Source organism: Oceanobacillus saliphilus (genome assembly GCF_023522835.1).
GTDB classification, from domain to species: domain Bacteria; phylum Bacillota; class Bacilli; order Bacillales; family Amphibacillaceae; genus Oceanobacillus; species Oceanobacillus saliphilus.
Genome location: NZ_JALCZU010000001.1, coordinates 57,672 through 173,014 on the forward strand (window position 1 = coordinate 57,672; position 115,343 = coordinate 173,014).

Annotated in this window: 96 protein-coding genes, 3 pseudogenes and 2 riboswitches (1 of these 101 only partly in view); of the genes and pseudogenes, 20 read left to right on the forward strand and 79 right to left on the reverse strand. The window is 37.8% G+C overall.

Going from position 1 to position 115,343, the window contains the following annotated elements:
- From MN204_RS00255 to MN204_RS00275, 5 genes are all read right to left on the reverse strand, one after another.
- Positions 1-1,031 carry the 5' portion of a TAXI family TRAP transporter solute-binding subunit gene (locus MN204_RS00255; protein ID WP_249869069.1) on the reverse strand. It extends 28 nt beyond the left edge of the window, so only the first 1,031 of its 1,059 coding nucleotides appear in the window; its start codon is at positions 1,029-1,031; the stop codon falls past the left edge of the window.
- Positions 1,032-1,273: 242 nt separating this feature from the next.
- Positions 1,274-1,423 carry a hypothetical protein gene (locus tag MN204_RS00260; RefSeq protein WP_249869070.1) on the reverse strand — a complete coding sequence of 50 codons (150 nt, stop codon included), beginning with the start codon at positions 1,421-1,423 and terminating at the stop codon, positions 1,274-1,276.
- 640 nt (positions 1,424-2,063) lie between these two features.
- Positions 2,064-2,312 (reverse strand): Ldh family oxidoreductase, encoded by a 249-nt coding sequence (locus MN204_RS00265; protein ID WP_249869071.1) that lies wholly within the window; start codon positions 2,310-2,312, stop codon positions 2,064-2,066.
- Between the two features lie 90 nt (positions 2,313-2,402).
- Positions 2,403-4,412 (reverse strand): TRAP transporter permease, encoded by a 2,010-nt coding sequence (locus MN204_RS00270; protein ID WP_249869604.1) that lies wholly within the window; start codon positions 4,410-4,412, stop codon positions 2,403-2,405.
- 114 nt (positions 4,413-4,526) lie between these two features.
- Positions 4,527-5,525 carry a TAXI family TRAP transporter solute-binding subunit gene (locus tag MN204_RS00275; RefSeq protein ID WP_249869072.1) on the reverse strand — a complete coding sequence of 333 codons (999 nt, stop codon included), beginning with the start codon at positions 5,523-5,525 and terminating at the stop codon, positions 4,527-4,529.
- A gap of 721 nt (positions 5,526-6,246) precedes the next feature.
- On the opposite strand from MN204_RS00275, the pseudogene MN204_RS00280 reads away from it, so the two are divergent.
- Positions 6,247-6,927: pseudogene (locus MN204_RS00280) on the forward strand (tyrosine-type recombinase/integrase).
- Between the two features lie 316 nt (positions 6,928-7,243).
- Here MN204_RS00280 and MN204_RS00285 read toward each other — a convergent pair.
- The 14 genes from MN204_RS00285 to MN204_RS00350 form a co-directional block, all read right to left on the reverse strand.
- Entirely contained in the window at positions 7,244-7,525 is a 282-nt protein-coding gene (locus MN204_RS00285) for a GNAT family N-acetyltransferase (protein WP_249869073.1), read from the reverse strand.
- A gap of 1 nt (position 7,526) precedes the next feature.
- The gene (locus tag MN204_RS00290; RefSeq protein ID WP_249869074.1) at positions 7,527-7,811 is read right to left on the reverse strand and encodes a (4Fe-4S)-binding protein; all 285 of its coding nucleotides are present in this window, start codon (positions 7,809-7,811) and stop codon (positions 7,527-7,529) included.
- Positions 7,812-7,870: 59 nt separating this feature from the next.
- On the reverse strand, positions 7,871-8,047 hold the full coding sequence (locus MN204_RS00295; RefSeq protein WP_249869075.1) for a hypothetical protein: 177 nt from the start codon (positions 8,045-8,047) through the stop codon (positions 7,871-7,873).
- Positions 8,048-8,621: 574 nt separating this feature from the next.
- Positions 8,622-9,257 (reverse strand): ECF transporter S component, encoded by a 636-nt coding sequence (locus MN204_RS00300; RefSeq protein WP_249869605.1) that lies wholly within the window; start codon positions 9,255-9,257, stop codon positions 8,622-8,624.
- Positions 9,258-9,277: 20 nt separating this feature from the next.
- Positions 9,278-10,933: an ABC transporter ATP-binding protein gene (locus MN204_RS00305; protein WP_249869076.1), complete on the reverse strand. Its 1,656-nt coding sequence runs from the start codon at positions 10,931-10,933 to the stop codon at positions 9,278-9,280.
- On the reverse strand, positions 10,906-11,793 hold the full coding sequence (locus MN204_RS00310; RefSeq protein ID WP_249869077.1) for an energy-coupling factor transporter transmembrane component T: 888 nt from the start codon (positions 11,791-11,793) through the stop codon (positions 10,906-10,908). The genes MN204_RS00305 and MN204_RS00310 overlap by 28 nt, the downstream gene beginning before the upstream one ends.
- Before the next feature lie 9 nt (positions 11,794-11,802).
- Positions 11,803-12,687 carry a DUF4430 domain-containing protein gene (locus MN204_RS00315; protein WP_249869078.1) on the reverse strand — a complete coding sequence of 295 codons (885 nt, stop codon included), beginning with the start codon at positions 12,685-12,687 and terminating at the stop codon, positions 11,803-11,805.
- 69 nt (positions 12,688-12,756) lie between these two features.
- Positions 12,757-15,276, reverse strand: a complete 2,520-nt coding sequence (locus tag MN204_RS00320) for a DUF4430 domain-containing protein (protein WP_249869079.1) — start codon at positions 15,274-15,276, stop codon at positions 12,757-12,759.
- A gap of 145 nt (positions 15,277-15,421) precedes the next feature.
- A riboswitch (cobalamin riboswitch) is annotated at positions 15,422-15,605 on the reverse strand.
- Positions 15,606-15,845: 240 nt separating this feature from the next.
- Positions 15,846-16,001, reverse strand: a complete 156-nt coding sequence (locus MN204_RS00325) for a hypothetical protein (protein ID WP_249869629.1) — start codon at positions 15,999-16,001, stop codon at positions 15,846-15,848.
- Between the two features lie 198 nt (positions 16,002-16,199).
- Complete coding sequence (locus tag MN204_RS00330; protein WP_249869606.1) at positions 16,200-16,862, reverse strand: methionine ABC transporter permease; 663 nt, start codon at positions 16,860-16,862, stop codon at positions 16,200-16,202.
- Positions 16,862-17,914 (reverse strand): methionine ABC transporter ATP-binding protein, encoded by a 1,053-nt coding sequence (locus MN204_RS00335; RefSeq protein ID WP_249869080.1) that lies wholly within the window; start codon positions 17,912-17,914, stop codon positions 16,862-16,864. The genes MN204_RS00330 and MN204_RS00335 overlap by 1 nt, the downstream gene beginning before the upstream one ends.
- Before the next feature lie 13 nt (positions 17,915-17,927).
- Positions 17,928-18,740, reverse strand: a complete 813-nt coding sequence (locus MN204_RS00340) for a MetQ/NlpA family ABC transporter substrate-binding protein (protein ID WP_249869081.1) — start codon at positions 18,738-18,740, stop codon at positions 17,928-17,930.
- Between the two features lie 24 nt (positions 18,741-18,764).
- On the reverse strand, positions 18,765-20,108 hold the full coding sequence (locus MN204_RS00345; RefSeq protein WP_249869082.1) for an LLM class flavin-dependent oxidoreductase: 1,344 nt from the start codon (positions 20,106-20,108) through the stop codon (positions 18,765-18,767).
- Between the two features lie 12 nt (positions 20,109-20,120).
- Positions 20,121-21,311: an acyl-CoA dehydrogenase family protein gene (locus MN204_RS00350; RefSeq protein ID WP_249869083.1), complete on the reverse strand. Its 1,191-nt coding sequence runs from the start codon at positions 21,309-21,311 to the stop codon at positions 20,121-20,123.
- A 210-nt stretch (positions 21,312-21,521) separates the two neighbouring features.
- Positions 21,522-21,625: riboswitch (SAM riboswitch) on the reverse strand.
- Between the two features lie 251 nt (positions 21,626-21,876).
- Here MN204_RS00350 and MN204_RS00355 point away from each other — a divergent pair.
- On the forward strand, positions 21,877-23,037 hold the full coding sequence (locus MN204_RS00355) for a CapA family protein (protein WP_249869084.1): 1,161 nt from the start codon (positions 21,877-21,879) through the stop codon (positions 23,035-23,037).
- Positions 23,038-23,280: 243 nt separating this feature from the next.
- Positions 23,281-23,721 carry a universal stress protein gene (locus tag MN204_RS00360; protein WP_249869085.1) on the forward strand — a complete coding sequence of 147 codons (441 nt, stop codon included), beginning with the start codon at positions 23,281-23,283 and terminating at the stop codon, positions 23,719-23,721.
- Between the two features lie 41 nt (positions 23,722-23,762).
- On the opposite strand, the gene MN204_RS00365 is transcribed toward MN204_RS00360, so the two are convergent.
- The 3 genes from MN204_RS00365 to MN204_RS00375 form a co-directional block, all read right to left on the reverse strand.
- On the reverse strand, positions 23,763-24,278 hold the full coding sequence (locus tag MN204_RS00365) for a DUF2798 domain-containing protein (protein ID WP_249869086.1): 516 nt from the start codon (positions 24,276-24,278) through the stop codon (positions 23,763-23,765).
- Between the two features lie 174 nt (positions 24,279-24,452).
- Positions 24,453-25,016 (reverse strand): TetR/AcrR family transcriptional regulator, encoded by a 564-nt coding sequence (locus MN204_RS00370; RefSeq protein ID WP_249869087.1) that lies wholly within the window; start codon positions 25,014-25,016, stop codon positions 24,453-24,455.
- Between the two features lie 828 nt (positions 25,017-25,844).
- On the reverse strand, positions 25,845-26,795 hold the full coding sequence (locus tag MN204_RS00375; RefSeq protein WP_249869088.1) for an LCP family glycopolymer transferase: 951 nt from the start codon (positions 26,793-26,795) through the stop codon (positions 25,845-25,847).
- Between the two features lie 518 nt (positions 26,796-27,313).
- Here MN204_RS00375 and MN204_RS00380 point away from each other — a divergent pair.
- Positions 27,314-30,634, forward strand: coding sequence for a trifunctional glycoside hydrolase family 18/polysaccharide deacetylase/glycosyltransferase family 2 protein (locus MN204_RS00380; RefSeq protein WP_249869089.1), 3,321 nt, complete (start codon positions 27,314-27,316; stop codon positions 30,632-30,634).
- Positions 30,635-31,435: 801 nt separating this feature from the next.
- Entirely contained in the window at positions 31,436-31,636 is a 201-nt protein-coding gene (locus MN204_RS00385) for a cold-shock protein (protein ID WP_249869090.1), read from the forward strand.
- A gap of 156 nt (positions 31,637-31,792) precedes the next feature.
- Here MN204_RS00385 and MN204_RS00390 read toward each other — a convergent pair whose 3' ends face one another.
- A complete protein-coding gene (locus MN204_RS00390) occupies positions 31,793-33,304 on the reverse strand; it encodes a bifunctional metallophosphatase/5'-nucleotidase (protein ID WP_249869091.1) in 1,512 nt (503 codons plus the stop codon).
- Positions 33,305-33,629: 325 nt separating this feature from the next.
- Between MN204_RS00390 and MN204_RS00395 the strand changes: the two genes are divergently transcribed.
- Positions 33,630-34,358 (forward strand): DUF6904 family protein, encoded by a 729-nt coding sequence (locus MN204_RS00395; RefSeq protein WP_249869092.1) that lies wholly within the window; start codon positions 33,630-33,632, stop codon positions 34,356-34,358.
- A gap of 496 nt (positions 34,359-34,854) precedes the next feature.
- On the opposite strand, the gene MN204_RS00400 is transcribed toward MN204_RS00395, so the two are convergent.
- The 6 genes from MN204_RS00400 to MN204_RS00425 form a co-directional block, all read right to left on the reverse strand.
- Positions 34,855-35,811 (reverse strand): carbohydrate kinase family protein, encoded by a 957-nt coding sequence (locus MN204_RS00400; RefSeq protein ID WP_249869093.1) that lies wholly within the window; start codon positions 35,809-35,811, stop codon positions 34,855-34,857.
- Positions 35,812-35,834: 23 nt separating this feature from the next.
- A complete protein-coding gene (locus tag MN204_RS00405) occupies positions 35,835-36,329 on the reverse strand; it encodes a PTS sugar transporter subunit IIA (protein WP_249869094.1) in 495 nt (164 codons plus the stop codon).
- A gap of 24 nt (positions 36,330-36,353) precedes the next feature.
- Positions 36,354-37,817: a glycoside hydrolase family 32 protein gene (locus tag MN204_RS00410; RefSeq protein ID WP_249869095.1), complete on the reverse strand. Its 1,464-nt coding sequence runs from the start codon at positions 37,815-37,817 to the stop codon at positions 36,354-36,356.
- A gap of 13 nt (positions 37,818-37,830) precedes the next feature.
- Positions 37,831-39,231 carry a sucrose-specific PTS transporter subunit IIBC gene (locus MN204_RS00415; protein WP_249869096.1) on the reverse strand — a complete coding sequence of 467 codons (1,401 nt, stop codon included), beginning with the start codon at positions 39,229-39,231 and terminating at the stop codon, positions 37,831-37,833.
- A 136-nt stretch (positions 39,232-39,367) separates the two neighbouring features.
- A complete protein-coding gene (locus MN204_RS00420) occupies positions 39,368-40,354 on the reverse strand; it encodes a LacI family DNA-binding transcriptional regulator (protein ID WP_249869097.1) in 987 nt (328 codons plus the stop codon).
- A 160-nt stretch (positions 40,355-40,514) separates the two neighbouring features.
- The gene (locus tag MN204_RS00425; RefSeq protein WP_249869098.1) at positions 40,515-40,775 is read right to left on the reverse strand and encodes a hypothetical protein; all 261 of its coding nucleotides are present in this window, start codon (positions 40,773-40,775) and stop codon (positions 40,515-40,517) included.
- A gap of 513 nt (positions 40,776-41,288) precedes the next feature.
- Between MN204_RS00425 and MN204_RS00430 the strand changes: the two genes are divergently transcribed.
- Both MN204_RS00430 and MN204_RS00435 read left to right on the forward strand, forming a co-directional pair.
- Positions 41,289-41,459 carry a hypothetical protein gene (locus MN204_RS00430; RefSeq protein WP_249869099.1) on the forward strand — a complete coding sequence of 57 codons (171 nt, stop codon included), beginning with the start codon at positions 41,289-41,291 and terminating at the stop codon, positions 41,457-41,459.
- 261 nt (positions 41,460-41,720) lie between these two features.
- A complete protein-coding gene (locus MN204_RS00435; protein ID WP_249869100.1) occupies positions 41,721-42,008 on the forward strand; it encodes a TIGR04104 family putative zinc finger protein in 288 nt (95 codons plus the stop codon).
- 265 nt (positions 42,009-42,273) lie between these two features.
- Here the strand turns inward: MN204_RS00435 and hxlA are convergent, their stop codons facing one another.
- From hxlA to MN204_RS00525, 18 genes are all read right to left on the reverse strand, one after another.
- Entirely contained in the window at positions 42,274-42,891 is a 618-nt protein-coding gene (gene hxlA / locus MN204_RS00440) for a 3-hexulose-6-phosphate synthase (protein ID WP_249869101.1), read from the reverse strand.
- 16 nt (positions 42,892-42,907) lie between these two features.
- On the reverse strand, positions 42,908-43,858 hold the full coding sequence (locus MN204_RS00445; protein ID WP_249869102.1) for a sugar kinase: 951 nt from the start codon (positions 43,856-43,858) through the stop codon (positions 42,908-42,910).
- A 49-nt stretch (positions 43,859-43,907) separates the two neighbouring features.
- Positions 43,908-44,585, reverse strand: a complete 678-nt coding sequence (gene rpiA, locus MN204_RS00450) for a ribose-5-phosphate isomerase RpiA (protein ID WP_306798540.1) — start codon at positions 44,583-44,585, stop codon at positions 43,908-43,910.
- A gap of 23 nt (positions 44,586-44,608) precedes the next feature.
- Positions 44,609-45,895 (reverse strand): TRAP transporter large permease, encoded by a 1,287-nt coding sequence (locus MN204_RS00455; protein ID WP_249869608.1) that lies wholly within the window; start codon positions 45,893-45,895, stop codon positions 44,609-44,611.
- Complete coding sequence (locus MN204_RS00460) at positions 45,895-46,380, reverse strand: TRAP transporter small permease (RefSeq protein WP_249869103.1); 486 nt, start codon at positions 46,378-46,380, stop codon at positions 45,895-45,897. The genes MN204_RS00455 and MN204_RS00460 overlap by 1 nt, the downstream gene beginning before the upstream one ends.
- Positions 46,381-46,522: 142 nt before the next feature.
- Complete coding sequence (locus tag MN204_RS00465) at positions 46,523-47,533, reverse strand: TRAP transporter substrate-binding protein (RefSeq protein WP_249869104.1); 1,011 nt, start codon at positions 47,531-47,533, stop codon at positions 46,523-46,525.
- Positions 47,534-47,561: 28 nt separating this feature from the next.
- Entirely contained in the window at positions 47,562-48,197 is a 636-nt protein-coding gene (locus MN204_RS00470; protein ID WP_249869105.1) for a bifunctional 4-hydroxy-2-oxoglutarate aldolase/2-dehydro-3-deoxy-phosphogluconate aldolase, read from the reverse strand.
- Positions 48,198-48,211: 14 nt separating this feature from the next.
- On the reverse strand, positions 48,212-48,766 hold the full coding sequence (gene hxlB / locus MN204_RS00475) for a 6-phospho-3-hexuloisomerase (RefSeq protein ID WP_249869106.1): 555 nt from the start codon (positions 48,764-48,766) through the stop codon (positions 48,212-48,214).
- Positions 48,767-48,819: 53 nt separating this feature from the next.
- Complete coding sequence (locus MN204_RS00480; protein WP_249869107.1) at positions 48,820-49,824, reverse strand: LacI family DNA-binding transcriptional regulator; 1,005 nt, start codon at positions 49,822-49,824, stop codon at positions 48,820-48,822.
- A 967-nt stretch (positions 49,825-50,791) separates the two neighbouring features.
- Positions 50,792-52,237, reverse strand: coding sequence for a carbon starvation CstA family protein (locus MN204_RS00485; RefSeq protein ID WP_249869108.1), 1,446 nt, complete (start codon positions 52,235-52,237; stop codon positions 50,792-50,794).
- 862 nt (positions 52,238-53,099) lie between these two features.
- Positions 53,100-53,309: a hypothetical protein gene (locus tag MN204_RS00490; RefSeq protein ID WP_249869109.1), complete on the reverse strand. Its 210-nt coding sequence runs from the start codon at positions 53,307-53,309 to the stop codon at positions 53,100-53,102.
- Between the two features lie 455 nt (positions 53,310-53,764).
- A complete protein-coding gene (locus MN204_RS00495) occupies positions 53,765-54,601 on the reverse strand; it encodes an HAD-IIA family hydrolase (protein WP_249869110.1) in 837 nt (278 codons plus the stop codon).
- 22 nt (positions 54,602-54,623) lie between these two features.
- A complete protein-coding gene (locus tag MN204_RS00500; RefSeq protein WP_249869111.1) occupies positions 54,624-55,427 on the reverse strand; it encodes a sugar phosphate isomerase/epimerase family protein in 804 nt (267 codons plus the stop codon).
- A complete protein-coding gene (locus MN204_RS00505) occupies positions 55,424-56,557 on the reverse strand; it encodes an ABC transporter ATP-binding protein (protein ID WP_249869112.1) in 1,134 nt (377 codons plus the stop codon). Before MN204_RS00505 ends, MN204_RS00500 begins: the two co-directional genes overlap by 4 nt.
- Positions 56,558-56,568: 11 nt before the next feature.
- On the reverse strand, positions 56,569-57,393 hold the full coding sequence (locus tag MN204_RS00510; protein WP_249869113.1) for a carbohydrate ABC transporter permease: 825 nt from the start codon (positions 57,391-57,393) through the stop codon (positions 56,569-56,571).
- On the reverse strand, positions 57,383-58,297 hold the full coding sequence (locus MN204_RS00515; protein ID WP_249869114.1) for a carbohydrate ABC transporter permease: 915 nt from the start codon (positions 58,295-58,297) through the stop codon (positions 57,383-57,385). Before MN204_RS00515 ends, MN204_RS00510 begins: the two co-directional genes overlap by 11 nt.
- A gap of 114 nt (positions 58,298-58,411) precedes the next feature.
- Entirely contained in the window at positions 58,412-59,698 is a 1,287-nt protein-coding gene (locus tag MN204_RS00520; protein ID WP_249869115.1) for an ABC transporter substrate-binding protein, read from the reverse strand.
- Positions 59,699-60,138: 440 nt separating this feature from the next.
- Complete coding sequence (locus tag MN204_RS00525; RefSeq protein ID WP_249869116.1) at positions 60,139-60,744, reverse strand: glycerol-3-phosphate responsive antiterminator; 606 nt, start codon at positions 60,742-60,744, stop codon at positions 60,139-60,141.
- 366 nt (positions 60,745-61,110) lie between these two features.
- Here MN204_RS00525 and MN204_RS00530 point away from each other — a divergent pair, with 366 nt between their 5' ends.
- Positions 61,111-61,530 (forward strand): GlcG/HbpS family heme-binding protein, encoded by a 420-nt coding sequence (locus MN204_RS00530; protein WP_249869117.1) that lies wholly within the window; start codon positions 61,111-61,113, stop codon positions 61,528-61,530.
- 283 nt (positions 61,531-61,813) lie between these two features.
- Here the strand turns inward: MN204_RS00530 and MN204_RS00535 are convergent.
- From MN204_RS00535 to MN204_RS00560, 7 genes and pseudogenes are all read right to left on the reverse strand, one after another.
- A pseudogene (locus tag MN204_RS00535) lies at positions 61,814-62,156 on the reverse strand (integrase core domain-containing protein); the annotation flags it as partial.
- A gap of 159 nt (positions 62,157-62,315) precedes the next feature.
- Positions 62,316-63,734, reverse strand: a complete 1,419-nt coding sequence (locus MN204_RS00540; RefSeq protein WP_249869118.1) for a polysaccharide deacetylase family protein — start codon at positions 63,732-63,734, stop codon at positions 62,316-62,318.
- 476 nt (positions 63,735-64,210) lie between these two features.
- On the reverse strand, positions 64,211-64,681 hold the full coding sequence (locus tag MN204_RS00545) for a hypothetical protein (protein ID WP_249869119.1): 471 nt from the start codon (positions 64,679-64,681) through the stop codon (positions 64,211-64,213).
- Positions 64,682-64,797: 116 nt separating this feature from the next.
- Positions 64,798-65,055 (reverse strand): hypothetical protein, encoded by a 258-nt coding sequence (locus tag MN204_RS00550; RefSeq protein ID WP_249869120.1) that lies wholly within the window; start codon positions 65,053-65,055, stop codon positions 64,798-64,800.
- 143 nt (positions 65,056-65,198) lie between these two features.
- Positions 65,199-68,513: a leucine-rich repeat domain-containing protein gene (locus tag MN204_RS00555; RefSeq protein ID WP_249869121.1), complete on the reverse strand. Its 3,315-nt coding sequence runs from the start codon at positions 68,511-68,513 to the stop codon at positions 65,199-65,201.
- Positions 68,514-68,990: 477 nt separating this feature from the next.
- Positions 68,991-69,308: an FAD-dependent oxidoreductase gene (locus tag MN204_RS21420; RefSeq protein WP_368858638.1), complete on the reverse strand. Its 318-nt coding sequence runs from the start codon at positions 69,306-69,308 to the stop codon at positions 68,991-68,993.
- 146 nt (positions 69,309-69,454) lie between these two features.
- A complete protein-coding gene (locus tag MN204_RS00560; protein ID WP_249869122.1) occupies positions 69,455-69,679 on the reverse strand; it encodes a hypothetical protein in 225 nt (74 codons plus the stop codon).
- A gap of 237 nt (positions 69,680-69,916) precedes the next feature.
- Here MN204_RS00560 and MN204_RS00565 point away from each other — a divergent pair, with 237 nt between their 5' ends.
- Positions 69,917-70,108, forward strand: a complete 192-nt coding sequence (locus MN204_RS00565; RefSeq protein ID WP_249869123.1) for a hypothetical protein — start codon at positions 69,917-69,919, stop codon at positions 70,106-70,108.
- Positions 70,109-70,508: 400 nt separating this feature from the next.
- Here the strand turns inward: MN204_RS00565 and MN204_RS00570 are convergent, their stop codons facing one another.
- Together MN204_RS00570 and gnd are read right to left on the reverse strand one after the other, a co-directional pair.
- A complete protein-coding gene (locus MN204_RS00570) occupies positions 70,509-71,852 on the reverse strand; it encodes a GntT/GntP/DsdX family permease (protein ID WP_249869124.1) in 1,344 nt (447 codons plus the stop codon).
- A 22-nt stretch (positions 71,853-71,874) separates the two neighbouring features.
- Complete coding sequence (gnd, locus tag MN204_RS00575) at positions 71,875-72,768, reverse strand: phosphogluconate dehydrogenase (NAD(+)-dependent, decarboxylating) (RefSeq protein ID WP_249869125.1); 894 nt, start codon at positions 72,766-72,768, stop codon at positions 71,875-71,877.
- A gap of 284 nt (positions 72,769-73,052) precedes the next feature.
- Here gnd and MN204_RS00580 point away from each other — a divergent pair, with 284 nt between their 5' ends.
- Positions 73,053-73,910, forward strand: a complete 858-nt coding sequence (locus MN204_RS00580; protein ID WP_249869126.1) for a MurR/RpiR family transcriptional regulator — start codon at positions 73,053-73,055, stop codon at positions 73,908-73,910.
- 201 nt (positions 73,911-74,111) lie between these two features.
- Here the strand turns inward: MN204_RS00580 and MN204_RS00585 are convergent, their stop codons facing one another.
- Positions 74,112-74,384, reverse strand: coding sequence for a hypothetical protein (locus MN204_RS00585; RefSeq protein ID WP_249869127.1), 273 nt, complete (start codon positions 74,382-74,384; stop codon positions 74,112-74,114).
- A 620-nt stretch (positions 74,385-75,004) separates the two neighbouring features.
- Here MN204_RS00585 and MN204_RS00590 point away from each other — a divergent pair.
- Positions 75,005-75,472 (forward strand): hypothetical protein, encoded by a 468-nt coding sequence (locus MN204_RS00590; protein WP_249869128.1) that lies wholly within the window; start codon positions 75,005-75,007, stop codon positions 75,470-75,472.
- A 352-nt stretch (positions 75,473-75,824) separates the two neighbouring features.
- On the opposite strand, the gene lacZ is transcribed toward MN204_RS00590, so the two are convergent.
- A complete protein-coding gene (lacZ, locus tag MN204_RS00595) occupies positions 75,825-78,980 on the reverse strand; it encodes a beta-galactosidase, LacZ type (RefSeq protein WP_249869129.1) in 3,156 nt (1,051 codons plus the stop codon).
- A 206-nt stretch (positions 78,981-79,186) separates the two neighbouring features.
- Here lacZ and MN204_RS00600 point away from each other — a divergent pair, with 206 nt between their 5' ends.
- From MN204_RS00600 to MN204_RS00615, 4 genes are read left to right on the forward strand one after another with little or no spacing between them, the layout of a single operon-like run.
- Positions 79,187-80,368 carry a galactokinase gene (locus tag MN204_RS00600; RefSeq protein WP_249869130.1) on the forward strand — a complete coding sequence of 394 codons (1,182 nt, stop codon included), beginning with the start codon at positions 79,187-79,189 and terminating at the stop codon, positions 80,366-80,368.
- 1 nt (position 80,369) lies between these two features.
- The gene (galE, locus tag MN204_RS00605) at positions 80,370-81,365 is read left to right on the forward strand and encodes a UDP-glucose 4-epimerase GalE (RefSeq protein ID WP_249869131.1); all 996 of its coding nucleotides are present in this window, start codon (positions 80,370-80,372) and stop codon (positions 81,363-81,365) included.
- Positions 81,366-81,367: 2 nt separating this feature from the next.
- Positions 81,368-82,861: a UDP-glucose--hexose-1-phosphate uridylyltransferase gene (locus tag MN204_RS00610; protein WP_249869132.1), complete on the forward strand. Its 1,494-nt coding sequence runs from the start codon at positions 81,368-81,370 to the stop codon at positions 82,859-82,861.
- Complete coding sequence (locus MN204_RS00615; protein ID WP_249869133.1) at positions 82,858-83,874, forward strand: aldose epimerase family protein; 1,017 nt, start codon at positions 82,858-82,860, stop codon at positions 83,872-83,874. The genes MN204_RS00610 and MN204_RS00615 overlap by 4 nt, the downstream gene beginning before the upstream one ends.
- Positions 83,875-83,926: 52 nt before the next feature.
- On the opposite strand, the gene MN204_RS00620 is transcribed toward MN204_RS00615, so the two are convergent.
- From MN204_RS00620 to MN204_RS00680, 13 genes and pseudogenes are all read right to left on the reverse strand, one after another.
- Positions 83,927-85,087: an ROK family transcriptional regulator gene (locus tag MN204_RS00620; protein WP_249869134.1), complete on the reverse strand. Its 1,161-nt coding sequence runs from the start codon at positions 85,085-85,087 to the stop codon at positions 83,927-83,929.
- An 87-nt stretch (positions 85,088-85,174) separates the two neighbouring features.
- Positions 85,175-86,002 carry a carbohydrate ABC transporter permease gene (locus MN204_RS00625; RefSeq protein ID WP_249869135.1) on the reverse strand — a complete coding sequence of 276 codons (828 nt, stop codon included), beginning with the start codon at positions 86,000-86,002 and terminating at the stop codon, positions 85,175-85,177.
- Positions 85,999-86,871 carry a carbohydrate ABC transporter permease gene (locus MN204_RS00630; RefSeq protein ID WP_249869136.1) on the reverse strand — a complete coding sequence of 291 codons (873 nt, stop codon included), beginning with the start codon at positions 86,869-86,871 and terminating at the stop codon, positions 85,999-86,001. The genes MN204_RS00625 and MN204_RS00630 overlap by 4 nt, the downstream gene beginning before the upstream one ends.
- A gap of 72 nt (positions 86,872-86,943) precedes the next feature.
- On the reverse strand, positions 86,944-88,233 hold the full coding sequence (locus MN204_RS00635; RefSeq protein ID WP_249869137.1) for an ABC transporter substrate-binding protein: 1,290 nt from the start codon (positions 88,231-88,233) through the stop codon (positions 86,944-86,946).
- 639 nt (positions 88,234-88,872) lie between these two features.
- Positions 88,873-88,995, reverse strand: a pseudogene (locus MN204_RS00640) (4-hydroxythreonine-4-phosphate dehydrogenase PdxA); the annotation flags it as partial.
- The gene (locus MN204_RS00645) at positions 88,973-89,218 is read right to left on the reverse strand and encodes a transposase (RefSeq protein ID WP_249869138.1); all 246 of its coding nucleotides are present in this window, start codon (positions 89,216-89,218) and stop codon (positions 88,973-88,975) included. The pseudogene MN204_RS00640 and the gene MN204_RS00645, both read right to left, overlap by 23 nt.
- A 237-nt stretch (positions 89,219-89,455) precedes the next feature.
- Positions 89,456-90,316 (reverse strand): class II fructose-1,6-bisphosphate aldolase, encoded by an 861-nt coding sequence (gene fba / locus MN204_RS00650; RefSeq protein ID WP_249869139.1) that lies wholly within the window; start codon positions 90,314-90,316, stop codon positions 89,456-89,458.
- Positions 90,317-90,477: 161 nt separating this feature from the next.
- Positions 90,478-90,993, reverse strand: a complete 516-nt coding sequence (locus MN204_RS00655) for a type 1 glutamine amidotransferase domain-containing protein (RefSeq protein WP_249869140.1) — start codon at positions 90,991-90,993, stop codon at positions 90,478-90,480.
- A gap of 72 nt (positions 90,994-91,065) precedes the next feature.
- Entirely contained in the window at positions 91,066-91,965 is a 900-nt protein-coding gene (gene lsrF, locus MN204_RS00660) for a 3-hydroxy-5-phosphonooxypentane-2,4-dione thiolase (protein WP_249869141.1), read from the reverse strand.
- Positions 91,966-91,996: 31 nt separating this feature from the next.
- Positions 91,997-93,061, reverse strand: coding sequence for an autoinducer 2 ABC transporter substrate-binding protein LsrB (gene lsrB, locus MN204_RS00665; protein WP_249869142.1), 1,065 nt, complete (start codon positions 93,059-93,061; stop codon positions 91,997-91,999).
- The gene (locus MN204_RS00670; protein WP_249869143.1) at positions 93,061-94,071 is read right to left on the reverse strand and encodes an ABC transporter permease; all 1,011 of its coding nucleotides are present in this window, start codon (positions 94,069-94,071) and stop codon (positions 93,061-93,063) included. The genes lsrB and MN204_RS00670 overlap by 1 nt, the downstream gene beginning before the upstream one ends.
- Positions 94,055-95,077 carry an ABC transporter permease gene (locus MN204_RS00675; RefSeq protein WP_249869144.1) on the reverse strand — a complete coding sequence of 341 codons (1,023 nt, stop codon included), beginning with the start codon at positions 95,075-95,077 and terminating at the stop codon, positions 94,055-94,057. The genes MN204_RS00670 and MN204_RS00675 overlap by 17 nt, the downstream gene beginning before the upstream one ends.
- A complete protein-coding gene (locus tag MN204_RS00680) occupies positions 95,064-96,575 on the reverse strand; it encodes a sugar ABC transporter ATP-binding protein (protein WP_249869145.1) in 1,512 nt (503 codons plus the stop codon). Before MN204_RS00680 ends, MN204_RS00675 begins: the two co-directional genes overlap by 14 nt.
- Positions 96,576-96,905: 330 nt before the next feature.
- Here MN204_RS00680 and MN204_RS00685 point away from each other — a divergent pair, with 330 nt between their 5' ends.
- The 3 genes from MN204_RS00685 to MN204_RS00695 all read left to right on the forward strand — a co-directional run bounded on the left by MN204_RS00685 (position 96,906) and on the right by MN204_RS00695 (position 99,874).
- On the forward strand, positions 96,906-97,832 hold the full coding sequence (locus MN204_RS00685) for a sugar-binding transcriptional regulator (protein ID WP_249869146.1): 927 nt from the start codon (positions 96,906-96,908) through the stop codon (positions 97,830-97,832).
- Positions 97,833-97,946: 114 nt separating this feature from the next.
- Positions 97,947-99,494, forward strand: a complete 1,548-nt coding sequence (gene lsrK, locus MN204_RS00690; RefSeq protein ID WP_249869609.1) for an autoinducer-2 kinase — start codon at positions 97,947-97,949, stop codon at positions 99,492-99,494.
- Between the two features lie 23 nt (positions 99,495-99,517).
- A complete protein-coding gene (locus MN204_RS00695; RefSeq protein ID WP_249869147.1) occupies positions 99,518-99,874 on the forward strand; it encodes a cupin domain-containing protein in 357 nt (118 codons plus the stop codon).
- Positions 99,875-100,449: 575 nt separating this feature from the next.
- Here MN204_RS00695 and MN204_RS00700 read toward each other — a convergent pair.
- The 8 genes from MN204_RS00700 to MN204_RS00735 form a co-directional block, all read right to left on the reverse strand.
- Complete coding sequence (locus MN204_RS00700) at positions 100,450-102,432, reverse strand: N-acyl-D-amino-acid deacylase family protein (RefSeq protein WP_249869148.1); 1,983 nt, start codon at positions 102,430-102,432, stop codon at positions 100,450-100,452.
- A 535-nt stretch (positions 102,433-102,967) separates the two neighbouring features.
- Positions 102,968-103,927, reverse strand: a complete 960-nt coding sequence (locus tag MN204_RS00705) for a peptide arginase family protein (RefSeq protein ID WP_249869149.1) — start codon at positions 103,925-103,927, stop codon at positions 102,968-102,970.
- A 488-nt stretch (positions 103,928-104,415) separates the two neighbouring features.
- Complete coding sequence (locus MN204_RS00710; RefSeq protein ID WP_249869150.1) at positions 104,416-106,320, reverse strand: AAA family ATPase; 1,905 nt, start codon at positions 106,318-106,320, stop codon at positions 104,416-104,418.
- A 779-nt stretch (positions 106,321-107,099) separates the two neighbouring features.
- Positions 107,100-107,252, reverse strand: a complete 153-nt coding sequence (locus MN204_RS00715) for a hypothetical protein (protein ID WP_249869151.1) — start codon at positions 107,250-107,252, stop codon at positions 107,100-107,102.
- A gap of 444 nt (positions 107,253-107,696) precedes the next feature.
- The gene (gene hag, locus MN204_RS00720) at positions 107,697-108,614 is read right to left on the reverse strand and encodes a flagellin Hag (protein WP_249869152.1); all 918 of its coding nucleotides are present in this window, start codon (positions 108,612-108,614) and stop codon (positions 107,697-107,699) included.
- Between the two features lie 86 nt (positions 108,615-108,700).
- Complete coding sequence (hag, locus tag MN204_RS00725) at positions 108,701-109,618, reverse strand: flagellin Hag (RefSeq protein ID WP_249869153.1); 918 nt, start codon at positions 109,616-109,618, stop codon at positions 108,701-108,703.
- A gap of 489 nt (positions 109,619-110,107) precedes the next feature.
- The gene (locus MN204_RS00730) at positions 110,108-111,853 is read right to left on the reverse strand and encodes a GMC family oxidoreductase (RefSeq protein ID WP_249869154.1); all 1,746 of its coding nucleotides are present in this window, start codon (positions 111,851-111,853) and stop codon (positions 110,108-110,110) included.
- Positions 111,854-111,967: 114 nt separating this feature from the next.
- Positions 111,968-112,732, reverse strand: a complete 765-nt coding sequence (locus MN204_RS00735; protein ID WP_249869155.1) for a gluconate 2-dehydrogenase subunit 3 family protein — start codon at positions 112,730-112,732, stop codon at positions 111,968-111,970.
- 1,329 nt (positions 112,733-114,061) lie between these two features.
- Between MN204_RS00735 and MN204_RS00740 the strand changes: the two genes are divergently transcribed.
- Positions 114,062-115,156, forward strand: coding sequence for an isocitrate/isopropylmalate dehydrogenase family protein (locus tag MN204_RS00740; RefSeq protein ID WP_249869156.1), 1,095 nt, complete (start codon positions 114,062-114,064; stop codon positions 115,154-115,156).
- Positions 115,157-115,343 lie beyond the last annotated feature (187 nt).

Genomic DNA, 115,343 nt, shown 5'->3' on the forward strand with positions numbered 1-115,343 from the left:
TACTGCTCAGCACCTGGATGTAAGATAGTACCAAGACCAGTTGCTGTAGATTCCGACCCTGTAAGGTAATCTTCTAGTTGATGATGGATTGAGCTTATTCTCTCTTTTCCACCTTCATTAATAAACTTCGTTAGTTCATAGACAATTTCATCAGGTAAATCCTTATGAGCATAGAATACAAGTCCCCCAACAAGTGTTGTAGCCGCGTTACTTTGTCCCTTGTAAACATCATCTGATACTTCTGAAATATCATAACCGAAATTTTCCGTTAACTCTTTAATAATATCATCAGAAAGTGACAACACCTTCATTGGTCTTTGCAAATCAATCTCAGTGACAGCTGCTGCAGGAACAGACGAGACAATCGCCATTGCCTCAATATGCCCATCCCTTAATAACGAACCCAAATCACCATGTGAACCAAATTCAACTCTTCCTCCCCAATCTTTGATATCGTCATAGGTGATACCATATGCTTCTAATACCCTACGTGTCGTTAATTCGGCTTCACTTCCAGGTTGACTAACACCTAATGTTAATGGATATTGCTGTTCTGCTACCTTTTCTAGAGAGTTAATTCCACTGTCTTCTAGTACGACGAATTGAAACGTGTTGTCCATAAGTTTAGCTAACGCTCTAATATTTTCGAACTTTCTACCTTCAAACGGCTCTAATCCATTTTCTGCTGCAAATCCTAAAAATGAGCTGGAATGACCGATATCCGCTTCGTTTATTTCCATTAACTCCAAGTTTACAATTGCATTTCCTGTTGTATTGGTTGCAACCGCCCCCATACTCTGTAGAAACTCAGCTAATTGAACTCCAACTGGGTAAACAGTTCCACTTTCCGAACCTGTCGATAGAAGAATATTTTCACCAGTAAGGTCTATCTCTGAAGAAGTCTCAACAGTTCCCTCCTCTGCGTTTACATTGGGTTGATTATCATTCGTGGTTTCCTGATTACAAGCTGCCATTAGTAATACTAAAAAGAATACACAAAAAACTCCTACCAATAATTTACTTTTCTTCATAATTCTCAATCCCTCCAATTTATAGTGTCTTAAATATTACAAACAATTCACAACTGAAAACTTTTAGAGAACAAGGCATCATTTTCAGCTACTATTCCTCATATTGCCAAGAAGAATATATTGTTTAATAGATTTGTTGGTTCCCCTACGTTTACCCCCGAAAAGTAAAGTTTTTATTCCCACCATTAATCCATGAGTTTTTAATGTTGTATAGTCTATATGAGGAATAAATATAAAGTTATTCACAGTTGTTCACTTTTCGAGTTTGATGGTTCGTTTTCAAATTTATCTAGACCAGCACCACGTTCTGTCTCAACTTTTAACGTTTCAATTATAGCGCTTTTATTTGTAACGGAAACTTTTCCATTGGCTGTTTTCGCTGAAGGCTTCATTAACTTGAATCCAAGGTGTTCATCGACACACATCCTATACTTTTTAATACAGCTATCTCTAGTAGTTAGACTAGCACTTACAAGTTCTTACTAATCTATTATTATCTAATAAAAGTTGACATTTTAACCCTATTCCTTATTATTAAATTTTGATAGAACGGATCAACTTTGATAATTCCTTCATCTGCCCCATAAAGGACGATAATGACCTCCTTTCAACTATATGAATGCGTTTACAATAACAACGATATGAAATATTTTCGTGTTTTTGGACCTTTGAAACTTAAATTCGTAGTTAAAATACAATTAGTAAATACAATATAATAGGATATATTTCTCTGTAACGTAACCATCCCTCTTTCGTAGCCTTTACACTAGAAGGAATATTCAGAATTATCTTTTCTAGTTCTTATTGTAAGACAATATAATTAGTATGTCAGTTATTTTTAAAGTAATATTGTAAGTCAATTAAATTTATCTATCAACCAAAATTCTATTTAGTCTGAAAATTAAACGGTGTCCGTCACTTCCCTCAAATTCCGTCAAAGCGGTCGATAACTCCTTTATATAGTCAAGGTAAACCCTAAGTTCGATGCTTTCCAACCAACGTTCGAATAAGCCCATTTTTCATTTGAATCAGCTATGTCTCCAGCAAATGTCGGTAATTTCCATCATATCTTTCAGTTACGCCTAAGGAATCAACTATTGTCGGTTTTGCTTCAACATTAACCCAACCTTCTTCAATGTAATCTACTAGTCGCGGTACTCGATTTAAACCATGTGAATATACTCTGTCAAGACTTGCTTGTGAAAAAAGTATAGCAGATTCACTTGCTTGTTCTTCTGAATAACCCTTACCCAGAAGAACAGGTTTTATTTCTGATTTCATTTTTTCAAATGAAACTCTAAATTAGTGTTGGGAATTTTCACAACATTAACGGCGTCTCAGCCTCGTTGTTATTAAGTAATTTGAGTTAATTTATTTGGCTCGACTTAGATTCAAACTATTTTTATCAAGCCCAACTGAACTTTTTGATCTCCGTAGTTGCAGGGTTAAGATAACAGCCATAAGGATTATTCCAGCAAGATCTGTAAACAATCCTCCTACCATCAATAACATCGAACCTGAAAACAATAGAACTCTTTCATATATTTTTAGTTTTTCAATCCAATAACCTATCACAGCTGCGCCTAGAAGGTAAACTCCTAGTATCGCCGATACAATGGAGAGACCAATTTCTATATAGCTACTTCCTTGGATAAGTAAACTCGGTGAATAAACAAACATGAAAGGCACTAAGAATCCCGCTAGACCTAGTCTGACCGCAATCCAGCTCACCTTCGTGGGATTAGAACCTGAAACACCTGCTGCTGTATACGAAGCTAGAGCAACTGGTGGGGTAATATTTGACAGACAAGCAAAATATAGTACAAACAAATGTGCAACGATTGGTTCCACTCCAAGGTTAATCAAAGCAGGAGCAGCTACAATTACTGCAACAATATAGCATGCTGTAGTCGGTAGACCCATCCCTAAGACGATACATGCAACCATTGTTAACAGGAGTGTAGGAAACATTAGACCCTGAGAAACGGATAAAATTATATTAGCTAACTGGAGACCTATGCCTGTTAATGAAACTACTCCAATAATAATTCCTACAACTGCGGTTGCCATAGTAATGAATACTGCACCTTTCGCACCTTCCTCAAGTGTTCGCAAGAGGGTTTTAATATCCATTCTTGTCTCTTTACGCAACATGCTAACTAAGTACGTAGCGACAATTGACCAAAATGCTGCAAAAATAGGTGTAAAACCGTTAAACATTAAGAGCAATAATAGAAAGATTGGAAGTAGCAAATGACCTCTTTCCTTCATTAAAGCCTTTACATTTGGTAATTGATCCCTTGGAATCCCAACTAAGCCTGACTTCTTCGCTTCAAAATGAACCATAAACCAGAGGGCTGTAAAATAAAGAACTGCTGGAATAATCGCAGCAATCATAACATGTGTATAGGGTATCCCAAGAAACTCAGCCATAACAAATGCAGCGGTTCCCATAATAGGGGGTGTAATCTGTCCTCCTGTAGAAGCAACTGCCTCTACTGCAGATGCAAACCTTTTTTTATATCCTACCTTATTCATTAACGGAATCGTAAAAACTCCTGTAGTTGCTACATTTGCAACTGCACTACCATTAATCATTCCTAGTGACGCACTTGCTAGAATAGATACTTTGGCAGGACCACCAGGGCGATGTCCTGCTATTCCCACGGCAGCACTTGTAAATAAACTTGACATCCCTGTTCCATTTAAAAACGCTCCAAATAAAATGAATAAAAATACATAAGTTGCCGATACACCTAGTGCAATCCCAAATATCCCTTCATTCCCTAAATACATTCGCTCAATCAAAATAGTTGATGAAAATCCGCGGTGCCCTAAAATTCCAGGGAGATATGGGCCAAGATATGCATATGCTAAAAATATAACCGCTAAAATAGGAAGCTGTTTACCAATAGAACGACGAGCTGCTTCTAATAACAAAACAATCGTAATAGCTCCCATTATTAAGTCGAGTGTCGTGACATTTAAACCCCTTCGCGCAATCTCTTCATACATAAAACCTAGATAACCAACGCTAATTGCACCTAAGATAGCCAATCCATAGTCAATTATTGAGGGTCTCTCTTTATTTGATTTCTTAAAGGCAGGATACAACAAAAATACAAGAATAATTGCAAAGGTTAAATGAATAGCCCGGTGTTGCATGACATTCATTGTAATCACACCTGCAGTTAAAAGATGGAATACAGACATCATGATAGCAAGCATGGTTATAGTAATGCCTATTTTCCCCTTAACATGACGGAATCTAGCTGATGTATCATATTTCTTTGCTAATTGATCAACATCAATCTTTTCAGATTGTTCTTCTACTATCTTTTCTACACTTAATTCTTCTGTCGTGTTGTTTTTGCTTTTCATATCCACATAGACAACTCCTCTTATTCTAAATAGATTCTATGTTTAATACTTTTCAATCCTGAGTCCAATTCTATTTTATTTTAAATAGGATCCAGGATTGAAATTCCAAAAAAATTAATCTATATCTACACCATTATCTAAAAAGAATTTGATTGCACCCGGGTGTAGTGGTATCATACTTCCATTTTGAGAGTTTTCAAGTGTCATATTTTCACTAGAATTATGAACAGTTATCATATAGTCCTGGTTATCATAAAGAACGGTTAACATTTCATAAACAAAATCTTCTGAGAGATCAGCTCTGGCAAATAACCAATTTGCTTCAGCATATATATCGATAGATTCTGTCTGATTCGGATAAGTATTTGCCGGTATTTCTAAAGGGAAATATGCAGGATTCACTTCCATAACCTTATCTACAAGTTCCGCAGAAAATGGTACCAGTTCATATTCTCCCGTGCTCAAGATATCTACAATATTTGAAGCACCTATACCACCAGGCATAATCGCTCCATCCAATTGATTATTTCGCATCATGTCCGTAGCTTGTCCACCTGTTACATATTCAGCTGAGATATCCTCTGACATATCTATCCCCAAAGCCTCAAGCAATCTTGTGGAATCTACCTCTACGCCCCCACCAGGTTCTCCAACTCCTATTCTCTTTCCTTGGATGTCCTCAGGTGTTTTAATACCAGAGCTTTTGCTTACAACTAAATGCATCGCGTTTGGATACATATAAGTCATTCCTAACATATTAGTTATCTCATTACCTTCAAACTGCCCTTCTCCATTAATCGCATCGTATGCCATACTTGATTGCCCAAAACCGATATCACCATCATTTGAGTCTAATGCCTTATATATCGCAGGCGTACCAGCAGTAGATTGCGCTGAATACTGTCCTGAAGACATTTCATCATTGAACAATTGAGCCATCCCGTTAGCTACTAGAAAAAATGTCCCTCCACTAGATGCTCCAACAATTGACACATGGCTTGGAATATCCCCGCCATCAGGATCATCAGCTTGCGCATTTTGATCTGAGCATCCTACCAATATAGCCACTAACATTAACAAACCAACCAAAGCAATGTTTCTGATTTTCTTCAAAATAAATTCCCCCTACAATTAAATTTTAATGTTAGGACTAACTTAGATAACTCCTCACCTGCCCCATAAAAAGAAAAAATGTCCTACTGCCGCCTATTGAATACGCTTACAATTTTTGGACTCTAAGAACGATAAACTTACAATGGTTTTAAATAGCTTCGTGATTTTACGACCTCTTTACTAACCTCCTCCCGCGTCTTTACACTAAAAGGAATATTTAGAATTTTTATTTCTGATTCTTATTGTAAGACAATAATATTAGTAAGTCAATTATTTTTTTCAACTATTCAAATAATTATTTTATTTTGCGAAACAAGGGGGGACGATTCTCCCGTTGCATAAAACGCGAGAAGAACGAAATCGCTTTGCGATGGCTAAAAACCAAAAATTCAAAAACTAATACACAAAAAAAGAAAAACTATGCTCTATTTTATGGTATTGTTTAATCACCAAACCAAACAATCCAAAAAAAGAAAGGCATACTTTTTCTATGAGAATTATATCAAGGAATAGAAGAAAAATACATCCTCGATTTTTTAAGGCAATCCGATCTCCCCCTCCCATGGATTATTTATTAGATAACTAATTAATAAAACTATCTTTGGAGGGATTATGATGGAGAAATATAAACAAAAAATAGATTTGTACTCTGAATTAAAGGGTTTTGCCAGAATCCTCAAGAGAATCTTATGCTCACAGAATGAATGCTTTCTTAACTTATATGCAGAGGCACAATAGACCCTTGGATGACACGGATTTTGAAGATATCCAACAATATATTCTTTATCTCACAAAGGAACGTGATCTTTCTTCAGCAACGATTAATAATTATATTTCAGCGATTAAATTTTTCTATACGTATGTCTTAGAAAATGAATGGAGTCCAATCAAAGTTCCACGGATGAAAATAAAACAAAATTTTCCTGTTATTCCATCTAGAGAAGAAATATGGCTCCTAATAAACGCAACCGATAATTTGAAGCATAAAGCTATCTTACTCTTAACGTATGGTAGTGGAATGCGCGTTAGTGAAGTAGCTAAATTAAAAATAGGGGATATCTCCAGTAAAAGGATGAGTATTTACATAGATAAGGCAAAACATGATACCAATCGATATACAATTCTATCGTAGACTGCGCTTCAGGTGCTGCGAGAATACTTTGAAGTCTATTTTTCAAATACAACTTATACTCAAAATGATTGGTTGTTTCGAGGGCAAAAAGAGGGAACTCATATTCATCCGAAGACCATAAAAAATACAAAAAATTATCTTAGAAACAAACTGGAACTCGACGCAAAGATTTCCTCCCATACATTACGGCACTGTTTTTCTACCCAAGACGGCGTAAATCCAGTTTTTATTCAACAAATGATGAGGCAAAAAATCTTCAAACGACCTTAAGATATTTGCACATGACCTCTAAGAGTTTCATAGGGGTGAAAAGTCCTCTGGATCACCTTGATGAAGGTCATTTCTATAGCTTTTCGATTGCACTTTGATCTGAATATCCTTGATGAGGTATTCTATATGTAATTTAACAGCCTTTACTCTATCTGAAGAAAATAAAACAAGGTAAAACTCTATCCATATTTAACTAATGGTTATGTTCATTAACACTGGTTTATTCGCAAATATTTCTTCTGCACATCCTGGCTATAAATGATTGGAACACAAGATAAAAGAAGGACGCGGTACCTGTCCTTCTTTCCGTTTGAAACTATTTATGTTGAAATTCCTGATACGCTACATTTTTCTCGAATTCTTTTTTTGCGAATGGACAAAGTGGCATGATTTTCAGCTCTTCTCGCTTTGCCTTGTCTACTACCTTTCGAACAAGTTCTTCAGCCAAACCTTGACCTCGATGGGCAGTTTCTACTCCTGTATGATCGATAATAAGAATATGATTTCCGGCTCTAGTAAAGGTTACCTCTCCAGCCTCCTTATCCTGCTCATCCTTTACAACAAAACGATTTACTTCTTCTGTATATTGATACTCCATGTTAATCCTCCTCGTAATCATTTGCTAGTTTTGATGGTAATGCTTCTGTTTGACCGTTGTGAATATACTTTAAAGCTCCTGAGGGACATGTATCGATAACCTTAGCAACTTCATCAGCCTGCGCTTGATCAGGCAGTACCCAAGGTTTTCTTTTTGTATTAAAAACTTCTGGACTTCCCTTTACACAACGTGCAGAATGAACACAAATATCTTTATTAAAGAAAACGTCTATTGCTTCTCCTGTATATTTACGATAACCATTCTCTAATAAATCTTTTTCATCCATTATAATTCCTCCAACGCTTGTTAATAGTAGTGTATACTTTTTAACTAGAAAATTTAACTTCATCCACTTGTAATGAATTTTTCAATCGCCGCTTGCTTACAGGATTCAAGTGCTCTTCTCTCAAAGTCAATAATTCCAGTTAGGCCACGAAATACTAGATCGTGCAATAAATCATCATGGGCAATGGGAGTCATATTTTCATCCGTAATATTTGATATGCTGCTGGTGGTACTCATTCCCTTTTTTAGTACTGTCAGTCATTTTTCTCCTCTTGCGGACACAGGGACTGATAACATCCCAAGGGGAAGGAAATTAGGAGAGCTGAAGGAGATGCATTTGCAGTAAAAAGAGTAGCCATAGAAATGCTTAAAAAAGGATTAAGTATTGATCTTATATCAGAAGTCACACATCTAGAGATGGAAGAAATTAAGGCGTTGAAAAAACAATTATAAAGAATTAATGATTTCACCCCTTTACTTTAAAGCAGGAGGACTGCCACCTATGGAATCCTAATGTTTGCTCTGCAAATCCAACTAAACCTTTTAACGCAATCACGACAAAAGGGCGTTATAGCTTATTCTATCTTCACACAATTTAGTATAAGCATCCACATGTTCAAGATATCTATTCTTATGCCGCTTGTTCAAATACGATTGATTTTTTCACCATATTTCTTGCTATACTTCTTAGGCGCTCATCTTACTGACTCTTTTACTTTCTTCGTGAGACCTTCAATAAACTATACGATTCGAATGGACGAGGTGCCTGCCTGTTCCTGTGCCCTCTGATGACAGGCCCCCTAACAACTGATTATCCACCATCCCCAAACACACCGTACTTCTCCTTAAAACGATTCAGAATTTTAATCCATACTCCACTAAATAAAAACAGGAAAAAGACATTCGATAAGGCGTGTGCTAAATCGAAGTAGAAACTCGATGTGTTTAAGAGTATGAACGTTTCCAAATTAAGCTCACCGAAGCCACTAAAGAGAATCCAAAGGTTCATTACCCAGCCAAAAAGAAACCCTACAATGAAACCATAAATCAATCGCCAGGTCAGCCTTTTCATGAAAAAACTTTTCGCAAATAAGCCAGCAACGAAGCCAATCATTCCCCAGGATACCATTTGCCATGGTGTCCATGGTCCTTGGCCTAGCAACATGTTGGAAATAAGTGCAGCTGAAGCTCCAATGATTAGCCCACTCTGGGGTCCTAATGCAATGGCGGAAGCGATGATGACAAAGGTTGTCGGCTGGACACTTGGAATAGATGCAAATGGAATACGGGAAACACTTGCAATAGCTGCTAAAACCGCTAGCATCACCATTTCTCTGCTTGTCATATTCTTTCTTGAAGTACGAATAATCGATGGCATTAGTATTGCGATAATAAATAAAATACTTATAAATAAATAATGTTCTATAATCAGATCAGGAAAAAACATTAATAGTAGAAAAAAGATAGCTACACCGACGAAAGTAATTCCTTTTTCATTAGCCAATGCGTTTTTGCCTCCTCCACTGTTACGACGGTTGGAACATGACTGTCCTTTGTGATTCGGCTAATCATTGTCGTGTAATAATTATTTTCTTTTAAAAAGGTAGTCGTCTTCTCTGTAACAATTACATCGCCTTGGAACATCATACTGCATCTTGTTACATGTTTTGCTGCAAATTCTATATCATGTGTCACCATAACAATAGTCACACCTGATTTCCTTACAGATTGAATAACCTTGGCAAACTCATCTTTAAACGCTGGATCGAGACCTTTCGTTGGCTCATCTAATAATAATAACTCCGGGTTACCGATTAAAATACCGACCAACGCTGCTCTTTGTAATTCCCCTCCACTTAAATCATATGGATGGCGGTGTAATAGGGATTCCATCTGAAATTCTTTTACCAATTCAAACACTTCATCATCAGATTTACCATGTTTTTCTCCCAATGCATGGTACTCTTCCTGCAATGTTTCATGTAAAAAATAAAGTTTCGGATTTTGTGGTAAATAGCCAATCCGTTTTTGATCCATCTTTTTTATTTTCTTACCTTTATATTTGATCTTGCCATGTTGGGACGTTTTGAGCCCTGCGATTATTTTAAGTAATGTTGACTTACCAGTTCCATTACCACCAAGGATAGCCAACCATTCACCTTCATGTACTGCTAATGATAAGTTACTCAAGACGGGTTTTGTATGTTTTGCATAGCGAAAGTCAATTTCTTTTAATTCAAGCAACGTCTTATTTATGTAGGAGGCTTCTTCTTCATCCACTGTACTACGAAGCGTAATATCCATTCCGCTCAACCAATGCTTTGATTCTTTCACAGTGAATGGAACGTTGGAAGCTTCCTTTGCTTCCATAAAAGCTAGATAAAGCTGAGATGCTTCAGGTAAATAGGCATCCATTTTTGAATAGAATAACTTAATCGCATCCCGAGGTTTTGCATCGAATTTAATCTGACCTTTATCAAGCATGACAATCCGATTCGCAATGGAAAATAATTCGTTTAATCGATGCTCTACGATGACGATCGTAATGCCAAATTCATCATTTAATTGTTTTAATAAATGTATAAAATCCTTCGCTGCTATCGGGTCCAGTTGTGCCGTTGGTTCATCTAAGATAAGTATTTTTGGGTCAAGCAATAATATCGAAGCAAGATTAACTTGTTGCTTTTCTCCGCCTGAAAGCTCACTCGTACGTTGATGTAATAAATGATGAAAGCCAAAATAATGAACAATTTCTGCCACTTTTTTTCGCATCTCATTAGAAGAAAAACCTAAGTTCTCCATGCCAAAAAGCAATTCCTCCATCACCGTATTCATCACAATTTGATTTTCAGGATCTTGAAATACCATTCCAATTTCTTTCGCCAATAGGAACGGATCATTATCCTCAAGCCGAGCTCCTTTATACTTAATTTCTCCAATTCTTTCGCCATGAAGCTCCAATTCTTGCTTAAATAAGCGGACGAGTGTCGACTTTCCACTCCCTGAAGGTCCGCAAAGCACCATAAAGTCACCTTCATTAACGTTAAAATCAATATTCGTCAGAGCTTGATCGGAGGATTTTGGGTACGTGAAATTTAAAGATCTCGCTGATAAAAGCTCCATTTCATGACCTCCTTACCTTCTGTCCAAATGGGTAAACTGATTAGCGAAATCCAACCAATGAGATAGAACCAACTATTTCCTTCTAGTGCAATTGATTCTAAAGTTGGTGCTAGCATTAGTACACTTTCATGAAGCTGCCAGCCTATGATGATAAGCAAGCTAAAAGCTATTATATAAATGAGTACGTAGCTGTCTCGCAATTTCCACGCGTAACTTTCATAGTTGCTTCTTTTTTGTAAACCATAGCCTCTTGCTGACATGGAATCAGCTGTTTGAATCGCTTCTTCAAGGGAGTATGTCAGTAAGATTTGAATAAATAGCATACCATTTTGTGCTTTTTCGCGTAGCTTGCCATCTTTCATCGAAACGCCTTTCATTTCTTGTACATCTTGAATGTCTGAAAGCCGTTTGCGAAATAATGGGACAAAACGGAGCGCCAGCATCAGGATCAAAGCCCATTTCGGAAAAACTTTTGAAAACATATAAAGAAACTTATCTGACGTTATCACAATAGAAAAGGTTGTAAACAAAGCTAATATCCCAGACAAAGTACATGCAATCATAAAACCTTGGATGATGGCTTCCAAATAAATCTCTCGTGAAAAAACGGTCCATAGTACGATGTTTCCTTGCTGATTAAAAATAGGCGTGAGCACAAGTACGAACAAACTTAAAAATAAAATCATGTATTTCCATTTATTCAGTTCGACACCTTTATCAAGAATAAGATTAACGAAAACAAGGCAAATAAACGCTGCTAGTAAGAAAAACGGGTGCTGATTTATCATAAGACCGGCAATCACAGCAATATAGTAAAGCATTAATACGAATGGGTGAAAAGAACGAAATCCTCTAGGCATTTACATCACTCAATTTTCCAAGTAATTCTTTGTATATTTCCAATGGATGGATTGGCCATGAAACACTTCATAAGCGTCGGCACTTCTAGGAATAAGAACACCGTCAACATAAATATTCCAACCACTTAATGGACCTTCGTCAAATTCTCCGAGACCACCGATACTTTTAACATAAGCAGTTGCTCCTGAACCAGTGTAATCAATGCTTATGCCTTTGCTATCCAATACACGCAACGTAGCAGAAAAGGCAGTTTCCCCATCGGTTATTTCAACCTCCGTTGGTGCAAAATTGGGACCGCTCAAATCACTCGGGCTTTCGACGGACACGGTTACTGTGTTTTTTGGAGTAGGGGCTGGCGGATTTTCCTTTTCTGTCGGTTTAGAACGTTGCTTCGGTTTTGTCGTCTGATTAGATGTATCTGAATCCTTGTTATCAGAAGAGGTTGCTGTGTCACTTGATGATGACTGGTTAGTGGTTGCTCCTTGATTATCGGATTTATTGGATGATGACTGATTTGAATTTGATGATGTACTGGTCGTCTGATTTTCTTTTGATGTGTTACGATTTGCATTTGTGTCACTCTGATTATCTTGTGATGAATCAGAAACTGCAGTTTCTTCCATTTTATCTTCATTATTTTCTTGAGTTGTTTCTTTTTGTGTGGAATCTACAGTATTTTCTTCCGTTGTTGCTTTTTCATCAGAATCTTCTCGTACTTCTCGTTCCTCTTCATTTGATCTGATTTCGACCAGATCTTTTGTTTCCATAGAGGTTGTCGATAGTCCTGCATCAGAAAATTGGTTGACCTGTGACTCCGTCGTTTGTCCTTGTCCACAAGCTCCAAGAAAAAATAAAGCGTACACGATAATTGCTAATCGAAATAGCTGTTTCATAAAAAACTTCCTTTCTATTAAAAAGGATTGGATAATCTGCACAATTGTACAGATTATCCATAAGAAAACTTACTCCATCACTTTTCTTCTGTACATAATATACAGTGCAATACCAGCTGCAGTTAGAATTAGACCGAATGCTAATAGATTGAACATATCTGTAGCTGTATTCGGTAAAGCTTTGCCTTCAGCGTTCGTACTTGTTGACGTTGGTGAGGTTTTGTTTGTTCCAGTTAGTTGTTCATCTTTATCTTCTTCTAGATTGACAGGATCTGGTTTAACTTCCCCATCATATTCAAATACACCAAACGTACTAAAATGGGTTGTTGTAAATGTAACAAAGCCTGTATTCGAGTCATAGTTACTATCTAAATTCACTTCCCATTGCTCTGTTTCTTCATTGTAATAGAAAGTTTTAACAAGATTTGGATCAATATCCTTCACTTTATCTTCATCTACTGCTAATTCAATTGTAATTGGACTATCGAACGCAGAAACAATTTTTCCATCAACTTTTAATAAAAAGTCATATACAGCTCCTAGAGCACCATCTGCTTCTTGTTCAACTAAGACTAGTTCAATTGTTTCTCCATGCTCACGTAATTGTTTCAATACATCAACTGGAATTGTAACGATTGTATTTCCATTATCAATGACAAGTGGTTTGTTTTCCTGAATTAGATAGTCGATAACTTCACTATCTACTGATACTTCAAACTTGGATTGCTGCGTACCGTTTTCTGGTGTCACGATGACGGCATGGTCCTGTTCATAGTTGTTTAAATTTTCTTTTGTAACGTTAACTTTATTCAATTCTTTTATAGGGTCATTCGTATCATCGGGCTTCTCTTTGTCCTTGTTTTCGTCCTTATCTTGATCTAAATTTTCATCTTTACTGTCGTCTGTTTCATCAGATTGATCTTTATTATGGAAATTAAACACTGTTCCAGTTCCATTCTTGAATTTATCATATGCAACTAGAGCTAGGGCACCTTGATTAATCGCGAACACACTTGAAGATGTGTCATCGATTAAATGTTTAAAACTGCCATCCTCCCTTTGATAATCAAGGAGATGCTCTAATAAATTTCCTTCTGATTTTGTAAAGGCATCACTTGTTGCGTCGATTCCAACAGCAGATAATCCTACAATGACCATAGCGGCAGACTCGGCGGAATACCCACCATTGAACACCTCGTCATATCCACCTTTTTCACCTTGTCGTGTGGACATTGCAGCTACTGCACGATCGATTGCGCCTTTAACTTCGGCTTGATCTTTATATGGACTTAAAGCTAATAGTGCCATACCAGTAATATCTGGACTTGGATTATCACCAAAAAATGACCAGCCACCAGCAGGTAATTCTAATTCGAGGATTTCATTTATTAATCTCGTTCTATCTTCTTGTGGAAGTTGATAGTCTCCACTGTTAATAGCTATCAAACTATAAACAAGTCGATTACTTGTATTCATATCTTTCTCGAGTAATACATTTATTAAATTGATTCCATTAACGTCTGTTGCATTATATCCTGCAGAAGTTAAAATGATGATGTCTTTAGCAACATCTGTGGCATATCCACTATTTTCAATATAATCTTTTGCAATGGATGCAGCTATATCATCAGCCAATTGACTTGAAATACTTACATCAGCAGAATGAAGTGCTGAAAATCCATACCAATCCAGTTGACTTGGATTTGCTACTAAATAATCGAGAACGTTGATTAATGCTTTTTCATAGTCTGTATCTACATCATTATTTTTTTCAATGGTATTAGTTTCTTCGTCACCATTTTTTTCATTACTCGTTGGCTCTTCTGTTTCATCTTTCTCTTCAACAATTGGTTCCTCAGGAGCACACCAATCATCTACTACAAGCTCGAGTACATCACCTTCTTGGATTGTATGACCGAGTAACCCTACAATCATCATTTCACCATTCATAGAAGTTGACCAGAATTCACAGCCTCTTTCTAATGGTTCCCCTAAATAATTCAAAAAGGTTAAGTATTCGGAATCAACTGTAACACCAACACGGACACCTTGATCGGCAGCTGCTTTGAGTAATGCATCATAAGCAGTTGTGTGCTCTGGCATAGAGACAACTTTCTCCTCTATAACTACTTCACCATTAGCATCCATTGCAGAGACAGTAACAGCAATTTCTGACGGATTCCCCTCAATAGTTGTAAGTACAAATTGTATATTATCTCCGTTAGAAACTTCGGTAGAACTAGCACCCATACTTTGGAATTCACCGTTTACATAAAATGACCAGAAATTCTGTCCAAATTCTTCTTGAGTTCCATTGATTCCTGTTATGAACTCTCCCATATCACCGTAAGAATCTGATTCCAGCTTTCCATCAGCTTTTTCTAACACGTCAAAGGCAGTATCTCCATCCGAAATCTCTACCGCTACCGGATTTAAAACTTGCGTACCATCTTCTTCAATCGCTGAGACAGTAACAGCATTATCTAAACTTGCTGCATTTACCGATTGTAGTCCAAACAACCCAGCTTGAGAGAATAATAGAATTGCGGCCATAACGACCATAAGTAACTTTTTACTACTTCGAACCATTCCCTCACCTCCAAAAATTGTATTTTTCGCAATAAAAAAACATCTCTACTAAAAAGAGATGTACAATGAAATACGAGCTATGTATCATAAATAACTATGACAAATAACTACTGTAAGCCACACCCCCTATCCTCGTAGGTTTATAAATTGGCGGTAAAAATAGGCAGGTCTCCTGGCTCATGATCATTGTTTTCTAACGCCTTCCCATTTTGAAATAAAACAGTGGCTTAATTACAAGAAAACTCACATTTACAGTGGCGGGACCGCGTTGGATTTGCACCAACTTCCCTTTTAATGATAAAAAATCATCCTATTTTTTCGCATATTTAGTTAGATTGAAAATAAGGAAATTATTCCGAATTGTTAATATGTAATAACTATAGTTTAAGTATAGCCATTTAAAATATTTTTGTCTACAGTAGGAAGCATGGGGACGGTTCCTCCCCTTTAAACTTAAGCATTATATCTAGAAATTTAGAATAATTTTATGTATAATGGATATAGATAAAGAGAGAAGTGTTGCAACACTTCTCTCTGCAACCTCTACCGTCAGGGTGGTGGTTGTCAAACTAGTTTTTAGTCTTTCGAGAACCACCCTTTTGCTTCCTACGGCGCGGGGTGGTTTTCTTTTGATCAAATACGTTTTTACGAAAGATATATGCCGCACTTTCACGAACAATACCCTTCGTTATTTCACGTATGATTTCAAGAAATGTTTCCATCATTATCACCTCCTTTCCTCTAAAAGGAAAGAAGAGCGACAACCAACCACCCTCACAATTTCAGTTGCTACTTCATTTTAACATGTTCTTATAGCATTATAATCCACTATTCTTCGACATAAAGTGACAAAATTCGAGAAGTAACAGGCACCCAAAACAGACGAAGCGCCTCTTCTTGCGTCCTTGTAACGATACTTTCTTTTACACTGTTTTCTTTAGCTTTTTCGCACCATAATTTCCAAGAGATTGGATGATTTGGACTAGAACTATTAAGATGATTACCGTACCGAACATTACTGGTAAATCCCATTGTTGATAGCCATATCGGAGAGCAAGATCACCAAGACCTCCAGCTCCGATGACACCTGCCATTGCTGTAGCGCCAATTAAACCAATCAGGGCGATTGTCATACATAGTAAAATTCCTGACCGCGCTTCTCTAAGAATGATACGACTAACGATTTGGATTCGTGATGCCCCCATTCCTCGATATGCTTCAATAATTCCGTAGTCCACTTCAAGTAAAGCCGTTTCGACAAGCCTTCCAATAAATGGAGCAATATAAACGATAAGCGGGACAATCGCTCCTCTAATCCCGATCGATGTACCTACAATCAATTCTGTAAATGGAATGATGGCTAGCATTAAAATAATAAATGGAAGCGATCGAATAATATTAACGATCGTATTCAGTATTTGAAATAACCATTTATTTGGAGCAAGATGACCTGCTCTTGTTATAACAAGCAATACTCCTAAAGGAACCCCAATGATAGTTGCTATTACGAGTGAAATGCCCACCATTAAAATGGTTTCATATAAAGATGTGGTAAATAACGGGAGTAGTTCATCAAACCTTTCCATCATTGTGCCAATACCTCCTCATAATGCTTTTTTAACTCCAAGCGTACATCCACATGGTATACCTCTTCCTTTAAATAAGATATGGCCTGTTTTAAGTTAGCATCCTCACCTGAAATATGGACCAGCAAAATACCTAACGGGGTACCTTTTAAATACGTAATGGATCCATGTACAATGTTGGTTATGACAGAAAATCTAGATGAAATCACGTTTAGAACAGGATCTAAGGCTGAATCACCACGGAAAGCTAAACGTAAAATATAGGAATGGCCAGCTTCGCCTAATCTCACCACCATATCTTCCGTGATGGTATCATCATATAAATTTCTTAAGAAAATCTTTGTTGTCGCTTCTAAAGGATTACTAAAAACATCAAGCACGGTTCCTTGCTCAATTACCTCCCCATTTTCCATAACTGCTACACGATCACATGTTTTTTTGATGACATCCATTTCATGGGTGATTAGAACAATTGTTAAACCTAACTTTTTATTAATATCTAATAACAATTCTAAAATCGAATCTGTCGTTTGCGGATCTAAAGCAGATGTTGCTTCATCACATAATAAGATTTCGGGATCCATTGCTAAAGCACGAGCAATGCCGACACGTTGCTTTTGTCCACCAGATAAATTAGCTGGATATTGATTTGCTTTATCCTCTAACCCAACAAGCAAAAGCAATTCTTCCACTTTTCGTTGTATTTCGTTTTTCGGAACGTGATTCATACGCAGAATTTCCGCCACATTATCGAACACATTCCGAGAAGATAAAAGATTAAATTGCTGAAAAATGATGCCAATCTTTTTTCTTACGTTTCGCAATTCCTTTTCATTTAAGGTCAAGAGATTCTTCTCATCAATCTTTACTTCTCCACTTGTTGGTTTTTCAAGAAGATTGATCATACGCAATAACGTACTTTTACCTGCGCCGCTAAAACCAATGACTCCAAAAATCTCTCCTTTTGAAACTTGAATATTTACATCTTTCAATGCTTCTACTTGCGTTTTTCCAATGCTAAACGTCTTATTAATATTTTTTAACTCAATCATTTACGTCCGCCCCCTAATCTAATTGAAAAGGATCATCCGTGACTATAATGACGTCCTTGTATCTGTCTTCGATAAACTCCCGAACTGCATCGGAATGATACAGTTCCGTGATTCGTTTATAATCGGCATTATCTTTATCCGCTTCCTTAGCTGCTACCACCATGGGGAATTCCGTTCCGGTTTCTAAATAGATAGCTTCTTCCACTGGTCTCAGACCTTGATCAAAAGCATGTGTACTAGCCACAATTCCAGCATCAATGCTACCTAGTGTTCTTAGCATTAACGGGCCCTCTATTTCGGTGAACTTGAAGTTTCTTGGATTTTCATCAATATCATTCAACGTTAAAAGTCCATCTTTAGGTTTTACTGTGATTAACCCTGCTTCTTCATAAAGAAGTAGCGATCGGCCTGTATTAACAGGATCATTTAGTATTCCTAATGTCGCTCCATCAGGAATTTCATCAACACGGTTATACTTCTCAGAATAGATACCTATCGTACTGTTATATGTTGACCCTATTGCTACAAGAGGGGCATTACGATCATCCACATATTGACCTAAAAATTGTTTTGTTTGGAACATATTTAGGTCTAACTCTTCACTATTTAGAGCACGATTTGGCGTTATATAATCATTAAATTTTATAACTTCTAAATCAATTCCTTCTTTTTTAGCTTCCTCTTGTACGATATTCGTAATTTCCTCTGGCGGCCCTCCTGTTACCCCAATTTTAATCGTCTCATTTCCCGAAGCCCCAGAGCTTGCACATGCGGTAAATAGTATGAAAAAAGATAACGTAAAGATCGTTAATAGGATTTTGTTCATTGTTCTTCTCCCTTTCTTAATAGATTAGTTATGTGAAGCATTTGTCTTTAATTTTGCTTTGGGATATTCCAACCCGAGATGATCCCTGAGTGTTGTTCCTTCATAATCTGTTCTAAAAAGTCCTCGATTTTGTAATTCAGGAGTTACATGATCCACAAAGTCCGCAACCCCGCCAGGTAAATAAGGAATTTTCACATTGAAACCATCACATGCCTCATTAAGAAACCATTCACTTAATTTATCTGCCACTTGGTCTCCCGATCCGACAACAAATAAATGGCCTTGCCCTCTAGCAAATAAACGACCCAATTGTCTAATGGTTAAGTTTTCCTTTTCAGAGAGCTCGGATAATATTTTGAATCTACCTTTTTCCCCATTATATTGAGCTAAAGCTGGCACTTCAGGAAGCAGGGAGTCAGGTGAATGATCGATTAAATCGATACCAAGATATCTTGATAACATCCCAATTCCTAATTCCGGTAATATTAGTTCTTGAAAGTGTTCCAGCTTTTCTTCTGCCTCTTTTTGCGTTTGGCCTACAAACGGCACTACACCAGGCATAATTTTAAATTGATTTGGGTCCCTTCCATAGCTTCTTACCTTTTGCTTCATCTCTTTATAAACAGCTTTTCCTTCTTCAACGGTTGAAGAGGCGATGGTAAAAAATACATCCGCCACTTTAGCCGCAAACTCTTGCCCTCTTGGGGAAGCACCAGCAGATATAAGTACTGGATTTCCTTGAGGCGACCGAGGAATATTTAAAGGTCCTCGTACGTTATAATAGTTTCCTTGAAAATGGATAGGATTGATCTTACTGCCATCCAAAAACTTCCCATTATCCCGATCAAACAATAGTGTTTCATCTTCCCAGCTATCCCAAAGTTGCTTTGTAACTTGAACAAATTCTTCACATTTTTCGTACCGTAATGAATGATTCAAATGATGTGTTTCTCCATAATTTTGCGCTTCATTATCATGGGCAGAGGTAACAATATTCCAAGCTGCGCGGCCCCCACTTAAATGATCCTGAGTTGAAAACTCCCTTGCTACATTGTAGGGGTGATGATACGTGGTCGATAAGGTAGATGCCAATCCAATTTTAGTTGTCACCGCAGAAAGTGATGCCATTACCGTAGGACCTTCCAACCTTACTTGTGGTGTATATTCGATATCCTCCTCGTTATGTGCAAGAACATCTGCGATAAAAAGCATATCGAATTTCCCTTTTTCCGATAGTTCCGCGATTTCTTTATACAAACTCAAGTTAAGTACTTCTTCTGTTTTCGTTTCTGGGTAGCGCCAAGCTGCAAGATGATGTCCCAAGTACGTTGTGAAAAAAGAGCCTAAATGCATTTGTTTTTTACTCATTGAAATCTCCTCCTATGAATGAACGGATTGTTTCTTTCGATAGTCTTCGAATGCACTTGTAGCAATTTGATTAATAACCATATCCGGATGTGGCGGATTATAGAGTCCACATTGTACATCTCTAAAATACCTTTCTAATGGGAGTTCTTTAGATAAAGCATTACCACCTGCAATATTCATGGCTAACTTAACGATTTCTAACGCGTTATTGCATACCGTATATTTTGCAATCGAAACTTCATTGAATAATTTATTTCTTAAATCTAACCGGCTATCCCACTTCTCCGCTAGGGAATAAAGATAATTACGTGCAACACTTAAATGAATATCAATTTCACCAATTTTCTGTTTCACATGTGCTGCCTCTGAAATCACATTTCCTAGACTTGGCGAAAATTTATTTTCGGCATAATTAATAATAAAATCCCTTGCAGCAGAAGCAACACCAAGATAGATAGCTGGAATTTGTAATGTATAGGCACTACTATTACCTGAGAACCGATTCTCTTTTTCCGAATAGGAAAGAAGTGCGTGGCCTGGCACATGAACATTGTTCAACCCTACATCATGGCTACCAGTACTCCGCATTCCTAGTGCGTCCCACGTAGGAATAACACTTACAGATTCATCTTTCTCTATTAAAAATTCAGCTACTTTGTCTTCTTCTTCAATGTAAGCTAGAACCGTAAAATGTTCTAAGATTGGTGACAATGTAGCGAATGATTTTCTACCACTAATAACATATCCACCATCTGTTTTCGTAGCGATTGTTGTTGGCTTACTGCCTCTAACAATATTTCCTGCATTACTTTCAGTGGCAAAAACATTCAACAAGCTTCCTCGTTGTACAGCATCTTGGCACAACTTCTGAAAGATTTCCTCATTCCAAGGACGGTAATCTCTGAGACTAAAAAATGTCATCAAATGCCACCCGACAGCTAAAGCTGTTGAACCTGATCCTTTAGCTAATTGTTCCTGAACCAATAAAATTTCATATAGCGAGAGCTCATCGCCACCATATTCTTTGGGTATGGTTAACTTAAAATATCCTTCCTTTTCCAAAAGCTCAAAATGCTCAAAAGGAAAATCACCCGATTCATCGTACTTGGCAGCAGTTAATTGAATTTCACTAGAAAGTTTTTTTGCATAGTGTACGAGCTTTTCATCTTTAGAATTTCGAATATAATGATCTTGTTCATGCATTGAAAAAACCTCATTTCTGTATTTTTTTGTTCATTACATCCACTTATTTTCTTTTCTAGATCAATTAGATAATCATCGAAAAAAATATAAAAACTCCTGTTGATTTTCAATCGCCACTTATAACAAGTTTCCCTATAAAATTACTCTGTTTAAATCCATAAAAAACCCCCTTCAATAAATAAGAAGAGGGTTAAAAGGATTTTTTATCTCTTCTTATCTTTCAAGCCTAAGCTTGCTGGAATTGGCATAGTACTAGTAAATAGCCTACTGCCGAGGTATCAATGGGCCAGTCCCTCCACCTCTCTGGATAAGAAAAATTTCAAATTAAATTGTTGAACTAAACTTTAGAGCATTTATTATTTAATGTCAAGTGAATTTTTAGAATCTTTAATATTAGCTGACTTTATAGGAGCTGGTGCCGCGTCCTTTTTCCCATCTGCTTCCCTTTCCCTTCCCCGGTTTTTGTAAGTAATTGTCGTACGATTATCTATAAAAACGCATTTTAATTTTGTTATAATTCATACAATGCAAAATAAAATGATAACTATAAAATGGAGTTGATAAGATGTCTTTACGATCTATTCCTTTTTTACTTTGCTTTTCCGTTCTTTTCTCTCACCAACCGTATCAACATCCATTTATCGAAAAGGTACAGAAAGTTATTATACCCGACATGCTTAATGGAGATTATTTAAAGACTGTAGATTTTTCAGCAATTGTTGATAAAGTAACTAACTATGAAAATACGGTAACGATCAGTGCAGCGGGTGATGTCACGATTGGCAGTGATGATAGCTTTGGATATCATGGGACATTCCATCATGAAGTGGACGTTTCTGGCCTTGAGCACTTCGGGAAAAATATTGCCCCCATCTTTCATGACGACGACTTGACAATTGTTAATCTAGAAACCACATTAACTTCCAGCCATCATAAAGCTGAGAAAACATTTCGGTTTGCGGGAAAACCTTCCTATACCGAAATTTTAAATTTATCGGGTATAGAAGCGGTAAATCTCGCTAACAATCACACGTATGATTATCTGGAAAAAGGCTACGAGGATACGATTATGAATCTCGGTACATATCATATTGATTCGTTCGGGTATGACAGGTTTTTGTTGAAAGAAATAAATGGCATAACCATTGGTGCTTTTGGATATAACGGGTGGAATGATACAAATGAAGTACGTCAGCAAATTGAAGGTGATATCGCCTCTCTTAAAGAACAAGGTGCACAAATCGTCATTGCTAACTTTCATTGGGGAGAGGAGCGGCATTATCATCCAAATGCTACACAGCAATCTCTCGGTAGGTTCACCATTGATGCTGGCGCAGATTTAGTGCTTGGTCACCATCCACACGTAGTACAAGGAATTGAGGAATATCAATCAAAATATATTGTCTATAGTCTTGGAAACTTTATGTTTGGCGGAAACCGAAATCCGGATGACAAGGATACATTTATTTTCCAGCAAACTTTCCATTTTGCCTCTGATGAGCTAACGGATACGAAGGATATAAGGATTATCCCAACAAGTATTTCTTCCGTTACAGAACGAAATAACTACCAACCGACTCCATTGGAAGGAATGGAAGCTGAACGTGTGCTGAATAAAATCTTAACGCTAAGTAATGATATTCCCGAGAATGAATTTGCTTATCAAGAACCTAGTGTAGACGAAAGTAATGCTGTACTTTCCAGTGTCGGTTCGTTTGTTAGATAGAAGGCTTTTTTCGCCATGATGAAAGTCATTTTTACAGCTTTCCTTTTAACTTTGAGCTTAATAATCAAATCTGTTATAAACTACTTTTTTATAGATGTAATGTAACAGCCTACAGTATAAAACTCCGTCTATACTATTAGAAATATTCTGGTCCAAGGTTCCTATCCCCTTGGACCATTGCTAGTAATTAATGTTATATTATCTTTAATCATGCATTACATGATTAAAGGGGATTTCGACAAAATGACAGTTCATTATAAAAGTATTTTAGTAGCTGTAGATGGTTCTAAAGAGGCGGAATATGCGTTTCGTAAATCACTTGATGTTGCATATGAACATCAAGGATCACAATTAAACATCGTTAACATTATTGATACGCGCTTCTTGGGACCTCTTGATAAAGAACTTGCTGTAGAAGTCAAAGAAAAATCTCGACAAACATTAGATCGATATAAAGCACGCGCGGCAGCTTTTCGTGTTGAAAATGTGAATATCATTATCGAATATGGTTCACCTAGAATAATGATTCCAAATGAGATTGCTACATTAGTAGATGCAGACTTAATTATTTGTGGTGCTACAGGGCGCACGCAAGTAGAGCGCTACTTGATAGGTTCGGTATCTCAAGCAATCGTCCGTTCAGCCAAATGCGATGTTTTAGTCATCCGTACGCCAGCTTCATAATAAAAAGCGCTCAGACTTTTTTAAAGACTGAGCGCTTTTTATTAGATAATTTGTGTATTCGTTTGAACTGCGGCTTTTCTATCTTGCGCTGCGTGCATTTTAACCATGACGAAACGCGCAAATGGCTGGATCACTACACTCTCCAAAAATAGAGCAATAACAAAGTTACGAGGCCAGATTTGGATAAAGTGAGCAAAAATATCTTTTGTGAAGCCATTTCCAAGGATATCTCCAATAATTGTCATGGTAAATGACATCCCTAATACGGTAAAAATAGTACGGAACATAATGCGAGCAGCAAAACCGTCTGTTTGCGAAATAAATTTTGATGATAAAAATTCGGCAAAGCGACCGATTGCTAGTGGTTCAATAATCATAACGATAACCCAAATAATCGGTAACAAGATTAACATGTTCATTGCAACATCTTTATTAAATTCTCCAGCTGCAAGGATGATGTTGATCGATCCCATCATTAGTACGGATAATGTTACAATAATTGCGCCGAATATCGCGCCCTCTTTGCCGTTTTTTGGTAGTCTGTTGTCTTGATGCATAGTTTGTTTTTTTCCTTTCAAAATCAAATAGTTGATACCAACGCTAAATACATAAGCAAATACAGTGATGAATAAGCAAATAATAAATCACGCTTTGGTATGAATAAACGTCAGGCATATCAAACAAAGATGCAATCAGTCTAACAAACGCACGTAATAACGGATCTGTCTTATTTATTTGTTCACTTTTAAAATACTCGGTAATAATGTGGCAATTGTTTTCAATGGGGTTGCGGATTTTTGAGTTATACAAAGCATAATGGCACCCTCAATCGAAGTGGTCAACAACATTGCGATAGCAGAAGCTGATTCATTTGAATAGCCTTCTGTCATAAGTTTCTCATGATAAATTGCCTGCATGTTTTCATATAGAGCACTACAAGCAATGCGGACCGGCTCACTCATCGTGGCCATTTCACTGACAATGCTGCTAAATGTATAACCGATAATGGTGCCGTTTTTTTCAAAGTTACCAATTAACTTATCGATCATGGAAAGGATGGCGTCCTCTGTAGATAAGTGCCTACTAAAAATAGCTTCGATGTCTGTTGTAATGTCTTCATTTAAACCGTGTAAACAAGTAATCAATAATTCTTCTTTTCCATTTGGAAAATGATGATAAAGCGCTCCTTTTGTAACATTACAAGCTTTTAAAATCTCGTTAAGTCCAACATTTTTATAACCCTTTTGTTGAAAAAGAGTTGTAGCAGTATCAATTAATAGCGATTTTGTATCCATATTCGATGTATTTCTCCTAACATACCAACGGGTCTGTTTTGTAGTATAACAGACTTTTGCCGAAATTATAGTTATTAGTTTTTTCAAATTTCAGGAGGACAGGGTGTAATGAGCTAAATACTTTTATTTGATTGATTTTAGTGGGGTTTTGCTTTTTATGATGAAGGTCATTTCTATGGCTTTTTGTGATTGCTTTGGTCTTCTTAGTCTTAATGAAGATCATTTCTACGGCATTTTCTTCGCGCTTTGATCTTCATTGCACGGTTGAAGTTCATTTCAACAGCTTTCCTGCTCGCTTTGATCTTCATCACCCTGATGAAGATCATTTCAACAGCTTTTTTTCTTACTTTGATCTTCATAGCCTTGATGAAGATCATTTCTACGGCTTTTTCTGCGCTCTTTGATCTTCATCACCTTGATGAAGGTCATTTCCACAGCTTTCCCTGCTCGCTTTGATCTTCATCACCATAATGAAGGTCATTTCAACAACTTTTCCTGCTCGCTTTGATCTTCATCGCCTTGATGAAGGTCATTTCTACGGCTTTCCCCAATCGCTTTGATCTTCATCGCCATCATGAAAATCATTTCAACAGCTTCACCTGCTCGCTTTGATCTTCATCGCCATCATGAAGATCATTTCCACAGCTTCACCTGTTCTCTTTGATCTTCATCACCATAATGAAGTTCATTTCAACAGCTTTTCCTACTCGCTTTGACCTTCATAGCCTTGATGAAGTTCATTTCAACAGCTTTTCCTGCTCGCTTTGATCTTCATCGCCATAATGAAGATCATTTCCACAATTTCACCTGCTCACGTTAATCTTCATCTTATTCAACCGCAGCATCCTGAATATTCAAGTGCTTCTTCAGCACCTCTGACTGCTTTGCCCGCTCTTCCTCTGGCACTATATAATAAAAGACATCCTCTTCTTCCCTGCCGCTTCCTTCCAATTGGATTTGATCGATATTATGCCTAGTTTGGGCATAGTTTGCTCGAATTTCCTTCATATTATCAAACGTTAAATTGGTTTTAACATTGTCGCCAATCACATCTAATATACTTCCATAGTTTGTGAGCGTTTCGATATGCACCGCTTCTTTGATAAAAGCCTGAATGATTTTACGCTGGCGTTCTTGTCGGCCCAAGTCTCCCTGTGGGTCTAGAGAGCGCATACGAGAATACTTGAGAGCCTCTTCACCGTCTAAATTAATTTCGCCGACAGGAAAGTCTGTCCCGTCATAGAAAAAGTCCAACGTGTTTTTGACCGTCACACCACCAACAGCATCTACAAGATCTTTAAATCCTTCCATATCAACTTCCACATAGTAGTCAATCGGGACATCCAGGAAGTTTTCAATCGTTTTAATAGTGATGTCAACCCCTCCATATGTATACGAATGGTTAATCTTATCCTTTGTTTCTTTACCGATCATTTCCGTGTAAGTATCACGGGGTACACTTAACATTTTAATTGATTCGTCTTCTGGATTTGCCGTTAATAGAATTAATGAATCCGGGCGCCCACGGTCTCCTTCTCGCTCGTCTACTCCAAGCAACAAAATCGAGATAGGATCCCCCTCTGATAAGTTAATCACACGCTGTTCTGCCTCTGTACGTTGCAGTGGTTCATGCGTTTTTTTGAGTGTTTCGGTAACAGAGTTATATACGGAAAATCCATAAGCTCCTGCACCTAAAATAAGAATGAAAATGATTCCAAGTGTAATTTTAAGGCCTAGATTCCTTTTTTTTCGCGATGGAGATGTGCTTTTCCTTTTCATTCGGACACTTCCTTTGCAGTGATTTCATTTCATTTTAGCATCTAAAAAAAAAGAAGGGTATTAGACAAAATGCCCAGAGAATCGACAACATGTCGGTTTTTCCTACAATCGGTATATTTGGCCTGGTTAGTAGGAACCCCCCTTTGTTACCAATACATTTCTTCCAGATTAAGATTTATTAAAACTAGATAAAGAATCATTAATATATTAAAAAATCGGATGTAATTACACCGGATTTTCCTTCGTTAAACGATAAAAAGCGCATCTCAAAGTGAAAAAAGGGCTAGAAAACACGCCTTTTAGGTAATTATGCCGGGGCGGAACCCTTGGAAGCTGGATAGAATAGCATATTGTTTCCGTTAAACTCTCTTGTTACACTTTAGTGGGAAAGATTGGCAGAACCTTCCTTCCAATCTGAAAAACGACATAAGTTGTGAAAAATGCACAAAGAATCTATTCCATAAAAAAAAGTCGATTTTTGTAGGTTGTAAAAATAATAATATGAGGTAGATAACAACATGAAAAAAGGAATCTTACGCAATGGAAGTAAAAAAACACATTTGCACTCTGAAACCAATCAAAATGATTTTGTTTTTAAAAGTGAATCTGGTAAACGATGGAATCTTTTAATTCTTTTATCTGTTACGCTAGCTGTTCTATTTGCACTGGTCATCGGTTTTTTAGGTTTAGGTCTTTATGCTAACCCGCAGCTTCCTAGCCTGGAAGCAAAAGAAACGGATGAATTTGCACACATCAGTCCATCGCAAACAATGACTTCCAATCAGGATGAATTCGCAACCACCGCTACGGATGAGAAATTTCTCCAGCAAGGTGTTGCCTATCGGGATGATGTTTACGCGTTCTATGTGAATTGGGACAGCAACAGTGAACAATCGCTTCGGGAAAATATTGATACGATCGATGTTTTGATACCGCAGTGGCTCAGTTTGAATTCTGAATTGGAGATTGAAAGTGATATTCAACCGGAAATCATAGAGCTCGCCAAAAAGAATGATGTGGAGATTACGCCATTAATTCACAACATAGAGAATGAAAAGTGGAATCAGGAGACCGTCCATAACCTTTTAAATTCTCCTGAAGAACAAGCGAACTTCATTCAAAAACTATATGAACTCATCAAACAGCATGATTTTGATGGGATTAATATTGACTTTGAGAATCTAAACAAGAACGACCGGGATTTATTGACTGCGTTTATGAAGGAACTGTACACGACTTTTCATAGTGATGGTCTCTCCGTTTCCATGGCTGTACCGGCTGCACATGAAGCATTTGATTACGAAAAATTAGAAAAATATGTGGATCAGATGATGGTGATGGCATACGATGAAAATGTGGACAATCCTGGCACCATTGCTTCTTCCACATGGTTTAAAGAGATTCTCTCCAAATTACCCAAAGAAAAGCTAATTGTTGCGATTGGGAATTATGGATATGACTGGGAATGGGAAAGCCATGAACCGGGAGAACCTGTATCCTTTGATGATGTCACGAGACTTGCCGAAAAAGCGAACCTGGACATTCAATGGGATGATATGAGCCAAACACCATATCTTAAATACATGGAGGACAATAAACTACATGAAATATGGTTCCTGGACAGTGCAACCTTCTACAACCAATTGAAAATGTCTGCGGATGCCGGGGCACAGGGAATTGCACTCTGGAGACTCGGATCGGAGGACCCATCTATTTGGGATGTTCTTGAAGGGAAAAAATTAGAAGAATTGCTGACTGTCAAAAATGGAGGAAATATTTACAGCACAGGTGAAGGGAATATCTTCCGGGCGACAGAGAGTCGAAAAGAAGGAAAACGCAGCCTTCAGTTTGATGACGCTGGTTTTATTACGAGTGAAACGTATGTTACCAACCCAGTAGCGTCCGAGTTTGAGCGTTTAAGCCAGCCTGGGGATCAAGAGATTGTCCTGACTTTCGACGATGGGCCCGATCCCGAATATACGGAAAGCATTTTGGATATCCTGGATCAATACCAAGTCAATGCTTCGTTCTTTATAATTGGTAATAAGGCCATCAACAATCAGGATATTGTTGAACGGATTTATCGGGATGGCCATGAGATTGGCGTCCATACGTTTTCCCATCCTAAAACAAATGAAATGTCCGGTGAACGGCTAAAGCTTGAGCTTAATGCTTCTCAACGCGTCATTCAAGGAATTACTGGACAATCCACTTCACTGTATCGTTCTCCATATGGAGATGAAGAGGCTAAATATATGCCGTCCCATTTCCAAAGATTACAGGATGTGACCCAAATGGGGTATGTCACCGTCAATTATGATATCGATTCAAGAGACTGGGAGCTGCGTGATAGTGAGGCGATTACCCAGAATGTCTTGAACCAGGCATCCAGCGGCGATATTATTTTGCTACACGATGGTGGAGGAGATCGGCAGGCAACACTGGATGCACTGCCTGACATTATCGAACAGTTACAAAATGAGGGATATACATTTGTAACGGTCAGCGAGCTGATGGATCTAAATAAAAGCTCTGTCATGCCTCCTGTCGCAGATGCGGAAAATCCGATTATGCAGAGCTACAAAGTGATGCTGTTCAATATAGCAAACATTCAGGAAGGTATTTTCATTTTGCTTTTCAGTGTGATTTTCATTTTAATTCTGCGCTTATTGATTCTAGGAAGTTTAGCTTTCATACATAAAAAACGGGCCAGTCAACCGCCGGGATTGGGACATTCTACTCCGCCGTTTGTCAGTGTCATTATCCCGGCTTACAATGAAGAGGATGTCATAGACAGGACGATCGAATCGATTTTGAAAAGCAATTATCCAAACCTGGAAGTCATTGTGATTGATGATGGTTCCAAAGACGAGACATCTCGGGTTGTATCCCGTAAATACGATTCGAATGAAAAGGTATTTCTTTTCCATAAGAATAACGGTGGGAAAGCTTCCGCCATTAATCTCGGAATCAGGAAGGCAAAGGGAGATATTTTTATTGCGATTGATGCGGATACGATTGTTTCCCCTAATTCGATTTCGACGCTTATTCGGCACTTTTCGGACGAAAATATCGCGGCAGTATCCGGAAATGTGCGGGTTGGGAACAAGAAAAACCTGTTAACTTCCTGGCAGCATATTGAATATGTAACTGGATTTAACTTGGAGAAGCGCGCGTTTGCCACGCTTAACTGTGTCCCAGTTGTCCCGGGAGCTTTCGGAGCTTGGCGCAAACAGGTGGTTGAGGAGCTCGGTTATTTTTCCGATGATACGCTTGCAGAAGATACAGACTTGACATTAAAAATTATCCGCCATGGTCATAAAGTGGTAGTCGATGAACAGGCCTATGCCTATACAGAGGCACCGGCGACGATTAGAGATTTCTTAAAACAGCGGTTCCGGTGGACATTTGGAACATTACAATGTTTTTGGAAGCACAAGAAAGCGTTTGGGGGATTAAAGCATAAATCACTCGGATTCATCGCCCTCCCCAATATGCTGCTGTTTCAATTTATTATTCCTTTCTTTGCACCGCTTATCGATATATTGTTTGTTTTGGGAATCCTGACAGGTGCTCCCCAAAAGGCATTAGTCATTTTTGCCAGTTACTTGCTCGTCGATTTCCTTGTTTGCCTCGTTGCATTCAGGATGGAGAAGCTAAGCTTGAAACCGCTACTCTCCTTGATTCTGCAACGAATATTCTACCGCTACTTACTACTATGGGTAACGTGGAAATCCTTCTTTGCTGCATTGAAAGGCACTCGCGTTGGCTGGGGGAAATTAAAGCGGTCTGGTGATATGAGAGTGGAACCGGGATTGAAGGAGGAGCGGATTAGCTAGGTTTTTCTATGATCAAGTATTCGATAGGTTTGTTTATAATTGTTTCGCTACTTTACATCTAGTTAAGCTATGAAACGATAAATTAATTAACTTATACAGCTGCAACGATATGTTTCGTTGCAGCTGTATTTTTGTTGTTCTGTAGTAATAAACTCTACCTCGATGAAGGTCATTTCTATGGCTTTTTGTTCTTATTTTGACCTTCATTGCCTTGATGATGTTCATTTCTACGACTTTTTCTTCTTATTTTGATCTTCATGGCCTTGATGAAGGTCATTTTTATAGCTTTTCCTGCTTACTTTGATCTTCATGGCCTTGATGAAGGTCATTTTTATAGCTTTTCCTGCTTACTTTGATCTTCATGGCCTTGATGAAGGTCATTTCTATGGCTTTTCCTGCTTACTTTGACCTTCATTACCTTCATGAAGGTCATTTCTATAGCTATTCCTGCTCTCTTTGATCTTCATGGCCTTCATGAAGGTTATTTGCACAGCTTTTCCTGCTTACTTTGACCTTCATAATCTTGATGAAGTTCATTTCTTTAGCTTTTCCTTAGATTTTTGATCTCCATTACCTAATCTAGCAGGGATCTGACCACTACCTCGTACCCCTCTTTAAAAAGATTTTAATAAAAAGCTACACACTTTTCGATTATGTGTTATAATAAGATTAACTTATTGATGTTCGTTTTAGCAAAACAAGATATTTGTAATAACTTTCTAGTGATTATCATCGTCTTGAATTATTATCTTGAACCAACAAGTAATAAACGTGCTATAAAGCACATGGAGGAATTTTCTTATGAGTAACGGTACAGTAAAATGGTTTAACGCAGACAAAGGTTTCGGTTTTATCGAGGTTGAAGGTGGAGAAGATGTATTCGTACATTTCTCAGCAATTCAGGGCGACGGTTTCAAATCATTAGATGAAGGCCAAGCAGTTACATTTGAAATTGAAGAAGGTAACCGTGGACCACAAGCAGCAAACGTTGAAAAAGCATAATTAAACATGGAAAAGCTCTTCTCATATGAGAAGAGCTTTTTTACTTTTAGAAAGTGATGAGGGTCAGGCAGCTGCATCCCGGTTCATAACTAGATCTATTAAGGCTTTAATCTAGTTATGAGCTGGAAATAAATTAATTCTAATATATGATTCAACCTACTGAATCACCACTATCCTCTCTTCCAAACTTGCGTTAATCGTACCCAGCTTGCTTGCATATTGGATCAGAACTTCCGCATCTGTTTGCGCATTGGTTTCGTCTACAATAATCTCGCTTTCTGCAAACATTGTATAGCCATCCCCACCACCCGCAATATAATTTGGCATGGCAACGAGATAGTCTTTTTCTAAATCAATCGGTTCATTGTCAATTGTAATGGACTGCACTCTTTCTCCAACGGGAAGATTTGGATTATAGGAATAATGGATTCCAGATACTTGTAAAAATCCTCCTCCTAAACTTTCTACACGTGAGACACTATTCTCAAACGCGGCTTGAAGTGTTTCTCCTTTTACATTAGCAAGAATTACTTTGTTGCCAAAAGGTAAAATAGCGTATGCATCTCGTAAAGTGAATTCTCCAGCAGGGATACTTGTGCGAATTCCGCCGCCATTCATTAGCCCAATATCCGCATTAAAATGATTGCGATAACTATCGGCCACAAAGTTTCCAATATTCGTTTCCTCGTATCTTGATTCATGATTAGCTCCATAAACTAAAGGTGTTTCTAAGTGCGCAATCGTTTGGCCTAAATCTTCTTCCAATTTGTTTTGGTAATAGTCAGCTAATGCTTTTAATTCTGGGTCTTCTGGAACGGTGTGATCGACTTGAATAACAGTAGGGACGAGGTTAATGTCCTTCGCATGCTTCGTAATATCTAAGCGAATCACCGAACCGATATTTCCTTCTGGTGCTAGTATATAATCGTCACCATGCTCGACAATAAAGGACCTATCTTCTGCTTTTTCTTCTGTAAACACAGCGTCAATTTCTGGTACAGCATCTAGCAATTGCTTGTCCTTCTCAAGCGATTCCTGTGTTAATGCAATAATCACGTCAACATTTTGTGTATTTTTGATTTGCGCTACAGCTTTTTTTGCTGAAGGAATAATATCCTGCTGAATAACCTTCCCGTCATTTGTTGTCGTATACATGTCATCTGTTAAGCCGATTATTCCAATTTTGATACCACGTTGATTGATAATTTGATAGGTTGGCAGATTAGCAAATGCATTGCCTTCTGGATCTGTTAAATTCGAAGTAATCCATTGAAATTCCGATGCTTGAACTAACTCCTCAGTCACCTCAGAACCGAAGTCAAAATCATGCTGTCCAAAATTTGCAATATCAATTCCTATTTGATTAAAAGCTTCTACAATTGGAAACCCTTTGTATACACCACCAAAGAGTGTTCCACCACCTAAATCGCCACCAAAAGCAACGACGGTATGTTTATTATCTTCCTTCACACGGTCAATTACCGTTTTCAGTCTAGCAACACCACCACGGTCGCCATACTCATTTACAACCGGGCTAATTTCGTGGGCATCATTAAAATATAGAATAGTTGCTTTTCTTGGTGCCTTCGCATCTGTCATACTTGATTGTATAAGAAAAGCACACAAGAATAGCGCTACGCATGATAAAACAATCACAAGTTTCTTCATCTCTCATCCTCCAATTTTTAATCTCATAACTAGTATAGCTTTTTAATATATAGAGATTATGGAAGAGAGACAAACTTTGTGTAAAGAAAAGCAATACTAATTTACTGTATCTTTTGACTTACTTAAACGTAATCCTTTTTTATTATTTCTTTTTTAGATTTATCGTTGTAATATGTATTAGTAAAATGTACTCAAAAACATTATAATTGCATACCTTCTCGAATTACTAAATCTCTACCTTAAGAAGTCTGATTATTAACCCTTCCATAGCAATCTAATGTTGTCATTTACTTTCTAAAAAAAATTTACGATTGGAGTTATTCAAATGATCCAAATAACGCCAACTCCACATTATGCTGGTGTAACGATTACAGGAGATTTTTATAATTTTGATCAACTATATGAAGCGCTACACAAAATTGTTGGCGACGAAGAAAAACATCCTGATTATTATAATGCTAGATTACGTGTATTAGGACTTTTTTATGACCTTAGGCATGCAAATAGGGCGCATAGAGAATACGCATTTAAGAACCATGGGCTTGATGAGGAAACATTGCAATGGATGGGAATTGTTAGTACAAACAAAAATGTATATTTATCTTTCAATACCTATTATCCAGAAATTCTATTTATCATTATGGCATTAAATGATTTTGTTGATATGTATAACCAGACAGACGCGATGCACTCTAAATGGGATTTAACTGTACAAACGGTTCGAAAATTCCAGGCAACTGTAATCGATTCCTTGCGTGACACCCTTCCACGACAAAAATTTAATTCGATGCTCAGGAACATGAGTAGGTATTCCGTTGATTTTAGCAATTATTTCACCCGATATTTGGATCAACTAAATATTCGCTTTCTAGGCTGGGATCAAGAAAAACGGTTTAAAAATATATCCATCATGGCAAAGCGAATTGCTGAGCGAGGGAAGGAATACCAACAAGTACACGAACAACTTATGCAGGCAGCGATTAAACACAACTGTGATCCGAATGAGTTAGTACTTAATGAGGATTATCCAGATTACATGGAGATAGATTGGTAAAGAGATTGGGGCTCATCATCCAACATTACTGTCTACAACCTTTAGCGTCAACAAAATTCGGAAATTGTTTTGTACCTATACACAAATTATTTAAAAAGCTGTTAAGTTATTCATATCTCATAAACTTAACAGCTTCTCGATAATATAATTCATAGCTGTCCATACCCTTGTTACTTACAAAAATTCCTACTGAGCAAAAATATCTTAATCTTATAAAGAGGAGGGTTCCGCCCCATTAATCTCCATCGTGTTTAAAAATTTGGAAGAAAATATAGCCATTACAAGCCAAAGAAGAGAAGTAATCCTTATTTTTCCGATAGTTTAAAATTGCACTAATTAACTTATTTGGACTATGGTTCCATCGCTACAAGGCCAATGCGGGTAATGACCAGCAGTAAATTTGAACATAGGTAAGCACTTCTCGATTCTTGTGAAATAACCCAGAATTTGTCCTTGTTTTACACAACAATTTCAATTACTCTTTTTTCAGAAAAAATCACCCAATAAGCGCTTTAACTTCATTTAAGTCAGGTAACGCACTAATAGCCCCTTGATTCGTAGTAACTAAAGCTGCGGCTGCATTTGCAAAGCTGCCCATTTCAACTAGTTCCTCCACGGTAAGGTCAGACGCATTTTTTTCCATTGTTGAAAAGCGATACAAGAAAGCTCCAATAAAGGAATCCCCTGCTCCAGTTGTATCAATAGCTTTCACTTTAAACCCTTCCACCGATACTTCATCATCTTTCGTATAAAAGCTTACGCCATTCTTCCCGCGGGTAATGATCAGCAATGAAACAGATCCAGCTAAAAGCGAGCGAATCGCTTTCGCTTCTTCTTTCTCTCCGGTGATAAAAGCTAGTTCATCCTCACTTACTTTTAGAATGTCTGCATAGGGAATAAACTGCTGAATCGTCTTTTGATAGGCATCCAGGTCGTCCCATAAGTTTTTACGGACATTTGGATCAAAACAAACCGTTCCCCCGGCTTGTTTTATATTACGGATGACTTCCTCATGAGCATACTTTACATCTGCTTCTATTAAATCAACGGAGCAAAAATGCAAGATATCATCCGAAGAGAACGGCACTTCCTGCACATCCGCTTTATTTAAGAGCATATCTGCACTTGGTTTCCGGTAAAAGACAAATTCTCTTTCTCCATCTTCTTTCAGTGCAACAAATGCAAGTGCCGTATTAGCTTTATTTGTGTGAAGCATATGGGTCACATTTACACCATTTTTAGATAAGATATCCTTTAAATAGTATCCAAAATGGTCCTCTCCGACTTGGCCAATGAAACTACTACGCCCACCTAGCTTCGCAACCGCTGCAGCAACATTAGCAGGAGCTCCTCCTGGCATCTTTTTAAAACTTACGACATCTTCAATTGGAACTCCTATTTCATGTGGAATAAAATCAATTAACGCTTCCCCAATCGTATAGACCATCTTCATGATTTTTCAACACCCATTCTTCGTTATTTCGATACATGTAAAATTACATCTTGTCCAGCAATCACTTGCTGTATTGTTTTAACATCAATCTTACGCATATCACCTGTATTTGTAATGATAATCGGCGTTACAGTACTTTTTGCTTTCTCACGTACAATATCCATTTCAAAGTGAATCAGCTTATCTCCTTTCTTCACTTGATCACCTTCTCCAACATAGGCTGTAAAACCTTCTCCATCAAGGCTTACCGTCTCAAGACCAATATGAATTAAAATTTCTGCTCCATTTTCAGCGTGAATTCCAATCGCATGCTTTGTTGGAATCAGTTGTACAATTTTCCCGTTCACAGGCGAAACGATTTCTCCGCTAGTTGGTTTTATGGCAATCCCATCGCCCATCATTTTTTCCGAAAATACGGGATCTGGAACCTCCTCTAATGCTACAACTTCACCGCTAACTGGTGCAACTAGAGTAATATCGGTTACTTCTTCGTTCTTCTTGAATAATTTCCCAAACATAATCAAACCTCCACCCTATCGCATTTAATATTCTATAACTTTCTTTAGATGCCACTTCTTCACATTTATCCTAACCTGTCCACCTTTAGCAAAGAAACAGATTTTATCAGCATTGGGGTCCTCAAACACTCTGGAAGTAAACACTTCCTCCCCATGATTGATGAAAATTTCAACAGAAGAGGTATCTTTAAACATCCGGACATGTTGGAGGCTTTCCAATACACAGTGTCTAGTCTCCATGCCATTCCCAGAAAAATCCCCTCTTTCACACGTAAAAACCTGTGTTTTAGCATCATAATGAAAGCTACTTTTTTCACCAAACGCAACCGAAAAATTTGTCGCATAAAATGCATCGATAGCTATTTCTAACTCAAACACCCGCCCATTTACACGTGGAAGTGTCAAAGCTTCTTCCAATACAACTACATCAGCATGCTCCACTTCGTTCTCTCGTAATAATTGAAGTTCCTCTACTGGATGTTGCAGCAGCTTTCCGTCCTTCGACTCCAGTTCTCTTGGCAATGTTAATGCATGAATCCATTCCTTTTTTACTGTCGGCTGAATGGCGTCCGTCTCTTCGGCATTACCCATCCAGCCAACTAGAATTCGCCTTCCTGAAGCATCCGTTGTCGTTTGCGGAGCATAGAAGTCAAAGCCTCGGTCCAATTCTACAAACGCGCCATGATTAAATGAAACTCTTTCATAATCAACGTCTCCAGCGAAATAACCTGATTGGAAAATATTGTTGAACTCAAAACCTTTTGGCGCTAAACCTTGTGGACTTACAATCAAAATATCCTTCCCACCTAGATCAAATAAATCTGGGCATTCCCACATATATCCGAAGTCTGACAGGCCATTAAGGCCACTTCCTGCTATGGCACCTTTGAATCTCCAGTTTTCAAGATCAGAAGACGTATAAATCACCGCCTCCCCTTTCTCTTCCTCTGTCTGAGCACCTATTACCATGTACCACTTACCATCTTTCTCAAATACCTTTGGATCACGGAAATGCGGCGTATAGCCCGGTGGCACATCAATAACTGGTCCTTTCTTATCGAAATGAATGCCATCTGCTGAGACGGCGAGACATTGATAGGATTCCCGGTTTCCTTGCTCATTTTTTACATTCCCTGTATAAAAAACATATAACTTCTCTTGAAAAACCACTGCACTCCCGGAATAGCAACCGTTCTTGTCATACCATTGATCTGGGGCTAATGCCATCTCTGCGTCCTGCCAATGAACCAGATCATTGGAAACAACATGTCCCCAGAATTTAGCACCATGTTCGGTTCGAAACGGATTCCACTGATAAAACATGTGGTACTGACCCTTGTAGAAAACGAAGCCGTTCGGATCATTTAATAATCCAACTGGTGGCATGATATGGTAATACAACCGGTAAGGATCACTGGCAACGATCTCTTTTAAATCATTTATTCTTTTATATGCACGCTGTTTTAATTCATTCGATGACTGTCTCATAAAATATCTCCTATTATGCATGTTCCTTTTGTGTATCTTTATCTGAGTAACCAAACATCCATGTTAAAACGAAAGCAACCGCAATCGCTACAAGATTAACTAAAATATAAAGCAGAAGCTGTTCATCCAAGTATAAAAGTGTACCTGGTATTACAGTAATTGCCATACCGGATCCTGCAAGGTTAAGAATCGATGCAAGGAAACCACCTGCAGCTCCACCGATTAATCCCATTAAAAATGGTTTCCCATAGCGCAAGTTGACACCGAAAATTGCTGGTTCGGTTATCCCTAAAAATGCTGATAGGGAAGAAGGCATTGCTAACGCTTTTAGCTTCTTATGCTTTGTTTTTAAACCAACCGCTAATGCTGCTCCACCTTGTGCGGCAACAGCCGAAGTAATGATTGCGTTGTATGGGTTATTTCCTAAGTTTTCAAGTAACTGGATTTCAAGTAAGTTAAAGATATGATGAACACCAGTAATAACAATGATTTGATTAAAGAAGCCAAGCAAAATTCCAGCTAAACCGAACGGCAATCCTAATACAAACAAAGCAACTTCTAGAATATAACCTTCAACAATATGGAAGATTGGCCCGATGATGAATAAGGACGCAATACTCATTAATAATAAGGTAAGAAATGGTGTCACAATTAGATCAAGCGTTTCTGGAACACGCTTCCGTATCGCTCTTTCTAATCTGGCACCAATAATACCTGCGATAAATGCAGGAAGTACCGCACCTTGATAGCCGACAACTGGAATGAACCCAAAGAACATCAGGGGTTCAGCACCAGTCGCAACACCCCACGCATTCGGTAAAGCAGGACTAACAAGCATCAGCCCAAGTACAATTCCAATAATCGGTGTCCCACCAAATACACGGAAAGTTGACCAAGCAATTAATGCTGGTAGAAAAATAAATGCTGTATCCGTTAAAATTTCCGTATAGAGTAGGAAATTACTAGAAATATCATCCGTAGTTAATCCAAAAATAGCCAAAACTTCTTCTTGCATAATAAGTCCGCGTAGACCCATGAATAACCCTGTCGCAACAAGTACTGGAATGATTGGGACAAATACATCTCCAAACGTACGAATCGCTCGCTGGAGCTTGTTACCTTTATTTCCAGCTTCCTTTGATTGTTCAGATTTCGTAGACGTCTTTAACTCAAATTTTGCTACTTCTTCATAAATCCGGTTCACGGTACCTGTTCCAAAAATAACTTGATATTGCCCAGAATTGAAAAAAGCACCCTTTACTTTGTCAATTTCCTCGACTTGTTCTTTATTGACTTTTTCTTCATCTCGAATAATGAATCGCATTCTTGTAGCACAATGGGTAACGGATTCAATATTTTCTAGACCACCCACAGCATCAATCAGCTCTCCTGCTATTTTTTTATTTTCAGACACGAGCTTCACTCTCCTTTATAAATTTGTGGAATCGATTCCACATTGGTTAAAAATAAAATACCTGCAACTGCATTTCATATTAAACAGCGTGGAATCGATTCCATACTATTTAATATGAAATCGCTTTCCACTCTTATTATATACTTTCCCGAATAATTAGTCTATAGCCCATTATTATTTTTTTCTGAAACGGGCTCGATTCAATGCTAGCCAAAATTTGCTTCGCGCCTTCCTCCCCAGCTTTCTCATTTTGATAATCCACTGTCGTTAATGGCGGATTCATGTACTGCGATATTTCTGAAGCCCCAATGCCAGCTATTGCCATGTCCTGTGGAATCTTGATCCCCTGCTTTTTTAAATAACTCATCGCCCCAATTGCTAATCGATCTGTCACAGCAACTGTTGCAGTCGGCTTTTTCACTGCACGGCTTAGAATCTTTTCCATCGCTTCGCGTCCTGAATCAATATCAAAAATTCCCTTTTCAACCCAAGCCTTTTCTACAGACAGTCCATTTGCAGCCATTTCATCTAAAAATCCCTTTTTCCGAAAATGCCCTACTGCCCGATCGGACTCATCAACTCCGATAAAAGCAATTTTTTCATGGCCTTTTTGAATAAAAAACCTCGTCAAATCCCTTTGAGCATGGTAATCATCATAGGTAACACACATCACTTCCTCTGCTTCCTGTCCGATTACGGTCAAAGGAATATTCAATTCTTTTATTTTTTTCATCAGCTTCGCATCGGTATTCGTAGCGATCAAGATAATTCCATCTACTTGACGTACCTTCAACAAATCCAAATATTCGATTTCCTTTTCTTTATCATGGTCCGTATTGGCCAAAAGAATCTGATAGCCGTGCTTCGACAGCTCTCGTCCTAAACCAGTCACAATTCTACTCGGTGTTTCCGTTTGAATCGTCGGCAAGATAACCCCGATCACCTTGGTCTTCTTGGTTCTTAGTGACTTCGCTTGTTCACTCGGGACATAGCCAGTCTCTTTAACTACCTTCTCTACGCGCTTTCTAGCATCCTCACTGACATATCCAGAATCATTTAACACTCTGGAAACCGTTGACCTAGAAACATTCGCCAACTCTGCAATATCTTTAATTGTTATCACATCATATCCTCCTAGGGCTATACCACATTAATTCCATTGCTAAATTGGAAGAAGTTCCAATTTCATCCCAGCTGTTAACACGTTAGTAAATAATTGCCTGATTGGTTCGAATCCTAAGTTATGATAAACAAATATATTATTATCGAATACTGCTAATTTTTTATTTGTCACAATTCCTTCTCCATTCTTCCTCTCTGTTAGAAATCTTTATTAATTCCTTAACATTTTCGCCAGTCATTTTGGAAGCGCCAAATACTTCTTCATAAGCTCTAATGTCTTCATCCATTCTTTTTTGATCAGGAGTCATCTCTTCATCCTCCCTTCTTTTTTCTCCAATTATAACTACTTCAGTAAAACGGTTTAATATGCTCTGTACTTTTTTATCTTCGTTAGTTCTAACTCTGAATTCTTTCATAGGCATAATCAATACCTCACTTTTAATTCTTTTTTCATTATTATAACATTATTCCATAATCAAGACTTGGATACTCTTTTATTTAAGTATATGGATAGGAACTGGTAACCACTAGTACAAATCCCGTTGTTGGGACAGAAAGACAGGCACACTGGCCAAAAAACATCTACAACAATTGGCCTGGCGGGCTTTCCCGATGCATCCTATTAGGTTGAAAGAAACTTTCCCCACCCTCCTCCGTCAATCAGCCCGCTGAATAACTCTTTAGACCCTAAATAACGGAGAGCGTAAACATTAATAAAGTCACTTGGTTTACCAGATTCTTTAATATGCGGTTTACTAAAGGGGAAGATAAACATAAGAAAGCGATCTAATTTAAATTATATTTTTATGTCATTTTTCGTTTTTCAATTGACATTGTTTTCTCAAAGCCAGCAAGCAAAAAATATAGTAAATGAGTTTTATAGCTTTGAACAGGAGGCTGCTTTTACGGAGTACTGGGAGTTATTCCATCCCTACATGAAAGAGAAATGGAGTAAAACAGCTTACATAACAGATCGAGCACATGTTTTTATGGGACATTTCGGCGTGGAAACCTTTGACTTTGCCATTGAGGATGTTGGAAAGGTAGACAATTGGAAAATGGCGGAGGATTCACCAGCCTTAAAAGAAGTTTATATATATATTTAATGTGGTCCAAACATATCAAGGAAAATATGGGAAATTTCATTTTTCACTGGCGGTGTATGTTGTAGACACAAAAGATTCGTGGAAAATTCTGTGGGAATATAATGGAGGATAGGGTAATGGCAGCTTTGATTTTTCGCTTTAGAGCTTTAAAACGGCGGGGTTCAGGGAAGATCATGGTACCGTCACAAAAAAAGGAAAATTAATCTTTCTGTTGAATTATTAAAAGAGGGTTAGATAATATATCGGGAGGTGACCATTTAAATGCCGACCTGTCAAAGCTGCGGGGAAAAATGGACGTGGGGGCAAACAATCAAAAACATATTCAGATTAAAATGCCCGTATTGCGGAAAAAGACAATATGAGTCAGCATCATCCAGAAAAAATTCTGGCTTATTTGCGCTCATTCCACTACTGATATTGCCGCTTAACGTCTGGTTGGATTTTTCGATAGGCACTGCCTCGATCCTTATTGTCATTATAGCTGCGATAATAATTGTATTCATACCATTTATTTTAGAAATATCGAATGAAGAAGAACCTTACGTATAATTATGTTGTTCCAATTCTCTCTCTTATCTATCTAAAGTTAACCGGTGCAGTTTAGAATAAGACTATACTACGAATTAGAACTCCCAGATAATTGGAAGTTTTAATTTTTTCACCTTATATCAACATTTAATTTTAACAAAGCCTTAAAAAAACTGTTAAGTTATTTATTTCTTAGTAACTTAACAGTTTCGTGATACTATAATTAATAGTTGCCCATACCCTTTTCACGCGATGCCTGTCTGCATGTCCTTTGTTCTATTGATTTTCAGCTAAGCATATTCTTCATCTTAGTAGCTGCTTCCTTAGGGTTCTCCGCTTTTGTAATTGCGCTTCCGACTATTATTGTATCCGGTTTTTCCTGAACAATATCTATAAATGTATCCAAGTTGATACCACCCGCTACGCTAACTTCAAAATCAAATCCTTTTACTAAATTAAACAAATCTGTATTAAAATTACCTTCTTGTTGCTTATCTATTCCAACATGCAAACTAACAAGATTGACGCTAATGTTCTGCAATTCAGCCAGCCTGTCCCTGGAAATCACTTCTAGCAAGTCCACCATGACTTGTTTTCCATATTCTGCAGCAACCTTCAATGTCTCTTTAATTGTTAAGTCAGAAGAGAAAGCCATAACGGTTACAATGTCAGCACCAGCTTCAAAAGCTTGCTTCGCTTCATGCCCACCAGCATCACATGTCTTCATGTCTGCAACAATTATCTTGTCAGGATATAGGTCACGCATTTGGCGAACAATTGCCATGCCGTATTCCTTAATAACACCTGTTCCAACTTCAATTAAATCAATAAGCTTTTCGGTCTCACTTACAATCTGTAAACACTCATCTCTAGTTAAGCGATCCAGCGCTAACTGTAATTTCATTAAAATACACCCTTTTTTATCGTTCGATTCTTTCTACTTCCCCTAAACGACACTGTACATCCTCATAATACGGGAGACCTTCATTATCTCCAACAACACTAACTACCATGGAGCCAATTGTATTGGAAAATTTCAGTATTCTTTCCAGTGGCCAATTTTGTAACACACCGTAAATAAACCCTGAATTAAACCCGTCACCAGCACCTACCGTGTCAACTACTTTTGTTGCTTTAACAGGTGCCGCCTCCAAGTATTCACCATTATGATAACCTACTGACCCATCGCCACCTTGTTTGATAGCAACATAGGATATACTTAAATCTTTTACTTTTTCAATTATCGCTTTTGGATCTTTCTCTCCAATAATAATCTCCATTTCCTCATCACCAGCAAGTAAAATATCAACATAAGGAAGAGTTCTTGACAACACTTCTTTTGCTTTTTCCTTACTCCACATACGCAAGCGGATGTTCGGATCAAAAGAAATTATTAACCCGTTTTTTTTAGCCAAAGCAATGGCACGGTCAAAAATCTCTATGTTTTTTGAATCAATAGCAGGAAAAATTCCTGTTAGATGTAACACCTTGGCCCCTTTAAAGTAATCCTCTTTCAAGTCATCCGCTGTCATGGATAAAACTGGAGATTTATCACGATAATAAAATGTTCTGCCATTGCCGTCTTCCATAATTTCTTTAAAGTTTAATGAAGTCGGATAACCATCAACAAACTCAACCTGAGAGACGTCAATCCCTTCTCCTCGTGCAAACGTCTGAATATATTTTCCAAATTCATCATTTCCCAATCTGCTAATAAAACCAGCTTTCAAACCAAGGCGCGAACAACCTATCGCCAAATTCAACTCTGCGCCTCCCACTTTTTTCTCAAACCCATTAACAAATTTCATTGGACCTGTTGATGAGGGACTAAATGCTATCATTGCTTCTCCGATTGTAATTACATCATTCACTTTCATTCCTCCTAGCAATACATCGTGGTGTCAATTTAATTTGCCTAGATTACGGTAGCATATCAATTTTACCATTACGCCCGATGATCAATTTATCAGTCATATCTACAAATAAACCTGTTTCTACGACTCCCACTAATAATTTTAAATCCTGGTGTAACTTTTTTGGTTGTGTGATTTGATCAAATGTACAATCCAAAATATAATTTCCATTATCTGATACAAATACATCGTTATCTTTTTTTCGCAGATTTGGAACGCATCCAAAATCAGCAATACGCTTCGCTGTTACTTCCCAACCAAAGGGTAGAATCTCTATTGGCAAGGGGAAATCGCCTAATTGCTTGACTACTTTTGAATCATCAACAATGACAATCAACTGCCCAGCGATTGCGTCAACAATCTTTTCCCTTACTAAGGATCCTCCTCCACCTTTAAGAAGATTCAATCCAGGATCCACTTCATCTGCGCCATCAATGGCTAGATCTATTTGGGTTACTTCTGAAAAATCTACTAAGGGAATACCAAGACCCTTCGCCAATAGCTCAGTCTTAATGGACGTTGGCACACCCTTAATATCCAATCCTTCTTTAACAGATTCCCCCAACTTCTGAAGCATCCAATTAATGGTAGAGCCTGATCCTAATCCTATTGTCATACCATTTTCTATATACTTAACAGCTTCTTCACCAGCACTCTTTTTATTTAGTTCCATTTGGGTCAACATGGAAAACTCCTCCTTGCGTTAGACTAGAATAGTCCTGGATTTATCATTTTAGGAATATAAAATGCTACGTCAGGGAAAAAGGCGATAAATACCAATACAACTAGCACAATTGCAATATACGGTAATACAGCTTTAAATGACCTTTCGATGGACAACTCACCAATTTTAGCTGCTAACAATAAGCATAGTCCGTATGGTGGAGTTACTAGCCCAATTGCTAATGTCATAACTACGATTAATCCTAAATGTACGGGATCAATGCCAAACTGTAATGCAGTCGGCAGAATAACCGGCACAAACAAAATCATTGCAGGAATTGCATCCATAAAAGTACCAACGAAGATAAAGAATGCAATTAATATGAGAATAAATACCCAATCAGAACCAACGTTATTCGTAAAGAACTCCTGTGCCTGTGCTCCTAATTGATAGTAACTCATTAATTCCCCAAGTGCACTCGCTGCTGCTAATGCGAATAGAGATAGTGCGCTTAAAGATAAAGTATCAATCAAGATCTTTGGTAAATCCTTTATTTTAAGCGTTTTATATAAAAACATACTTATTAATAAAGTGTACAGAGATGCAACAGCTGCTGCTTCGGTTGCTGTAAAGAAACCGGTAATAATTCCGCCAATAATAATAACTGGCGTAAATAAAGCAGGAATAGTTTGTCCAAGTAATTTCAAGAATTTAACTAACTCAACACGTGCTGTCTTCGGATAATTTCGTTTTACAGCAATAATATAAATAAATATCATCATAGCTAATCCTACTAAAATACCTGGTACTATCCCACCAAGAAATAATGCTCCAACAGAGGCGTTTGTTAAACCAGCAAAGATAATCATTGGAATACTAGGAGGTATAACAACCCCAACCGTTGAAGAAGCTGCAGTAACACCGACAGCCGTTTCTTTGTCGTAGCCTTTTTTAATCATACTTGGAATCAGAATCTTACCAACCCCAGCTGTGTCTGCTTGTGAGGCACCTGAAACTCCAGCAAACATCATGGAAACAAGAATGTTGGCATGAGCCAGTCCACCACGTATTGGTCCAACAATAGCTAAAGCTAGATCAATTAATTTAACAGATATTTTACCGGAATTCATTAAATTAGCTGCTAAAATGAATAGAGGTACTGCTAATAATACAAATGAATCTAATCCATTAAGCATTTTCATTGGTACAGTCATTTCAGGAATGTAAGGAATGTTAAAAATACCTAATAAGGCTACGATTCCAATTACGAAAGCAATGGGTACACCTATAAACATTAATACGATGAATAGTCCCAGTAATATAAAGCCCATCACTCACTTACCTCCTTCGCTTTTAACGATTTAACATGATTCATTAAATGTGATACAGAATATATAATCATTGTCATTGCCATAACCGGGATCGAAATCCAAACGTAGCCCATTTTCATTTGTGGTAAAGCAGCCCAGTTGTAATTCCAAAACTGTTGTACAACCTGTAAACTATATAAGAAAATAGCAGCATTAAATAAAATCAAAACAATATCATTAAAGATATTCAGTGATAATTTTGAAACGTTCTTTAATTTCCGTTGAAGATAATCAAAAGTAAAATGGTCTCTGCGGTTAACCGCGACAGCCGCACCCATAAATACTGCCCAAATAAAGGAATAGTTAGCTACTTCCTCAGTCCAGATCACTGAAATACCTAAATGCCTGGTGATGATTTGGAACACAATTACGACAAAGAAAAGTGTTAAAAAGAGTACACCTGCTGTTAATTGAATCTTTTCTAAGATGCGAACAAATCGATTCATTTTTACCCTCCTAAATGATAGAACAAAAGTCGAGTGGCTTGTTCTAAAATTAAAAATTTACTTTTAACATCTTATACTTTTTTCCTAACTAGAAAGGACACATAAATAATGTGTCCTTTTCTTTAGTTTTTCCTTTATTTCGTTACTCCATATCTCTTATTTGTTGTAGTAAATCTTCAACACCCATATCTTTAGCAGCTTCTTCTTGTATAGGCTTAGCAAGATCAATAAATGGCTGTCTATCTATTTCATTAATTTCTGCTCCATCATTCAATGCAATTTGTTTATACTCTTCTTCTTGAGCATAAAGAGCTTCTCTCTCTGCTTTTACTGATTCCTCAGCAGCTTGTAAAATTATTTCCTTTTGTTCATCTGAATAATTTTCGAATTTCTGTCCATTAACCAACAGGAAGCGCGTTGTGTAATCATGTCCTGTTTCAGTCACGTACTTACCATTATTTGTCGCATGATGATTTTGTTGTACGAAATATGGGTATGCGTTTTCAGAAGAATCCACGACATTCTGCTGTAGTGCCTGGTATAATTCTCCCCATGCTACTGAAGTAGGGATTGCACCTGTTTGTTTCCAATAATTCGCTACTACACCCGATGTTTGTGTTCTCATAGTTAATCCTTTAATATCATCCATCGTTTCAAGTGGTTGCTTACCATAGTAATGCCTTACTCCGGCTGACCAATATCCAACCACTTTGAAATCATTATTAGACTTCTCACTAATTAAATCCGCTATTTCCTGCCCCACTTCTCCATCAACTACATTTTCCCAGTGCTCATAGCTATTGAATAGGTAAGGAAGTGCAAATAAATCAACTTCTTTAATACCAGTTTGTGTCATGAATCCTGGTGAGACAAGTACGACATCTGCTGCACCTGTTTGAAGCTTTTCAACAAGTTCTGATTCTTCTGTACCAATTGTTCCTGCATGTACTTCCACTTCAATTGAACCATCAGACTCAGCTTCAGCTACTTCTTTGAACTTTAATAATCCATCTTGGTATGGGTTATCTGGTGATGTTTGGTTATGTGCTGCTACTAGCTTAATAGAACTCCCAGCACCAGCATCTCCACTGTTATCTCCACAACCTGCAATTACTGTAATAACAACTAACAATAATAATGTAAACCTTTTCATTTTACAGTCTCCCTTCATCTCTTGGAAATTATTTTTTTTCGTTTAATCTTGCTACATAACGACCAGCCTCAGTTGTTAATTTATCGTAATCTTCCTGGGTGTTAAGCTTTGATGTGTTTACAAGATTACTACCAATTCCAACTACCTTACTTCCTTTACTAATAAACTCATTTATGTTATCCAATGTAACTCCACCTGTGGCCATTAATGGTATGTGTGGTAATGGACCATGAACGTTTTTTATATAATTCGGACCAAAAGCATCAGCCGGAAAAACTTTTACCATACCCGCTCCATTTTCATAGGCAGTTAAAATCTCTGTAGGGGTTAATGCTCCAGAAATAGTTAAGATTCCATACCTGTTAGCCAGTTTAATCGTTTCAGTATTTAAGCTTGGAGATACTATAAAATCAGCTCCTGCCATAATTACAGCTCTAGCTGTCTCAGGATCTAAAACTGTTCCAGCTCCTATTAGGACTCTCCCAGTAAACATCTCTACGGATTTTTCAATCAATGTAGTTATCCGCGGTGTCTCGGCAGTAATCTCAACAACCTTAACTCCTCCATCATACAAAGCCTGGATAATAGGAATAACATTATCTTCATCTGCTTTTCGAATAACAGCAACTATTTTATGTTTTTCAATAGTCTGAATGTGTGACATACTCTCATTTCCCCCTATTCTAAATTAGCATGCTTTCGATTTAAATTTGCATTATCATGGCTATCTCGTCGTTGCAAAAGGTAAACCATTATTGCATCCAACAGTAAATGAGCCGATTGATCAAATTGACTTCCCAGTGGTTGGATCGTATCAGGTTCTTGTGGCAATCTTTTCTTTGTTGCTGCGGGAATCTCTACTGATAAGTCACTCATTTCACCAATTGCTGAGTCTTTATTTGTTGTTACTAATGCTATTTTTGCCCCTACTCCTTTTGCTTTTATCGCAAAATTCTTTAACGTTTCCGTACTTCCAGAACCGGAGATAACGAGCAGCAAATCGTCGGCCACAATTCCAGGAGTTATCGTTTCTCCGACAACATATACCTGATAGTCACTATGCATTAAGCGCATCGCAAATACTTTACCAATCAGACCTGACCGTCCAGTTCCAGCCACAAAAATTCGTTTTGTTTCCTGAAGTTCGTCAGCTAACTTTATTGTTTCAGCTGAGTCTACTCGTTCTAGTACTTCTAAGACTTCGTTAGCTACAGTTGTAGTAATAAGTTTCAATCATGACACCTCTTTCCCTGTAATATGCAATATCACCGTCACAACCATTCCTATTAACAAGATTCTCTATCTAACAGTTTTGGCTCAAATCGATGTATTTCCATTTCAGCATTCTGGTCTTTGTTCCGTATTCGATTTAATAACAGCTCTGCAGCCTTCTTCCCCATTTCAAATGCAGGTTGGGCTATAGTTGTTAATGCTGGGCTGTAAAAGCTAGCGAATGAGACATCATCAATTCCTATTAGAGCTAAATCATCAGGTATGTTTATATGATGTTTTTTTGTATACTTTAATATTTCAAAAAGGACACGGTCATTCAAAGCTAAGATTGCATCTGGAGGACTGGGTAATTCCAGCATTTCTTTGATCACATTCTGAATGTCAGGAATCTCTGAGCTTGCAAAATACGAAGGATTAAATGAGAGATTATGCTCTCTTATTGCATTTTTAAAGCCAGCAATTCTTTCCATTCTCGGGGTTATGCCTTGATCTAATGACGGTGTGATCATCCCAATCTGACTGTAACCCTTTTTAACAAATGTTTCTACGGCTAATTCCGAAGCTTTTTTGTTATCTAATAAAACTGTACTTATTGCTATGTCTGGAATCATCCTGTCCATAAATACAATTGGATAATTGTCATCTATTAACCGTTCATATAACGCCACGTTACCACCTGTAGGAAATGTAATAATTCCATCTACCTGTTTGGCACGAAGCATATCGATATACCGCTTTTCTTTTACCGGATTATCATCGGCGTTACAAACAATAATGTGAAAGTCGGCTTCATTACAAAAATCTTCAATCGCCCGAATAACCTGTGTTGAAAACACGTGTAATATATTTGCAACAATCACACCAATTGTCGTTGTTGATTTTTGCTTTAAACTTCTTGCAATTATATTTGGGCTATACCCTAATTCTTCTATTGCAAGTTCAATTCTCTTTTTAGTCTTTTCACCCATATAATCATAGCGGTGATTTAAGAATTGAGATACCGTGCTTTTGGACACATCAGCATACTTGGCAACATCCGCTATCGTAACCGTTTTCATTTTTCATTCTCCTATAAATCATTTCATATAATTATTTATACTAAACCGATTTAGTAAACCGTTTTAGTAATTTTAGTATAAAATAAATGAAAGCGTTTTACAAGTGTTATTTTTTAATTTTTTAATAACTTTATTTAACCCATAGAAAGATTTAACGACGGCTGGCCCTAAAATCGCCTAGAAGAACTTTTTTCTCATATTTGGACTGAGTAAGACATTTATGAAGGTTCTAGAATCGATTGACGATTATTTTAAAAACAACTTGAAATAACTGATTGTAAAAGTAAAGTCCTACAGCTTATCAAAGTGTAATCTGTAGTGATTTGTAAATGCGTTGGAAATGAGTGGTAAAATACATGTCAAGGATGATTAGATCTAGAGGCAGAAACCAAAAATGAAAGTGTATTCGAAGCGGTATTTTCCAATTTTAATTTTTCTTTGCAGCCCGGCAACAGTTATCTGTTCCATAGCGGAGGGGGGCATCCACAAAAATTTTCATTAATGCATCTACAGAAAGCTTATCGTACTCATAGTTTAAGAGTGGAGATGAAAAGTCTCCTGTAGGTAATAGATTACACCTAGAAATGTCGAATAATTTTATGTATAATGGATATAGATAGAGGAGAAGTGCTACGAACACTTCTCCAGAAGCAACCTCTACCGTCAGGGTGGTCTCTTTTCTTGAGTACCACCCTTTTGCTTGTGACGGCGTAGGGTGGTTTTCTTGCTTTCTAGTACGTTTTTCAGAAAGAGAAAAGCACTTGCTTCAGGCACAACCCACGAATTATGTGATCTGATCCTGAAATCTAGAATCGTAATTTCAATAGATAAAATAAAAAGCTATCAATTCTATCTGCATGAATAATGCCTACAAAATTGATAGCTTTTCTTAATTCTAATTTCCATTCTAATTCCGAGGAGTGACAGCACTCTCCTCAAGGAAGCAAAAGAACCGTCCCCATGCTTCCTATGAAGCTTGGGTAACAGGTACTTCATTATTCTTGTCTTTTTTCTGTTTCATCAACTTACTTACAAACCATATTGCAACAACAACCCAAATGATGGAACCGAGTATCATGGAGATGCCGTAGTCCATATTAAATCCTTCTGGTGCGTAGAAGACGTAGCTAGAAACAACTGCTGTCATGAATAATGCTGGTATACTACAAATCCAGTGGAACTTGTAATTTTTCACTAAATACATTGCAGCTGTCCACAACATCACTGTGGCAACAACCTGGTTTGTCCACCCAACATAGCGCCACAAGAAGTTATAATCAATCATGGAAAGAAACAGCACTGGCAATGCTACAGGAATGATAAGTAAAGCAATTGTCCCTTTCTTTCTCAAATCCTTTTTCGTAATTTGTGATAATAGGTCTGCAAGCATCATTCTTGATGATCGAAGTGCCGTATCACCTGTCGTAATTGGAAGAACCACGATTCCCAAGATTGCTAGAATTCCACCGAATGCGCCAAGGGTAGAGATACTGATTTCACTTACAACCCCACCAGGGCCACCTACAGCTAGTGCTTCTTGAAGACCTAAAGTATTGCCAAAGAATGTCATACCCGCTGCGGCCCATATTAAGGTGATAACACCCTCTGCAACCATTGCACCGTAAAACACTTTCCTGCCTTCACTTTCCTTTTTCAATGTACGTGCAATGATTGGACTTTGTGTAGAATGAAATCCAGATATCGCACCACAGGAAATCGTAACCATCAACAACGGCCATATCGGCATTTCCCCAGGATGTAGATTACTTAATGTTAAATTAGGTATTGGTGTTTCGAAAAAGAACATCCCAATCCCAATGGATACAGCCATAAAAATAAGAACTGCACCGAAAAACGGATAAAGCTTACCGATAATTTTATCAACTGGAAGCATTGCAGAAACCAATAAATAAACAAAAACCAGAAGCAAGCATGCCGTAAAACTAAGTGGTGTTATGGAAGAAACCAATTGAGCAGGTGCCGCTGTAAATGCAGCCGCTACTAAAATCATCAACATAATTGAAATAATCGTAATTAAAAACTTCGCATATTTTCCTAAATATTTTCCTACCAGTGTTGGGAATTGTGCCCCACCATGCCTGAGTGACATCATGCCAGAGAAATAATCATGGACAGCCCCAGCAAAAATACAACCAACAACAATCCAAATAAATGCGACAGGTCCGTATAGCGCACCTAATATGGCACCAAAGATTGGTCCAGTTCCAGCAATGTTTAATAGCTGAATCAAACTCCCTTTCCACCATTTCATTGGCACAAAGTCTAAACCGTCTCGTTTTGAATAAGCAGGTGTCTCCTGTTTATCGTCAATACCAAAAATTCGTTCAACAACCTTACTATATATCACATAACCAACAATCAAAAATATGATAGATCCTATGAATGTTATCATTGCTGCAACCTCTTTTCCTATAAGCTAATACGCAATATATTACACAATACTTCCACAAAAAGCAATGTATTTAATGAAAATTTTCTTATAATTCTCAATCAAGCGTTTTCATTCGTTTAGCGCGTTCTATAAAACAATTGTTTATGAATATGGATGTTGATAATAATTGAGGTAACTTGATAAACATGAATATTGTTACGATATATTGCCTTATATGTCGTTTAATTTATTAATTCATCCCTAAAGAATCTCTTCCTGCGCATTGTCGCTTATTCATTCATATTCATAGTTGATAAAAACATCGCAAAGTACCACTACGGAAATACACTACGCTAGTATGTTGGATAGATTCGTTTATACGCTTCATTTTGTTGCAAATACGTTTTCGCTAATCCTGCTTTACTGGGGTTTGATGTATATCGGTAATATTAATAAACTCGCTTGGCTTACCATATCCTTTTATGAAGTTTTATTGAAAGTGAAGAGTTTTATAACTATGAACAGAGGCAGCTTTTACTAATTCCCGGGAGTTATTACGTGGAGTTAAACGCCATACATAACAGATCGAGCACATGTTTTTTGGGGCATTTGCAGAAACCTTTGAATTTGCAATTGAGGATATTGGAAAAGAGGGCAATTGGAAAATGGCGGAGGATTCACCAGCAATAAATGAAGTTTATAAATTTAATGTGTTTCCAACCATATAAAGGAAAACATGGGAAATCCCATTTTTTACAGGCGGTGTATGTTGTAGACACAAATGATTCTTGGGGAATCTTTAAGACATTAATTTAGGTAAGAGAAATAGGACTAAATAAATCGTAAAAAGACTGACAGTATGTTCTGTCAGTCTTTTCCGCTTCTATGCATCTTCCACAAGTCTCGCTACGTCTCCCCGGCATTTTTTGCACTTACCTCTGAGAAGGACACCATATTCATCATTATGCAGTGTATAGTCTACAATAGTTGTCTCACCGCAATGTGAACAGAACACGTTATTTAGGAGCAGTGCTTGTGTATCTTTAGGAATCTTAGACCATTTTCGTGCTGCTTCGAAATCAATTACTGACATTCTAAACTTCCCCTTACAGTTAAATTACTTATGAAACTTAACTATAACATCTCCCTTAGATTCTGAAAACCTATACCCAAAAAGTGGTAAAACGTTTAAGATAATAGGCTTTCACTCTGAAGGGATGCAGTATTCCATATGCTATGTAGAATACCCTGAAGTCTTTTGACATAGTGGTCCAAAATGGCGTCCCTATTTAATACAAAATTTATCGCATTAAGTCTTGGTAATATGGCAGTCATTTTTTTGATGAAGATCTTTTATAACAGATTTACCTACTCTCTTTAATCTTCATATACTATTAACTCAACAACCCCACGATACTCCTCCACCGGACTCCAGACGGGAGAGTGCTCCGGTCAAGCGGTACCAGCGAGCAAACCCAGGCCGGACGATGTACCTTCCCCTCCATCCGCCTCACTTCCCTCCCTGCAAAAAAAACGGCTCCACCGCTTCTAAAAAGAAGCAAAAGAACCGTCACCATGATTCCCCGCTGCGTGTTGCAGCTCATAGGAGAATAGGTTGTTTAAATTTTCTATAACATAATCTGGTTTTATAAGCGATGTTTCTAGGTCTTTTTCACTTGAAACTCCTGTTAGTACTAAGCATGTTCCAAAGTCTTTCGTTTTCCCCAATTGAATATCCGTTTCCAAACGATCACCGATGACTAAAATTTTATTTCTGTCAACACCAAGCAAGTCGATGATTTTAGTTCCATACATATCGGAAGGTTTTCCAATCACTTTATCTATTTTTTGGCCAGAAGCAACTTCTATCGCACTTGCAAGAGCCATGGTGTCTGGAATAAATCCACCGGGGACCGGACAAATTGAATCGGGATTGGTAATAAAAAGTTTTTTACAGTGGCGAACAGCATTCATGGCCATTTGCAAATCGCTATATGTAAAGGATCTGTCCAGTCCCACCAGCACATGCGTTGCTTTTAGCGGATTATCCGTAATAGGAATCGAAAAGTTTTGCAATTCCTTTTTTATTGCGTCTTCCCCAATGGTAAAAACGGAAACTTCGGTCGACATCTCAGCAAAATAAAGTGCTGATATATAAGGTGCTGTAATCATTTCTTCTAAGTGCACTTCTAATCCCAGACGTTCAAGACGTTCTTTCCCCTCTTCCCTCGTTATTGTAGGGGAATTGGTTATAAAAAGAACCTTTTTCTGGTGCCTTCGTATCATCTCCAATACCTTTTTTACCCCTGGCAGCAACTGGTCACCAATATAAATCGTGCCATCTAAATCAAAACAATATGCATCGTAGTGGTCAGGTGAAATCATGATGTAGTAATGACCTCCCAACCTAACGCATGAAAACGTTTTGTTCTAAATAGTCTTTTCCTGTACGCAATTCTTCCAATGAAGTGCCTGGAGCATATTCTAAAATAAGTTCGCAATCGATTTTTTCTTGATTCACAACATCTATGATTGCTTGCCAATCCATTTTCCCTTTACCGACAGGCATATGATCATCGCTAGTTCCCATATTATCGTGCAGATGAAGAGCTATTAATCTATCCTTAATAGATTTAATTACATCTGGTACATTCCATCCGTCTAACTGGGCATGTCCCACATCAATTAAATATCCTGCTGTGTCATCCATTCCTCTAAGAAAATCGATAAACTCCTCTTCCGTCAAAATCGCGCTGCCCTGATAACCAACATTTTCTATAGCCAATTTTACATGAAGCGGCTTCGCTATCTCGCATAATTCGTTAATATACGCTTTAGCACGTTGTTGTGCGAGTTTTTTATCAAAGACAGGAGAAAAACAAAATCCCGGATGGATGACAACATGACTGGCACCGATCATGCCGGCAAACTCTATCGCTTTTTTATATTCACGAAAAGATGCCTCACGTATGGCTTTATTCTCACTTGTTATATTAATATCCCATGCCGGGGGGTGGATGGAAAATGCAACTGGCAAATCCTTTAATTTGGGAGCGATACTGTCGAAAAGCATCTCCATCTCATTCCATTTCTCACCATCCATCATTAACTCAATTTTATCTGCACCATGCTCCATTAATCGTTGAATATTTTCCATTAAATCTTCATTTAATAGTGGTAAATCGGAATAGATAATCGCTTTATTTGTCATGCCAAAACCCTGCTTTCTTCTTTATTTTTGTAATCAGCGTCCAATAGTTCTTCCGGGTACCCAATGGAATTTCCCGTTCCTTTATGGAAAAAGTGAATCCGGTCCATCATTGGCCGGAAATATACTGTATCTCCTTTATACCAATGTTTATGATCACTGGCTGCAACCACTTCCTGCCCATCCAGATCGATATAAACGCTATAGTTGCTTCCCAGGTTTTCGGTATATTTCACCTTGCCTCGATAGCCATTTGAAAAGGAGGCAGTGGATAGCTCCACATGTTCTGGCCGGATACCGAACAACAGGTCTGATGTATTCCGTTGTTTAATATGTTTCAACCATATTTCATTTAATTCAAAGGACTGCTGGCCAATTGAAATAGACTTTTCGTGATAATTCATTTCTAAAATATTCGTTGGTGGAGAACCAATGAACTTTGCCGTAAAGACATTAGCCGGCCGATGATATACATTTGTTGGTGTATCCAGCATTTGCAGCTCTCCGTTATACATCAGTGCAATGCGGTCAGCAAACGTCATCGCTTCAATCTGGTCATGCGTGACATATACCATCGTTTGCTTAAACATATCATGTATTTTAAGAAGTTCTTTACGAGCCGATACACGAAGCTGTGCATCCAAGTTCGATAAAGGTTCATCCAATAAGAAAAAGTCACTTCGCTTTACAGTTGCTCTTGCCAATGCAACACGCTGGCGTTGTCCGCCAGACAAATCCTTAGGCAGACGGTCCTCCAATCCTTTTAGCTGCAGCATGTCCAAAACGAAATCAAGTCTCGACTGAATCTCTTCTTTAGAGAGTTTTTGTACCTTTAAGCCATAAATAATGTTCTGCTTTAACGTCATATGGGGATATAAGGCATAGTTTTGGAAAACCATCGCCGCGTTTCGTTTCCCGCTCGGAACATCATTCATTTTTTTGCCATTCATAAACAGACTGCCTTCTGTAATATCTTCTAATCCAGCAATCATTCGTAATGTGGTAGATTTCCCGCACCCTGATGGTCCAAGTAAAATTAAACGCTCCCCCTCTCTAATGGTAAAATTCAAATCTTTGACAACTTCTGTATTTCCATAGGATTTTTTGACATGTTCAAATCTAATTTCCTTCATAGTTACCTCCATTACTTAATTCCGGATGAAGTAAATGTTCCAATAATATACTTCTGGAACGTTAAATATAAAATGAGCGGAATAATCATGGTTATGACCGATACAGCCATTGCAACCGTAAAGTTTGTTCCACCCTCCGAGCTGATGTACATTTGCAGTGCCAATGGCAAGGTATAATTTTCTGTTGTTTTTAAAATAAGAACCGGCCAGACAAATTCATTCCATGAACTGATGAAAAACCAGATTCCTACAGATGTTACGGCAGGTCGTACTAAAGGAAAGACAATATCTTTCATGATTTTTCCGTGCCCCAAATTATCCAAGCGTGCAACTTCTATAAGAGAAAGCGGAATACTTCTCATCGATTGTGTAATCAGGAAAATACCTATTGCATCCGCCAGCTGCGGTAAGATTACTCCCCACACACTGTCTAGCAATCCCAAATCCGAGATAATCAAGTAGTTGGGAATCATGGTCACGGTAAAGGGAATGAAAATCGTACTAATGAGTAAAAAATAAACGATTTCTTTCCCTTTGAATTGGAAATAAACAAAAGCGTATGCTGCCAAAAAAGAAGTAAACACCTTAAAAATCGTGGCAACGGACGCAATGATAAAGGTATTCATCGTCACCTTTAAGACAGGCAACGTATCAAAAAATGTAATATAGTTTTCCAATGTAGGATGCAAAGAAAAGATGTTCAGGACATTATTGTACGCATCTTCCAATGGTTTAAAGGACATACCAACCGCATAAATAATAGGAAATACCAATACAAGAACGGTGGCCATAAAGATAACATGCCAAGTGAATTCTACTGTTCGATTAATTTTCATAATAGATTCCCCGATCTGCAAACTTGAAGTAAAGGAACAACAAAACGAGAAATAGTCCCATCGTCATAATAGATAAAGTAGCAGAGTGACCTGTCCGGTAAACCACAAATGCTTCATGGTAGGCATGGTAGATTAAGTTCGAGCTCGCATAATCCGGCCCGCCCTGTGTCACAACTTTTACGGGTGTAAACACATATTGCAAGCTTTGCACAATCGTCAGAATAAATACGTAAACCCCGGTAGCACTGCTCATCGGCAAAATAATTTGGAGGAAAATACGCCACAACGGTATATTATCCAATCGGGCGGACTCAATGATTTCCTTCGATATCCCATTAATGGATGCATAAAGCAGAATAAAATTATAGCCAAACACTTTCCAGGACGTAATCAGACTCAATACGAGAATGACCCACCCCTCTGTTTTCGTCCAATTTGGAATCTCCAAACCAATCCATCCAAATACAATCGCTACTGGTCCGGAAACAGGATTAAGAATCCACGTGAACAATATCGAACCAACTACTAAAGAAATAAACGCTGGTAAAAATAACGCACTTTTATAAAAACCGTTCCATCGCTGCAAAACAACCCCAATAACAAAAGCAAAGATATATGGAACAACACAGTTAATGGCGAGTAATATGACAATATAAAGAAAGGTATTCCCAAGTATTTGATAGGTTCTTGGGTCACCCAGTACTTCCATATAATTCTTGAAGCCGACAAATTCCTTCTCTGGACTGATCATGTTCCAGTCAAAAAAGCTCAAATAGACCGTGTATAAAAAAGGCCAGAAAGTAAAGACAGCAAAAATAATGATGGAAGGAATCAATAGACCATAACCAATCGCATTTTCACGATTTAGCTGCAACGATTTTCTTACTGCTGCAAAAGCACTCATGTATATGTCCTCCACTTACGTATAAAGAATGGTCATGGCCCGCCAAGGATAGATTCAATCCATCCTTAGCTCCTTAGCGAACCATGTTTTGATCATTTTTAAGCTGGACGCCAATTACTTCAGCAAAGCATTAATTTTTTCTTCTGTTGACCTTAAGCCTTCCTCGACAGATATGCTTCCACCAAGAATTTGGTCTCGAAGATCTAACAGTAATTGTTCCGCTTGTAATCCAGCATCTCCCGGGAAGGAAGCCCACGGCACAATACCTTCCATTTGCTCCATGGCTGCGGTCATCATTTCATTTTCTTCCAAATAGGTTTTCAGACCATTTTCCGCATCTGCAACATCGTTACGTGGAGGAACATACCCTGTCCCCTTTGTCCATTCTGCCACCGACTCAATGCTATACAGATATCTCATAAACTCCCAAGCTGCCTTTTGTTCTTCATCATTCTGAGCAGTAATGGAAAGCATGGAACCCCCTGCTGGCAATTTCACATCTTTCCCTTCCCATGCTGGCGATTTCACTGCTGCTACATCAAATTGTGCATTATCTTGAATGTTGGAACGCTGGGCAATGGTTGTATATGCCATCGCTACGCTTCCATCAATAAAGCTTTGGACACCTTGATCCCAGCCAATATGTAAAGCTGTTTCATCTTCTAAAATCATATCTGCCAATAATTGATATGCTTCGATACCTTCATCGGAAGCAAATGTCGCTTTTCCATCCGTAATAAATTGGGCGCCATTACTTTCTAGCAATGCCTGTGTTGCCCAGTTATCCGCTGGTTCCTGGAAGTAAAAACCGTATTTTCCTGTCTCCTCTTTGATGACCTTCGAAAATTCTTTTACTTCTTCCCATGTTTGTGGGCCATTCTCATCCAAACCTGCTTCTCTTAAAATATCTCTATTAATATATAAAACAGGACTGCTTAAGGAGTATGGAACACCAACCTGTTCTCCAGCGGAATTCTCCGCTAAACCAAGAATGTTTGACAGAAATTTATCCTGTAAAAACGTCTTATCCTCTGGAAAATGCTCATCGATTACTGTTTGTGGAGAAACATAGCTAAAGTTGTCTGAGAAGTAATTCAAAAACGACCACCCAACTTGAACAACCGCGGGTGCATTCCCTGCTGCAGCTTCTGCCTGCAGATTTTGCATCAATCCCTTATACATATCGGGATTATACTTCGCCACAACCTCCACGGTATCGCTTTGTGCATTAAAATTTTCCACCAATTGCTTTACCGTTTGTCCCCCTTGTGTTTCTGCATTGACATGCCAATACTCGATCTTTGTTTTTCCATCCTCGGTTGTACTCGCTGCTTCTGAATTACATGCTACCATGATAAACATCAGTGAAATAAAACAAATTGCTTGTAAAAATCGTTTCATATTTTTCCTCTCCTTTGGATAATAATGAATTTAAGAAAAAATCCAATTAATAAAAAGTACAAAAAAGCGAAAAGCGTTATTAATTTGCTTCACTTTCTGTTCTTGTTTTTCCACCCTTCCTGAATTTCTCCTCGTGTTTCTCCTAGATGGCACAGCAGTCTATGCAATCCTCCCTCGGGTCTTGAGCATATACCCTTGTAACCCTAGCAAATCTACCCCGGTAGATTTATCGTAACCAAACACCATTTCAGATTCTGCACTAGAACCTGCGAGACCACCTCCCAATATGCAGTAAAATAAAAAGACCAAAAATAGACAGTATATATAGATATATACCATTTATTTAAGGTCTCTCTAACCGCACCATTTTTTATTCACTTTTCAATTATGAGTATACCTTTCTATTATTAATAAGCTATAAAGGTAATGTAAAGTTTTCATTAAATAAAATGATTGATGTCGTTTTTCCACACCTCTATGTTGGATGTAGAAACAGCGATGGCACCATTATCTAATGCATTTTTTGCATGTTCCACAGAGGACAATAACCCTCCTGTAATAATAGGAACATGCGATACTTTAGATAGTTTGTTAATAAATTCCGGAACCCTGCTTGGCATAATCTCAATAATATCCGATTGATTCTGTTCAATACCTTTTTCCAGGTTTGTATACATATCGGTATCAATTAAAAAAACACGCTGAATAACAAAAATACCGCTTGCCTTCGCTTTTTTTATAATGCCACTCTTTGTAGTAACGATTGCCGCGGGTTTAATATGTTTTTTAACAAAATCAATTCCGTTTTTATCCATTTGTAATCCGCCAACACGCTCCACATGCAATATTACCGGCAGACCATGGGATTGAATAAAGTCAACATACCTTTTAACATTTAGAATCGTTCCTGTCATTAATAAAACAGCACTGATATGATCCTTATACTTAATAGCCTTTTCTAAATTCTTCGGGTCTTTCACAGCCGCAACCAACTTATGCTTACGCAGCCTTTCCACTAATCCATCACTCAAACTAACCTTTTCCATCATCTAACCTCCCTGAACCATATCATATTACATCCGAGGCGAAAACAGAAGGAGCATGGGGACGGTTTCTCCTTCAAACTAATTAATGGCAGACTCGTGTGATTCCCAGATGCTGTTGGCCGAATGAGTGATAGGGGCGTGCGGTTTAGCAACTTCACGTGCGTTGCTTAATATATAAAACTTCTAACTTTAAGAAGGCACCACATAGCTGTCCCCACGTCCCCTTCGTAGGGATGATCGGTTATACTTGAATTTTTCAACTTAATTTTTCGGTCATTAATGATAATTACTTTACCTGATCGTTTATTTTCGATACGCTATAACCGGACAATACAAAAAATTCAGTTAAAAAGGAGAGAGATTACAATGCAAATGAATCTGGATACCGCCAAGAAATTAATTGAAGGTGCTGAAAAAGAAGCAGAAAAGATTGGTGTGCAGATGGTTATTTCCGTAGTGGATGAAGGCGGCAATTTAATTGCAGTACATCGAATGGATGACGCCTGGTTAGCAAGCATTGACATTGCGCAAAACAAAGCCTGGACTTCCGTAGCTTTAAAAATGCCTACTGCTAACTTAGCGGATGCAACCGTTCCAAAAGCTGAATTATATGGCTTAAATACTACCAATCAAGGAAAAATTGTTGTCTTCGGTGGCGGAATACCTCTGGTTGAAAATGATAAAGTAATTGGTGCTGTTGGGGTCAGCGGAAGCACTGTCGACCATGATGTCCAAGTTGCACAAGCAGCGGTCCGTGTTTTTGAAGATCTGATGATTAAAAAATAAAGGAAGTCTTAAATTTCACTATTATAACGTATAAGAAGGGTTGTCCTCCAAAGTTGTTTTTACTGACTTGTGGGACAACCCTTTTTTTATAGTTAAACAATAACTTACTTATTGATTCTGTAAAGCTATGAAAGATGCATCCTTATTAGGTGACTTATCTGTTTTAGGTGACTCTTGTTCTTCATCATCAACTGGAACTTCATTCTCATTAGTACCTTCATCACCCGACTCATCTGGAGCAGTTACCTGTTCTTCTTCTTTATCAACAGCAGGTAAGTCATCATTATCTTCTGTTATTATAGTAAGTCATGTAACTCTTAATTTCTCGTTTTAGCTCATTCAAGGTTTGACACTGCTTAATATATGCCTCATCTTTGAAATGCCCAAAAAACGACTCCTGTGGTGCATTATCCCAACAATTTCCTCTTTTGGACATGGATTGACCTAGATTCATATTTCTTAACCAACTTTTGAAACATCTCATTTGTATAATGGAATCCTTGATCCGAATGAATAAAGGCTCCATTTGCTAGTTTTATCTTTCTATTATTTTTTAATTTCATCACTGTATCTGTTGCGATATCTATTGTGATACTATCAGAGACGTTATATGCTAATATTTCATTGACTTGAATGGTGATTGGATTCTTCGGTTTCCATATAAATAAATGCGTCATCATTTACTCCTTTCAACTAATATCTTTGAATGGGACATTTGAATGAATTTTCGCTAAACAAGATAGTAAGAAGTCGCAAACACGTTAACTAAGGAAGCATAACATCTATCATTCAATCCAATCTGATGTCAGCACAAATTCATACCCTTCCGCTTGCAAAGACAGAATGACATCTTCAAGTACACCTGGTGTATGAATATCATTCAAAATGTGCATCACAATTACACTTCCCGGTTGTACATTCGTCATCACTCGATTAATGACATCTTCTTTAGAATATTCACTGTTCCAATCATAAGAAGAGATATCATACATGCCAAGTGCCTGAAAACCCATGGCGGCTATAGCTTGTGCCGATTGATCATCTATTCTCCCAAACGGAGGACGGAAATATAAGGTTGGTTGCTCCTGAATCGCTTCGGTAATAATTTTATGTGCTTTATACACGTCATTTTGCAATTCTTCAGGTGATATTGTTGTTGAATCTAAATGAGAATATGTATGATTTGCCACTTCATGTCCGCGCTCAATTAACAGACGAGCCAGATTAGGATTTTTATGGATCGTTTTTGCCTTTAAATAAAATGTAGATTGAATATTATATTTGTCCAGTATATCGAGAACTTCGAGTACGACGGCTTCACTTGCCCAGTCATCAAATGTTAATGCAACTTCCCTTCGATCTGTCTTCTCCTGATAATGCAAGAAAGGTTCTATACCTTCCATATTTGGATTTACTTGAATAGCATCCGCACCAGGGATTTCTGCAAAAGGTTTTCTCCCTTGGTCAAGATCGATGAGATCATCTAACAAAACAAAATTATAATCCACTTCATCTACGGCTTCCATCAAATACGGGATTGCATTCATATGATCAGGGTTCATAGCCAATATTCCACCACGAGCAATGGCATTCCTCATCTCTTCCCTTATTTTCCTTTCATCTTCCGGGTCTGAAAAATTTATTTTGGAAGAGTAATTGATTACACCTGACATAGCAAACTCATCCGCAACTGCATGAATATCGTCATACTCTTTTTTGCTATTCACATAAACATACTTTGCTTGTTGTCCGGTTATTGTTTCGATTATGTCATTCGTTTCCTTGATAAGACGATATACATCATCATAATCTAGTTCCTTCAGATCCATTTCATAAAATGCATGATTTTCAATCTGATATCCTCGTTTGATTATTTCTTCTGCAGCTTCCGGATTCATTTCCAGTTGCTCACTTGAACCAAAAAATGTCGCTTTAATCTCGTACTTATCCAGCATATCGAGTAGCTGGATTGTTTCATCTACTGGCAGAATCTGTTCAAATACCAGTGTCATAACTTCATCCAACGTATATACGACATCATATGTATCGGCAAGCTTACGATTTGGCTTCCCCTCCGCATTTGTTTCTTCGATGAGATTAGTAGATTTAAGAACATCTTTTTCCGTTTCGGCTATTGTTCTTCCACATCCTGTTAAAATCACTAAAATAAGACCAGTTAATACCAAAAATAAATTTTTTCTCATACTTATGTTCCTTATGTAATAGTCAATATTTACTAGTATACACATTTGCATGAGAAATTTCATTACTAGATTAATAGATTAATAGATTTATAATAGAGCATCGGTGGATTATTATTCATTAAGGTCAGGTTCTATAGACCTTATGATTGCCCCTTTGTTCTATGAATAATTCAGTAGAAACCTAATCAGGCTAACAAAGAAAGCCTTAAAGGAATTGGACGAACCATTTGAACAGAAAACCAAAGCATTTATCTTTTCTGAATGTTTTTTACCTTTTTCCAGAATTCCTCCAAAATGAATAGTGAAAAATCCGATTTCAGCCTCACTGATTTGCATTATTACCCAAGAGAAAGTTTTTCTTCTTTAAACTTTTTATACATCTTGTTCATCGCATCATGCAGCCACCCTTAAATCACTGACTTTCCAAGCGGCTGGGGTCAGGCACCTGGATTCTTTAGCGACATCTCTTAAAAGTCTTACCCCTTACCCAAAACTACAATCTTGTTAAATAAATATCTCAGTTCTTTTCTATCGAAATCATATTCTAATAAACGATCTAAATGTAGCACCAAATGAATACTGTTGAAATGTTCACCAGTACGATATCGCCACCAGCTCCTTCTGGAACGGACACGTTCTTCTTGAGAAGCGTAATATAATTGATTATTAGAATCAATTATTTGAGAAACCTCTTTGTAGGTTAATGTATCTACTGGAAAATCTATATACAGGCCTAGGCAGGTTTTCTTGGGCATAATATATCCTATCTTAAATATCGATTCATTGTATTGTGGCTTTAAACCCTCACTCCATGGTACCGGTGTAGGACTGGCAATTAGTAATTTATCATTTTTCAGTCTTTGAATTGAACAACCTTGAATTTCATCAAATACTGTTATCACTTGTTCTAGCTTGTTCTGTATTATTTTATCCAAACTGTTCTCCATGGCTTCCCCCTTGAATACTTATAGAAAATTTAAGACCCAGCTAAAGTTCTATAGAATTTAGTTTAAAAGATGTACTTTCTTTTTCGATTCAGTAGATGTGGAAAGTGTTTATAATCTCACTCTACAACTTCTAATGATCTATCAAAAAATTCTTCCGGGAAAGAATTATGTCTTAATGATTTATCCAATACTTCCAATGTTCCTTTTACATGCATGGATCCTCCAGGTGGAACATCTACAATGATTGATTGACTCTCTGTTAGATGTACGTCGATTAAACGGGAAAATTCATCTATGTTTAGCGCGCAAATCGTTTCCTGTCCACAAACTAAACATAAAAACACTTCTCTTCCACATACCGCTTCGGAACTCATCTACTCTCCCGCCAAGAAAACCACCCGACCACCGCTCTTCTCTTTTCAATCGCTTTAATTCGAGAAGTGACAGGGGGGAGCATAATAAATTTAATATTTAAAGAAAGGGACAAGCCGCATGACTTGTCCCTTTCTCACTATCATTATTTAACTGCTTTTGACTTTCGATTTATACTAAAAAGTAAAGTCAACGTACCTGCTAGTAGCAGGATTGCCCCGTACAGTAACATCTTGTAAATATTTGTTGCTGTATTTGGCAGTTTACCAGCTTGAACTTCTTGTTTTTCTTCAGCTTGAGTAGTTTCATTTACGCTGGCTTCTTTACCATTATCTGTTCCATCATTGCCTGATTCTTCGTTAGCAACAGAATGATCTACTTCTGATTTTTCGTCATTAGAACTTGTTTCATCAGAACTGCCTTCTCGACCTTCAGTTTCTTCTTTTTCATCTTGCTCTTTTGCGCCTTCAGGATTTGTTACCTCTGATTCATTTTCATCAGTTGATTGATCACCAGAATCTTCATTGCCTTGTTCTTGCTGTTCATTATTATTTTCGCCATCATTATTTTCTGGCTCTGTTACCTCAGGTTCGATTTCAACAATTATCTCATTACCTGATTCATCAGGTTCGACTTCAAATACAGTAAAGATACTGAAGTGAGCAACTACTGTAGTTACAGTTCCGTTATGGTATGCTCCACCAACATTTTCCCATTTTCCTAGATCCTCATTATAATAAAATACTTTTAAGTTGTTTGGGTTCTTCGCACGATCTGCGTTTACATTAAACGTCAGTGACACACCTTCATCAAAAGTACTGATCGTCCGTGTACCTTGTTTAATTGTAAAGTCATAGGTAGCACTTAGGCTATTTGGTGTACGTTCTTGTTCCACCATACTGATGGTAACTGGCTCATCGTTCGAATCAAAACTTGAAGCTGGGATGCTTACTTCTACATTATCTTTCTTTAAGGATAGTTGCTGATTATTTTCAATTAATAGTTGAGTTTGCCGAGGAGTAAGCTGAATTTGTTCCACATCCTGATTACCACTCACATCAAGTATGATATCTCCTCTTTCATAATCAATAATGAACCCAGAATCTTCAGGGAAAACTTCCTCTACTATTTCCCAATCAATATATTCAGGATCCCAGTCTTCCCAATCTTCCCAGTCGTTCCAATCCTTGTAATCATCGTAATAAACGGCCACACCGTCATTTGCAAGATACTTCAAAATTTCTAGATCTTCTTCGGAAAGATCTATGCCGTATAAATATACTGTTTGCAAGCTTAATAGTTCTTTTAAGACACTGAAATCGACAATTGGATTATAGCTTAAGTCTAGTGATCTTAAGTTAGTTAAGCCAGCTAAAGCATCGATATTCGTAATGTTATTGCCGTATAAATACAAATGTTCAAGACTAAATAGGTTCTCTAACTGAGTAATATCTGCAATTTCATTATGCGAAAGGCTAAGATAGTACAAATCGTACATTCCTGAGATACTATCAATATTCTCAATTTTATTATTACCTAACTCTAAACTAGAAAGATTGGTTAAGTTACTTAACGGTGTAATATCCGAAATTTCATTATTATACAGTGATAAGTATCTTAGTTCAAATAAATTTTCAAGTGCAATAATATCTGTAATCTCATTAGAATCCAGATACAAGTCATAAAGAGAATTCAAATTAGATAAGGCATCGATATTTGAAATGTTATTAGAACTCAAACTCAAAGATCCTAATTTACTTAAGCTAGCCAATGGTGAAATATCTGAAATCTGATTACTATATAACATCAAATATTCCAACTCAGTTAAACTTGCTAGGGCCTCAAGATTTTCAACTTCATTGTACCCAATGTTTATGGAATCGAGCTTAGTAAGTGCTTTCAATACAGCTATGTCTTTAATATTGTTATCGTATAAATCTAAGCTGCGAAGTTCTGTTAAATTCTCTAAAGAAGATATATCACTTATCTCATTATTATATAAATCAAGATATTCTAATTTATTTAACCCTTTTAATGGAGAAAGATCTATAAATTCATTTCCCCAAACTCCTAAGCTAGTAAGGTTATGTGCGAATTGAAGTCCTTCTAAAGACACTAATTCGTTATCATATAAGTATAAATCGTATAGGTATGCCATATCCGCTTCGGTTACTTCACGTGTATGAACACCAACTAGTTCTGCCACTTCTTTCATCAATATCTCATTTTCAAAATTTACAACAGGAGCTTCAGCATCTTCACCTTGTGTTTTAACCTTAAGGTTTTCATATGATATTAAATCATAATTATATTTTAAACGTAGACCTAAATCATACAGTACATTTGATGTTAACTCTGTAAATGTAAACTCGTTTGCATCATTTGTAACAAAGTCATAGTCATTATAGAACTCATCAGAATAAACGTAAAAATTAAATCCTAGCAATTTTGAAACATTATTCCATTTCATTGTAAAAGAAGTCTCGTCAACAGCAGTAATTTCATATTCAAACGGCTCTGCTGCCTCTCGCATTTCTTTCAATCTAAATTGCAATTGGATTGGGTTATTAATATAATCAATACCCTCTTTTATCTCGATATTGATTGCCTCTGAAATACTAGGATCGTGTGAATCGTACAGGATTACTTCATAATTTCCCGGAATCATATGTATGTCGCCTTCATCTGAATCGATCCATTCATCATAAACAAATCCTTTATTCTCTTCATCCAGTCCGCGAATTTTTATTTTATCACTATAATTCAGGTATTCGTTTACCATGGTGATAATCGAGACCGGGATACGTTCTTGATCTGTCCAGTCGGTTTCTACTTCAATATAATAACCATAATAATTACCATTTTGAAGAACAGCAAGAAGCTCAATTCCGTATGCACTATTGATATCAAGGTCGGTGAATGTAAAACTTGTAGTATCACTAGATACACTAGTTATTAATTCACCATCCAGATATAACTCATATTTTTCTACTCCGATATCCCCTAAAGCTTCCCAATATAGAGTGATAGAATTAAATGTTGCATAGTCATCAATGTCTAAATCGAAATAATGTTCCTCAATTTCTTCCCAGTCACTAGAATACGTATCTTCTTCTAGTTCATCTTCATTTTCAGCAATCTCTTCTTCGTAACTTACTAAATCTTCTTGTTCAACAATTTCAGTAGTAGACTCGTTTTCATCCGAAACTTCATGTTGAGCAGTCTCTGTCTCTTCTGCTTCCGTGTCTTCAACTACTTCCGTTTCTTCTTGCTCTTCTGTAATTTCAACTTCATTCCCTACTTCTTCCACTACTTTCTCTTGCTCTGTTACACCTTCAGCATCATCTTCAAAAATTGAAGGTGACTGTGCAATAGCTTGCACCGGCGTTAAGAGCATCGAAAGTCCTAGAGCAAAAGCGGATAACGCGCTAAACATCCTAGTAAAATTCTTTCTCCGCATGTTTCTCCTCCTATATAATTAGTAATATACTACTATATAATAACCAATCTTTAGTAAAAATCAAGTATTTAACAATAATTAATAGAAAATAATGAAAACACTGTACCTAGTTTACCATTCTAGGTGCCTGTCATCTGGGAGTCGAGTAGATGACAGGCTCGCATTCATGTAGAATCGCGTTTCCTGCAGCTCCCTACGATTCCGGACGGTTAGATTTCCCGAGTCTGGTTCTGACCCTTATCGCTTCTTAAGCATTCCTTTCTTAGCTTATATTTAAATGGTGACATCCATATCCACTCATAATTAAGCAAGTTTACTTAAGCGCTAGATATAGATAAAATTAACTTTAGAGTCGACAATAGACAATAATGGTATAATTCATTTTTGGCTATTTCTAAAAAAAGACCAAGTGTCTCTAACACCACTCAGTCTAATCAATGAAAATATTTCAGAAGCAGCACCTGTCCCGTGTACCTATTAAAACCTTCTCAAACTAAAAAATGATATGTCTTGTTTACTTTTTCCCGAGATAACCATTTGGCTCAATACTTCACCTATACCACTGCTGAATTTAAAACCATGGCCAGAAAAACCACAAGCGATTATTACATGGGGGTGTTCTTTGAATCGATCGATAATAAAATCACCATCCGGCGTATTTGTGTATGTACATACTTTTCCTAGCTTATGGATGAATTTCTCGCTCATCGTTTGTTTAGCAAATTCAGTTACATCTTCTTCATCTTCCGTATAAGAACCAAAGGATGCTAGTACTTCTCCATTTGTTAAAGGGATCCCCCATCATGCCTACCAATTTTCGGACCGGCTTGATCAATAGATGGAAACCCGTAGAAAATCGATTCCCCATCGTCAAAGGACCAAGCAGGAAATGAACCGATTTTATACTTTTCTTCCGAAGCTTCAAACCATGAAAAAGTTTTTCAAGTAGGGGTTAGAGGTAGTTCTTGATCAAATAAAGCAGTTATTTCATTTGTTCCTTTTCCAGCTGTAATTATCAATTGGCTTCCATGTAGATGTTTATCTTTCAGTGCTATTGTCACGTGATTAGATTGGATATCCATGCGTTCAACGACTTCGTTTACAAATAAATCTGCTCCGTACTGAATTGCTAATTCGCGGTATGCTCTAATTGCCTCTATACTCATTAACACACCAGAGCGGACACAGGGACAGGTGTCTTGTCCTCCCCTTCACCTTTAAAGGGCCGATGGGTCAATTCCCTTGTTCGCTATCGCTTTAACAAGCTAGTGGACTAGACTTCTTTCTTATTTAAGCGATTTAGACAGAGGTTGTGTTAGCAATTATAAGGCAATAATGCAATTACACAGTATGAATGCTATACTTACTGAATCATTGAATACAAAAAGGAGATAAAGCGGCAGATGAAATATTATACATCCCAAATGAAAAAACTAGTGATGGACAATGAAGAATTGCAAAAAGAGTTAAAAAAAATAATGAAAGAACATAATCTTGAGAAAAGCTTTGCACTGAAGGCTTTGTACCATGCTGAGGTTGCTGCAGGTGGGAAATATCAGGAAGCATACCGCGAACTTGACTTGCCTAATAGGTAGGTCATTTTTTATTTGTAGCGTTTATAATCTAAGTGATTTCTATGTTTGTTTTTGGAAAGCTAGCCGACAGAACAACTTTCATCTTTACTGACTTTGTGGGACAACCCTTTTCAATAATATCTTCGTATTTATTAATCTCGTGTATTGCATTATTCTAATTTTAAACGAACTAATTCATCTATTAATTGTGTGTAGCTTGCATCTCGCAAAAAAGTCTTTAAGTAAGATGATAAGGAAACTGTTACCCTATCAGACTGTCTGAAGAACTGCGAGGACTAGTCACCTTGATCCACTGATAAGATCGTCTTATTGGCCCGATAAACCTATCCCTCTAGTCTTCTTCCTAAATAAAAAGATAAAAAAGAGGCACAAATTGTATTGTACCTCTACAATGGTTTAGTTAAGAAATAAACAATCCTAGTCCAAGGGCAACACCCAAGCCGACAAGACCGATAATTGTTTCCATAACTGTCCATGATTTTAGTGTATCTTTTACATCCAGACCAAAGTATCGGTTTACTAACCAGAATCCAGAATCGTTGACATGGGATAGAACGGTTGCGCCAGCGGCAATTGCGATAACGATTAGGCCTAAAACTGGACCTTCCATTCCTAAAATGTCAATAACTGGTGAGATTAACCCAGCTGCTGTTACCATGGATACAGTTGCAGATCCTTGTGCAACCCGAACAACCGCTGCGATAAGGAAAGCAAGTAAGATTGGTGGTAGTGAAGAGCCTGCCATCATTTGACCAAGAACCTCTCCAACACCAGAATCAATTAATACCTGTTTGAACACACCACCAGCACCAGTAACTAAGATAATGATACCAGCTGGTTCTAATGCCTTCGTTGCAATATCTTGAACTTCTTGTTTCGTATAGCCTCTTCTTGTTCCTAATAGCTTAAACGTTAATAATGTAGCAATAAGCAACGCAACAATTGGATTACCAATAAATGTTGTGATTTCCCTTACAATATGGCCTTCTGCAAATATCACAGTAGATAACGTATTGAGTAAAATAAGTACTAGTGGAACTAAAATAATTCCTGCAATCATTTTAAATCCTGGCAAATCTTTTTCGTATTCTTTTTCTTCAAAATTCATATATTCTGGTACGGTTACATGGATTTTCTTAGCAATATACTTTCCAAAAAGCGGACCAGCGATTATCATGGATGGGATACCGGCAAGAATACCGAATAGAATAACCCAGCCAAGCTCTGCACCAATTAGATCCGCTACGGCAATAGGTCCAGGAGTTGGTGGAATGTAACTGTGTGTAACTGCTAAACCAGCCAACAATGGAATACCATAGTATAATAAAGATTTTCCGGTCTTTTTCGCTAAACCATATACGATAGGAACTAAAATAATAAAACCAACATCAAAGAAAACTGGTATCGCGACTAAGAATCCGGCAATCCCCAAAGCCCATTGGGAGCGGTCTTCTCCAAATTTTTGAAGCAAAGTTTGTGCTAAACGTTCGACACCACCTGAAACTTCAAGCATCTTTCCAAACATCGCACCTAAACCAACGACGATGGCAACAAAACCTAATGTGCCTCCCATCCCACTTTCTACCGATGAAATGACTTCATCAAGCGGCATGCCAGCAGCAATACCGACGAGTAAGCTGACTAGCATTAAAGCTACAAATGCATGCAGTTTTGTTCGAATGACTAGATATAATAGACCAAAAATCCCTGCTACTGCTATTAAAATCAACATGGTTGATGACATTATTATTTCCCCCTAGATTGTCCTATTTTTCTACAGCATGTCCGCCAAATTGATTGCGTAATGCTGCTACTACTTTACCGCTAAATGTATCTGTCTCCAATGAACGATTTCGCATCATTAATGATAAGGCAATCACTGGTGCTGCCACTTTTAAATCCAATGCCGTTTCCACGGTCCACTTCCCTTCGCCAGAAGCATGCATGACACCTTTTATGCCATCTAGTCGAGCATCCTTTGAAAATGCATCTTCCATTAATTCCATTAACCATGAACGGATAACCGAACCATTATTCCAGACCTTTGCCACCTGTTCATAATCATAATCAAACTCACTTTTTTCGAGAATATCGAACCCTTCCGCAATGGCTTGCATCATACCATATTCAATTCCATTATGAATCATTTTTAAAAAGTGACCGCTTCCTGATTCTCCAGTGTAAAGGTAACCGTTTTCAATGCATGTGTCAGAAAATAGTTTCTCAACATACTTGAATGCGCCTTCATCTCCGCCAATCATCGCACAAGCTCCATTTCTTGCACCTTCCATGCCACCACTTGTACCAACATCTAAGTATTGGATACCTTTTTCTTCAAGCTGCTGTGCACGTTTTATTGTATCTTTGTAGTTCGAATTTCCTCCATCGATAAGAATATCGCCTGCTTGCATTTCTGGCATCAATTCGGTTATGACTTTTTCTGTTGGCTCTCCGGCGGGAACCATCATCCAAACAATCCTTGGTGATTCCAGATGATAGATTACATCTGGAAGAGTAGCAGCAGTAGAAGCACCATATTCCTTTGCTGCTTGCATCGATGATTTCGACAAATCAGATGCAACTACTTCATGGCCATGATCAATTAAATTATAGGTTAAGTTTAATCCCATTTTTCCTAAACCTATCATTGCTAGTTTCATAGGCTTATCCCCCATTATTCAAAATTTGTATATACAAGTTATCCTATACATCCATATCATAGTCGAAAATTATTTCCTGTGCAAGCGTTTTCCGTAAAATATTTTTTTATTTGTAATCGCTTTTAGAAAACTTGGCATACGCCTAGCTTTTGGGCGAATGCCTTAGTTGCACTTATGCAAGTAAGAAAGATTATACTTTCTTACTTGCTAAAAAAATCTTTCCTTTTTAATTTGTTTCATATTATGATAGCAATAGGAATTTGAAATAGGCGGGTGGTCCATATATGTCTGTAGGAGAGATGAAACATTGTCTCATGCGAATTCGTTCCAGTTATAATTCGTTTAATGAGACCGAGCAGAAAATTGCAAATTATATTCTAAACCAACCACACCGGATAGTGCATGGTACTATTAATGAGGTTGCTGATGAGATAGGCATTGCAGTCTCCACTGTTTTTCGATTTTGTCAGAAAATTGGCTTTAAAGGATATCAAGCAATGAAAATAGTCCTAGCTACGGAATTGGTCGAACCGATTAAAGATATTCATGAGAAGATTTTAGAAACGGATAATGAGGTCGCTGTTGCCGAAAAAGTTTTTCATGCTAATATAACTACATTGGAGCAAACGTTAAAATTGCTGGATAAACAAGCCATCGAAAAAGCTGTCGACCTTATTCACTCCGCTAGATTAGTAGAATTGTTTGGTTGTGGTGGTTCAAATGTAATTGCCCAGGATGCATATCATAAATTAATTCGCACAGGGATTTCTGTTAATAAGCAGATTGATACACATATGCAGATGATGGCCGCTTCACAGCTGGGCGAAGGGGATTTGGGTATACTTATTTCCCATTCAGGAGCAACAAGAGATATACTTGATATTTTAGAAGTTCTAAACGAAAATAATGTCCAGACAATAGCGATTACTAATTTTGCAAAATCACCTTTAAGTGAATTGGCAGATGTAGTTTTATCAACTGTATCCGAAGAAACAGACTTCCGATCTGAAGCACTCGCATCTCGGATTGCACAGCTAAGTATTATTGATGCCATTTATGTAAACGTTTTAGTCAAGCAGAAGCATCATGGTAAATCGGCATTAAATCGAGTACGAAAGGCAATCTCTAGCAAAAGAATTTAATGGTCGGCTTCTTAAAGATGCTTAGTCCATGATGACCACTTTGCACAAGTAGGAAAAACTGTGAAGGATAGGTTACGGTGGAGGGTTAATGACGTCGCATTTATTAGAAAACTTGGTTGTTACCGAGCCTTTCGGTGACAGCCTTAGTTGCACTTATGCAGATTGGAAAGTTTTATCTATCCTATCTGCCAATAAAGACATTTATTTAGTAGTGAACTCATTTAATTCTTGTAGCGTGATAAAACCAATTTTATAATAATTATTCCATGTTTCATTATCAAGATTAACTGAGTTTTCTTTGTAAAAAGTTTTTGCTACATCCAACTGCTGTTTATGAAGTACCAATGTAGGATTAGTTGGAGTTGACATGTTCATTTCGCTTACCAATTCTTTCGAGAAATCTTCCTTTAATTCATAAATTTTATCATCGTCAAAAGTGACGTATATCGTATATTTTTCAAATGGTATTTTCATTATATTTTTCTCCTTTTAATCTATTTAAGTGTTGCGAAATAAGAATCATTTAACAGTGTAACATAAGGGATCTGTCAAACCCCTTTTGTTACACTGTTCACGTACAAAAGACAGGCTCCTCCTTCTATTCCCATATGTTGTATTTCATTAGCATATATCGTTGCCAATATTAAAATCTCAAAACTAAAAAATCTAATGGTTTAAGTGAGCATCTCCAATTTCTGAGGATGAAAATGGAATGCTAGAATTTAAATTTGAAATCTTTTAGATAAAAAAGACAAAATGGCTCTAACACTCAGTCTCAGGAATCTCCGCATTCTCCTTGTCACAAATTTTTCAAACTCATATTCCTTTATATGTTGTACAAAAAAGACTGAATGAGGAAAGATTGAGAGCCAGTATGTGAATGATTGAACCTGTAGTAGTGAGAAGGGATTACTCTTTTCTCCTTATTTTGTGTAGTAATTGAGCTTGAATATATTAGACTGCAATACGTGTATTATATTACATATCTGCTATCAAGAGTGTCAGGCCCTACATAACGGAACCGGAAACATTAATAAACTCGCTTTGTTTACCATATCCTTTTATATGCAGTTTTATTGAAAGGAAGATAAACTTTGAGGAAGCGACCTAATTCAAAATTTATTTTGCTCACTACTTTTGTCATCGCTGTGGGTATTGTCATTTTCGTTTTTCCATTGACATTGTTTTCTCCAAGCCAGCAAGCCAAAAATATAGTGAATGCGTTTTATACCTATGAACAGGAGGCTGCTTTTACGGAATCCTGGGAGTTATTACATCCCCTCATGCAAGAGAGATGGAGTAAAACGGCTTACATAACAGATCGCGCACATGTTTTTATGGGACATTTTGGCGTGGAAACCTTTGAGTTTGCAGTTGAGGATGTTGGGATGGTAGACAGTTGGAAAATGACGGAGGATTCACCAGTTTTAAAGGATGTTTATATATTTAATGTGGTGCAAACATATGAAGGGAAATATGGGAAATTCCACTTTTCGCAGGCTGTGTATGTTGTTGAAACAGAGGATTCTTGGAGAATCTTGTGGGATTATAGTGGAGGGTAGGGAAATGGGACTTGAATTAGTAATGATTGTTTTCATTTACTTTGCCACGTCCTTATACTTCTAACAGGGTACACCTCCTTAAGGAAGCAAAAGAACCGTCCCCATGCTTCTTAGAAACAACCTAGAATAAAATAGACTGAGTGCTACTAACACTCAGCCAAAGAAACTACATGCCGCATGAAGAGCGGTGACCAGAATAGTTGGTTAAGTTTTAAAAAGTAACCTTTCCTAACCTTTGATCAGGCGAGGGAAGGTTACTTTTTTCTTGTTTCTTTGACGATTCGCACAACTAGTGCAAGTACTTTTACTAGAACTATACTCGATGTGAGTGCAATGATAATTGCTTCATATATTACATAGTCATTTTCGACAAATCATTTGGAGAGATTTCACTTTTTGAATACCCGCTGAAATGAAAAACAAAATGGAAATCATCATTTGCTAATTCATATTTTCCCTGTACAGCTGGTCCACAGCTCGCTGAACCAAGACCATTCTGTTGATGGTCAATATTTAGTACGATAAAATCTTGCTCTACTAAATCTGTCCGATGACGCGCATTCTCCAGATTCTCGGTCGTATACGGTTGGGCACTGAAATTGAATAAATCGCCAATCGCTAATAATCCAGCCCCTGATTGACCTGTCAGAGATACCCAATTCACATCGGTGCGATTACCGTTTTCCTGTGGAACCACATATGGTGTAAATAACTCTTTAACAGGTTTAGACCAAACTCCGAATCGATTGGCCATCTTACTGTCTGCATACGATTCACCAGGTCCGCGTCCATACCAGTCAACTTGATCAAACGATTTTTTCAAATACATTTGCAGTCCAATTTTCGGTAAGGTAATCGAACCCTTCCCAAACTTTTTACCATCCACTTTTAGTGTTATGATTCCCGTGTTCGCCACTTGGTACGTAAATGTTGTTTTAAATCCCCAGTTAAGCCCTGGTGGGGAAATTTCCTTATTTACGGTAATTACCACGGAGTCTTTTTCTTTAGAAAGCTTATAGTTAAAATCAACCAAACGTTGGTGTAGCATGTGTACACGATGCGTTTTCCATTCTTTTTCTTCACTCCGTGTATTAAATTCTTCCTGACCTATTCGATCATTATCGGTTGGTGCCCTCCAGAAATTAATCGTAGGTCCCTTTTCAAGAATTTCTAATTCATGATACTTCCAAGAATCAATTTCCCCATTCGTTTGATTAAATATTACCTGGAAGGTTTCTCCCATTATAAGCAACTGATTCGTTTCTTTCACCGTTTCAAGAGTTAAACGGGAATTTGTATTTACTCGTAACGAAGATGACTCCTCATTATGTTCCAATGACACAGGAATTAAGAACTGCTCCCATGCTACTTCATGTCCGGCCTTAGCCCATTTTGTATCATTTTTTTCTGTTAGTCTTACAGTCAACCAATAATCTGTTTTCTTTTTAGCAGCCACTGAAAGAGGAAGTTCTATATCCCGGTAGGTTCCAGCTTCTATTACTGGAAGATCTATTGTACCAGTACTCTCCAATTCACCGTCTGCATAAATGGACCAAGAGCCTGCTAAATGACGTAAATCTGAAAAATCATATCGGTTTTGAATTCGAATCATTCCCTGTTCAAGATTGACAGCCTCCATTTTTATTGGTTCAATCACTTTCTTATACTCCACCAATGCCGGTGATGGTGTTTGGTCGGGCATGACCATTCCATCAATGACAAAATTAGAGTCATTTGGTATATCCCCAAAGTCTCCACCATATGCAAAATATTCCTCACCTTCAGGAGTGTATCTACGTATACCGTGATCAATCCATTCCCAAACAAAACCACCTTGTAAGCGATCATGCTTGTAGAATGTTTCAAAGTATTCTTTAAATCCACCCGGTCCATTCCCCATCGCATGGCCGAATTCACATAAAATATGCGGCTGTTCTAAATCCGTTCTTTCTCCCCACTTGTCGATGAGTTCCACCGAACTATACATGGTAGAAAACATATCCGCCGCCACATTTAATTCTTGAGGTTCATTATTAGACGTTGTCATAATGGCACGCGTTTCACCCTCATAATGGATTAACCTCGTGTCATCTCTTTGTTTCGTCCATTCTGACATTTTAATTAGATTCTGACCAAAACCAGATTCATTTCCCAAGGACCAAATAATGATGGATGGATGATTCTTATCACGCTCAACCATCCGTTTCATTCGATCTAAGTATGCATCTTCCCAATCAGGGTCGTCACTTAATTGATCGATATTTCCAATTAAAGAAAACCCATGAGTTTCCAAATCGGCCTCATCAATGACATATAAACCGTATTCATCACACAAATCATAAAATCGTGGGTCATTTGTATAATGAGCTGTCCGAACCGCATTAATATTATGTTGTTTCATCAACTCTATATCTTTTCTCATCCAATCAATCGGAACTGCTCGACCTAAATCAGGATGATGTTCATGGCGATTGACACCTTTAAATAGAATTGGCACTCCATTCACTTGAATAAGTCCATCTTTTAACTCTACCTGCCTGAACCCTACTTTTGTTGGTATCACTTCTAGTACGTTATCATTCCCATCTTTAAACAGGATGAGCAAATGATAAAGATATGGTGTTTCCGCTGTCCATTTCTTTGGCGATGTTAATGGAATACTTGCAGATAGATGGATCTTCTCCTTATCCAGTACACCATCTAAACGATCCCCAGTTATGAACTGGTAAGTGGAATCTAATAATTGATACTCTATACGGTAAGAAGATGAATCTTTCAATTGCGAGTGGATCTCTGTATCTACTTGTAGTACTGCATTCTCGTAATTTTCGTCAAAAGTAGTTTTTACAAAGTAATCATATACATGGATTTCAGGTTTTCGTATCAAATAAACGTCACGGAAGATTCCACTTAACCACCACATATCTTGGTCTTCAATGTAGCTTCCAACCGACCATTGATACACGCGGATCGAGATGGTATTTTCTCCCGCCCGGAGGAATGAAGTGACATCAAATTCAGAAGCCAAGCGGCTGCCTGTGCTGTACCCGACAAATTGCCCGTTTACCCACACATGAAACGCGCTGTCCACCCCTTCAAAACGAAGAATCGTGAAATCGTTCAGCAGCTCTTCTGTGACATAAAACGCTCTGCGGTAGGACCCAGTCGGATTTTCACTTGGGATGTGTGGCGGATCTACCGGAAAAGGATATGAAACATTAGTGTAATGTGGTTTTCCATAGCCATTCATTTGCCAATTCGATGGAACCGGAAAATCGTCCCACGCACGCACATCATAATCATCTTCATAAAAACTCTCAGGGGCTGTCTCTGGCGTTGCGGCATAATGGAATTTCCATTGTCCATTCAATAGTTGGAACCCATTCGCATTGCTTCGTTGGTACGTAAGTGCATCTTGTTCATTCGAATAAGCCATAAAATAGGATCGTTCTTTTAATCGATTCTTTTCTAAGACGGATAATTGTTGAAAATCATTTTGATAAGACATAATAACCTCCACTAATCTATTTAGTAAATATTTTAATGAAAACGCCAACATTTCTATCTATTTCTTATCACCCCTATTGCTTAACTAAAAAAATAATAGTACACTAATATTAACTTAATTAAATTAATTAATAAAGATTGGGTGTATTAGTATTGTACTATCAAATGAACGAATTATCAATACTTTATCCATCTCAGGAGGTCAATATGAAAACGAAACAGGAATTAAACAACGCATTTCAATCGATTTTCCAAACGAACCGCACGCCACGAACCTTCTTCGCTCCAGGACGGATTAACCTAATAGGCGAACACACCGATTATAACGGCGGATACGTCTTCCCTGCCGCTATTTCCTATGGCACCTATGCCCTGGGGGCTAAACGAGAAGATCAAACGTTACGATTTTACTCGATGAATTTTCCGGAAAAAGGCATCATTGAGTGTGACCTGGCCAATTTATCTTTTAATGATGCGCATGACTGGGCCAATTATCCAAAAGGAATCTTCCTTTATGTAATGGAAGCCGGGTTTAACCTCTCCCATGGTGCAGATATCCTGTATTACGGAAATATCCCAAATGGGGCTGGCCTCTCTTCTTCCGCATCAATTGAACTGGCAACGGGCGTATTAGTGGAAGGACTCTATGAGAAAACAATCGATCGGATAGATATGATTAAACTCGGCCAAAAAGTAGAAAATCACTACATCGGCGTCAACAGCGGGATTATGGATCAATTTGCAGTTGGGATGGGGAAAGAAAATCATGCCATGTTATTAAACTGTAACACCCTGGAGTATAGCTATGCCCCCGTAAATTTGAACGATCACGTCGTTATGATTATCAACACGAATAAGGAAAGAAAGTTATCCCAAACAAAATATAATGAACGCCGTGCGGAATGCGAAGCGGCACTGACGAATTTACAGCAAGCATTAAAGATTGACAGTTTAGGAGAGTTGACAAAGGAAGAATTTGAGGCGAACAAGCATTTCATTACCAATTCAACGCATCAGAAACGTGCGAAACATGTCGTTTATGAAAACACTCGTACCCTACAAGCATTTGATGAATTACAACAAGGGAACTTGGAAGCCTTTGCCCAGTTATTGAATGAATCCCATATTTCATTAAGGGATGATTATGAAGTAACCGGAGCAGAACTGGATACGATTGCTGAAACTGCTTGGAGTCTGGATGGTGTACTGGGCGCACGCATGGTTGGTGCCGGATTTGGAGGATGTGCAATCGCCATCGTGGAAAAGGAAAAAACCGAGAACTTCAAAGAACAGATCAATAAGATTTATAAAGAAAAGATTGGCTATGAAGCGACATTCTATACCGTTGCAATTGGCGATGGGGCGAAAGAAATAATAGAGGAGGTTTAATATGAGTGTAATAGTTTTAGGCGGAGCTGGTTATATCGGTTCACATGCAGTCTATCAATTAATTGACCAAGGGGAAAACGTCGTTGTCGTTGATAACTTAACAACAGGCCACCGCAGTGCTGTCCACCCCGAAGCAACGTTTTACGAAGGGGATTTACGTGACATTGATTTTATCCGTTCCATTTTCAAGAAAGAAAAAATCGATGCAGTGATTCATTTTGCAGCAAACTCGCTTGTTGGAGAATCAATGGAAAAACCACTCCAATACTTCGACAATAACGTGTATGGAACACAAGTTTTGTTGCAGGCGATGATCGAAGCAGATGTGAAATATATCGTCTTCTCTTCCACTGCAGCGACATATGGGGAACAAGAAACCGTACCGATTACGGAAACGATGCCAACGAACCCCACCAATACGTATGGAGAAACAAAACTGACCATGGAAAAAATGATGAAATGGACCGAACAAGCCCATGAGATCAACTATGTTTCATTACGTTATTTCAACGTTGCCGGGGCAAGAGAGACAGCAGAAATCGGGGAAGATCACCGACCCGAAACACATCTGGTACCAATCATTTTACAGACGGCATTGACTCAGCGAGAGCACATCACGATTTTCGGTGAAGATTATGACACGCCTGACGGTACTTGTATTCGAGATTATGTACATGTCGAAGATCTGATTGATGCCCATCTGTTAGCCTTAGAGTATCTCAGAGACAATGGGAAAAGTGATGTCTTCAACCTCGGCAGCAATCAAGGGTTTTCAGTGAAAGAAATGATCGAAACCGCCCGCAACGTAACTGGCAAAGAAATTCCCGCGAAAATCGGAGAACGCCGGGCAGGAGATCCAAGTATCTTAATTGCAAGCTCGGAAAAAGCAAAACGCATCCTTGGCTGGAACCCAACACGCACAGCGATCACGAAAATTATGGAAGATGCTTGGAACTGGCATTCTACGCATCCAACCGGATACGGAAAGGAAGATTAATCATGGTATATGAACAGATTGAAGGGCTGATCCAACAAGCAGTAAAGGCGGAATTGATCGAGACTGCTGATATTCGTTACATCCGGAACCAAGTTATCCATCTATTAAGATTAGAAATCTTCCCAGAAACAGTAGAAAATCCAGCGGTCGATACGATTCCGAATATCCTGGAATCCATCATTTCCTATGCCATTGAACAGGGAGTGATTGAAGATGTCTTTGATGAGAAGGAAATCCTAGCCGCTAATATCATGAACTGTTTTATTGCCAGACCATCTGTGATTAATGAGACGTTCTACGAGAAATATAAGACCTCCCCTGAACAAGCAACAGACTATTTTTATAACCTAAGTAAACATAGCAACTATATCCAAATGAATCGCATTGCGAAAAATATTTCTTTCAAAGCAAAATCTTCGTATGGTGAATTGGATATTACCATTAACCTATCCAAACCGGAAAAAGACCCGGAACAGATCAAGCGAGAACAGACGATGAAACGAGACCTGAACTATCCAAAATGCCTGCTCTGCGCGGAAAATGAAGGATATGCAGGCAGAACCGGATATCCGGCAAGAGCCAATCACCGGATCATCAAGGTTCCTCTTTTAGAAGATAACTGGTATTTGCAATATTCTCCATATGTTTACTATAACGAGCATAGTATTTTGCTCTCTGAAGAACACCGAGACATGATGATTGATCGGGATGCTTTCGAACGACTGCTTACCTTTACAGATAAATTCCCGCATTACTTTATTGGCTCCAATGCAGACTTGCCTATCGTCGGCGGGTCGATTTTGAGTCATGATCATTATCAAGCTGGGAGATATGAATTTGCGATGATGAAAGCAGCGGATGCATTTCCGTTTCAGCTGGATGATTTCCCAGAAGTGGCCGCATCTGTTGTGAAATGGCCGATGTCGGTGATTCGTCTGAAAGGGGGAAAAATAGCGGACCTCGTGAATGCAGCTGATCATGTATTAACTACATGGCGCAATTATTCTGACCCGGATGCCGATATCATCGCATTCACTGGGGATACCCCACATAATACAATTACACCAATTGCGACATTCCGTGGAGGGGAATTCGAGCTTTATCTTGTCTTGCGCAATAATCGCACATCGAAAGAACATCCGCTTGGAATTTTCCATCCTCATGCCGATGTGCACCATATTAAAAAGGAAAACATTGGCTTAATCGAAGTAATGGGACTGGCCGTATTACCCCCTCGATTAATAGATGAATTACATGAGATACAAAATTCCTTGCTAAGAAAGACAAGCAAGCTCCCAGAACACCATAAAAGCTGGGCACATCAATTACAAGAAAAATATCATCACCTATCAAATGAAAAAGAAGCCGAAGAGATTCTAAAGGAAGAACTCGGACAAAAATTTGTGAAAATATTAGAAGATGCCGGTGTGATCAAAGAGCGTATAGCTTTTGAGCGATTTATCGACACGTTGAATAAGCAGGTGACAAACGAATGAAGATAGAGAAAAAAGAGATTTTCGGGGAATGGGAGGAATTCACGCTAACCAATGATCAGAACATGTCCGTTAGTGTATTGAACTATGGCGGCATCATTACAAAGATCCTTGTTCCCGACCGAAATGAAAAAGTAGAAAACGTGGTTCTCGGTTATAAAAATTACCAGGATTACCAAGAAAACCCCAATTACTTTGGTGCAATCATCGGCAGAGTTGCTGGAAGAATTCGAGACGCCGCTTTTGAGATAGATGGAAAAGCCTATTCCTTACAAGCAAATGATGGGAAAAACCATCTGCATGGCGGACCTGCCGGATTACATCAAGTCGTTTGGGAAGCAACCCCTTTTGAAACAAACGAAACGATTGGTGTCACCCTTAGCCATCAATCTGAAGAGGGTGGCGGATACCCAGGGAACTTGGAAATTACAGTTACCTATACGTTGACCAATGATAATCAGTTACATCTCGAATATACAGCTGGAAGTGATAAAACGACACCACTTGCACTGACCAATCACACCTATTTCAATTTATGTGGGAATTTGAAGGATACGGTACAGGACCACTTCCTGACAATGAACAGCAGCAGTGTCGCAGAATTAGACGCGGAACTTATTCCAACTGGAAACATAACAAATGTAGAAGGAACACGGTTTGAATTCCGTCATGAACGGGTGCTTGGTGAGAGCTTTAATGGAAAATATAATGGTTACGACCATTATTTTATTTTTGACGAAGGTCCTAATGAAGTACAAGTTGAGCTGAAAGAACCGACCAGCGGGCGCGTGCTTACCGTTCGCACCAATCAGCCAGGAATGGTGATGTACACGGCCAACGATTTGGAATCCGGTCAGAAATTGAGAGAGGGTGAAACGAGGAAACACCTTGGAGTTTGCTTTGAAACAAAAGGTACGCCTGCTTCTTTGCACCATCAAGGTTTTCCTTGTATCCTATTACATCCTGGAGAGACGTACAAACAGCATACGGTGTTTACGTTTCAAATCGATCAATAACAAAAATAGCAGTTAACCTTTTCACTCGAGGGTTAACTGCTTTTTCTATCTATTATTGAAACAACTCCACCAAGAGAAGCGAAACCGCTCCAAGTACTGTCGCATCATCACCGAGACGGGAGACGGTAACCGCCGTTTTCTTAGCCTCTGCGGTTAATGCGCGTTGTTCAATCGTTTGATAAATCTTCGGAAAAGTAAATTCCTCACTCTTCATTACTCCACCGCCGAGCACAATTCTGCTCGGGTTGACTAAATGAATGAGATTCGTTAAACCAATCCCGATGATTTCTCCTGTTTCGCGCAAAAATTGAACCGCTGTCTCATCACCGTTCTTGGCCAACTGATAGATTTCTTCACCGGTCAACACTTGTTCCAGGTTCAACTGTTTTTTGTATCGTTCCGCAATCGCTTGTCCGCTGACATATGCTTGCAAACAACCAGGGTTCCCGCATTCACAAAGCTCACCATGCAGATCAATGGACATATGCCCAAATTCTCCGGCAATATCCTGTGCCCCATGATATAAATTCCCATTGATTACAAGGCCGGCACCAACACCACTGCCGATATTCACGGCAACCATACTATCTACGTCGCCATTGCCGCCAAACCACGATTCACCCAGCGCCATGGCACGGGCATCGTTTTCCACTCTTACGATCAAATCGAAATGTTCTTCTAATGTTGCTTTAATGGGAATATTTCTTAAGTCCAAATTTGGAGCAACCAAGGAAACTCCCTTTTTCACATCAACAACCCCATGCATTGCGATACCTATTCCTATGATTTTTTCATGGTCGCCACCAGCAGCATGGATTATAGCATCAACTTTTTCTATTAATATGGAAAGAAATTCCTCATTCGTTAATGGCTTGGTTAAAATATAGGATGATGACCGCTCTAATATTTTTCCAGTTAAGTCGGTTAACACGCAATCCACAGTCCCAGGACCAGCGTCAATTCCAATCACATAGAAAGCGTTGCTGTTAATCTGGAGCATCTTTGGCTTGCGTCCACCACTTGACTCACCAAGATCACTCTCTTTAACTATCCCCTCTTTCATCAGTTCCCTCACAATGCTGCTTACCGTTGGGGGCGTTAATTTGGTATCCTTCGCAATTTGAGCTCTGGAGGTTGGTTCAGCTGTTCGAATTTTATTTAAAACTATCGATTTATTGACTGATTTCATTAATTGAAACGAACCACGTTCCATACGTATCCCTCGTTTATCTCATTAATAACTGTCTATTTCTCCTATTTAATACAATAATCTACAACTCTAAAAGATTCAAGGAATGACTTACCCCTTCACGGATCCCGTCATTCCTTCTACAAAGTATCGTTGCAAGAGGAAGAATACGAGTGCGGTCGGTATCGTACCAATCACAATCGCCGTATAAATCACGCCGTAGTCCGGTGTATATCCGGAACCTAAATTCGAAATCAATAGTGGGATTGTCTGATTCTCTGGCGATTGAATGATTACTAACGGCCATAAGTAATTATTCCAGTTGTTCATAAAGGAAATAATACCTGCCGCAGCTAACGTATTCTTCATGGATGGCAAATAAATCCTGAAAAATATACCAATCTCACTCAACCCATCAATTCTTCCAGCTTCGATTAAATCTTTCGTGAACATCTTTGTGTTTTGTCTAAAGAAGAATACGAAAAATGCTGTCGTTACATACGGCAGAATAACCGCATATAAGGTATCCACTCCAATGGCCGGAAATACTTGAGAAATATTCCCAAACAATCGAAATAAAGGTACCATTAAGGCTGCAAACGGTATCATCATAGAAAGGAGTAAAATCGTAAACACAATGTCTTTCCCTTTACTTTGGTACACTTCAAATCCATACCCCGCAAGAGAAGATATCACTAAACACAATACTGTAGCAATAATAGCAATAAAAAATGAATTGAACAACGCAGAACCAACACTATAATTTTCAAAGAGATTGCTTAAATTCTCAAAAATGTGCGTTCCTGGCATTAAACTTCCTTGGGTAATGTCAACCGATTTATTCGTCATACTGATCAACATCCACAGAAACGGAAACAGAGAGACGAGTGCCGCAACACTTAAAATCAAATAGATAAAGAAAACCTTCAATTTATTCACTTTCTATCACCACCCAGTCTAAATTGAATCATGGAGAAGATAATGGTCAGAATCACAATGACAAACGAAACAGCTGCTGCATAGCCAAAGTCTGGTGTGTACTCAAAGGAAAGATTATAAATATACTGTGAAATTGTTAAGGTTTCATTTCCTGGACCACCTCGGGTGATGTTCATTGGCTCATCAAACAATTGAAGCGTTCCAATGGTAGATGTAATGGCCGTAAAGAGAATAATCGGCTTTAACATTGGAATTGTAATATAGAAAAATTGTTGGAAGGAATTGGCTCCATCCATTTTTGCCGCCTCATAAACCGAATGGTCCACATTTTGCAACGCAGCTAAATAAAAAATCATATTATAACCGGTCCAACGCCACGTAATCGCAATAATGATAAGTACTTTCGCCCAAAACGGATCCATTAACCATTCGATTGGTTCGGAAATCAAAGACAGATTCAATAAAAATTTATTAATGATTCCATCCGTAGAAAATAAGTATTTAAAGATAACCGAATAGGCTACAAGTGAAATAACAGCCGGTAAAAAGATAGCCGTTCTAAAGAAAGCTTTAAACTTCAAATTAGGATTATTCAGCAATACCGAGAAAAACATGGCAAGGAGAATCATCACCGGAACTTGAACAATTAAGTAGATAAACGTATTTCTGATCGCAGTCAATGCCACCGGATCGTTGAACAAACGGATGTAATTATCCAATCCGACAAATTCCAAATTCAAGCCCATACCCGATCGAAACGATAGGATAAGTGCTTGCAGCATCGGATAAAAATAAAATAACGAGATGAAAATAACAGCAATGAGGATAAATAACCAACCTATTATACTTTTACTGCTTCCAAGCTTCATTTTGTCCACTCCAAACGTTGATATAGCCTTGGATACTCGAGGTACACAAAACAATATTTATTTCGCTTTCCTTTAATTAATTAATCGACCTTCTGCTTGTTTCTGGGCATCATGTAACGCATCGTCTAAACTTTTACCGTCTTTATATTTCTGGATCTCGCCAATGAGAATATCCATGATTGCGTACGTATGCATGCCATAGTTAACACTTGGAATTTCTTCCATCCATGTGATAAAGTCAGCAATGATTGGTTGACCTCCGAAAAAATCATCACTCTGCTGGAACGCCTCTCCATCCAGCGCTGGTAAATACGTACCAATTGCTCCGATTTCTGTAACTAAATCTTGATAGAGGTCCTCATTGGAACCAAAGGTACTCGCTAAAAATTCTGCTGCCTTCTCTTTACCAGGTATATTTAATACATAGAAAGAACTTCCGCCTTGGTTGGAGGCATTCACTGCACCCTCAACGGGTAATCGTGGAATTGGCACAATGGTCCATTTCCCAGCTTGTGATTCCTCTGCTTTAATATTTGGAGTCATCCAGTTGCCTACCGCCACGCTTACTACTGATCCACTATTAAAGGCAGCAACTCTGGAACTCCAATCCGTATTGATATGTGCGATTCCTTCTTCTTGCAGTGCATTATAGATGCGCACCGCCTCTCTTACCGCTTCATTATCACTAATATCAGCCGTTCTACCGTCTTCTTCAGTGAACCAGACACCAGCTGTTTGAATCATATGTCTCAAATCGTCCGGATCATTTGGATTAACCGAAATCATATATTTCCCACTCTTCTCTTTGATGTCCTTACCAATTTCGATGAACTCATCCCAGGTGATATTCGTTAAATCCTCTGGCGTGTACCCCGCATCTTCTAAGTAATCGGTCCGCAAATATAAACCAGTCACACCTGTGTCAAATGGGACTCCAAATTGGCCACCATCAAAGCTTGTCGGCTCCTTTTTATAATCGGCAAAATCATCGATATTAAAATACTCAGATAAGTCATAAAAGGCATCTGGATATGCTTGTAAAAAGCTTTGAGCTCGGTAATCTTCAATTAAAACAATATTTGGCATCCCATTCATCGTACCAGAGCTTAACCCTGTATTTAATCGTTGAACAATGTCTTTTTGACCATTTTCTATTATTTGTAACTGAAAACCTTCATTTTCTTGAGTATAATACTCTTCCGCTAACTTTAGAGCTGCCACATTAAATAATGGATCCCAAGCCCAAGCAGTAATAACATCTGCATCTGAACTTCCCTCGCCATTGGTATGTTCTCCTGATGAGCAAGCTGATACAAACAAGATTAACAACCCAATAGTAATTGCTATCATCCACTTCTTCACTATTTCCCCTCCTAATTAATGGTTATATAAATAGTTAATATGTAATATGCTTATCATGAAATTTTACTGAAAAAACACCTCCCTAAATTTAAAATGAAGCAAGAAATCTACTTTCTATCAGCGCCATAGTAAACGCTTTCCTAAATATGCATCATAATTTCCATCAAATAAATGTTTCTTAATTAAATTAATTAAGTTTAATATTACAAAATGTTTTTAATAATGTCAATAGGATAGTTTATATTTATATTATTTTTTATGAAGGAAGAAAATTAGATTCATAGCATTATATATTTTAACAATAGGAAAGGCAAAATCACTTAATGAGTGAACAGAAATTATCTCAGAGTAGCCATTAACCTTTACTATTACTTTATTTTTACGCTTTCTTGCTATTTAGTGTTTAGTCTAATATTTCATATAGCTGTATATTTGAGTCAGAAAAGCACTTTATTGACGGATTAATTATCAAATATAAACTTTTGAAGGAAATTAGACAACAGGGCTCGTAGTTAAAAAAACAAAGCCAAGGAGTGAAATGGATGATGGCAGCATGCTCTCGTCTCATGTGGAGCGTTCGTTCCTTATTTAGACCTAAAAAGGAAGCATGAGAATCACCCATGCTTCCTACACTAATCTTTACTTTTCTGGTGCCAGTTCAATTGCTTGGCGCAGTGCTTCGAGCATGCTTCTTTCGTCAACGATGCCTTTTCCTGCGATGTCGAATGCAGTTCCATGATCAACACTTGTTCTCGTGGTGGGGGTCAGGCACCTGGATTTTCTCACGCTTTTTATGCTCACTTGGCGTAATATAATCTAGCTTCTCCGCCTTCAGTCTTTGTTTCTTCCGATATTTACTCACCCATTTGGCCATGGTTTTATAAGGGACGTCCATTTCTCTTGATATCTCTGAAGCTTTCTTTCCTTCGTCTACAACTAACTTTGAAATATATTCCTTAAATTCATCATTATAACTTCTTGGCATAGGACACGCTCCATTTTATTTAGTTTATTATGAATTCTCTCCTATACGTGTCCAATTATAAGTCTAACTCTACACTGCCTCCACTCGGGAGACAGAACTGCAAAGACGGGAGAGCGCTAGCACCACTCGGGAGAAATCCCCTGCCATTCGGGAGAGCACTACCTCCAATCACTTCAACCCGCCCTAACCTCACTATTTCCAATAACTAATACAGATGGAATACTTATACCACTTGCTTTAAGTTGCTTTTCCATATGACCCAAATAATCTAATCTTCATTTTAATCATTTCTTTAACAGCCAGTCTTCCCTCTCTTATATAATGAGCTGCATCATACATTTCATAATGTTCATCTAATAGCTGGCGAACTCTCTTTGTGAAGGCTAGATGATTATCCGCATTAACATTAAATTTGGCAGTTCCAGATAAAATCGCCTGTTTGATTTGTTCTGGATAAAGACCAGAAGCGCCGTGCAATACTAATGGAATTTGAATAGACTCACTAATCTCCTTCATTTTCTTAAAATCGACTTTTGGTTCCCCTTTATATGGTCCATGGGCGGATCCGAGTGCGGGGGCTAAACTATCAATATTCGTTAATGCAACCAACTGTTTACATTCATCTATGTCTGCGTAAACCGGGGTATCAGAAATAACATCCCCTTCTTTCCCACCGATACTTCCCAATTCTGCTTCTACTGTAACCCCTAATTTATGTGCATAGTCTACTACCTCTTTCGTTGTCTTAACATTTTCATCAAACGGTAACTTTGAGGCATCAATCATCACAGAGGAAAAACCGGCATCCATAGCAGATTTACAGTTTTCCACACTTGATCCATGATCTAAGTGTAGAGCAACTGGGACAGTGATTGCTTTCTCTTTCATAAGAGATTCCACAAGTTCTTTGGCAACTGTAAAACCACCAAAATAATCAATCGCTTCTTCGGTGACACCTAGAATAACAGGTGAATTCAATTCTTCGGCAGCCTCTAAAACCGATTGGACCCATTCTAAGTTGTGAACATCAAAATGGCCAACTGCATAATTTTCTTTTAATGCCTTGTCTAACATATCTTTGACCGAAACCAACCCCATGTAAAATTACCTCCTAGGATATTCTCGCTAATAGAAAAGCTTGAGTGTCACCACCCCTTAGCAACCAGCTTTCATTGCATTTAACAGCAAGAAATTCTTTTTGCTTCTATCTATATGTTGCTGATTCTTTTGCGAGCACCATTGTTTTAAATGATGCTATATTACAATCCACTAATTTGCGATAAAATTTCTCGAATAAAAGCAGGTTCATCTTTTGGAGTTCTTGCAGTAATAATATTTTTGCTCACAACAACTTCTTCATCAACGTATTCTGCTCCACCATTTATAACATCGTCCCGTATCCCTTTAAAGCAGGTCAGTGTCTTGTCACGAATAACATCAGCACTAATCATTACCTGAGGACCATGGCATATCCCTGCTATTATTTTTGATTTCATATTTAGATCCTTAACGAAATTCAACGTGTCTTCATTTACACGTAATACTTCTGGAGCTCCTCCTCCCGGTATGACTACTGCATCAAATTCATGCTCTAAGGCTTCAGCACTTGACATCTCGCTATAATAAGAAACCGTATTATGCTTTCCTATACATAAATTATCTTCTTTATTACCTACTATGGTTACTTCGTGCCCAGCCTTCTTTATTGCTTCATAAGGATTTCTCATCTCAGAATCTTCAAAATCAGATGCTAATAAAAATGCTACTTTTGCCATTTTTACCCCTCCATGCTTGTCAATTAAACTATCATAAGGCTTCTACCCAAAATAGTAGAAGCCTCTTTAAACTTATTTACTCACTTGTAGACTTGCATTAGCTAAATCAAGATAAAACTCATAAGCCTCTTTGACCGTAAATCCATCATGTACAACTTTATTTACAGCTTGAATCATAGCTTCCGGATACTCCGATTGGAAAATGTTTCTCCCCATATCTACCCCGGCAGCACCACCTTGAATAGAGTTATACGCAAGGGTAAGCGCATCCTTCTCAGGAATCTTTTTACCGCCTGCAACGACTAACGGCACTGGGCAGGCTGCTACCACTTTCTCGAAATCATCGCAGTAGTATGTCTTTACAATTTGCGCACCAAACTCTGCTAGCATTCTTGTTGCAAGTAGAAAGAAACGATTGGTACGTTCCATTTCTTTTCCAACAGCTACAACCCCCATTGTGGGAATCGAATATTTGGAACCTAGGTTTACCGCTTTATTCAATGCTTCAATCGTTTCTTTTTGACCATCTGCTCCGATAAAAGTCTGAATCGCAATAGCACTAGCATTCATTTTGATGGCATCTTCTATGTCTACAACCATCGATTCGTGACTTAAATCATCCTGTAAAATACTCGAGCCCGATGAAATTCTTAAAGCAATAGATTTATTATAACTAGCTGGAACGCTCGTTCTAATTGCTCCCCTTGTTGCCATTAAACAATCTGCATGTTTTGCTAATCTGGGAATTAACAAATCCAGTCTTTCTAATCCGGAAGTAGGTCCCATGAAATACCCGTGGTCAAATGCCAGCATCACTGTTTTCCCCGTTTCCGGATTAAAGATTCTTGAAAGGCGATCCTTCATTCCCCAATCTAAGTTAGAAGCCCCTTTTACGTGAAAATCACCTGTATTCGCAAAAGCTACATCTTGGGCAAACCGCTTTGCATCTTTATTGCCTTCCATATCCGCCATAATCAATCACTCCTCAAATATTAGATTCAAACTAAAAGTCATAATCAGCTGTATTATCTTTTGTAAAAACGATTCTTTCAGGTAAAACAATGATCCCCGAATCATCCGCTTCATAGTCGTAACCTTGGACTGTATTCGGTTCCACTGTAATTTCACCAATAGTTGGTACATCAAGTGTATCCCCAACTTTTAATGTATTGCCTTGTGCTAAATAATAGGCAATATAAACAGCCAGTGCTCCTTGCTCCTGAACATCCCATAGACCATGGTTTACAATGGTTCCATTTTCAATGAATCCCCTCATTGAATTTGGTGATGCAAAACCTGTAATAATAAGGTCTTCAGCTGTTAAACCTTTATTTTCTGCTGCTTGTGCCATCGCAGGAAGTGCCGTTGAATCTGGGGCTATAACAGCATCAAGGTCTGGGTAGGAATCGATTATACTTTCACCGATTTGCAACGATTTTTGCTCATTTCCTTCACCAAATTGCTTGGTTACAATTTCCCATTTCGGGTATTTATCTTTAATATATGTTTCCGCGTAATCAACCCAGGAATTTTGATCTGGAACTGTCGGACTTGAGTAAAACCATGCAACTTGGTTTTCTCCATCTGGATCATCCATTTGTTCTGCAGCCATATCTACAAGCATGGCCCCAAGTATTTCAGGTGTTCCTTGATTGATATAAAATGACCGATATTCTGGATCAACATCTGAATCCCAGGTTACTACTTTAATACCTGCATCCAGCGCTTTCTGCAATGCTTGATTCAAACCATCGGCGGACACAGATGAAATGGCAATTGCATCGGCACCGCTACTAACTGCACTATTAATAATTTGTACCTGATTTGCTACAGTTCCTTCCGGTGCCCCATCATATTTCACCGAAAAACCTTCTGCTTCCGCCATTTTTTGAGCGCCATTATTTCCGGATTCAAAAAAGGCATTACCAGTCATTTTCGGGATGAATACTACCTCAATATCATCAGCATCCTTCCCATTACTTTCAGATTCACCCGAGCTACAAGCGACCAAGACGAAACATAGCATCAAAAATCCAAGCAGAGATAATGTCAACCTTCGTTTTTCCATTATACGTTTCCCTCCTTCATAAATTTTGGCCTTAATAATTTCTTCATGTTCTCCTTTGTGCTAGATGAAATACTTAGCAAAGCTACAGATATAATAAGCAGCAGCCCTGTCGCTAAGCCAATATATTGCGTTGAAACCCCTCCCATTTGCATCCCAACTCGAAGAAAGCCTACGATTATACTAGCGAGAGCTGTTCCAATAATCCCCCCCTTCCCTCCAGTAATTAAGGTGCCTCCTAAAACAACTACAGTTAATATGGACATTAAATATTCAGAGCCAAAATCTGCTCTAGCACTTCCCAAATAAGAAGTTAGCATCGTGCCTGCTATCCCAGCACTTAAGCCCGATAAAACATACGTACTGGCAATTATTTTCTTCGTATTAATACCAGCGTAATCTGCTGCATTTTGGTTAATCCCGGTTAAAAATATATAGCGGCCATACTTGGTGAAATGCAAAAGAACATAGGCAATGATAAAGAGAACAATAAATAATATAATTGAGCTCGGTATTCCGAAAACGGTTCCGTAAGCTAGATTACTAAAGCTCCCGGGAAATCCTGAAATCCCTTCATAGGCACTAACACCTGATACCCCTACCAAAACAATCGCTATCCCGCTATACAACAGTAGACCACCTAAGGTAACTACCATTGCTTGCACACGTCCATAGGCAATTAAAATTCCATTTAGCAAGCCACATAACCCTGCAGCTACAATAGCGAGAATAATCGAAATCCATATATTCAGACCAATTGCTTGGGAGAGAATACCGATTACCACTGACGTTAAACCGATAATAGATCCCCCAGAAATATCAATTCCACCAGTAATCATGACAAGTGTGACAAAGAAACCAATAATAGCAATACCGATAAAATCATTGAAACTATTTAATAGAATGGAGATATTCCAAAACCTTGGATTAATTAATCCAAATATAATTATTTCTAAAATCAGAACGACGATTAAACCAAGATTCCATTTTGGTATTCTACTTAGCATGAGCATGATTTATTGACACCTCCTCCTGATGAAGCACCCTTGCCTTTAATCTTTCTTTCTTCGTACGCTTATCAGCTCTTCTAGAAAGTACTGCATCAGTTACAACAATAGTTATTAATAACAATCCTGAAATTGCATCATTCCAAAAAGCAGGTATTTTCATGTATATAAGCGCTGAGTTAATCGAAATCATGATCACTGCACCAATAGTTGCACCGATAACAGTCCCGACCCCACCACTCAGCGATACACCTCCAAGCACAGATGCAGCAATAACTGTCATCTCTATCCCTAAACCAGCAGTCGTTGAAATAAATCCAATTTGACTAGCAAATATTAATCCCGCCAAAGCCGCACACACCCCTGAAGCGATAAACGAATACGTGACATACCGCTGTACAGGCACCCCTAACAAAATGGCTCCATCGACATTGTCACCGATAGCAGAAAAATACCTTCCTTTCCGACTCCTAGTTAAAAACAAATGAACGATAATAACACCAGCCATAACAATGATTAACAACAAATTAAAACCTAGAACATTCATTTGCGACAATTGCTTAAATCCTGCTGGCAAGTTTTCTACCCATTGTCCATCGGTATAAATAACTTGAATCACTCTAGTAATTTCAAGCATTCCTAATGTCATGATAAATGACGAAATTTTTAACTTGGTAACTCCCAATCCATTAATCAATCCAATAATAGCTCCAATAAGAATAGCTACTACTATAGATACAAAAATACTTCCTCCGTTTTTTAATAGGAGTCCACTTACTGCTGCACTAAGACCCAACGTGCCGCCAACTGAAATATCAATATTCCCGGTTAAAAGGACAACAGTTAGACCGACTGCCAGCACAATGTAAAGCAAGCTACTTTTCAAGGAATTCTGGATGGTTCCAATCGTTAAGAAATCGGAGTTTACCAAACCTACAATGATAAAAATTGCCACCAAAAAGAATAAGGTTCTAAACTCTCTTTTTTTCATCAGCGTCTTAAATTTCGACATATGAATCACTTCCTTCATATGTTCCAAATGCAGCCTTCATTACATTGACAGCATTAATCGCTTCAAAGCCAAGATATGCATTACATTTCCCACGATATATACCGTAAATACGATCGCTAATTCTTTCTATCTCTTCCAAGTCAGATGAAATTAATAAAATGGAAAAACCAACTTCTTTTAAATTGTTGATAATCGAATAAATATCACTTCTTGCTGCAGCATCAATTCCCCTGGTAGGCTCATCCATAATGATCAAATGTGGATTAGTTGATAGAACTCTGGAAATGACTACTTTCTGTTGATTACCACCTGATAAAGATTTAATTTCCTGATGATGATCCGTAATCTTAATACGTAATCTATCAATATATTCATCTGTGACTTCTTTTTCATATTTATTATCAATGAAGAATCCTTTTCGTCTCACTACTTGAGCTGTCATATTGTTTCTCACAGAACTTATTGGAAAAATTCCGTGTAAAAACCGATCTTCCGGAATATAGGAGAGGCCATTGGAAACGGTTTCATTAATGCCAAGCTGCGTAATATCTTTATCACCTAAAAGAATTCGCCCTTTTCGACATTTCGTTATCCCATATATCGCTTCAGCAATCTCAGTTCTTCCAGCACCTACAAGCCCAGCAAGCCCCACTACTTCCCCTTGATAAACCTTAAAACTAATATCTTTAAATCCATCTCCACTTATATTCTCAACAGTTAATACAGGTGGTCTGTCCATTTGTCCCGTGTATTTCTTCTCAAATGAATCGCTATGTTTTGATTCACTTCCTATCGGCAATAGTCCACCAATTAACATGTCTTTCGTGAAATCTTTAATATTTCCTTTAAGCGTAACCTTGCCATCACGCAATATAACTGCATGGGTAGAGATTTCAAAAACTTCATCCAAACGATGGGTTATATAGAAAATACCTACACCGGAATCCTTTAACTTTCGAATAACTTCAAATAATGATTTCGTTTCAGAAAAAGTTAACGCAGAGGTTGGCTCATCTAAGATCAACACTTTCGCTTTTCTGAGTAGTCCTTTAATAATTTCCAATTGTTGTTGCTCCGCAATTGTTAAGCTAGAAGCCAAACGAGTTAAATCGATGCCCCACCCTAGCTCCGCATATAATTTTTTCGTTTCTTCTCTTATTTCATATTTTGATTTATTAAAGCCAAATGTAATATTTTGTTCAACAGTCATATTTGGAAATAACAAAGGTTCTTGTGGCACAAGATAGATTCCCTTTTCATGAGCAATAGCTGGGTTATAATTTTCAATTCTTTCCCCACCAATTTCCATCTTGCCGCTATCTGCCCGATATACCCCGGTCAGGATTTTCATTAATGTGCTTTTACCAGCCCCATTCCCGCCAATAATTGATATGACTTCATGTTCATCAAGTTTTAATGAAACCCCTTTTAATACGTTGTTTTTATGAAAGCTTTTATAGATTTCTTCTAAGTTAATTAAGTTATTTGTCTCATTCAAGTTTCTCCCCCCTTGTAGTTCTTTAGTATTAATAAAATTTACGTTACGTAAGCGTATTCTCTTTTTTGTAATTATATGTTTGCTTCATACATATTATTAATCATGCATAAAATTATTATTGTTTTCTTTCATGCAAGGGATTTGCTAAAAATCCCTAAACCCCCATTAACACCATCATTTAATTGAAGTACCTGGTGGATAAACGAAATGAATCATTTATTTTTTGATACTAAATTCTTCTATATTTACAACATTTGTTAAACCATCAATATTTTGTTGCACATACTTAAGACTAACGCCAGCGTTTCATGTTGAAAAAGAGAGCGAGTGATGAATATGTCGCACGAGAAGGATACTGCAGTAAAAGTAGCCTGGAAGTATTATAACGAGGGACTAACGCAAACAGAAATCGCAAAAGCTCTAAATCTTTCAAGAATGAAGGTTATTAAGTACCTGGAATTTGCTAAAAAGAATCATATTATTCAATTTAAAATCGATTTAGAACAGATTTCAGATATGGATTTACAAATAAAATTAATGGAAAAATTTAATTTAGACGATATCTATATCGTTCCTTCTGCAAATGATAATTCCATAGATAGTATCACCATTGCAGCCGCACAATATATAGAAGATAGAATCACCAGTGATACGATGATTAACATTGGTTATGGGGAGACTGTTTCAAGGACGCTTGGCCGTTTGAATATCTCCACAAAATATAAAGTCACTTTTGTATCTTTATCAGGCGGGGTTAAATTTTATATGCCAACCGCCATCGATCAGGCATCCGACTATTATACAAATCCGAATTACAAACATTACATTTTACCATCTCCGTTAATGGTTTCATCTGATTCCCTTGCTGAAAGTTTAGTTAATGAACAATCGATTACAGATATTTTAGAAATGATTCCTTATTCGAATCTCACGGTAATAGGAGTTGGAGCATTGAATGAAAAAGCAACTTTGGTAAAGGAAGGACTTATAAGTATAAGAGAAATGGAGATTTTGAAATCCCATGGTGCAGTGGGGGATTTATTAAGCCAGTTTTATGATATTCAGGGGGAAGTTTTAGATTTAAGTTTACACAATAGGCTTGTCAGCACAGAGGTTCAATTATTAAAGTCCTTGAATAATGTGGTTGCTGTTGCATGTGGGATTGAAAAAAAAGAAGCAATTATTGGGGCATTAAAAGGGGGGTATATAGATATTTTAATAACTGATGAAAATGTTGCTCGCAGTTTAATAGAATAAATTGATTTCACCTGAGGTTCCTACATCAATAAAATTCGTTAGAGCTTTGGAATTGGTATTCACTAATCATTGATTAAACAATGAAAGGATGGATTATTTTTGCAAAAGTATTTAATGGCAATAGATGCTGGAACAGGTAGTGTACGAGTAATTTTATTTGATGTTTATGGAAATGAAATATGCGTTTCCCAATCGGAGTGGACTCATAAAGAGGATTCAAGATATCCAGGCTCCATGGATTTTGATGTCCATACGAATTTCAATATTATTTCTGAACTAATTAAAGAGACTATCACAAAGAGTAATGTTGATTCTGACAACATTGTTGCAATCTCCACAACGAGTATGCGGGAAGCGATCGTACTATATGACGAAAACGGCAAAGAACTATGGGCATGTGCGAATGTGGATTCCAGATCTGATAATGAGGTTATAAACCTCAATAAATCACATCCACAATTAGAAAAAGAAATATATGAAGTATCAGGCCAAACCTTTTCCTTAGGCGCCATTCCTAGAATTCTCTGGGTGAAAAATAACTTACCTACTATTTATCAAAATATGAAATATGTAACCATGCTTAATGATTGGATTACTTACCGATTAACAAATATTATTTCCGTCGAACCGTCAAATGGGTGCACTACCGGTCTTTTCAATATTAAAAATCGAAATTGGGATTCCAATCTCGCTAATAAAGTAGCTATAAAAGATGACATCTATCCCATCGTACATGAGAGTGGAACGGTCATTGGAAATGTTACAAAAGAAATAGCGGAATTAACAGGGTTAAGCACGAACACAAAAGTTGTTGCTGGTGGGGGTGATGCCCAACTTGGGTGTATCGGACTGGGGGTGATTAATGAAGGAGATGCAGCTGTTTTGGGAGGAAGCTTTTGGCAATATGAATACACAACAACTAATATTAAGCCGGATGAGAGCTCGAGAGTACGGGTCAATTGCCACGCAATACCAAATACGTGGCAATATGAAGCGATCGCCTTCTATCCAGGTTTAGTGATGAGATGGTTTAGGGATAGTTTCTGTGAACTAGAAAAGTATATTCAAAATCAAACAAATGAGAACATTTACAGTCAAATGGAAAAAAGAGCTGCAAAAGTTCCGGTTGGCAGCCATGGTATCATTACTACTTTTTCTGATAAGATGAATTACATTTCTTGGAAACATGCTGCACCAAGCTTCATAAATTTTAAATTAGATTCCACAAAATATAATAAGGCAACTTTTTATAGAGCCATCATGGAAAATGCTGCTTTTGTTACGAAAGGAAATATTGATTTAGTAAGTGATATTACCAATACGTATCCAGATACAATTATTTTTGCAGGCGGCGCTTCGAACAGTGATTTATGGTGCCAAATCGTTTCTGATGTATTAAATAAACCTGTAAAAGTTCCAGTTGTTAAAGAATCAACTGCTTTAGGCGCAGCAATTTGTGCAGGTATTGGGGCCAACATTTACGAAAGCTTTCAGGACGCCATTACTAAAGTTGTTAAAATCGAAAAGGAATATCAACCAATAAAAGAAAATCACTTAATTTATAGCAGGTTATATAAAAACTGGGAAAGTGTGTATCTACATCAGCTCGATTTGGCTGATAAGGGGTTTACAGAACACATGTGGAGTTCACCCGGAGTATAAACAAAACAGGAGGAGTGTTGATAATGACAATTATTAATGAAAGTGATAAAGATTATAGATTTGGAGACAGCGGACCCAAGTATTTACAAAGAGGACCTAGAATGAATTTTGGTATTGTCGTGCTAAAACCAGGCCAAGACTTTAATGCACATTTTCATAATATTATGGAAGAAAATTTCTATATATTAGAAGGTGAACTTGAAATTCATATCGATGAAGAGATTTTTCATTGCAAAAAAGGCGACTTTATTCATGTGGAACCAAAAAAAGTTCACTACTTAATTAATAAGGGGAATACTGACTTTAAGGCTGCTTTTATGCTTTCTCCTTATCAAGATAAGGACAAAGTTGAAGTGGACTATAAGCCATATGGTAATTAGATAGAAGTGTAAACTAAACTGCGTATTACGACTCTTGGTTAGGAGCACAGTTTTTTGATTTTTGGTAAACTCTACTAAAGGACTCCTCAACAGTGAGTATAATAAAATTATAGAATTAAATTACATCTTCGGACAGAGGGACAGGTTAACTTTCCAAATATCCCTATTAGTAGTGAACGAGGTATCTGTCCCTTTGTCCTTTAATTATCTATAACCCAGCTTTCGCACCAGCTAAAACAGTTCAAACACTTAATCGGGCTAATCTTATGATACTAATGGCTCAAACGGCTAGTGAATCACGCCCGCAGAGGCTTCATTTCAAATCGACTATGATTTTTTTCTCTTTACTCTTAACACTATCTTAACACTAAATAGCGAGAGCCAATAAACCCAACAAACACATAAAACACCCCATATTTGGTTTATTCCGAGTGAAAGGCAACCAAATATGGAGTGCTATTAATCAGACTAATCATTATACAAACTGGAAAACTATAATTCTCAAAACAACGCGGACCAAGAAACTTGTCCTTGTTGCCTCTCTAAGTCGAGGTATCTGTCACTCTAACTTAAAACTAGTTATTTTCAGAAATCTGCATTTTTATTTTATTTGGTACTAAGAAACCCTTAAATTCATACTCATCCTCTATTTCGATGGTCACAGTTGCTCGATCGCCAGATACTAGCGGATCGCTTTCCTCCAGGATGATGGAGAAAGCTTTAGTTTCTTCGGAATTATTTATAGCACCAATACCCGTGAAACTAGCCCAGTTATCATCCAAAGTCTGTACCTCTCCTAGCTGGAGGCTTTCGATTTTTATTCCATTAGCTTTATCCTCAAAGAAAAGAGTTCCAGTTGCTTCTCCGTAGGCCTCCTGACTGATAGACATTTCAATGACAGGCTTTTGGCCTTTTCTTGGAGGATTCACTTCCAAGAGTTTTCCATCGACATCTATATCAGCATTTTTACTAAAAGCTGCTGGACGACTTGGCATATTGCCCGAACGTTTAAGAGCTTTTCCTGCTTGAGCTCCCGTTAATTCCCCTTCTTCAAGCGCTAACTCCCCGTTCACATAAACCTGATAAATTCCTTCAGAATACTGTTTCGGCTCATCAAAGGTTGCATGATCGATTATTGTATCTGGATTAAAAATGGTGATATCTGCTACCATACCTTCTTTAATCAGCCCCCTATCAGTCATTCCAATCATCGTAGCGGGTAAACCAGTCATTTTGAATATAGCTTCTTCTAACTCTATTAATCCCTCTTCTCTAACATATTTTCCGAGAACTCTCGGGTGCGTTCCGTATCTTCTCGGATGAATGCTCGCAGAATCTGTCACGCCTCCATCAGATCCTATAGCTGTAGTTGGATTTTGAAGTATTCTTTTGAAATCCTCTTCATCCCCAAAGTAATAGATGGTGCGTACATTACCATCTTCCTCTATAATTCTCATTACAGCTTCACCTGGACTGACGTTCTGACTGTCGGCAATCTCTTGTAATGTCAGCCTCCTTTCTGGGAAGTAGACATCGTCAGCACTTTCTCCTCTACTTAAGATTAATTCTTCAATTTCCTCACTAATTAGAGGCCGTAATTCAGGGTCGTTGAAGCGATCTAGCATTGCCTGTCGCCCACCATCTTCTACCCAATTGGGTACAATCGCTGTAATTCCAGTTTGGCTTGCTAAATAAGGATAGACATCTGCAGCAGCGTAAGTACCCCTGGCGTTAGCATCTTCAATCAATCCTATAGTTTCTGCGGATTTCCCCCAGTTATCTGGCCCCATTACTTTCATATGGGTAATTACAGGAACGAGTCCAGCTTGTTCACCAATTTCTATAATTTCAGCAGTGGCTTCGACTACCTGGTTATTTTCGTTTCGAATATGACTTGGAAAGTTAGTTCTCCATTCTTCCGCTGCTTTCACCACTTCTATGATGTGTTCTGTTTCTGCATATGCTCCCGGCGTATAAGTCAACCCAGAAGAAATACCCCAAGCTCCGTCTTCCATACCTTTTTGTACTAGATTTTGCATCTCTTCTATTTCCGCTTCCGTCGGTTCTCGATCATCCTCACCTACTACTTCTTCCCAGACTGCATTAAATCCAAGATACGCTCCAATATTAATAGCCAACCCATCTTCTTCAAGCTTCAATCTATCTGTTATGTCTGCGCTACCAAAACCATCAGGATTTAACATTTCAGTAGTTACTCCCTGCGTTAGAGAGCTTTTTGCGACTGGAAGTAAATTTACGTTTGCGTGACTATGCACTTCGATAAAACCCGGTGCAATAATCTGTCCATCAACATCCACTTCTTCTGTTCCACTTTCTTCCGTTAGGTTTCCTATCTTATGGATATAACCATTTTTCACCCCAACATCGGCTTGATAAGAAGATCCTCCTGTTCCATCCATAATTGTTCCATTCCGTAAAATTAAATCATAGACATTTTCATCAGCCTTAGCTGTTGAGTTGGTGATTGCCGGTGTTAAGATACTAGCAAATAATAATAAAATTGTGATCCACAAAAAAAGAGTCTTTTTCTTTTTCATAGCCATCCTCCATTATAATTATTATTATATTCTGCCATTTCTTTCTACCTTTTCACCTCCTAATATTCCTATATTTCTAACTTCTGTTTTTTCTACGATATTCCTTCATTTATAACGAAAAAGAAGAAAAAAGGGGAGAAAATGACTATTTTCACTGAAATGATATGATTATATTCGGTAAATTGTAACTACTAGAATAAATGAACAGTTATTACTCGATAGAACTGAACACTTTCTGCACAAATCACTTCCAATCAGTTGGAATCGCATTAAAGCTTATTCTGAAGAAGAAACGAAAAGATAGTTTATCTAAAACAAATCGGGTATACCGACAAAGAAATAGCTCCAAGGTTGGTAGAAATTATTAGTCAGTTGTCTATGAGTTAAGCGAGTTAAGAAAATCGTAAGCATCAAATAGTCCACACCTATGTTTAAATGTGGACTATTTGACGCTTACGTTATTGCAGTTACTTTTTCCAAAATATCATGAATCTTATCATTACGCTCTTATGCTATTATAGACAATGGATTTCATTTATATTTCAATAATATATTCCTTAATTACTTCGAGCGTGAAATCGGCAGATTGGGGAGTATATTCCGGTGATTGACAGAATAAAACATAATCATATTGGCCTTTAGCGTTATAGTGTTTAGTATCAGTAACTATTTTAAAGGGTATTTTATTGTCAAACTTAATTGTTTCCTTTGGAGTTCCATACCTAACCTGAGTCTTATCGTATGCCTTCATTTCTAAAAAGCTACTATTTACATCACAGTTGCTGAAAAATATTGTTGGTAAGTTCTCATTTTCATAATCAGGATGTAAAACCATTTCTACGTTACTAAAAAAACCACACGCAATTGCATACGCTAGGTAGTTTGCTGAATTCATCTGTTCTTTATTTAACTCATTCAATCTTCTATTTAGGGGTATATGTAGTAATTCACCCAGAAGATATAGCATTGCTGTGTTAGGATATCCTGTTTGCAAGTCAGTATGAGCATCTATATGTGTAACCTGAAAAGGAGCTTCAATTTGCCCGTCATCAATCAATTCTTCCCAGAAGTCAAATGCTTCGACATGGTCTTTCACTACTCTACCCTTTATTTTCAATTCTTTTCTTAGATTACACTTATCCTTAAGAAAAGTCCTAAAGTCTGGCTCTTTCCAAGGAATATAAATATCTTCATCTAATCTTCCATCAGAAGCTTGTCTCCCCCATGCAATTTTGTTTAGAAAAAAGTCCATATCAATATCTAAAAACTTACTAAACATACCCTTCTCCTTTATAAAAAGAGAGACCCCAGCAAAAGCCAGAGTCCCTTTCAAATTTAATATTATTGTAATAACTGTAAAACACCTTGTGGTTGTTGGTTGGCTTGCTTTGCCGCTACGTCTTTCAATCGTAGAATAGACTATATCTTCACCCTTAAATTCCAAGGGTTGGGCACTTCGAATGGGGATCGTTCTCCTCCACCCTACGAATCTCATTGCCATAGATCTTGCTTTAGGCAGTACATTCTAGTCGTTGAACCTTCGCCAGGTTTTCACCACAGGCGCTTGGCTGCTGATTATCCATTGGTTCATTGTTTTGTTTTTCAAACCTTCACGTCTGCCGTTTCTAGCTACGTTGTGGGGAAGAAATCTCTAAGGGGTTTCCACAATTCACCCAGTTAATCTAACCCGTTATCAGATTAGACGCACTTCCAGTCAGTTTAAGCGCAGGTCGCCAAGTGTTCATAACCAAGAGTAGTGTTAACTCATAAGTATTAATTATAGAGACCTCCAGGACATTAGATTCCATTGTCAAAAGCGGATGAGGCTTAAGTCGTAGGACAGCATTATGAATCTTGTCCTTCAAATATTTGTTAGGTGGTATAGAAGGATGAAAATAAGGTATCTTCACGTTCTACAGGGAGTCCCAACAAATAGTTCTTTTGCAAAATATAAATTAACTAAAAAAGTGAATGTCTCACCCACTATTCTTCTTTAGCTGCTGCTGCCTCGTTTAGAGTTTCCATTGAATACCCACTCATCATACTTTCAATAATAGTACGCCATTGAGGATTTATATTATCCCATTCTCCTCCCCACTTTTCATTAATAAATTGATAAGCTTTATAAGGTTTATTGCTACTTGGCGCTTCGTAACCTAAAAGATCTTCAATACATTCCTCCAACACAACAATCCTAGTATTATCATTCATAGCTTCTAAAATTGGTCTATTCATTTGGTAAGCTTTTGGTGTTCCAAAATCCCTGTCATGTATCACGTATGGTTTTATTCCCAAAGCCTTCATGTATTTAATTAACGAAATAATTGTTGCTTTTCCCCTTGCTCGAACGACTTCCCAGTTATATGCAAACTCTTTACGCATCTCTTTTGGCATTCTTAAGATAGTTTCCCTCACAACCACTTCTTCGGTATCACCCTCTACAATTAAAACATTTTTTGTGAAAAATATTTTCGTTATACTGTCATCAATTTTTAATAACATTTTCACATAAGATTTATCGTCATCAATTAAAGTTTGAAATGCCTTACTAACATTAAATGGATTAGAAAACACCTTATCACTTTGGAAAGCATTATCATCTTGGTCAATTATAATTTTTTCAGCTGAAAGTGCATTTAAAACTTGATGTGTATTTTTGCTAAGATCTATCATATATGGCGAATGAGTTGTGCAAATAATTTGATTATTTATATCTGCTGACAAATCATATATTGTTTCTCTCATTTGTTGGGCAGCCTGTGGATGTAAATAAATTTCAGGTTCTTCAAATGCAATTAGTAATGGTCTAACATATTCATTAGATTTCTTTCTTTTTTGATTCTCCCTAATACTCCTATATCTCAGCATAGCAAAGATAGCAGAACGAACGACTCCAGCACCTTGATAATCTATAGGGGTATTAATATTACTTCCAAGTTGAACATCAAAATTTGGAACAATTACTTCATCTGCGTTTGATAAATTAGCTCTTGCAATAAAGGTCGTTGTTGGAAAGACATCACCCACCACTTTATTTAAATCACTTAATAGCTGGGCAAAGTCACTTTTCTCATCATTTGGATCAAGTTCTTTTGCTAGTTCGCCTAAAAAATGTTGTGCTTTTTTAAAGTTATCAGAGGAATCACGAACATCTTCAAAAAGGCTTTTCAATGTTTTCATTAAAGCGCCATTATTTCCTGATAACTCTTCAGATTTTGTTCTATCCGGAATTAATAAGTACTTTGGCAATCTAGAAATAACATTGCCTGCAATACCTCCGGGATTCTCAAACCACAATACTTCATTATAGTCTATATCAAATAATTCCTCATAACCGATATCCTCAAGTTCCTTTAACATTTTAGAAGACATCTTCTTATCATAATTTATATCCTTAAAATTAGTTTTAATTATATCCTCATTCAAGCCACTATCAATAAAATCTTGGATATTCTTTGCTTCGGAAAATTTTTCTTTAAGACTAATTTTATATTGCTTCATTTCTACTTTATAATTTTTATTTGGTTCATACGTTTTTCTGTAAAAAATACCTAGACCTGAATCGCTCTCATCATCGGTGGTGGTATATTCAAAAAGTCGTTGTCTATTAAATCCTATCCAATCTATCGATTCATGAGGGACATTTCTGAATTCAGCTGTAAGGATGACCTTCTGAGAGACTTGCTCATTTTCACCATTTTCATTTAAAATATGATGAAAATCACCAATGGACATTTTTTTCGTATCAGTCAAAAGGTATTCAATTGCCTTCAAGACAGAACTTTTACCAACGTTATTCGAACCTATCAAAAATGTAGCATCTGAAAATATTAAATCAGTCTCTTGGTGTCTTCTAAATCCTTCAATTTTTAAAGAATGTAATCTCATCAAACTATCCTCCTAATAATTATAAATTAAATCGCTGTTTACAATTCTTTATTACTAGTTCAATTGTACTTCATATTCTGATGTTTTTTTATATTATCGTTTGACAAATTCCGACAGAAACATTAATACTTTTCTGTATGAAAATAAAAGTACTTAGTGTTGCAGTAAATGCCCAATACAACATCTAAATTTTAATATTATGGAAGTAGTATCCACGATATATTGAATACTTGTCCTAGAATAGTTTGAACCTTTTCTAAATCGGTCTTTTGCTTTTTAATTAAATGAGAATACTTTTTATCATAGATTGTATCTACCAAAGCCTCGCTTAAATTTTCTGATAGTTTTTTTATATATTCGTTACCGATTTTCCTTTTCTTCAATAGGATATTAGAATCATCTGGTTTAAATATATCTACTTCTTGTGGCTCTGAGTGTAAATGAGCCCTAGAACCATTTGTATTATATGTAATATTATGTCTATTAGTATCAGTTATTCGAGTACCATTTGGAATTATCCAGATTGATGAATCGAGTATAGTGTCGCTGTTATAATTTAATTCCAAGTCCTTATATGTATGAAACAGTGGTGCACAATAAAAAAATCCCCCCATACTTAAGCTATTATCTATCATTTTATTATGCTGAAAATTATCAACTGGAAATCTATAATATGGTCCATTATATTTATCGTAAAATTTATAGTTATTATGCTGACGATTACTAGCAAAGCTTGCAACCTTATGTTGTAAGAATAATGATTTACTATAAATACCTTTTTAAAATTCAAAATTTACATCATAACCTAAATGCTTCTCTTGCCTTTGACTCGGTAATAATGGATGTGTTGCCAACAGCCCTTTATTTTTCATACAAAATTCTGCATTAAAACAAAACTCAAAGGTTCGTTCACTAAATCCTCTTTCACTCATAAAACATCATCCTCATTATAAATAGAGGATTCTAGCTATAGAACTAGAATCCTCAATACATGATTATTGAAGTAACTGTAAAACACCTTGTGGTTGTTGGTTGGCTTGCTTTGCCGCTATGTCTTTCGATCATAGAATAGACTATATCTTCACCCTTATATCTTTAAGGGGCTGGGCACTTCGAATGGGGAAAGATCTCCTCCACCCTACGAATCTCATTGCCATGGCTTTCGCTTTAGGCAGTACATTCTAGTCGTTGAACCTTCGCCAGGTTTTCACCACAGGCGCTTGGCTGCTGATTATCCATTGTTTCATTGTTTTGTTTTTCAAACCTTCACGTCCGCCGTTTCCAGCTACGTTGTGGTACAAACACTTTAGGAAGTTCCAGCAATTCACCCAGTTATGATCTAATCCGTTACCAGATTAGACGCCCCTACCATCAAATTACTGAAGAAGTTGTAATACTCCTTGAGGCATTTGTTGGGATTGAGCTAACATTGATTGTGCCGCTTGTGAAAGGATATTGTTCTTAGTGAACTCCATCATTTCTTTCGCCATGTCAACGTCACGGATACGTGATTCTGCAGCAGTTAGGTTCTCTGCTGAAGTACCTAGGTTGTTAATTGTGTGATCTAAACGGTTTTGAACTGCACCAAGTTTAGAACGTTCAGCTGATACCATTTCAATTGCATTATTAATTGTAGTAATAGCAGCATCAGCAGTACCCTGTTCTGTAAGTGCACCACCTACACCATTAGTAGATTTTAATGATTGGATAGTCACATCAGCAACAGGGTCACCTGCTCCATCGACTTGCCCAAATGAACCGATATTGGAAGAATCCATTGAATTAATCTCTAATTCAATAGATTGTCCTTCATTAGCTCCAATATGGAAAGTGAAGGCTTGTGCCTCACCTGAAAACACTGGAGGTGTAGCATCATCATGATCACCCAAAAGATTTTTCGTATTAAATTCAGTATTTCCAGCAATACGATCAATTTCATCTACTAACTGATCTAGTTCTTTTTGAAGTTCAGCACGATCTGAATCAGTATTTGTATCGTTAGCACTTTGAACTGCTAATTCACGTGCACGCTGAAGAATAGAATGTGTTTCATTCAGTGCACCTTCAGCAGTCTGAATTAATGATACACCATCTTGAGCATTTTTAGATGCCATTTCTAATCCACTAATTTGTGCACGCATTTTCTCAGAAATCGCTAGACCTGCTGCGTCGTCACCAGCTTTATTGATTCCAAGACCTGATGAAAGTTTTTCTAAAGATCCCTGTACAGCGTTTTGGTTTGCTCCTAATTGACGATGCGCATTGAGAGCAGAAATATTGTGATTGATAATCATTTTCTTACCTCCATGTAACTGTCATTAAGGGGTCACATCCATGTGACCCCCATTTATATTTTTCTAAATTAACTTATTATTTAATACTACTGAAGTAACTGTAATACCCCTTGAGGCATTTGGTTAGCCTGAGCTAACATTGATTGTGCCGCTTGTGAAAGGATATTGTTCTTAGTGAACTCCATCATTTCTTTCGCCATATCAACGTCACGGATACGTGATTCTGCAGCTGTTAAGTTTTCTGCAGAAGTTCCCAAGTTGTTAATTGTATGGTCTAAACGGTTTTGTACCGCACCAAGTTTAGAACGTTCGGCAGATACCATTTCAATTGCATTATTTATAGTTGTAATAGCCTCATCAGCACCTGTTTGAGTTGTAAGTGCACCTGGTGTCGTTACAGTTCCATCTGCCGCTACTATAGTTTGCAATGATTTAATAGTATCAGTAGTTATTGTGCCATCTGCAGCGGTTGTTCCAATTCTTGCAGAATCCATTGAATTAATACTTAAATCAATGGATTGCCCTTGATTAGCGCCGATATGAAATTTGAAAGCCTGTGCAGCACCGTCAAATTCACCAGCAGCATCTTTAGAACCCAAAAGATTTTTCGTGTTAAATTCAGTATTGCCAGCAATACGATCGATTTCATCTACTAACTGATCAAGTTCTTTTTGAAGTTCAGCACGATCTGAAGCAGTATTTGTATCGTTTGCACTTTGTACTGCTAACTCACGCGCACGTTGAAGAATCGAATGAGTTTCGTTCAATGCCCCTTCAGCCGTCTGAATCAAAGAAACACCGTCTTGTGCATTTTTCGTAGCCATTTCCAATCCGTTAATCTGACCACGCATTTTCTCAGAGATTGCAAGACCTGCTGCGTCATCTCCTGCTTTGTTAATTCCTAGTCCTGAAGAAAGTTTCTCCAATGAACTTTGTACTGAGTTTTGGTTTGCTCCTAATTGGCGATGTGCATTAAGAGCAGAAATGTTGTGATTGATAATCATGTTTCCTTACCTCCATGTAAGTGTATTTTATTTTTTGCAGGTCACATCCTTGTGTCCCACATCTATAACAACTCTAATTTAGAGTTATTAACAAATTGTCATGCAGCTCTCCTTGAAGAACTTAGTAATCTATCTGCGGGTTTACCCATAATTTTATGAAATCCTCAGACTTTGTTGTACTCCCTCATCATCCGGATTGATGATACATTACTTATATCGGCACAATTCGATAATGTTTAACATTATTTCGAAAAAAATTCTAAAACTTCTATTGTTAATGACAAACATAGAATTAACTGTGTTTTGTGATCATCAAATCAGACGAAGACAATCACTTCATACTTTGATGGCTTGTTCAGCTTTACCTACCTGATGTATTTTCATTTGCCATTACCCCCTGGCAAAAGATCCTGTCATGTCGTATTCATAAACCAAAATCCACAGCAACTCTGCTGTGGATTTCAATAAACCTTATAAACAACTACACCCTTACACGCTCTGTTTTTCCTTCTTCCCCTGAACCAATCCACCGCCATTTTTCAAATACTCCACAATCCCCTCTGCTGCACGGTAAGATAACGCTCCCACCGTACCCGTTGGATTATATCCGGCATTTTGTGGAAATGCAGAAGCACCAACAACAAATAGATTCTCAACATCCCACATTTGCAAGTAACTATTGACTGCGGAAGTTTCAGGGTCGGCACCCATGATAACCCCACCAGTATTATGTGTGGATTGGTATACAGCAACATCATATGGCTCTAACTCCTGCATGGTATCCACATGATCTGCACCCATTTCAACTAAAATTTCTTCACATCGTTGCGCTAAGTACTTAGCCAATTTACGATCCTGTTCTTTGAAATCATACGTCAGACGAATTAGCGGATCACCAAAGGAATCTTTATACGTTGGATCAAGATCAAGGTAATGATCTTTAAAGGCCATGGACGCTCCTTCACCGCTTACAGTTAATGTTGAGTTCGTATACTTTATGGAAGCATCTTTAAATTCCTGACCCCATGATGGTGTTCCAGATGGGACAGGGTTATTCGCAATAGGTCTTTGGCCTGTTTGCTGATGAATAATCATTCCACCATGAATAAAGTCTAAATCGGTATGGTCAAAATTATCGCCGTTATAATCATCCACAAGAATTCCTAAACCACCTGCACCAGCAAACATATTGAATTTTTTATCATCAAAGAAGCCAGTTGCTTTCCCTTTTCGGATTTGATACGCATAGTTCTTCCCAATCGAACCTGTACCATCTGCGGGATTATAGACTTTTCCTAGTTCAGATAATAGTAGAAGGCGTACATTATTAAAGACATAGCTTGTTAAGACAACGATATCTGCAGGTTGTTCAAATTCTTCACCCGTATTCAAATCCGTATACAAAACGCCTGTTGCCTTACCATTACCATCATGAAGAATACGTGTCACATAAGAGTGAGGACGCAATTCAAAGTTTCCTGTTTCTTTTGCTACAGGTAATACCGTAACAATCGGGTCTGCTTTTGCGCCATACTCACAACCAAACCGTTCACAGAATCCACAATATTGACAAGCTACACGGGAAATACCATCTGGGTTCGTATAGTCTTCCGATAAGTTAGCGGATGGCTGAACATACGGATTTAGTCCTAGCTTTTTTGCTGCTTCCTCGAATAATTTCATATTTACTGTTTTTTTCATTGGTGGTGTTGGAAATGGATTCGAACGGTGTCCACCTAGTGGGTTATCCTCCCCTGAAATACCAGCCATTTTTTCATATTGATCATAGTACGGCTCAATTTCATCATAGGTGATACCCCAATCCTGAATGGTCATATCTTCAGGAATCTTGTCTTCTCCGTATTTTTCGATGGTTTGACTGCGGAGTTCGAAATCATATGGCAAGAAGCGGAAATTTTGCCCGTTCCAGTGTACACCAGCACCACCTACACCATCTCCCAGTAGGAAAGAACCGTATCTTCTCATTGGAAGTGCCCGCATACCTTCATTATTACGGAATGTAACTGTTTCTTTCGATAGGTCTTGCATCATGCCATGTCGTTGCGCGTATCTAAGTTCATCATGCATCATAAAATAATCTTCCGTTTTTCGGTCATTGCCACGTTCAATACCAACAACCTTTAACCCTTCTTTGGTAAGCTCGGAAGCAATAATTCCGCCTGCCCAACCAACACCGATAATGACGGCATCCGTTTTTGGTAACTTTGTAGCCATTGTAAATTCCCCCAGTTGTTTAATCTATTTGTAAATCCCTAAGTTAAATAATGGAAAGTGAAAAATATTTTTTTCAAGCCTTCTGAATCATGATGAGATTTGGTCCCAAGTCAATTAATGATTATGCTGCGAATTCAATGCTTGTGGTTTAATTTCAGTAAACTCTTCTTCGATAATATTAAGATAGCTCATTTGATGACCCGGGAAGTTCTTCATCTCCCAACCAGCCATTCCAGCATTACCTCCATATAATGGATCCGCATAAGCACCTTCAAGTGTTGCTGCTCGCAATTCACTAAAGAAATGGGAGGAAGTTGGCCCACTTAAGGTTACATTTCCATCAGCAAACTCTGTTAAAACAGCATCCTGTTCTTCTGCTGTAAGCTGCGGGAAATTCTTCTGATATGTCTTTTGACTGTAATCTTGTATTCCTTTTAAGCCAATGGTAAAGATTTGTTGTCTATTCAGACGGCCTTGATAACCTTGTGTAGGCTCGCCAGGGAAGAATGGTCCAGAAGTATATTCTGTCGCCCCAGTACCCCAGCCGCCCGCTAATTGATGGTCGATATAATAAGCAATCAATAATTCTTTAGCACCTGGTCCATTATCATCCTCTGGAAAAATACGTTCGGTTGCAGCATCTGTAATCGCAAACTGTTCTGGTGTAAAGTACATTAACGCCTGATTATGATTTTCTGTTGGATTGCTTGTTGGTGTAGTGGAAGCTGGTGCTGCTGGTTCCCCATTACCATTAATACCAAGTAAACTGCCTAACGCTCCACCGACAGCGATTCCGCCAGCTGCAATCCCAGAGTTTTTCAGGAATTTACGTCTTGATGAATCAATTGCATCAAGACTCTTTTGATCATTCGTTGACATAAAAAAAGCCTCCAATTCTTTTAAAATTAGAAGTAAAGAGAGGTGACAAGTAGTGCATATCGTATAGGAAGTTAAAAATCCTTCCATCGATTATGTAGATAGCCCCGAATTTGTGCAATTCATCTTCTTTAAGCTTGTTTACTCTATTCATTTGCTCATATATTTAGTTTCAATATACAATGATTGCGTTTTCAATATAAGTATTCAAGCTATCAAAAATAGATTCTCTTTAATTCTGTATTAATAATTTGAGTTACTAGATAGAAGAAGGAGAAGTGATTCCAGTTAATTAGCAATAATTTAACTGCATCACCATGACCTTTGAGGTGATCTTAAAACCTTACAGCTACTATCCATGTTTACTATTAACACGACGATGATGGAACTAATCGGCTCATGTTGTTATGTTGTAAAACATTGAGATTCCCTATTATAAAATAATAAAAATAGTTATTATTTTATTTATCCGCAATTATTATAATTTTTATAATATAGGGCTTATTATAGTTTAGGACCTCTAAACTATTTTGTCAAATACTTTCGAACATAATCATTATTATATTTTTTAATGTGGGTTAACACGCTCTACTGTCAGGATGATGTTGTAAATATACTATTGGTTACATAAGAACCAACCTTTGATAGTGATGTCGTTAAGTAGTTTTCTTTTGTTCCAGTCCCTAATAAGAGACACAACTGTCCCTATTGGATAACGATCTTCACTATATTTAAAATTTGCTATTTAAAAATGACGGGTATGGTACAGCATGACTAGACAGAAAGTATTATTAAAAGAAATTCCGAGTTGAAGATTCATATCGTAAAAATGATTTTGATATGGCTCTAGCTCTAGATATAAAAGCAAATGGATTATTGGTTCCATTAAGGGTTGAAATGCAAAATAATGGTGGGTAGATCCTTGTTGAATGGTACAGAAGTATGGAAGTGGATAATGTGGATACGTGCAAGGAAATGATTGTCAACGGACTAGGGTACGAGATTCTGTCATCTACTTTGATGAATGATCATTCGGGAACATCAAAGAGTTATTGTTGTTCTTCATGAAGAAGAATCAAACGTCTATGGTTATGTTCCTTCTTTCTTTTTTAGGATTTGGTTGATGCTGTGATTTTGTGGAGTGGGGCGCGAAAATCCGTGGAGAGGGCGCTTTGATATGTTATCGGGCTGCAACGCACTACATATCAAGCCCCAAAACTCCAACAACCATTAATAATATTAATAGTCAAGAATCAAAAATTTAGATTTTATTAATTTTTCTTTCTATTATAGAATAGCAATTAACGAATGAATATAAAGGGGGAAATAAAATTGAAAACATATCGGATTGGGGTTTTGCCTGGAGATGGGATCGGTAAGGAAATTACAGATGCGAACCAGCTCGTTTTGGAGGTGACATTAGAAAAGGCAGGCGTACTTGCAGAATATGTGCATTTGCCGATGGGATTTGAAGGGATTGAAAAGGAAGGAACGCCTTTATCGCAAGCAACGAAGGATCAGCTGGATACTTGTGATGCTTGGATTCTAGGGCCACATGACTCTGTCTCCTACCCGGAGAAATTTAAACAAGAAAGAAACCCAAGCGGGGAATTAAGACATTACTTTGATTTATTCAGCAATGTGCGCCCAGCGAAAAAAATGCCAAAAACGAAAAGTCTCATTGAAGATATTGATCTTGTGATTTATCGGGAAAATACGGAAGGGTATTATGTGGACCGGAATATGTATGCTGGGCTTGGTGAATTTCAAGTGACCCCAGATGTTGCGGTTTCTACTGGAGTTTTCACGCGTAAAGCGATTGAGCGCATTGCCCATGCGGCGTTTAAGGCAGCGATGGTACGAAAAAAGAAAGTGACCATTGTACATAAGGCAAATGTTATTCGACTTGGGTCAGGACTTTTCCTGAATGTCTGTAAAGAGGTGGGAGAAAATTATCCTGAGGTTACAGTTGATGATTATCATATCGATGCGATGGCGGCACATTTGGTGAGACGTGCGGGTGATTTTGATGTAATTGTGACGGAGAATATGTTTGGAGATATTCTTTCTGATTTAACGGGAGAGCTGGCTGGAAGTCTGGGCCTTGCTCCTTCGATTAATGCGAATGAGACGCAGGCTATGGCCCAGGCTGCACATGGGTCTGCGCCGGATATTGAAGGAAAAGATATCGCCAATCCAATCGGCATCATGCATTCAACAGTCATGCTTCTTGAGTGGCTGGGCAATAAGCATGATGACGAGCGACTGAAAGATGCGGCAAAATTAATGGAGAAAAGTATTGAAGCTACTGTTTTGAGTGACATTGTCACGGGTGACCTTGGCGGAAGCGCATCAACTTCATCATTCGCCAAGGCAGTAGAAAATGAGGTACGAAAGAGTGAACAAGCCATTATCGGGCATAATTAATATGCATGTTACGCTTTCTTATATAAGAAAGCGTAAACATAATGATCTTGAATTAATAAAAGAAACAGAACAAGTCGGTGCTAGAGCTAAATGCGTTTTTATTTTGTTCTCTTTTTAAACTTATTTCTCCATTATAATATCTTTTTTAGCATTTGTAATTGTGAACTTCGGCATTTCACCCTTTTTC

What these genes read in the sequence shown, in the direction of transcription:
- MN204_RS00260 (WP_249869070.1), bottom strand. Translation starts at nt 1,423, where the DNA reads ATGAAGCCTTCAGCGAAAACAGCCAATGGAAAAGTTTCCGTTACAAAT.
- MN204_RS00265 (WP_249869071.1), bottom strand. Translation starts at nt 2,312, where the DNA reads ATGAAATCAGAAATAAAACCTGTTCTTCTGGGTAAGGGTTATTCAGAA.
- MN204_RS00270 (WP_249869604.1), bottom strand. Translation starts at nt 4,412, where the DNA reads ATGAAAAGCAAAAACAACACGACAGAAGAATTAAGTGTAGAAAAGATA.
- MN204_RS00285 (WP_249869073.1), bottom strand. Translation starts at nt 7,525, where the DNA reads ATGGAGTATCAATATACAGAAGAAGTAAATCGTTTTGTTGTAAAGGAT.
- MN204_RS00290 (WP_249869074.1), bottom strand. Translation starts at nt 7,811, where the DNA reads ATGGATGAAAAAGATTTATTAGAGAATGGTTATCGTAAATATACAGGA.
- MN204_RS00295 (WP_249869075.1), bottom strand. Translation starts at nt 8,047, where the DNA reads ATGAGTACCACCAGCAGCATATCAAATATTACGGATGAAAATATGACT.
- MN204_RS00300 (WP_249869605.1), bottom strand. Translation starts at nt 9,257, where the DNA reads ATGTTTTTTCCTGATCTGATTATAGAACATTATTTATTTATAAGTATT.
- MN204_RS00305 (WP_249869076.1), bottom strand. Translation starts at nt 10,933, where the DNA reads ATGGAGCTTTTATCAGCGAGATCTTTAAATTTCACGTACCCAAAATCC.
- MN204_RS00310 (WP_249869077.1), bottom strand. Translation starts at nt 11,793, where the DNA reads ATGCCTAGAGGATTTCGTTCTTTTCACCCATTCGTATTAATGCTTTAC.
- MN204_RS00315 (WP_249869078.1), bottom strand. Translation starts at nt 12,687, where the DNA reads ATGAAACAGCTATTTCGATTAGCAATTATCGTGTACGCTTTATTTTTT.
- MN204_RS00320 (WP_249869079.1), bottom strand. Translation starts at nt 15,276, where the DNA reads ATGGTTCGAAGTAGTAAAAAGTTACTTATGGTCGTTATGGCCGCAATT.
- MN204_RS00325 (WP_249869629.1), bottom strand. Translation starts at nt 16,001, where the DNA reads ATGATGGAAACATTTCTTGAAATCATACGTGAAATAACGAAGGGTATT.
- MN204_RS00330 (WP_249869606.1), bottom strand. Translation starts at nt 16,862, where the DNA reads ATGGAAAGGTTTGATGAACTACTCCCGTTATTTACCACATCTTTATAT.
- MN204_RS00335 (WP_249869080.1), bottom strand. Translation starts at nt 17,914, where the DNA reads ATGATTGAGTTAAAAAATATTAATAAGACGTTTAGCATTGGAAAAACG.
- MN204_RS00340 (WP_249869081.1), bottom strand. Translation starts at nt 18,740, where the DNA reads ATGAACAAAATCCTATTAACGATCTTTACGTTATCTTTTTTCATACTA.
- MN204_RS00345 (WP_249869082.1), bottom strand. Translation starts at nt 20,108, where the DNA reads ATGAGTAAAAAACAAATGCATTTAGGCTCTTTTTTCACAACGTACTTG.
- MN204_RS00350 (WP_249869083.1), bottom strand. Translation starts at nt 21,311, where the DNA reads ATGCATGAACAAGATCATTATATTCGAAATTCTAAAGATGAAAAGCTC.
- MN204_RS00355 (WP_249869084.1), top strand. Translation starts at nt 21,877, where the DNA reads ATGTCTTTACGATCTATTCCTTTTTTACTTTGCTTTTCCGTTCTTTTC.
- MN204_RS00360 (WP_249869085.1), top strand. Translation starts at nt 23,281, where the DNA reads ATGACAGTTCATTATAAAAGTATTTTAGTAGCTGTAGATGGTTCTAAA.
- MN204_RS00365 (WP_249869086.1), bottom strand. Translation starts at nt 24,278, where the DNA reads ATGCATCAAGACAACAGACTACCAAAAAACGGCAAAGAGGGCGCGATA.
- MN204_RS00370 (WP_249869087.1), bottom strand. Translation starts at nt 25,016, where the DNA reads ATGGATACAAAATCGCTATTAATTGATACTGCTACAACTCTTTTTCAA.
- MN204_RS00375 (WP_249869088.1), bottom strand. Translation starts at nt 26,795, where the DNA reads ATGAAAAGGAAAAGCACATCTCCATCGCGAAAAAAAAGGAATCTAGGC.
- MN204_RS00380 (WP_249869089.1), top strand. Translation starts at nt 27,314, where the DNA reads ATGAAAAAAGGAATCTTACGCAATGGAAGTAAAAAAACACATTTGCAC.
- MN204_RS00385 (WP_249869090.1), top strand. Translation starts at nt 31,436, where the DNA reads ATGAGTAACGGTACAGTAAAATGGTTTAACGCAGACAAAGGTTTCGGT.
- MN204_RS00390 (WP_249869091.1), bottom strand. Translation starts at nt 33,304, where the DNA reads ATGAAGAAACTTGTGATTGTTTTATCATGCGTAGCGCTATTCTTGTGT.
- MN204_RS00395 (WP_249869092.1), top strand. Translation starts at nt 33,630, where the DNA reads ATGATCCAAATAACGCCAACTCCACATTATGCTGGTGTAACGATTACA.
- MN204_RS00400 (WP_249869093.1), bottom strand. Translation starts at nt 35,811, where the DNA reads ATGAAGATGGTCTATACGATTGGGGAAGCGTTAATTGATTTTATTCCA.
- MN204_RS00405 (WP_249869094.1), bottom strand. Translation starts at nt 36,329, where the DNA reads ATGTTTGGGAAATTATTCAAGAAGAACGAAGAAGTAACCGATATTACT.
- MN204_RS00410 (WP_249869095.1), bottom strand. Translation starts at nt 37,817, where the DNA reads ATGAGACAGTCATCGAATGAATTAAAACAGCGTGCATATAAAAGAATA.
- MN204_RS00425 (WP_249869098.1), bottom strand. Translation starts at nt 40,775, where the DNA reads ATGCCTATGAAAGAATTCAGAGTTAGAACTAACGAAGATAAAAAAGTA.
- MN204_RS00430 (WP_249869099.1), top strand. Translation starts at nt 41,289, where the DNA reads ATGAAAGAGAAATGGAGTAAAACAGCTTACATAACAGATCGAGCACAT.
- MN204_RS00435 (WP_249869100.1), top strand. Translation starts at nt 41,721, where the DNA reads ATGCCGACCTGTCAAAGCTGCGGGGAAAAATGGACGTGGGGGCAAACA.
- hxlA (WP_249869101.1), bottom strand. Translation starts at nt 42,891, where the DNA reads ATGAAATTACAGTTAGCGCTGGATCGCTTAACTAGAGATGAGTGTTTA.
- rpiA (WP_306798540.1), bottom strand. Translation starts at nt 44,585, where the DNA reads ATGTTGACCCAAATGGAACTAAATAAAAAGAGTGCTGGTGAAGAAGCT.
- MN204_RS00455 (WP_249869608.1), bottom strand. Translation starts at nt 45,895, where the DNA reads ATGGGCTTTATATTACTGGGACTATTCATCGTATTAATGTTTATAGGT.
- MN204_RS00460 (WP_249869103.1), bottom strand. Translation starts at nt 46,380, where the DNA reads ATGAATCGATTTGTTCGCATCTTAGAAAAGATTCAATTAACAGCAGGT.
- MN204_RS00465 (WP_249869104.1), bottom strand. Translation starts at nt 47,533, where the DNA reads ATGAAAAGGTTTACATTATTATTGTTAGTTGTTATTACAGTAATTGCA.
- MN204_RS00470 (WP_249869105.1), bottom strand. Translation starts at nt 48,197, where the DNA reads ATGTCACACATTCAGACTATTGAAAAACATAAAATAGTTGCTGTTATT.
- MN204_RS00480 (WP_249869107.1), bottom strand. Translation starts at nt 49,824, where the DNA reads ATGAAAACGGTTACGATAGCGGATGTTGCCAAGTATGCTGATGTGTCC.
- MN204_RS00485 (WP_249869108.1), bottom strand. Translation starts at nt 52,237, where the DNA reads ATGATAACATTCATAGGATCTATCATATTTTTGATTGTTGGTTATGTG.
- MN204_RS00490 (WP_249869109.1), bottom strand. Translation starts at nt 53,309, where the DNA reads ATGTCAGTAATTGATTTCGAAGCAGCACGAAAATGGTCTAAGATTCCT.
- MN204_RS00495 (WP_249869110.1), bottom strand. Translation starts at nt 54,601, where the DNA reads ATGATTTCACCTGACCACTACGATGCATATTGTTTTGATTTAGATGGC.
- MN204_RS00500 (WP_249869111.1), bottom strand. Translation starts at nt 55,427, where the DNA reads ATGACAAATAAAGCGATTATCTATTCCGATTTACCACTATTAAATGAA.
- MN204_RS00505 (WP_249869112.1), bottom strand. Translation starts at nt 56,557, where the DNA reads ATGAAGGAAATTAGATTTGAACATGTCAAAAAATCCTATGGAAATACA.
- MN204_RS00510 (WP_249869113.1), bottom strand. Translation starts at nt 57,393, where the DNA reads ATGAAAATTAATCGAACAGTAGAATTCACTTGGCATGTTATCTTTATG.
- MN204_RS00515 (WP_249869114.1), bottom strand. Translation starts at nt 58,297, where the DNA reads ATGAGTGCTTTTGCAGCAGTAAGAAAATCGTTGCAGCTAAATCGTGAA.
- MN204_RS00520 (WP_249869115.1), bottom strand. Translation starts at nt 59,698, where the DNA reads ATGAAACGATTTTTACAAGCAATTTGTTTTATTTCACTGATGTTTATC.
- MN204_RS00525 (WP_249869116.1), bottom strand. Translation starts at nt 60,744, where the DNA reads ATGGAAAAGGTTAGTTTGAGTGATGGATTAGTGGAAAGGCTGCGTAAG.
- MN204_RS00530 (WP_249869117.1), top strand. Translation starts at nt 61,111, where the DNA reads ATGCAAATGAATCTGGATACCGCCAAGAAATTAATTGAAGGTGCTGAA.
- MN204_RS00540 (WP_249869118.1), bottom strand. Translation starts at nt 63,734, where the DNA reads ATGAGAAAAAATTTATTTTTGGTATTAACTGGTCTTATTTTAGTGATT.
- MN204_RS00545 (WP_249869119.1), bottom strand. Translation starts at nt 64,681, where the DNA reads ATGGAGAACAGTTTGGATAAAATAATACAGAACAAGCTAGAACAAGTG.
- MN204_RS00550 (WP_249869120.1), bottom strand. Translation starts at nt 65,055, where the DNA reads ATGAGTTCCGAAGCGGTATGTGGAAGAGAAGTGTTTTTATGTTTAGTT.
- MN204_RS00555 (WP_249869121.1), bottom strand. Translation starts at nt 68,513, where the DNA reads ATGCGGAGAAAGAATTTTACTAGGATGTTTAGCGCGTTATCCGCTTTT.
- MN204_RS00560 (WP_249869122.1), bottom strand. Translation starts at nt 69,679, where the DNA reads ATGAGTATAGAGGCAATTAGAGCATACCGCGAATTAGCAATTCAGTAC.
- MN204_RS00565 (WP_249869123.1), top strand. Translation starts at nt 69,917, where the DNA reads ATGAAATATTATACATCCCAAATGAAAAAACTAGTGATGGACAATGAA.
- MN204_RS00570 (WP_249869124.1), bottom strand. Translation starts at nt 71,852, where the DNA reads ATGTCATCAACCATGTTGATTTTAATAGCAGTAGCAGGGATTTTTGGT.
- gnd (WP_249869125.1), bottom strand. Translation starts at nt 72,768, where the DNA reads ATGAAACTAGCAATGATAGGTTTAGGAAAAATGGGATTAAACTTAACC.
- MN204_RS00580 (WP_249869126.1), top strand. Translation starts at nt 73,053, where the DNA reads ATGTCTGTAGGAGAGATGAAACATTGTCTCATGCGAATTCGTTCCAGT.
- MN204_RS00585 (WP_249869127.1), bottom strand. Translation starts at nt 74,384, where the DNA reads ATGAAAATACCATTTGAAAAATATACGATATACGTCACTTTTGACGAT.
- lacZ (WP_249869129.1), bottom strand. Translation starts at nt 78,980, where the DNA reads ATGTCTTATCAAAATGATTTTCAACAATTATCCGTCTTAGAAAAGAAT.
- MN204_RS00600 (WP_249869130.1), top strand. Translation starts at nt 79,187, where the DNA reads ATGAAAACGAAACAGGAATTAAACAACGCATTTCAATCGATTTTCCAA.
- galE (WP_249869131.1), top strand. Translation starts at nt 80,370, where the DNA reads ATGAGTGTAATAGTTTTAGGCGGAGCTGGTTATATCGGTTCACATGCA.
- MN204_RS00610 (WP_249869132.1), top strand. Translation starts at nt 81,368, where the DNA reads ATGGTATATGAACAGATTGAAGGGCTGATCCAACAAGCAGTAAAGGCG.
- MN204_RS00615 (WP_249869133.1), top strand. Translation starts at nt 82,858, where the DNA reads ATGAAGATAGAGAAAAAAGAGATTTTCGGGGAATGGGAGGAATTCACG.
- MN204_RS00620 (WP_249869134.1), bottom strand. Translation starts at nt 85,087, where the DNA reads ATGGAACGTGGTTCGTTTCAATTAATGAAATCAGTCAATAAATCGATA.
- MN204_RS00630 (WP_249869136.1), bottom strand. Translation starts at nt 86,871, where the DNA reads ATGAAGCTTGGAAGCAGTAAAAGTATAATAGGTTGGTTATTTATCCTC.
- MN204_RS00645 (WP_249869138.1), bottom strand. Translation starts at nt 89,218, where the DNA reads ATGCCAAGAAGTTATAATGATGAATTTAAGGAATATATTTCAAAGTTA.
- fba (WP_249869139.1), bottom strand. Translation starts at nt 90,316, where the DNA reads ATGGGGTTGGTTTCGGTCAAAGATATGTTAGACAAGGCATTAAAAGAA.
- MN204_RS00655 (WP_249869140.1), bottom strand. Translation starts at nt 90,993, where the DNA reads ATGGCAAAAGTAGCATTTTTATTAGCATCTGATTTTGAAGATTCTGAG.
- lsrF (WP_249869141.1), bottom strand. Translation starts at nt 91,965, where the DNA reads ATGGCGGATATGGAAGGCAATAAAGATGCAAAGCGGTTTGCCCAAGAT.
- lsrB (WP_249869142.1), bottom strand. Translation starts at nt 93,061, where the DNA reads ATGGAAAAACGAAGGTTGACATTATCTCTGCTTGGATTTTTGATGCTA.
- MN204_RS00670 (WP_249869143.1), bottom strand. Translation starts at nt 94,071, where the DNA reads ATGCTCATGCTAAGTAGAATACCAAAATGGAATCTTGGTTTAATCGTC.
- MN204_RS00675 (WP_249869144.1), bottom strand. Translation starts at nt 95,077, where the DNA reads ATGTCGAAATTTAAGACGCTGATGAAAAAAAGAGAGTTTAGAACCTTA.
- MN204_RS00685 (WP_249869146.1), top strand. Translation starts at nt 96,906, where the DNA reads ATGAATATGTCGCACGAGAAGGATACTGCAGTAAAAGTAGCCTGGAAG.
- lsrK (WP_249869609.1), top strand. Translation starts at nt 97,947, where the DNA reads ATGGCAATAGATGCTGGAACAGGTAGTGTACGAGTAATTTTATTTGAT.
- MN204_RS00695 (WP_249869147.1), top strand. Translation starts at nt 99,518, where the DNA reads ATGACAATTATTAATGAAAGTGATAAAGATTATAGATTTGGAGACAGC.
- MN204_RS00700 (WP_249869148.1), bottom strand. Translation starts at nt 102,432, where the DNA reads ATGAAAAAGAAAAAGACTCTTTTTTTGTGGATCACAATTTTATTATTA.
- MN204_RS00705 (WP_249869149.1), bottom strand. Translation starts at nt 103,927, where the DNA reads ATGAGATTCGTAGGGTGGAGGAGAACGATCCCCATTCGAAGTGCCCAA.
- MN204_RS00710 (WP_249869150.1), bottom strand. Translation starts at nt 106,320, where the DNA reads ATGAGATTACATTCTTTAAAAATTGAAGGATTTAGAAGACACCAAGAG.
- MN204_RS00715 (WP_249869151.1), bottom strand. Translation starts at nt 107,252, where the DNA reads ATGAGTGAAAGAGGATTTAGTGAACGAACCTTTGAGTTTTGTTTTAAT.
- hag (WP_249869152.1), bottom strand. Translation starts at nt 108,614, where the DNA reads ATGATTATCAATCACAATATTTCTGCTCTCAATGCGCATCGTCAATTA.
- hag (WP_249869153.1), bottom strand. Translation starts at nt 109,618, where the DNA reads ATGATTATCAATCACAACATTTCTGCTCTTAATGCACATCGCCAATTA.
- MN204_RS00730 (WP_249869154.1), bottom strand. Translation starts at nt 111,853, where the DNA reads ATGGCTACAAAGTTACCAAAAACGGATGCCGTCATTATCGGTGTTGGT.
- MN204_RS00735 (WP_249869155.1), bottom strand. Translation starts at nt 112,732, where the DNA reads ATGTCAACGAATGATCAAAAGAGTCTTGATGCAATTGATTCATCAAGA.